Genomic DNA, 112,457 nt, shown 5'->3' on the forward strand with positions numbered 1-112,457 from the left:
GGGCCCTCTCGCGCTCCCGCCGTACCTCCGTGCGCTCCCGTACGCCGCCCCGCGGCCGGGCATCGACCCTCACGACGGCATGCCCGCGAGCGGGGAGGTGCTCCATGCACGGACCGGGGTCGGCGAGCTGGCTGCTCGTGGTGCTCTGCGCGGCGAGCGGCGCCTACTGCCTGCTGCGCATGCGCAGCGGTGCCGAGGAGCAGCGGCGCACCGCGGGCGGCGAGGCGCTGATGGGGTTCGGCATGGCCGTGATGGCGGTGCCCGCGGCCGTGCTCGACCCGCCGCGCGCGGTGTGGCTCGGGTACGCGGCGGTGTTCGCGGCGGCCGGCCTTCGGATGGCGTGGCCGACCGGGAGCGGGCCGCGCCATCTGCACCACGCCGTGGGCGCGCTGGCGATGGTGTACATGTCGGCGGCGATGGTCACGACCCCGGGCGGGCACGCGGCCGGGCACGGTGGCGCGGGGACACCCGCGGTGACGGGGGCGCTGCTCCTGTACTTCGCCGGGCACGTGCTCCTGTCCGGCGCGCGGCTGGCACCGGCGGGCGGGGCCGTGAGCGCGGGCGGGCGCGGCCGTCCGCCGCTGGGGGCGGTCGTGGGCTGGGCCGACCGGCCGGAGCTGGTCCTGGTCTGCCGCCTGACGATGAGCATGGGGATGCTCGCGATGCTGCTGGCGCTCTGAGAGGTTTACGTGTACACCGGAGCCGGTTCCGTCGTGGCGTACGTCACTTGCGGTGGCTGACCGTACCGCCGTGTGCCGCGCCCCTCATAGGGTTGCCCCATGATGGTCCCCGTCGCGCTGATGCTGTTGGGCGCGCTGACCGCCGTCCTCGCCCCCAGATTGCTCGCGCGGGCGGAGTGGGTCGAGCGCGAACCCGTGGTCGCGCTGTGGGTGTGGCAGTGCGTGGTGGCCGCCGTCCTGCTGTGCTGCGCCCTGTCGATGACGTTCAGCGCGGCCGCCGCCTGGCAGGCGGTCCGCGGCCATCTCTTCGCACCCGCGCCGAGCGGTGTGGTCGAGGCGTACGCGCTCGGCCCGACCCCGTGGGCGACGGTGACGGCCGTGGTGCTCGCCTGCGGCGGCGTGTGGACCGGTGCGATGCTCACCCGCGAGATCGCGAGGGCGAAGGCCCGCCGCGCCCGGCGCCGCGCCGAACTCGTGGTGCGGGCCCCGCTGTTGCCCGGCGAGGAGCCGGGCGCCGACCGGCTCGTGGTCCTGGAGGGCGAGCGGCCCGACGCCTGGTGGCTGCCCGGTGCCGCACCCCAACTGGTCATCACCACCGCCGCGTTGCGCCGCCTGAAAGGCCGTCAGCTCGATGCGGTGCTCGCCCACGAGCAGGGGCACGCGCAGGCCAGGCACGACTGGCTCCTGCACTGCTCGGGCGCGCTCGCGGCGGGCTTCCCGCAGGTCCCGGTGTTCGCCGCGTTCCGTGACGAGATGCACCGCCTGGTCGAGCTGGCCGCGGACGACGTGGCCTCGCGCCGCTTCGGCCGCCTCACCATCGCTCTCGCGCTCGTGGAGCTGAACGAACACCGGGGTGTGTTCGGGCCCTGCCCGAGCACCCACCACGCCCATGTGCCGCAGCGCGTCCACCGGCTGCTCTCGGCCCGTCCGCGGCTCACGGCGGGGCGGCGGCTGCGGCTGACGGCGGCCGCGGCGCTCGTGCCCGTCGTTCCGCTGTTCGTGGCCTTCGTCCCGGCGCTTCGCGCACTCGGCTGACTCTCTCCCCCCTCCATCGGCGTCGAACAGGTTTCACCGCCCACCATCGGCAAGGATCACGGCATGCGTTCCGCACTCTCGCCGACGACCGCGCGCGCCTTCGCCGCCCCCCGCGCCGCCCTGTTCCTCGCCGTACCGACCGTGCTGCTGCTCGCCCTGGTGGCCGCCGAGTGGGGGCCGCTGCTCGGCCTCGACGGCGACATCGCGAGGACCACGCACCGCTGGGCCGTGGCGCACGACGGGCCGACCAGGACGGCACGCATCCTGACGGACTGGGTGTGGGACCCGTGGACGATGCGCGCCCTGTGCGCCGCCGTCGTGCTCTGGCTGGTGGCACGGCACCGTGCGTGGCTGCTCGCGGGCTGGCTCGCGGCCACCTGTCTGCTCGGCACACTGGTGCAGCAGGGCCTGAAGGCGGCCGTGGGGCGGGACCGGCCGACGTGGCCGGACCCGGTGGACTCCGCGCACTTCGCGGCGTTCCCCTCGGGGCACGCGATGACGGCCACCGTGGTGTGCGGGCTGCTGCTGTGGCTGATGCGGTTGTACGGGGCGGACGCCCTGATGTGGCGTGCGGGGCTCGCCGCGGCGGCGGTGTCCGTGGTCGGCGTGGGACTGACCCGGGTGTGGCTCGGGGTGCACTGGATGTCGGACGTCGTCGAGGGCTGGCTGCTCGGGGCGCTGACGGTGGCGCTCGCCGTGGCGGCGTACGAGCACCTCGTGCCCGAGGATCAGCGTCCGGGGCGCGGCGGGCCCGCCTGACGCCCCGGCGGCGGTGGCTCGCTCCGCCGCCCCCCTTGTCCGGCGCGGTGTCCTTGACCCCTGTCCCGCCGGTCCCGGAGGATCTTCGGCATGGCGTTCAAGGGCGTGCTCTTCGACTTCTCGGGAACCTTGTTCCGCATCGAGTCCACCGCGTCCTGGCTGCGCGGCACGCTCGCCGGGAGCGGCCTGGCGCTGCCGGATGACGAGGTGGCGCGGCTCGTGGTCGCGCTCGACCGGGCGGGCGCGCTGCCGGGGGGCTCGCCCAGGCTCGGCGCGGTCGGCGTACCCGAGCACCTCGTGGAGCTGTGGGGGCGGCGCGACGAGAGCGCTGAGCTGCACCGGGCGGCGTACACGGGCCTCGCCCGGACGGTGGCACTGCCGGATCCCGCGCTGGTCGACGCCCTGTACGAGCGCCATCGGACACCGGAGGCCTGGCGTCCCTACGCCGACGCGCGCGAGGTCCTGCGCGGGCTTCGGACACTCGGCGTGCGCGTGGGTGTCGTCAGCAACATCGGGTGGGATCTGCGGCCCGTCTTCGACGCCCATGGCCTGGCGCCGTACGTCGACGCGTACGTCCTGTCGTACGAGCACGCCGTGCAGAAGCCGGACGCGCGGCTGTTCGCCCTCGCCTGCGACGGCCTCGGTGTCGCGCCGCGGGACACGCTGATGGTGGGTGACGACCGGGGCGCGGACGGCGGCGCGGCCGTGCTGGGCTGCGCGGTGCACTTCGTGGACCATCTGCCGGTGGATCGGCGGCCCGACGCGCTGCGGGCCGTGCTCGGGCTCGTCGGAGGTGCGGGGGCGCGCTAGTTCTCGACCTGTGCCACCGGCCGCGCCCGCACGGCGCCGGGGTCGCCACCGGAGGCGGCCGCGGCCCGCCGCCTGCGCAGCAGGTCCCAGCACTGATCGAGATCGCGTTCCAGGACGGCGAGGCGGGCCCGTTCCGTCGCCTCGTCGATCGCTCCGGACGCGAGCGACTCCCGCAGGGTCTTCTCGGCGTCGACCATCTCCGCGATCCGCGCCAGAATCTGCTCTTGATCCATGTCCAAGCGCCTCCTCGGCCCCCCGAGCAACTCTAAGGAGGCCGAGCCGGATCCGCGAGGAGAGCACGAAGGCTCCCGTCCACGCCGACCCGAGGGCAGGCAACACTCCCCCGCGGTGTTGCCTGCCCCAGGCGGCACCGGCCCATGACGGCGGGGCCGGGGCTCCCTGAGTATATTGGCTCTGAGCCAGTCAACGCAGGAGTTACAGGATGTCCCCGCGAAGCCAATCGGTCAATGAAGAGTTGCGCCGACGTTCCAGGGAGCGGCTCCTCCAGGCGACGGTCGAGCTGGTCGGCGAGCGGGGTTACGAGGCCACGACCCTCGCGGACATCGCCGACCGGGCGGGTTCGGCCCGTGGTCTCGTGTCGTACTACTTCCCGGGCAAACGGCAGCTCCTCCAGTCGGCCGTACACCGCCTGATGCATCTGACGCTCCAGGCCGCCCTCGAGAGGGAGCCCCGCACGGAGGACGGGGACGAGCTGCTCGCCCGCGCCATCGACGCGATCCTCGGCCTCGCGAAAGACCGGCCGGTGCTGATGCGCACCCATATGGCGGGCATCCTCCAGGCCGAGGGCTTCGTGCAGTGCCCGGAGCAGCAGCGGCTCGCCTTCCTGCTGCGCGAGGCGGTGTCCCGGCACGGCTCCGCGGAGTCGGAGACGGACTACCGCATGCTGCGGGCGCTGTTGATGGGTGCCGTCTTCGCCCTGCTCATCCCCGGCGCGCCGATGCCCTTCGACGTCCTGCGCGCCGAACTCTTCCAGCGCTACGACCTGGAGTGGCGGCGCGGCGCCCCGCCGAGCGCGGAGCCGCCCGAGGGCCGGGTCTAGACGTGCGGGACCATTCCCGGACGAGGACCGGAGGCAGGATCATTCTGAGGACCAGGACCAGGACCAGGACCAGACGAGGACGAGGAGCAGGAGCAGGACCAGACGTGGGCGAGGACGGGGTCTCGGACTCGTGGACGGGGTGCGGATGAACCGCGTACGGACGATTCAGGAGCGACTGCCGGGGGCGCCGTCGGAGCCCGAGGGGCCTGAAGCCTCTGAGGTGCCCGAGACGCCCGAGGTGCCCGAGCTGGTCTGGTACGCGGCCTACGGCTCCAACACGCGCCTGGAGCGTCTCACGCACTACCTGGTGGGCGGCCGGCCCCCCGGGACGGCCCTCGACTGCCCCGGCTGCCGGGACCCGCGTCCGCCGCGGCGGTCGGTGCCCGTGGAGCTCCGGGGGGCGGTGTACTTCGCGACGGAGTCGGCGCTCTGGTCGGGCGGCAGGGCCTTCTACGACCCGGGCGCGCGGGGACGGGTGTACGCGCGCGCCCATCTGCTGACCGCGGAGCAGTTCCGTGACATCGCCGCCCAGGAGATGTACCGGGCGCCGGGCACGGGACCCGATCTGGCGCCGGCGCTGCGGCACGGCAGGGCCCGGCTCGGCCCCGGCAGGTACGAGACGCTGGTGTGCCCCGGGACCCTGGACGGCTTCCCGGTGCTCACCTTCACCGCGCCGTGGTCGTCGGGGGACGTCCCCCTCAACGCCCCGGCGGCCGGTTACCTCCGCCAGCTGGCCGAGGGACTCCTGGAGGCCGCCGCGTGGGACAGGGACGCGGTGACCTCCTACCTCGCGGGGTGCCCGGGAGCCGCGGGCCGGTGGACGCCGCGGCAGGTGGCGGAACTGCTGCCGGACTGAGCTGCCGGGTGCACGGGCGGCCCGGCGTCAGCCGCCGCAGAGGTCGGCGAAGCGCCGGGCGTCCACGTTGCCGCCGGACAGGACGATGCCGATGCGGGGCGGAACCGTGTCGAGCCGCCCGCTCAGGGCCGCGGCGAGGGCGGTGGCACCGCTGGGCTCGACGACGGTCTTCAGGCGTTCGAAGGCGAACCGCATGGCCGCGCGGATGTCGTCCTCCGAGACCAGGGCGATGCCGTCGACGAGCCGCCGGTTGATGGAGAAGGTCAGTTCGCCGGGGGTCTCGGCGGCCTGGCCGTCGGCGACGGTGCGCGGAACGGGGATCGTGACCCGGTGCCCGGCCGCGAGCGAGCGCTTGGTGTCGTCGCCCGCCTCCGGTTCGACGCCGACCACCTGGGTGCCGCCGCTCAGGCCCTTCACCGCGGTGGCGCTGCCCGCGATGAGGCCGCCGCCGCCCACCGGCGTGAGCAGCAGGTCCAACTCCCGCACCTCCTCGATGAGTTCGAGGGCGGCGGTGCCCTGGCCCGCGATGACGTGCGGGTGCTCGTACGGCGGGATCAGGGCGAGGCCGCGCTCGGCGGCCAGGGCCTCACCGATGGCGACGCGGTCCCCGGTGTAGCGGTCGTACGTGACGATCTTCGCGCCGTAGCCCTCGGCGGCCTCGCGCTTGGAGCGCGGTGTGTCCTCGGGCATGACGATCACGGCGCTGCTGCCGAGTTCGCGGGCGGCGAGGGCGACGGCCTGGGCGTGGTTGCCGGAGGAGAACGACGCGATGCCCTTGGCCAGTTGCTCCGGCGCGAGCCGGGAGACGGCGTTGTAGGCGCCGCGGAACTTGAAGGCGCCGACGCGCTGGAGGTTCTCGCACTTGAGGAAGACCTCCGCGCCGACGCGGGCGTCCAGGGTGCGGGAGCGGAGTACGGGCGTGCGGTGGGCGACGCCCTCGAGGCGGGCCGCGGCGTCGCGGACGTCGTCGAGGGTGACCGGAGGTGTGCTCGTCATGCGGATGCTCCCTGGGAGGTGGCGGGCCCGGCCGCTTCGGTGTCCTCGGCGCGGGCTCTGGCGAGGTAGCTGTACGCGGACGCGCGGGAGATGCCGAGGCGGGCGGCGACCTGGGGGACCGCCCGCCGGACGGCGAAGACACCGCGCTCGTCGAGCCCGCGGAACAGGGCGAGGCGCGCGGCGCGGTCGAGCTCGCTCCACGGGCGGCTGTGTTCGAGCTGGTGGGCGTCGACGACGGAACTCACGACGGCGTCGACGACGTCGGAGGCGGCGCCGAAGGTGGTGGTGGGCACCTCGGCCGGGACCGACACGCCCGCGAGTTCGCCGATCAGCGTGCCGACCTGCTGGACGGCGGTGATGTCGAGGTTGACGCACACCGCGCCGAACACCGCGCCCGCGCTGTCGCGGAGCAGCATCGTGGACGACTTGACCAGCTTGCCGGTCTGGGTGCGGGTCAGATAGTTCAGCTCGTCACCGGCGGCGTCGCCGCGCGCGAGCATCCCCATGCCGATCTCGCTCATCGCGCCGCCGACGTCGCGTCCGGTGACCGATCCCGCGACGGCCACGACGGACTGCTCGGGGCGCCGGTAGTCGTGCACGACCACCTCGCACAGCGAGCCGAAGGTGGCGGCGATGCCGTCGGCCACGGGGGCCACGGCGGCGAGGATCGCGTCCCGCTCGGCGTCCCCCGCCGACAGCTCGGCACCCGTGCTGTGCTCGTCGCTCATCCCGGTCCCCGCACTCCTCCGCACACCCGGACTCCTCCGCACACCCGCGCCGCGCCCACGTGGGCGCGAACAGCGGTCTTGGACACAATGTACATGCCCTGGACGGACTATCCAGGGCTGGTGGCGGGCCGTCGGCGGGCATGCGTCGGGCCCCCGGGCCTCGGCCCACGGAGGTGTTCCGTGGGCGGAGGGCCGGGGGCCCGGGGGTGCGAGGGGGCGCCGGGTCAGCGCACGGTCACGGTGAAGACCGGGGACAGGGCCGCCCCGCTCCTCATCCGCAGTTCTTCCTTGCCCTTGAGGCCGAGCTTCGCGCGCAGCGAGTACGTGCCGGACTTGTTGACCGTGGTCGACACGGGCAGCGTCTTCCAGGCGCCGTGCTGCTTCTGCTGGAGGGACACCTTGCTGCCGGCCTTGACGCCGGTGGCCTTGCCGGAGATGCGGACCTCCTGCCAGGCGCGCACGGAGGTCGCCGAGGGCCTTGCGGTCAGCGCGGCCTTCGGGGCGGTGGGGCTGGTCTTCTGCATGCCGAGGCTCCTGCCGGTCCTGACGTCCCAGATCGAGTACGGAACGCCGCCGCCCTGCGTCTTGGAGTAGAGGCGCTTGCCGTCGGCGCTGTAGTGCAGGTAGATGCCGTCCTTGACGGTCTGGCCGGGCTTGAGTGCCTTGCCGTGGTAGTACGGCTTGCCGCCCTTGACGGGGATGGTGACACCGGCACCGATGTCGATCTTGACGGGCTTGGGGGCGGCGGTCCGCACCGCGGCGGCGCGCTGCGGGGCCGCGGTGCTCGCGAGGGCGGCGGCGGCCGGGGCCAGCAGCGCCGCACCGGCGACGACGGTGACGGTGGCGGTACGCAAGGTGCTGCGGCGGTGAGTGGTGTGGCGCATGGTGGCGATTTTCCCCTTCACGGTACGGAATTCGCGGTATGCCCTCTGCCGTCCGGCGAGTGCGGTATCAACCTATTGGCCCGGCATTGCGGATTTCCCGAGATCACGTAACGGCGCCCCATAGATCACTTCACTGGCAGGGCACGACATGGCTCCGGCCCCGGGATTCCGCCGATTGACAGCGCGAAACATGGGATGTTCCCATGTCTGTAGTCCCGGAGGAAGGCAGCCCACCGATGCCGCTGCGCAGCACCGCACGCACCAACCTGGTCGACCTCGTCATCGCGCAGATGGAGAGCCTGATCTCCGACGGCGAGTGGGAGGTCGGCACGAAGATCCCGGCGGAGCCGCTGCTCGTGGAGCAGCTCGCCGTGGGCCGCAACACCGTGCGGGAGGCGGTGCGCGCCCTGGTGCACACCGGCATGCTGGAGCCGCGTCAGGGCGACGGCACCTATGTGCGGGCCGACAGCGACTTCGGCGCGGCCGTGCAGCGGCGGCTGCGCAGGGCGAGCGTCCTCGACGCGTACGAGGTGCGCGCCTCCCTGGAGCGCGACGCCGCCCGGTACGCCGCCGAGCGCCGCACACCACAGGACCTGGCCGCCCTGCGCACCGCGCTCGCCGAGCGCCGCACGGCGTGGGAGAGCGGTGACACGGACGCCTTCATCGACGCCGACATGGCCTTCCACCGCACCGTCGCGGCGGCGGCCCACAACCCCGTGCTCGCCGAGCTGTACGGACATCTGAGCGACGCCATGCGCACCACCCTCCAGTCCGTGCTCGGCGCGGCCGTGCCCGACTCCGTGCGGCACCAGATCGACGCCCACGACGCGATCGCGGACGCCATCGAGGCGCGGGACGCCGCCGCCGCCGAGGCCGCGGTGCTCGCGCATCTCGCCGAGGGCATGGCCGCGCTGCGCGAGCAGCCCCCGGCCGACTGAAGCCCCGTCACGGTCCGGGTCCCGGGCCCCGTACCACCCACGCGACACCCAGGAGAACGACATGCGCAGCCAAGGGCCCGCCACCACGCCCACCGCGGCGGGGGCGGACACCGGCCCCGCGGCGACCGGCCACCCGGCGGGGGCAGCACCGCCGGGCGCCGGCGGCAGGGGCGCCCTGTGGCTCGGCGTCGGGGTCGTGCTGCTCGCCCTCAATCTGCGCCCCGCCCTGGTCGCGGTCTCACCGCTCGCGGACACCATCCGCGACGAGAGCGGCATGTCGGCCGCGGCCACCAGTCTCCTCACCGCGCTGCCGCTGCTCTGCTTCGGTCTGCTCGCGCCCGTCGCGCCGCGCCTCGGCCGGCGCTTCGGCACCGAGCGTGCGCTGCTCGCCACCATGGTGCTGATCGGCGCGGGCACGGCGTTGCGCATGCCGGACTCGGTCGTCGCGCTGTTCGCGGGCACCGTCGTCATCGGCGCGGGCATCGCGGTCGCCAACGTGCTGCTCCCGGGGCTGATCAAGCGGGACTTCCCGGCGCGGGCCGGGCTGATGACGGGCCTCTACTCGATGTCGCTGTTCGGCGGCGCCGCGCTCGCGGCCGGTGTCACGCTGCCGGTTCAGCAGGCGTCCGGCATGAACTGGCGGACGACGCTGGCCTGTTGGGGCGCGCTCGCCCTGGTGGCCCTGGTGGTGTGGTTGCCGCAGCTCCGTACGGGGACGCGGGTCGCCGCGGCCGTGGTCCGGCAGGCCGCGCACCCGGTCCGCGGCCTGTGGCGCTCGCCGCTCGCCTGGCAGGTGACGGCGTACATGGGTCTTCAGTCGCTCAACTACTACGCGGCGGCGGCCTGGTTGCCGACGCTGCTCCAGGACGCCGGGATGAGCGCGGGCGACGCGGGCTGGATGCTGTCCTTCTCGTCGCTGCTCGGCATCGCCGGATCGTTCGTGGCGCCCGTGATCGTCGGCAGGCGGGTGGGGGCCGGGGCCCTCGCGGCCGTCGGCGCGGTGCTGTGCGCGGTCGCGTACGGCGGTCTCCTGATCGCCCCGGTCGGCGGGGCCTGTCCGTGGATGAGCCTGCTGGGGCTCGGCCAGGGCGCGGCGATCAGCCTCGCGCTGCTCTTCATCGTGCAGCGGGCGCCGGACGCGCGCCACGTCGCCCAACTGTCCGGCATGGCGCAGTGCTTCGGCTACGTCCTCGCCGCCACCGGCCCCGCCGTCCTCGGCGCCGTGCACGACGCCTCCCACGACTGGACGGTGCCGGTCGTGGTCCTGCTCGTCCTGCTCGTACCGCAGGTCGTGGTCGGTTTCGGAGCCGCGCGCGACCGGCACGTGGCGGGCACTCCGAAGGCCTGAGCCGTCACCGCACCGGCACCCGCGGTCCGTCCGGCCTCCGGGCGCCCTTCCTGCACCGGCGGGAAAGTTCCGTACAACCCTTCCCCGCCTACCGCGGTCGAACTGGGCACCGGACGAGGAACGGGCCCTTTCCGGACTCACCCCCGCGCCGCCCGGTCACCTTCCTGCACAGGAGTCGCTCGTGCGCAAGAACCGTTCGGCCGCCGTCGCCGCGGCCTCATTCCTTCTGATCGCGGGAGCGGGCATCGCCACCGCACCGGCCGCCTCCGCCGGCACCCCCGGAGGCACGCACGCCGACGACCGCAACAGCGACTTCGACGGCGACGGCCACGAGGACGTCCTGGTCGGCGCGCCCGGCGCGACGGTGAGCGGCAAGAAGGGCGCGGGCCTCGTCACCGTGCAGTACGGCTCCACCAGAGGCATCGGCACGAGCGACGTGGCCCGGTTCAGCCAGTCCACGGCCGGGGTCTCGGGCGCCGCCGAGACCGGTGACGGCTTCGGGACGGCCGTCGCCACCGGCGACCTGGACGCCGACGGCTACGACGACGCGATCGTCGGCATCCCCGGCGAGGACCTCGGCGACAAGGCGGACGCCGGTGGTGTCGCGATCCTCTGGGGCTCCAAGGAGGGCCTGAAGGGCGCCGCGAGCGACTGGCTCCAGACCCAGGAGCCCGCCACGGGGGAGAAGTTCGGCTCCGCGGTGACCGCCGCCCGGCTCACCAGCGAGACCCCCGGCGACGTGCTCGCCGTCCTCGACCCGGGCGGCCTCGAACTCTTCGTGTACGACGCGGCGCCGCAGGCACGCGCCGCCGCCCCGCTCAAGCGGCTCGCCGTCGAGGGCCCGACCGCGCGGGCCGAGCAGCGGAACATCACGCCGAGGTCCCTGACCACCGGTGACTACGACGACGACGGCTTCGCCGACCTCGTGGTCTCCGGTGTGACCGCGGGCGACGAGGAGCCGGGGCACGGCTGGTCGTCGTACTTCAAGGGCGGCGACGCCCTCACCTACGTACGCGACCTGCGCGGCGGTCCCGCCGCCGCCTCCGGCGACATCAACGGCGACGGCTTCGACGACCTGGTCACGGGTGAGCCGCACTCCCCCGACGACGGCGGCGAGACGCTCACCGGCGGCCTGGTGGGCGTGCGCTACGGCTCCGCCGACGGCATCTCGCAGGATGTGAAGTGGTGGACCCAGGACTCCGCGGGCGTGCCGGGCACCGCCGAGCGCGGGGACGGCTGGGGCGCCGACCTCTCGGTGGCCGACACCAATAAGGACGGCTACGCGGACGTGGCGGTCGGGGCGCCCGGCGAGGACATCGGCACCGTCGCCGACGCGGGCGCGGTGTGGGTGCTGCGGGGTTCGGCCGCCGGTGTGACCGCGACCGGCGCCAAGTCGTGGGACCAGAACGCGGCGGACGTCCCCGGGGCCGCGGAGAAGGGCGACAAGTGGGGCGCCCAGGTGCGTCTGGCCGATCCCGACCGCGACGGCCGCTTCGGGCTGCTCGCCTCGGCGCCCGGCGAGAACGCGGGTGACGGTGTGGTGTGGGTGCTCCCGGCCGGGTCCGGCGGGGTCACGGCCGCGGGGTCGTGGACGTTCGGGGCCGGTTCGCTGGGGGCGCCCGCGCGGGGCGCGGCGTTCGGGGCGGCGGTCGACGAGTAGCCCGGCTTCGGGCCATGAGCGGGAAGGACCGGCGGTGCGGGGTTCCGCCGGTCCTTCCATGTTCCGCGGCGGCCGGGCCCGCGCAGGGCATGTGGCCCGGGTTCTGGTTGCGGGGCGACGGGAGCCACCCCCTGCCGAAGTCGCGGCAGCCATGGCCGAAGGTCGCGCCCCGCCGTCCGTGGGCACGACCCCGGTCCGGCCGCCGTGCACCGCAGGAGACTTGGCGAGCGGCCTCCCTGCGGTGCACGATGCCCGCATGAAGAGCGACCTTTTCTCCACGGAGCACGTGGCGCAGCCCGCGACGGCCCCCGGCATGAGCCTGCACAACTCCAAGTCCATCCGTTACGCCGTGAACGGCGAGATGCTGGCCCGGCAGGGCGCGATGGTCGCCTACCGCGGGGACCTCCAGTTCGAGCGCAAGGGCCAGGGCGTCGGCGGGATGCTCAAGCGCGCCGTCACCGGCGAGGGTCTCGCGCTGATGGCGGTGCGCGGCCAGGGCGAGGCGTGGTTCGCGCACGAGGCGCAGAGCTGCTTCGTCGTCGACATCGAGCCGGGCGACTCCCTCACCGTCAACGGCCGCAACGTGCTGTGCTTCGACGCCACTCTCTCGTACGAGATCAAGACGGTGAAGGGCTCGGGCATCACCGGTGGCGGCCTCTTCAACAGCGTGTTCACCGGCAGCGGCAGGCTCGGACTCATCTGTGAGGGGGAGCCGTTGGTGATCCCCGTGTCGCCGCAGGCCCCGGTGTTCGTGGACACCGACGCGATCGTCGGCTGGACCACGAGCCTCCGCACGTCGCTGCACCGCTCCCAGTCCATCGGCTCGATGATCCGCGGCGGCTCCGGGGAGGCGGTGCAGCTGAAGCTGGAGGGCGAGGGCGTGGTGGTGGTCCGGCCGAGCGAGGCGACGCCGCACAAGCCCCAGTAGCAACGCACGTCCCGGCGCTCGTCACCAGGCGCCCCGTCACCCGGTGTCCCGTCGCCTGGACGTCAGTCGCCCATGGCTTGGCGCCGATCGCCCGGCACTCGTTGTCCGTTGACCGGCACTCGTTGTCCGTTGCCCGGCGCGAGTCGGCCTGCCGCTCAGCGCGCGTCGGCCCGTCGCCCAGCGCGCGTCGCCCGTTACTCGTTGCCCGACGCCAGTCGGGCCGTTGCCCGTCGGCCGTTCAGCGGCCGACGGGCGCTGTCGTCTCCCCTCCTCGGCACACGGCGGCCGCACCCGGCCCCCCTCTCAACGCGTGGCGTGCGCACCCCCGTTGACATGCAGCACCTGTCCGGTGACGTGGCGGGCCGCCGGGGAGGCGAGGAAGGCGACGGCGCCGGCGATGTCGGAGGGCGCCCCCGCGCGGCCGGTCGCCGTGGCCGCCACCAGCTGCTCGCGGCGTTCGCCGGACAGCTTGTCCCGGAAGAACTCGGCGTCGGCGATGCAGCCGGGCGCGACGACGTTGGCGGTGATGTCGCGGCTGCCGAGCCGTCCCGCGAGGTCGATGTTCCAGTTGGCGAGGCCCGCCTTCGCGGCGCCGTAGGAACCGGCCGCCTGTTCCGCGGCGATCGAGCCGATGTGGACGACGGCACCCCCGGGGGCGAGCCGGTCCTCCAGGGCCTTGGTGGTGAGCGCGGCCCGACCAGGTTGGCGTCGAGGTTGGTGCGGAGGTCCCGGGCGTAGGCGGCCAGGCCCTGCTCGCCGTCGGTGTCCAGGTCCGTGCTGCCGCCCGCGTTGTTGACCAGGACATCGATCCGCTCGGGCAGCAGCGCGAGGAGGCGGGTGAGCGCCGCGGGGTCGGTCTGGTCGCAGACCGCGGTGCCGACTCCTGGCGCGGTGGTGCCCGCGGCGCCAGGGATAGAGCCGGGGAGGAGCCACCGGGCGTCAGCCGGTCTCCCCGGGCGGCGGCGGGGGCTTCGGGGCGCCGGGCGGCGGCGCGATCCTCGCGTACGTTGGGCACCCCGGAGCCCCGGCCTCGCCGGCCTGCGGCGGAGTTCCGGCGGCCGGGCCCCCGCCCGCGCGGCCGAGGAGCGCGTCGCGCCGTGCGCCCGGGTCCCAGCCGGTCTCCACGACCCGCTTCTGCACGACGATCGCGGCGGCCAGGATCACCGCGCCGAGCAGGAGCATCAGGACGGCGCCCGCCACGGTCCCGGCCTTCGCCGCGTTCCCCACGAGGGCGCCGAACCAGCCGAAGTCGGCGTCGCCGAAGGTGGTGTTCTCCTTGCCGAAGGCGCCGAGGACCTTCAGGAGCAGCGCGGGCAGGAAGGTGATGAGGACACCGTTGAGGAAGGCGCCCACGACGGCGCCGCGCCTGCCGCCCGTCGCGTTGCCGTAGACCCCGGCCGCGCCGCCGGTGAAGAAGTGCGGCACGAGCCCGGGCAGGACAAGGGCGAGCCCGAAGGCCGGTTCGAAGATCCAGGTGAGCAGGCCGAGGCTGATGAGGCCGCCGACGAAGCTGGAGACGAAGCCGACGAGGACGGCGTTCTGCGCGTACGGGAAGACGATCGGCGCGTCCAGTGAGGGCACCGCGCCGGGGACGACGCGGTGGGCGATGCCCTGGAAGGCGGGCACGAGCTCACCGAGGATCGTCCGGACGCCGAACAGGATGACCGCGACGGCGATGCCGAACTGCAATCCCTGCATGACCGACTGCATGACGTACGCCCCCACGTCGGCGGCCGCCTCGCCGCCACCGGCCGTGAACGCCTTGAAGGCACTCTCCTTGCCGACCTTGGCGAGGAGGACGAGCGACATGATCACGTAGATGAGGACCATGGACAGCGCCGTGGCCACCATGGAGTCACGCAGGAAGCGCAGGCCCTCGGGCAGTTTCATGTCCTCCGTGGACCGGCTGCGCCGCCCGACGACCTGCCCGGCCGCTCCGGCGACGACGTACCCGGCCGTCCCGAAGTGCCCGATCGCCACGGTGTCGTTGCCGGTGACGCGCTTGGTCCAGGGGTGCGCGAAGGCGGGCATCGCGACCAGCACGATGCCGAGCAGGACACCGCCGACGACGACCACGACCCAGGACCGCTGCCCGGCCGTCGCGAGCACCATCGTGAGCAGCGTGGCCATGAACAGCATGTGGTGGCCGGTCAGGAAGACATAGCGCAGCGGTGTGAAACGGGCGAGGAGCAGGCTCACGGCGAAGCCGAGGATCATCAGCCAGGCGACCCGCGAGCCGTACTCGGCCTGGGCGATGCCGACGATGGCCTCGTTCGTCGGGATCACTCCGTGCGCGCCCGTCGCGCCCTGGATCATCTCGCCGAGCGGGGCGAGCGCGGCCACCACGAGCCCGGCGCCCGCGCCGATGAGCAGGAAGCCGAGCGTCGCCTTGATCGCGCCGCCGAGGACCTGGCCCGCCGACTTGCGCAGCGCGAGGAGGCCCGCGGCGGTGATGAGCCCGATCAGACAGGCGGGCCGGCTCAGGATCTCGTTGACCAGGAACTGCGCGACGGATACCAGCCAGTCCACTGCTCGCCCCTCTCTCCGGCTTCTTCCTAGACGTCGTACGTGTCCCGCAGGACACGGTCGGCCTCGGTGGTGGAGGTGAAGTCGTCGACGACCTTGACGGGGATCCCGATGTCGCCGAGCGCCTTCGCGATCTCCCGGGAGGTGAGCACGGCGACCGCCTCCGAAGCCTTGCCCTTGGCGGAGATGGTGTCGGTGGCCTCGACGGTGACGTGGCGGCTCCAGCCCCAGCGTTCGAGGACCTGCTCCAGAGTGTTCTTGAGGAACAGACTGGTGCCGAGGCCGTTGCCGCACACCGTGAGGATCTTGTGCACGGCGGGCCCGGCGGCGAGAGGGGCCTCGGGCACGGCAGTCCCTGGCTCGGCGGACACGGGCTCGGCGGACCCTGGCGTGGCTGCGGACCCGGGCCCGGGCCCGGCGGCCGTGCGCCCGCCGGAGAGCAGGGCGTGCACCGCGGCGGGCGTGGCGGCGCCCCGCAGGGCCAGCGCCGTGTCCTGGTCCGCGAGCAGCCGCGCGAGGGAGGCCATCGCCTCGGTGTGCGCGGAGGCGTCGTCGGCGGCGAGCGCCACGACGAGGTCGACGGGGTCGTTCGTCCCGTGCCCGAACTCCACGGGGCGGGCGAGCCGTACCCAGGACATGCCGGTGCGCAGCACCGCGGGCGAGGGCCGGGCGTGGGCGAACGCGAAGCCGGGGGCCACGACGATGTACGGGCCCGCGTCCACCACGTTCCTGATCATCTCCGCGGTGTACGCGTCCGTGCTGCTGCCCGTCGCCACGAGCAGTTCACCGGCGGCACCGATCGCCGCGCGCCAGTCGTCCGCCGCGACGTCGAGCCGGATCGCCTCGACGGGCAGGAGATCGCTCACAGACACCATGCGAGTGATCGTTCCACAGCCGACGGGCAGGCGCACCGCACCGGCGGCGCCCACCGGGACGCGCGATCAGTGCGTGGCCGACGCCTTCCGCAGGGCCGTGATGCAGGTGTGGATGGCCTGCTGGAGCTCCTCGAGGCGCTGCACCATGTCGTCCTCGTAGATGTCGTCGAAGTCGGCGGCGTCGTCGAGCGTCAGCTCCTCGAAGACCTTGGTGGCCTTCTGGAGACTGCTGTAGAACTTCGTGCGCCGCTCCTGGACGCGGAGTTCGGGGTCGGACTCGACGGTCTCGGCGACGAGATTTTTCACCGTGTCGTACGCCTCCGTCGCCCACTCGCCGGCCTCTTCGGAGTCGTCGAGCTCGTCGAGGAGCGTCAGGTGCCGCTCGGCCTCGGCGCGCAGCTCGGCGGGGGCGTCCAGGGTCTGTCCGGCGGGCGTGCGGATCTGGCCCTCCTCGGCGACCTTGCGCACGTACTCGATGCGGTCCGCGGCGCGGGCCTCCCCCGCCACGGCCTTCTTCAGCTCGTCGGTGCGGGCGATGTCGCGGGCCAGCTCCGTCTGGAGCGCCGGGTCCTCCTTGAGGCGGTCGAGGAGCGCGTGCCGGGCGGCCTGGGCGGTGCCGGGGTCGGCGAGGATGGCGGCCCGCAGCGCGGTGGGGTTCTCGGCGACCTCCAGGGCCTTGGTCGGCCGGATGCCCTCGGCCTCGGCGGCGGCGGTGATGGCGGTGCCGCGGGCGGAGGTGGCGCTGGAGCGCGGCACGTAGTACGCCAGCCACACGTCGGCGTCGGGGAGTTCGACGTCCTGGCCGGGGGCGAGGGCCTCGAAGTGCGGCACGAGACCGTCGTCGGCCGCCTTGTCCCACGCCTTGTAGAAGCGCATGACGCGGTCGGCGGAGCAGCCCGCCAGCTCGGCGAACTCCTTCGCGGACAGCTTGGGCGTGCCCTCGGCGTGCTGTCCGCCGGGCCGGACGCTGCGGGCCACCTTCAGGCCGAAGGTCCAGCCGCCGGTGCGTGCGTAGGCGCCGAACTCGCGGGCGTCGCGCTCCACGAGCGCTGCCGCGGCCTCCCCCTCGGCCGTGCGCGCGGCCTCGGGCGCGGCAGCGGCGGGCGGTACCTCGGCGTCGGCCGGTTCGGCGGCTTCGGGCGCGGCGGTCGCTACGGTCACTGAGTACTCTCCGGGTGGCTCACAAGCTGACAGGAAGCAGAACGCACAGCCTATATCGCCGTGTTGCTCCTGCTTTCCACCGGCTCACGCCGGGCGGCGGCGCGACGCAGGCCGCCCCGGACGAGGAACGCGCACCCCAGCGCACCGATCACCAGATCCCCCCACGCGGGCATCCCTGCCTCCCTGAGCAGGGCGGCGACTCCGAAGCTCGTACCCCACCCCGAGTCGGTCACCGCGGAGCCGAAGCCCTGCACGAACAAGATCGCACCGAAGAGCAGCATCAGACCTTCTCCTCCCGTTCCCTCTGAACTCGTCGTTCCGTTGGCCTCGTCGTTCCTGTAGACCCGACGTTCCGATGCAGTCGCATCAGTACGAGGATCATGCACGGGAACGCGATACGATGCAACCGCATCGGAACGAGGGCGCGCGGGCGTCCGGCACGGGAGGGACACCGGCGTGCCCAAGCAGGTGGACTACGAGGAACGGCGGCGCCGGATCGCGGATTCGGTGTGCTCGCTGATCGCGCGCTCCGGCATGGAGTCGGTCAGCCTGCGTGACGTCGCCGCGGACGCCGGTGTCTCCATGGGGGCGGTGCAGCGCTGCTTCCGCACCAAGGACGAGATGCTGCTCTTCGCCCTGGAGCACGTATCGGCCCGGGTGGGGGCGTGCGCCCAGGACCGTCTCGCGCGGTCGCCCGAGCCCCGCTCCGCCGTGACGCTCCTGGAGCGCACGCTGTCGGCGATGGCGCTCGCGGAACCCGAGGACCGCACCGACGCCCAGGTCTGGCTCGCCTTCGTGGCGCACGCCGCGATGAGCGAACCACTGGCCGCCGTGCTGCGCGAGACGTACACCAAGCTCCACGACCTGCTGGTGTGGCTGATCGGCTACGGCCAGGACACCGGCGAGTTCCGCGCGGACGCCGACCCCGAGCAGGAGGCCCGCACCCTGCTCGCCCTCACCGACGGCCTCACCGCGCACGTCCTGGTCGGCCACCACACCCCGGAGTCCGCGCACGGCCTGCTGTCCCGGTACGCCGCAGGCCTGGCGGCGCCGCCCCGCTGACGTCCGCCCGGCCCCGCCACCGGCTCGGGTTCAGGCCGTGTCGATGCGCCGGATCGTCCCGCCCGCACCGTCGTAGGCCGCCCAGCCGGGGTCGCCGGTCGCGGCGAACCGGATCCAGGCCGCGCGCATCCACGACGACAGCTCCGCCAGCGCGGCCAGGTCGGACGGCCCCGGGTACGGGCCGAGCACGCCCGCGTCGCCGTACAGCCCCGGCAGGTCCGTCCGGCCGAAGACGAAGGGCAGTTCCACGGTGTGGGCGGCGCCGAGCAGCCCGCCGACCGCGGGCGAGCGCCAGGTGAACGCGTAGCGGTGGGTACGGGCCGGGGACTTGGCCGCGTGGGCGTCGGCCAGAGCCCTGCTGCCCGCCCCGAACAGCGCCTCGGACAGGACGGCGGACCGCAGCTCGGCGGGGGTCGCGCCGGGATGGGCCGCGCGTACGGCGGCGAGGAGTTCCGCGGGCCGCGGATGTGCTCGGGCGGCGGTCGCCTCGACGTCGGCCGCGGTCGAGGCCGCGTACGCGCCCTGGGGCACGAGGTAGAGATTGCCCTCCTGCGCGGTGGTGCCGACGAGGAGGTCCACGGGGAGCGGCCCGGTGCGGGCGGCGAGCGTGTGCGCGGGCTGTTCGGCGAGCACGGGCCCGAGCGGGCTGAGGCCGGCGAGCGGGTCGGGGTGGGTGTCCGTGCGCAGGTCGATGCCCGTGAGGTCGGGGAGGATCCCGACGAGGCGTTCGTCGGGGACGGCGGCGAAGGCGTCGGCGCGCGGTGCGACCCCGAGCGCCCGCGCGGCGGCCCGCGTGACCCGGGCTGCCTGCTCCGGGCGGAACGCGCCGAGGCCGCTGCCGCTCTGCACCACCGCCCGCCGGAACAGTCCTTCGGCCGCCCGGTCCGCGAGCAGCGCGGCGACGAGCGTGGCGCCCGCGGACTGCCCGAACACGGTCACGGCGCCCGGGTCGCCGCCGAACGCGGCGATCTCGTCCCGCACCCAGCGCAGCGCGGCGAGCACGTCGAGGAGGCCGCGGTTGGCGGGCGCCCCCGGCAGGTCGAGGAACCCCTGGACGCCCAGGCGGTAGTTGAGGGTCACGAGGACCACCCCGTCCCGGGCGAGCGCCGAGCCGTCGTACAGCGGCGCCCGGGTGGACCCGGCGACGAAGCCGCCGCCGTGGACGAAGACCAGGACCGGCAGCGGTCGGGTGCCCGGCGCCACCGGGGTGCGCACGTCGACGCTGAGGTAGTCGTCCCCGCGGACCCAGCCGGGACCGAAGTAGTGCGACATGTCGACGGCGCCGAGGCGGCGTTCGCCCTGCGGGGCGGTCGGGCCCGGCACGGTCGCGTCCCTGGTGCCGTGCCACGGCTCGGGCGGCGCGGGCGGGGCGAAGCGGGCGGGTCCGCGCGGGGGCGCGGCGTAGGGAATGCCGAGGAAGACGGCTACGCCGTCCCGTACGTAGCCGCGTACTCGGCCCTTGGTGGTGGCCACCATGTCTGCCGTGTCGGCCCTGTCGGCCATGAACTGTCCCGTCATCGCCGCCCCTCCCCCGTCGTGTCCTGGTGGGCGGCGCGGCTCAAGGGGGCCCAGCCCTCGACCGCGAACGCGCTCGGCGTGCGGGTGACTTCGAGGGCGCCGTGCCCGCCGAAGTGCGCGGGGAAGAGCAGGGCGCGGTGGTCGGCGGCCCAGCCGAGGAGCCGTCTGCGGGTGGCGCGGGCGGCCACCGGGTCCTCGCAGAAGCAGCTGTTGCAGTCCGGCATGAGCACCTGCGCCGGGCTGTGCATCAGGTCGCCCACGAACACCGCCCGGTCCGTGCCCGACTCCAGGGTCACGACGGAGGAGCCCGGGGTGTGGCCCGGCGCGAGGTCGAGGCGCAGATGGGCGTCGATGCGGTGGCTGCCCTCCCACAGCAGTGCCAAGCCCGCCCGGTGGACGGGGGCGACGCTGTCCTCGAAGACGTTCTGGTTGCCGCGGCCGAGCACGCTCCGGTGTTCGTTCGCCGGGTTCCAGAAGTCGAAGTCGTCCCTGGCCATCAGGTAGACGGCGTTCGGGAACGTCGGGACCCAGTCGCGGCCCTCCAGGCGGGTGTTCCAGCCCACGTGATCCACGTGGAGGTGGGTGTTGACGACGACGTCGACGTCCTGCGGGGTGACGCCCGCGGCGGCGAGACGGTCCAGGTAGCCGGTGTTCCGGTGGCTCCACACCGGGCTGTAGGGCCGCTCCTTGTGGTTGCCGACCCCGGTGTCGATCAGGATGGTCCTGCCCTCGCTGCGCAGCAGCCAGGTCTGGACGGCGGACCGGACGACGCCGGTGGCGCCGTCCAGGAAGTCCGGGCGCAGCCAGGAGGCCTCCTCGCCCTGCCAGGTGTGGGCGGGGATGCCGGGGAAGAAGTCCGCCGGGGTCAGGTCGACGGGTCCGTAGTACTCCAGGACGCGGGTCACGGAGACCTCGCCCACCTGGAGGCGATCGACGGTCCGCGTCGACGCGCTTGCTTCGTGTGCCGCGGCCGGGGGTCCGCTCGGTTCGTGTGCCGTGGCCGTGGGCGCGCTCGCTTCGTGTGCCGCTGCCGTCGGCCGGTTCGCTGTTCGGGTCATGGGCCCAGCCTGTGGCGGCCCGGCGGGGGCAGCCACACCCGCCGCTGCCTACCCCTCGCGGGGTCAGGCTCCCCGGCGGCGCCGGGCGGATACTTGGCCGCATGGACGGACAGAGCCAGCTGGGCGCCTTCCTGCAAGCCCGCAGGTCACGGCTGCGCCCCGACGACATCGGCCTGAAGACCTACGGCGACCGGCGGCGCGTGCCCGGCCTGCGCAGGGAGGAGCTCGCCCTGCTCGCGGGCGTCAGCGCCTCGTACTACACCCGGCTCGAACAGGGCCAGTCCCACAACGCCTCACCCGCGGTCCTCGACGCCCTCGCCCGCGCCCTCGGCCTCGACGAGCCGGAGCGCAGGCACCTGCACGACCTGGGCACCGGGGCCGCGCGGGGGCGGAAGGGCCTGCGCCGCCCACCCCCGGAACACGTCGGGGACGCCACCCGCCACCTCCTCGACGCCCTCGCCGGTGTCCCCGCGGTCGTTCTCGGCCGCCGCACCGACGTCCTCGCCTGGAACGCCCTGGGGCACGCACTCTTCGCCGCCCACCTCCCCGCCGCGGGACCCGACCAGGTGCCGACGCGGCCCAACATGGCCGCGCTCGTCTTCCTCGACCCCGACATGCGGGCGCTGTACGCGGACTGGGAGACGAAGGCGCGGTCCGTGGTCGCCAACCTGCGCGAGGTGGCGGGGCGTCACCCCGAGGACGCCCGGCTCGCCTCCCTCATCGGCGAACTCTCCATGCGGAGCCCCGAGTTCAGCGCGATGTGGGCGTCCCACCAGGTGCGGGCCTGTGACGCCGCTCCGCACACCATGCACCACCCGTTGATCGGCCCCGTCACGGTCACCCAGCAGGCCCTGCGCACCGGGGACGACCAGAGCGTCGTGGTCGCGCACACCGCCCCGGGGTCCCCCTCCCGTGCGGCACTCGCGCTGCTCGCCGACCGCGGCGCACCCGTGTCCTCGCGTCCTCCGCAAGGCCAGCAAGGCCAGCAAGGCCAGCGGGCGGTGCCCGGCAGGTCGGCGCCGCGCCCGTACGACGGGTCCTAGGACCGCCGAACGGCAGGAAGCCCGTCCGCGGTCGCTGGCCCCGCACGGCACCGGCGGCGAGACTTGCCCCATGGATACCGCACGGACAGCCGCCTACCTGCGGCGCATCGGCGTCGAGCGACCGGCCGCCCCCACCGCGCAGGCACTGCGCACCCTGCACCTCGCACACCTGCGCAGCGTCCCCTTCGAGAACCTCTCCATCCACCTGGGCGAGGAGGTCGACCTCACCGAGAAGGACCTCCTGGCGAAGGTCGTCGACGGGCACAGGGGCGGCTTCTGCTACGAACTCAACGGCGCCTTCGCGGCGCTCCTCGCCGCCCTCGGGTTCGAGGTCACGCTCCTCCAGGCCCGGGTGTACGGCGACGGAGGGCAGCCGGGCATCCCCTACGACCACATGGCCCTGCGGGTCCGCACCGATGACGGCGGCGACTGGCTCGCCGACGTCGGCTTCGGCACCCACAGCCACCTCCCGCTGGACCTCGCCGGACGCGGCGAGCAGCCCGACCCCGGGGGCACCTTCCGCATCGCCCCGGCGCCTGGCGGCGACCTGGACGTCTTCAAGGACGGTGAGCCGCATTACGTCGTCGACCAGCGGCCGCGCGCACTCGCGGACTTCGGCGTCGGCGCCTGGTACCACCGCACGTCACCGAAGTCGCACTTCACGCGGTCCCTGGTGTGCTCCCTGGTCACCCCGACGGGCCGGGTCACGCTGAGCGGCACCAAGCTCACCGTCACCACCGGCGGCGAGCGGCAGATCACGGAGCTGGCCACGGACGCCGAGGTGCTCGCGGCGTACGAGAGGCACTTCGGCGTCGTGCTCGACCGGGTGCCGCGGGTGGCCGAGCCGGTGCGGATCGGCGGGCGGTGACACCGGTCACCGCCCGTCCCCCGGACGCCCGTTCCGTCCTTGCGACATGACACGCGCGGAGCACGGAGTGCCCCGCTCTGTCCAGTCCTTTTGCCGCAAAGCGCACGCGCGCGGGGGCGGTGACGTTCATCGCGGCGGGCACCCGCTCCGCGGACGTAGGCTGCCGCACTGTGAAGACACACATATCATTCGAGCGGCTGCACGACTTCCGTGACATGGGCGGCCATGTCACCGAGGACGGCCGTACGGTGCGCTGGGGGCAGGTGTACCGGTCCGGCGCGCTGAGCAGACTGCGGGACGCCGACTGGGACCGCTTCCTCGCCCTGGGTGTCCGCACCGTCATCGATCTGCGCCACGGCCGGGAGATCGACGCGCAGGGCCGTGTCCCCGAGCATCCGTCGTTCGCCTACCACCACCTGGGCGTCGGGCACCGCCCCGACGAGGACGGCGCCCGGGAGCTGCGCCGCGCCCTCGAACTGATCGCCGCCGAGGAGTCGGGCCCCGTGGTGTTCCACTGCACCACCGGCGAGAACCGCGCGGGGCTCCTCGCCGCGCTCGTGCTGGCCCTCCTCGGCGTCGCCGAGGCCGACATCGCCAGGGCGGGCATCGCCGGCGGCGCGGGCATCGCCGGCGCGGACATCGCCGAGGCCGGGGACACCGGGGCCGAGATCGCCGGGGCCGCGTTCGCCGGGGGCTTCGCCGTCGCCGGGGTGACCGAGCGGTACGGGTCGCTGCGCACGTACGCCACCCATGTGCTCGGCGCCGGCGACGACCTGGCCGCCGCGCTGCGCCGCAGGCTGCTCGAACCCGTCGCGGGGGCGGAGCTGACGTTCCGGCGCGGGGTCGAGGCCGACGTCCCGGTGCTCGTCCGGCTGCGGGACGAGGCGGCGCGCTGGCAGATCGCGCAGGGCATCGCCCAGTGGAAGCCGGGTGAACTCGGCGTGGAGCACTTCAAGGCGCGGCTCGCGGACAGCGAGCTCTGGATCGCCACGCTCGGCCAGGACGGTCCCGTCGCGGGCGCCTGGGAGCTGTGGTGGGACGACCCGGCGGCCTGGGGTCCGCAGCCGCCCGTCGCCGGATACGTCCACCGCCTGATGACGGACCGCGCCACCGCCCCCGCGGGCACCGGACGCCGCATGCTCGCCCACGCCGAGCGCCGTGTCCGCGCCGCGGGACGCAGCCTGTGCCGCCTCGACTGCCGCGCCAACAACCCGCGGCTGCGCGCGTACTACGCGTCCGCCGGGTACGAGGTCGTCGGCGAACAGCCGGCGAAGGACGGGGGCGTGGGCGGACGCTTCGCCGCCACCCTGCTGCAAAAGCCCGTACGCGACGCCGCGGAAGCCCCGCGGTGCGGTGCCGGTGAACGGCGGCTCAGAGCGACACTGTGAGCCCGGCGGGCCGGCGCCCTCGCCACCCCCGCCACCCTGCCACCCCGCCACCCCGCCACCCCCGCCAAGAACCGTCGCGCGGGTGCGGTGTGCCGTCGTGTCGACAAGGCAGCCGCGGGCAGCCGCGGGGCCTCATCACGTCGTGGTCGGACAGCGCGGGACGTACCACTCCGGCCCATACGTCCGCGCCGAGGCGGGCCCGCGGGGCGCGGACGTTGCGGGCGGCCGTGGACCTGCGGCACCCGGTCGGCCGCGCAGACCTCCGCCGCCGCACGGCACGACGGCCCGGTGACCGAGGGGTCACCGGGCCGTCGTCATGACTGCGGATCAGCGGGTGCCGTCCGCGGCGGGGTCAGCGCGTGCGCTGGAGCTCCCGCTCCGGGTCGGAGTACGGCGCCGCTCCGCCGTTCACGTCACCGAGCTGCTTGTGCAGCTTCTCGCCCTCCACGTCCACGTTGGGGAGCAGCGCGTTGAGCCAGCGCGGCAGCCACCAGGCGGACTTGCCGAGGAGCGCGAGCACCGCGGGCACGATCGCCATGCGGACGACGAAGGCGTCGAAGAGGACGGCGGCCGCGAGACCGAAGCCCATCATCTTGATCATGTCGTCGTCCTCCATGATGAAGCCGGAGAAGACGCTGATCATGATGACCGCGGCGGCGGCGACCACGCGTCCGCCGTGGGTGAAGCCGGTGACGATGGCCTCGCCCGGGCGCTCGCCGTGGACGTACGCCTCACGCATACGCGTCACGAGGAACACCTCGTAGTCCATGGCGAGGCCGAAGACCACACCGATCATGAAGATCGGCATCATGCTCATGATCGGGCCGGGCTGGTCGACGCCGAACACCTCGGCGAGGTGGCCCTGCTGGAAGACCGCCACCACCGCGCCGAGCGCCGCGAGCACCGACAGCAGGAAGCCGAGGGCCGCCTTCAGCGGGACGAGGATGGAGCGGAACACCAGCATCAGGAGCAGGAAGGCCAGGCCGACGACGAGGGCCAGGTACGGGACGAGGGCGTCGTCGAGCGTCTGCGAGAAGTCGATGGTCATGGCCGTCTGGCCGGTGATCAGGACCTCGGATCCGGTCTTGCCCTCGATGTCGCCGAGGTCCGAGCGGATCTTCTTGACCAGCTTCTCCGTCTCGGCGGCGCTCGGTCCCGTCGACGGCACGGCCGTCATGATCGCCGCGTTGTCGGCCTTGTTCGGGGCGGCCGGGGTGACGTTGACGACGCCGTCGAAGTCCTTGAGCGTCTTGGCGACGTCCTTGGCGGCGGCGCCCGCGCCCTTGTCCTTGTCGACGACGACCGTCAGCGGACCGTTGAAGCCCTTGCCGAAGGAGTCCGACAGCATGTCGTACGCCTTGCGCTGCGTGGTGTCCACCGCGTACGTGCCCTCGTCGGGCAGGCCGAGCTCGAGCTTGGCGGCCGGGGCGGCCATGACGCCGAGGCCGACGACGGCGAAGACCAGGACGATCAGCGGACGGCGCAGGACGAAGCGGGCCCAGCGGGTGCCGAGCTTGGGCTTGGCGTGGGGGTCGTGGAACGGGACGCCCACGGGCTTCTTGCGGTCCTTGCGGCGCAGCGTCCTGCGCGGCGCGAAGCCGAGCAGGGCGGGGATCAGGGTCAGCGCGATGAAGACGGCGATCACGACCGTGCCGGCCGCGGCGAGACCCATCTTGGTGAGGATCGGGATGTTCACGACGGCGAGGCCGGAGAGGGCGACGACGACGGTGAGTCCGGCGAAGACCACGGCGGAGCCCGCGGTACCGACGGCGCGGCCCGCCGCGTCCTCCGGTGTGCGTCCGTCCGCTCGTTCGGCGCGGTAGCGCGAGACGATGAACAGCGCGTAGTCGATGCCGACCGCGAGGCCGATCATCATGGCGAGCGTCGAGGTGGTGCTGGACAGTTCGAGGGTGCTGCCGAGCGCGGTGATGCTGGAGATGCCGATGCCGACGCCGATGAGCGCGGTCAGGATGGGCATGCCCGCGGCGATCAGCGAGGCGAAGGTGATGATCAGGACCACCGCGGAGACCGCGATGCCGATCATCTCGGCGCTGCCGCCCATCTGCTGCTCGGTGGGAACGGCGTCACCACCGGCCTCGACGGTGAGGCCCTGCTTGCGGGTGTCCTCGAGGGTGTCGGTGAGCGTGTCCTTGTTCTCGTCGCTCAGCTCGGTGCCGGTGACCTTGTAGGACACGGTCGCGTAGGCGGTGGTGCCGTCCTTGCTGACCGTGCCCGCCTTGAACGGGTCGTCGACCTTGGAGACCTTCTCGGCCTTGCCGAGGCGGTCGACCAGCTTCTCGACCTTCGCCTTGTTCTTGGCGGAGCTGATCTTCTCGCCCTCGGGGGCGCGGACCACCACTCGCGCGGTGGCACCGTCGGCACTGGTCTCGGGGAACCGCTCGTCGAGCAGGTCGAAGGCCTTCTGGGACTCCGTGCCGGGCATGGAGAAGGTGTCGGCGGGCGGCTTGGGAGCCGTTGACGCGGCGACGCCGGCGCCGATGAAGAGGGCTACCCATATGAGCGCCATCCACCAGCGCCGTCTGAAGGCGAGACGGCCCAGTTTGTAGAGGAACGTAGCCACGGCGAAGGAGACTCCCGTCGGGATGGGGCAGGACTGTTTGAGAATGCGCGAAATGTGAAAGCGGTATACGGGATACCGACGCCCTTCTGGAGTCCGCGGGTGCGGTCGCCGGTACAGGTCGTCAGGATCCTCTCCATCGTGACGGCAGCTTCTGGCGCGTAAGTCAGACTGCGGGCCGGACTATCGGCCCACGACCGGTGTAGTCCCACGGGGCCGGACTCATCCTCGGGTAGGAGACGCGAGGAATGGGTGTAGATCTCATGTACCCACCACTCGGTACGGGTGTGACCTGTGTCTCGCGGCATCAACTTGCCCGCAAATCGCCATAATCAGTGACAGACGCCGCGCTTCTGATTGCAGAATCGGGATGATACGGACACCGCCCATGCCCCGCTCCCCCGCCCCGGCAGGCCCGCGAGGAGGACGAGACAACCCGTAGGGGCTCCCGCGCGCACGGCAGGTCCGCGGTGACGTGCCGTCGTCGTCGAGTCACGGAAAATGACAGTGGCCGAAAGCCGCCGACGCGGCGGACATCGGCGATGGCCGGAACCGGCTGTCTCAGGAGAAGGCGTGTGACCGCGCGTCGGGGTTGCTACCGTGCTGCTGTCGGACCGGGGGGAAGCAGTCATGGGGGAACATCTGTGCCGAAGTTACGCCGAGTCGGCGCCTGGCTCATCGACTTCGGGTTGGTGGTCGCGGCGGGCTGGCTCCTCGCCGTCCTGACCTTCAACCGCATCGCGGCGCTCATCACGGACGTACCCGAGCTGGTGGCGAAGGGCAGTTGGCACTTCATCACCTCCAGGGGCGACACCCAGGGCGCCGCCGACGAGCTCGTCGACTCGCTGTGGCAGGACGCCGTCGGCTATGTCCAGCAGGGCTTCCTCGCCCTGGTGGTCCTCACCTTCCTGTACCAGTGGCTCACGCTGCACTTCGCGGGCCGGACCCTCGGCAAGGCCCTGATGGGGCTGCGCGTCACGCCCCGGTCGGGGCCGCGCGCCGCGCTGCGGGCTGCCGTCACCACGACCGCCGACGTCGGCGTCTACGCGCTGGCGTGCTGCATGCTGGTGCAGGGCTGGGTCTTCCTGTCCGTCGTGTGCTGGCTCGCGGCGGTCGCCCTGTTCGCCTTCAACGCCCTTCCGGTGCTGTCCTCCTCCGCCCGCTCCCTCGCGGACCGGACGGCGGGCACGTCGGTGGCCGCGGTGGTCCCCGCCGTGCTGCCGACGCCGCCACCGGAGCCCGCGCTACCGCCCCGCCCCGACCTCACGAGCTGGTGATCGGTCCGGCCGCCGAGCTGCGGCGGGCCGGGCGGGCCCCGGCGCGCCGCCGGACCCGGCGGGCCGCTCAAGCTCCCGCGCTCCCCCGCAGGACCTCGATCACGCTCGCGTAGCTGTCTCCGCCGTGCCCCGCGGCCGACGTCCGCTCCATGGTGGCCTTCAGGAGCTGCGGCAGCGCGTTGTCGACGCCCCGTTCGGCCGCGGCGTGGATCAGGTGGTCGATGGCGGTGATCTGTACGTCCACGGTCGCGTCGTCGCCGGGATAGCGGCCCTCGTCCACCTGCCCCGCGTACCGCGTCAGGAAGTCGCGCACCGCGCCGCCGAGCCAGCGGTTCGCGATCACCGTGAAGTCGGTGGCCGCCACCTCGTCGGCGCCGACGAGCGCGGTGCCGTGCAGCCACCCGGTGAACGCGGACCACATCAGGCCGAGCAGCGCCGCGTCGTACAGCGAGGCCGCGCCCGCGTCGGCGCCGAGGTGCAGCGGATCCCCGAGCACCCGCAAGTTGTCCTCGTACGTCTGGAAGGCCTGCTCCGAGCCGCTGTACAGGAACATCATGTCCGGGTTGCCGACACCGGGCGGCGTCGTCATGACGGCGCCGTCGAGATAGGCGACGGTGTGGGCGTCCGCCCAGCCCTTGAACTCCCGGGCCTGGTCCGGCGATCCCGAGGTGACGTTCACCAGGGTGCGCCCCGCGAGCCGCCCCGCGACCGGGTCGAGGACGGTGTGCAGCGCGTCGTGGTCGAGCACGCAGGCGATCACCAACTCGCTTGCGGTCACGGCTTCTGTCGGCGTCTCGGCCACCCGCGCCCCGCGCTCGGCGAGCGCCTTCGCCTTCTCGGGCGAGCGGTTCCACACCGTGGTCGGGTGACCGCGGTCCAGGAAGGCGGCGGCCAGGGCCGTGCCCATGTTGCCGAGCCCGATGACGGTCACGGGCACACGTCGTCCGGTGTTCACTGCGTCGGTGTCGTTGCTTGCGCGCACGGCGTCCACTGCGTCCTTGCTCCTCGCTCGGCCTGCGACGACGACTGATCGCGTCGATCGCGTGAGGACCACCTTCGCAACGCGCCGACGGCTCGGACAGTGACACCGTTGACGACGGCCACCAAATTCCTGCCATGCCCGCGGGCGCCGTATTCTCGCCGCATGAGCGCTGGTTCCGTCGCGGTGGTCGTGACCGAGGAGATCGGGGTCCCCTCCTGGGACCTGTACGAACTGAGCATTCCGTGCACGGTGTTCGGCAAGCCGCAGCCCGATCTGGCGGACCCCTGGTACGAGTTGCGGCTGTGCGGCACGGGATCGACCGGAGCGGGCGGCGCGGGCGAGCCGTTCGGCCTCTCGGTGCGCACCCCGTACGGTCTCGGCGACCTGGCGGGCGCGGACACCGTCATCGTGCCCTCGGTGCCCGACGCCTGCGTCGAGAAGGGCGCGCCGCTGCCGCCGGGGCTCGTCGAGGCGCTGCGGGAGGCCCACGCGGCGGGCGCGCGCATGGTGTCCCTGTGCAACGGGGCGTTCGCGCTCGCGGCTGCGGGGCTGCTCGACGGGCGCAGGGCCACCGCGCACTGGCAGCACACCGCCCAGCTCGCCGCGCGCCACCCGCGCGTACGGGTCGACGACTCGGTCCTGTACGTGGACGACGGCGACGTGCTGACCAGCGCCGGCCTGACGGCGGGCCTCGACCTGTGCCTGCACCTCGTCCGCCGCGACCTCGGCGCGCACGTCGCCAACCAGCTCGCCCGCCGCATGGTGGTGCCCGCGCACCGGCCCGGCGGACAGGCCCAGTTCATCGACCTGTCGGTGCCCGCCACGGACGACGCGGGCCTCAGCCCCGTCCTGGAGTGGGCGCGCGAGCGGCTCGACCAGCCCCTGACGGTGGCGGACCTGGCACGCCGTGCGGTGCTGAGCCCGCGCACCTTCCACCGCAGGCTCCAGGCCGCCACCGGCACGACCCCGCTCCAGTGGCTCCTCAACCAGCGCCTGGCCCGCGCCCAGAGCCTCCTGGAGTCCACCGGCCTGCCGGTCGAGAAGGTCGGCGAACTGAGCGGCCTCGGTACGGCGAACAACCTCCGGCACCACTTCCTCAAGCAGGTCGGTGTGTCCCCCAGCGACTACCGCAAGGCCTTCCCGCGGTCCACTCCGCCCCAGCCCGGGGAACCCGCCGGGAAACCCGCTCCGGCGGCGCCCGCGACGCCCCCGTGACGGCGTCCGGCGGGGGCCGGTACGGCCGGGGAGCAGGGGGGCGAGCACCTCCGCGCCGACGGCTCCCGGCGCCGCGCACACGCCCGCCCGTACCTTCGCCGTACCCCTCCTGGCCTGGGCTTCCACCGGTCACGACGCTAACGTCGGCCTCTCGGCCCCGACGTGCTCGACGGGCCCTACGACCTGGTGTACGACTCCGGCTGCTTCCACCACCTGCCGCCCCACCGCCGCGTCAGCTACCTCGCACTCCTGGAACGGGTCCTGGCACCCGGCGGCCACTACGCCCTGACCTGCTTCGCGGCGGGCGGCATGGGTTCGGAGCTGCCGGACGCGGACTTCTACCGGACGCCCGGGCCCCGGGGCGGCCTCGCCTACACCCCAGAATCCCTGCGCGCGATCTTCGCCGACCTGACCGAGGTCGAACTGCGCCGCATGCGCGATGAGCCGTCCGCGTCCGCGCACTTCGGCGAGCCGTTCCTGTGGACGGCACTGTTCACGCGCGGATAGCAGTCCCGGCGCCACGCCACGCCACGCCCCGGCGCGCCGACGCCGAGCCGAGCCGAGCCGCGGAACGAGTTCGTCACCGCGACCGAGAACCAGTCGGGTTCGACTGGTCACCGGGCAACGGGGCGGCGCAGTACGCCTGAGCGGGACCGGGGCTCACCCGATGTGCGCCGCGATCGTCCTGGCGCACGCGATCGCCTCGTGGTGGGCGGTGTCGACCTCCAAGTCGTACCGCACGCCCTGGTGGACGAGGTCCGCCTGGATCGCGGCCATGCCCGCGATCCGGTCGCCGCGGGCGGTCTCGCGTCCGGCGGCGACCCCCGCCGGGCACCGGACACCGACCCAGAGGACGGGCACGCCGTCCAGGGCGCGTCGCCAGCGCCGCTGCGACTGCGCGCCGCCGAGGAACACCTCGTCGACGATCACCCGCGCACCCGCCCGCGCCATCGCGGCGACGCCCTCGATCCAGGCCGCCTCGAGGGTGCGGAAGTCGTCGCCGACGGTCACCGCCCCGTTCTCCGCGAACTCGATGCCCGCGTCCGACGCCCGCATCGCCGCGGGCAGCGCGTCGACGAAGGTGTCGACGCCGAAGCTGAGCCAGGGCTCGGGCAGTACGGCCTGGAGGCACCGGGCGATGCCCGACTTCCCCGAACTCGATCCGCCGTTCAGAACGATCACTTGAGTGCGCACGCCGCCACCGTAGGGGCGCGGGCCCGCGGGGGCCCGCGCATTTCTGCCCGTGCTGCACAGCGACCCTGTTCACTGTGGCCTTATAGGGCACATCCGCGCCGCCCGTCCCGCATTCGACGACTTCGTCATGCTCTTGCGTGACGCGGCCCCTGCCACGGGTTCGCGGGTGGCGACAATGCGCACATGCCTGATGACTGGAAGCGGCAGATCGACGCGCTGCACAGCGAACTCGTACGCCGCGACGACCCCGCGGCGTGGGTCAGCGAGGCCGACGCGGTGGACGCCTCGTACCGGTACCCGCAACTCGCGGTGCGCGGCCCCGTCTTCGGGCTCGCCTGCCAGAAGGCCGGGGGCGAGGAGCCCTGGCGGCTGCTCGGCGACGTCATGGAGGGCACACCCCAGCAGGCCCGTGACGGCCTCAACTCGCTGCTGTGGTTCATGGCGAAGGACTCGGTCGACGACCGGGAGCAGCGGGGCGCCCTCCTCGACGCCGTGGCCCGCCTGGAGTGCGAGCCGGTCGACGAGGTCGCCGTGCTCGGCACGCGCTACCGCGTCATCCGCGGCGACGAGTTCGCGCGGGCCGGTGCGGACGGCCTCGAGCCGCCGCGCCCGACCGATCCGGAACCGGCCCACGCGTCCTGGGACGACCGCCCCTCCCCGTCCTCGCACGACGAGGGCTTCGCGCTCGACCCGGCCCGTGCCGGAGGTCTGATGGCGGGCGCGCTGCGGATCGCCCTGCGCGGGTTCACGTACACCGGCGGCCACTTCCCCGCGGCGTTCCGTGCGGACTCCCGGCGGGCCGTGCGGGACTATCCGGAAGTGGTGCTGCTCCCCGTCACGTTCGGCGTGGCGGAGCGCAAGGGCGAGCGGTGGCGGCCGCGCGGCGCGCTGATGCCGACCCCGCACGACGCGCGCCGGCTCCTCGTGCACGGCATGACGGAGATCTGGCCCCTGGTGCACGAGTACGACGACGTCGAACGTGCCGACTTCGTGCGCGCCGCCGCCGAGTTCAAGGCGGCCGGGCGCGCGAACGAGGTCATGGTGCGCGACCGGTGCTTCCGCGTCTGCCGGGTGGAGCGCATGGTCAGGATCGGTGCCGACGGCCCCGAGGCGGCCCGCCCCTCGGACGTCGAGACGACGGAGCCGATGAAGCTGCACCCGACGATGGACGAGGACGGCGTCATCCACTACGACGACTGAAAGCCCCGGACAGCGGTGCAAAAGACTGTGCGGCAGGGTATGTCGGACGGTTTCCCCGGCGGTCGTTCCGCGTCCGAGCGGTCGTTCCGCGTCCGAGCGGTCGTTCCGCGTCCGAGCGGTCGTTCCGCGTCTCGGCGGTCGTTCCGCGTCCGGGCGACCGGACATCATGCGTACGCGGCACGGGCGCGGGGTAGCGGACACTGATGTGGTGTGCGGCTCGAACCGCTTCCCGGGTTGCGGCACTCGCCCGGCTTCTGGTTGCGTCGCGCTGGCGACCCCACGAACGCGGCCCGGCCGCCCACCTGCTCGACGGAGTGCTGATGACCACCGAACCGAAGACGACGTCCCCGCACGCCGGGGCCGGACCGGCCTCGTCCCCCGACCGCTGGCTGCGCCGCCCCAAGCCGCGCCCGGGAGCGCGGACCACGCTGGTGTGCTTCCCGCACGCGGGCGGCACCGCTTCCTTCTTCGCCCCGTGGGCGCGACTCGTGCCGTTGGACGTGGAGCTGATCGCGGTGCAGTACCCGGGGCGGCAGGACCGGTTCGCCGAGCGGCCCATGGGGACGATGACGGAGCTGGCCGACGCCGTCACGGCCGTGCTCAGGGCCGGTCTGCCCCCCGGCCGTGAACTGCTCTTCTTCGGCCACAGCATGGGGGCCGCGCTCGCGTGGGAGATCGCCCTGCGCCTGGAGGCGGGCCCGGGGCCCGCGCCGCGGCACGTCTTCGCCTCCGGCAGGCAGGGGCCGCGCCGCCAGCACACCGGAACGCTCCACCTGTTGCCGGAGGACCTGTTCGTCGACGAGATCACGGAGATGGGCGGCACCGACCCGCAGCTCCTCGACGACCCCGACATGCGCGAGATCGTGCTGCCTCCGATACGCGCCGACTACCGCCTGATCGAGACCTACCGCCCCGACCTCACGGCACGCCTGCGCTGCCCCATCGGCGTCTTCACGGGTGACGAGGACCCCGAGATGGGTCCGGAGGACGTGGAGGCGTGGCGCGAGGCGACCACCGGCGCCTTCACCGCGCAGGTGCTGCCCGGTGACCACTTCTACCTGGTCGACCAGGCGGAGCCGATCGTGTCGGCGATGTTCGGCACCCGGACCGGCTGAACGGCCGCACCACAGGGACGGCGACGGCGGGACGGCCCGGCCTCTGCTGCGTCCGGAACCCCGGTCCGCGCCCGCAGGTGCGCACACAGGCCGGGCACCGGCCTGACGGGGCGCGACGACGCCGCACGGCATGCGCGCCCCGCCGGTCCCGACCGGACGCCGGTCATCGCGAGGCGGTCAAGAGCGAACCCGTCCTCCTCGCTGCGATCGGCGTCGAGGTGCCAAAGACGGGGCCGACGGAGCGGTGCGCCCACGTCGCAGAGGCGGTGGCCGTGCGGCGCGGCTCGAAGCGCGCCGTCGCGGTGCCTGCCACCGCCGGACAGATGCATTCCACCCGGCCGCAGTACGGGCAGACGGGAACCATGGTTGTCATGTCTGTCAATATGCCCTGTCGAAGTCAAGATTCCGTTAGAACCTGGTGATTATCGGCTAGGAGTCGATGGCCATTGTTCTGCGCGCGGATGAAGTCTTCGACGCTCCGCTGGCTCGTGAAGCCTTCTGAGGCGCAAAGGGCGTGGCAGCGTTCGGCGTCTTACGGGCAGTTGCAGCCACCGGTGTCCAGCCGGAGCCCGCACCGGCGTACGTCAGCTGCTCTCGTCGGCGTACGACCTGCCGTCTCGTCGACGTACACCGGGCACCTCGGACGCGGTGGATACGCCCATGGCGCAACGCCCCGGCGCCGCCGCGCACCGCCGTAGGGTGACCGCATGGCCGTTACCTGGAGTGAGGACGCCGAGGGCGTCATGCGGCTGCCGTCCGGCCGCCTCGTGCGGGGCCGGGGGCTGCGCCGACCACTGCCGCCGGGACCCGAGCCCCGGTTCGCCGTGTACCTGCTGGGCAAGGAGCCGCCTCCGGTCGCGTGGCAGGCGCGGTGGTTGCGCTGGCCCGACTTCTGGCTGCCCACGGACCGGCGGGAGGCGCGCGGGGTCATCGGCGAGGCCTGGGAGCGGGCCGCGGCGGAGCGCGTGGAGATCGCCTGCGGCGGCGGCTACGGACGCACGGGGACGGCTCTCGCCTGCCTCGCCGTCCTCGACGGCGTGCCCGCCGGGGAAGCCGTCGGTTATGTCCGCGCGCACTACCACCGCCGGGCCGTGGAGACTCCGTGGCAGCGCCGCTACGTCCGCGGCTTCCGCGCGGGCGCGAACATCGACTGAGGGCCCGTCGGCCTGGGCAGGCGCAGGACGCGGCGCGGGCGGTACGGCGGCCGTCAGTCCGACAGGGTGGCGAGGGTGGTGTGCAGGTCGGCGTCCCTGGGCCGGTTGTGCGGGAGCCTGCCGAGGACGCGCGCCATGCCGCAGGTGTCGGTGAGCGCGGAGAAGACCAGGCCGCCGGCGACCGCGGCGGAGAGCCACAGGGCGTACGGCCACAGCAGGCCCAGTACCAGGCCGAGGAGGACCAGGGTGCCCGCGGCGAAGCGGACCTGGCGCTCCATCGCCCACACCGCACGGCCGCCCGCGGGCCGTTCGACGTCGTAGCCGCGCCCGGTCCAGCCCGAGGTCCCGCCGGCCAGGGTGACCGCGGGCACGCCGTGCCCGGCCAGGGTCGCGCAGGCCTGGGCGGAGCGGGTGCCCGACGCGCACACCATCAGCAGGTCGTCGCGGGTCGCTGCGGCCTTGAGGACGGGCAGGGCTTCGGCGAGGCGGTCCAGGGGGATGTTGTGGGCGCCCGGCAGGTGGCCGGAGGCGAACTCGCCGGGCGTGCGGACGTCGACGACGTACAGCTCCGCCAGGCGTGCGCGGGCTTGGTCGGCGGTCAGCGCGGTGGGGGACGGCACGGACACTTCCTCCTTCGGTCAGTGGGGGCACCACAGCGTCTAGGATACCCGCAGGGGTATCCGGGCGGGGCGACCAACGGAGCGAGCTGTGGAACTGACGATGGCGGCCGAGGAGCTCAGGACGGCGGTCAACCGGCTGCGCCGGGCCCAGGGCCAGATCAACGGGGTGATCAAGATGATCGAGGAGGGCCGGGACTGCGAGGACGTCATCACCCAACTCGCCGCGGCCTCCCGCGCCTTGGACAAGGCCGGGTTCGCGATCATCGCCACGGGCCTCCAGCACTGCTTGAGCGACACGGAGCTCGCCGAGAGCGGCGACCGCGAGCGGGTGCGGGCCCGCCTGGAGAAGCTGTTTCTGTCCTTGGCGTGAGGGGGCCCGGGCCGGGCCCGGGCGCACGGGGCCGTCCACGCCCCGGCGACCGGGGGGAGGGCGAGGTGGCTCACGCCGGGCCGTGGGGGCGGCCGTCGCCGTCGACGACGGGAAGACCGGCGCGGGCCGTCGTCTCCGGATCGAAGTCGTCGTCGACCAGGACGACGTCACGGCCCGCGGCGGCGAGCACCGACGCCGCGACGGCCGCGCGCAGACCGCTGCCGCAGTGCACCCACACCACTCCGGCCGGCACCTCGGCCTGCCGCCCGTGCAGGACGTGCAGGGGCAGGTGCGCGGATCCCCCGACGTGCGCGGAGGCGCGCTCGGTGGCGCGGCGCACGTCGAGGACCACCACGTCGTCCCGTTCCTCGCGGGCCGCGGCGAGGTCGGTGAACGTACCGCGCGGGAAGGAGGCGAGCCGCTCGCCCGCACGCAGCCAGGACGCGGGCCCGCCGGTCGCGCCCGCCGCCGGGCGGTCGATGCCGACCCGCACCAGTTCCCGTTGCGCGGCGGCGAGTTCGCGGGGCGTGGCCGCGAGCAGCGTGACCGGCCTGCCCCAGGGGATCAGCCACGCCAGGTAGGTGGCGAGCATGCCGTCGCCCTCGAAGTTGAGGCTGCCCGCCACGTGTCCGGCGGCGAACGCGCCCCGGCCGCGCAGGTCCACCACCCACTCCCCGGCGGCGAGCCGCGCCGCGATCTCCTCGGCGTCGGCGGGGCGCGGCGGGGTCAGGTCGACGGGCGCGGGCCCCGCGGCGTTGACCGGGCCCATGTGGGCGTAGTAGGCGGGCACGTCGTCCAGGCCGGGGAGGAGGCCTGCCACGAAGGCGTCCACGTCCTGGGTGAGCGCGGCGTTGGCCGTACGCTCGGCGCCGATGGTGGTCGCCTCGCCGTCGGACCGCGTCGCGGAGCAGAAGCTGCCGAAGCCGTGCGTGGGCAGCACGGGCACGGCGTCGTCGAGTTCCCGGGCGAGCCGGCGCACGGAGGCGTGCTGGGCGCGGGCCAGCGACTCGGTGAGCCGCGGCTCGACCAGATCGGGCCGCCCCACCGTGCCGATGAGCAGCGAACCACCGGTGAACGCGGCCACGGCGACGCCGCCGTCCGTCAGGACGTACGAGGTGTGGTGCGGGGTGTGCCCGGGAGTGGCGAGTGCCCGCAGGCCCACGCCCCGGTCGCCACCGCCACCGCCCACGTCTCCGCCACCGTCCACGACTCCGCCCTCGCCCCCGTTCCCGTCCACGCGCACCGTGTCGCCGTCGGCCACGGGCGTGTGCGGGAACGACACGGCGGCGCCCACGGGCACGAGGCAGCGGGCCCCGGTGATGCGGGCGAGGTCGAGCGCGCCGCTCACGTAGTCGTTGTGGACGTGGGTCTCCGCGACGTACCCGATCCGCACCCCGCGCCGGTGCGCCGCGGCCAGGACCCGGTCGACGTCGCGCGGCGGGTCGACGGCCACGGCGGTGTCCGGGCCTCCGGCCAGGTAGCTGCGGTTGCCGAGGCCGGTGGTCTCGAGGGTGTCGACGAAGAACACGGCTTCGCTCCTCTCCCAGGGGCCCCGCTCCGGGTGGCGGTGCGCTCCCGGGGGCGTCGCGTACCCCCGGGAGCCGGGGCCCCGCACCCTTCCCCATACCCGTGGGGGTATTTTCGACACCGGCCGTCGCCGCACATTGGCCGAAATTGTGCGGAACGTCCCGTGGGCGTCGGCGTCAGCAACGCCCCACGGGCATCGGCGTCAGCAACGTTCCCCGGGCGTCGACGTCAGCCGCGCTTGAACACTGCGACCGTCCGCGCCGGTACCTCGAAGGTCCCCGAGCCCCGCGCGTAAGAGGCCGCCCGCACGACGGGATCGGCCCCCCGGGCCTGCACGGGGTGCAGCGCGTACGAGGTGCCCGCGAGAGCCCCCACGCGCTGGGTCTGCTCCCGGGGTGACGCGTTCAGGACGACCACGAGCGGCCCGAGACGCATCGTGATCACGCCGGGCGTCTCGCCGGGGGTCCCGGAGAGCGGGAAGGACAGTTCCTTCTGCACCCGGTCCGCGGTCGCCAGGGAGAACGCGGGCTCCGTGGACCGTATCCGCAGCAGGTCCCGGTACGCGGCGGCGGCACCGTCGATCTGCGCGCAGCCCGGGGCGAGCGCCGGGTCGGTGAGGAGGGGTCTGCCGTAGGGCCACTTGGACGCGTTGTCGGCGGCGGGCGGCAGTCCGCGGCCGAAGCCGTTGCCGTCGCGGCAGTCCCAGTGGAGGGCGTTGAACCAGTCGCCGCTGTCGTAGGAGTTGCGGTCCAGGGACTTGGACCGCAGCAGGTCGCTGCCCGCTTGGTAGAGGGCGGGGCCCTGCGAGAGCGTCGCGGTCGCCGACGCGAGGACCTGCATGCGGGCCCGGTCGGTCGCCGTCGTGCCGCGCGGGAGCTTGAAGGCCAGCGCGTCGTAGAGCGTTTCGTTGTCGTGGGCGTCGGCGTACGCGAGCGCGTCGCCGGGCGCGTCGGCGTACCCCGCGGGGGCGCCGTTGTAGTCGACGTCGGCACCCGTGACCCGCCGGCCCGCGGAGTCGGTGAAGGCGTACCGCGCCAGGTTGCCGGAGAGGCCGACCTTGATCAGGTCCTGGTAGTGCAGGAGCCGGGCCTTCTGTTCGGCGGGCGTGCCGTTGGCCCGCGAGGCGTTGGGGTCGGTGAAGAGGCCGCTGGCGAAGCCCTGCGCTCCCGGGTCGTCGTCGAAGGGGCCGCCGCCGCGCACGGCGTCGCGGGCGCGGTCGGAGAAGGTCGCGATCCCGGTGCCGGCCATGTTGTGCTGCGTGGCCTGCTGAAACCGTGCGTCGTCGACGATCTCCCCGAAGTTCCAGCCCTCTCCGTAGAGCACGATCCGCTTGCCGTCGACCCCGTCCTTCGTGAGCGTCAGGGCGTCGAGTGCCGTGCGGACGGCGAGGACGTTGGCCTTCGGGTGGTGGCCTATGAGGTCGAAGCGGAAGCCGTCGACCTTGTACTGCTTGGCCCAGGTGACGACGGAGTCGACGACGAGCCTGCCCATCATGGCGTTCTCGGGCGCGGTGTTCGCACAGCACGTGGACGTGGCCACGCTGCCGTCCGCCAGCAGCCGCTGGTAGTAGCCGGGCACGATCTTGTCGAGGACGGACTTGTCGGCCTGGCCGCTCGCGACGGTGTGGTTGTAGACGACGTCCATGACCGTGCGCAGCCCGGCACCGTTGAGTCCTTGCACCATCCTGCGGAACTCGACGGTGCGGCGGGGGCCCTCGGGGTCGCTCGCGTAGGAGCCCTCCGGGACGGTGTAGTGCAGCGGGTCGTAGCCCCAGTTGTAGGCGTCCTCGGCGGCCGCCTCGCCGACGCACGCCTGCTGTTCCTCGGAGTCGGGCGCGAGGGCGGCCAGGTCGCAGGGCGGCTCCGCCTGGGCGGACCCGCGCTCGGGGACGGTGCCGATGTCGAAGACGGGCAGCAGGTGGACGTACGACGTCCCGGCCCCGGCCAGGGCGCGCAGGTGCCGCATGCCCTTGGAGTTCCGGTCCGTGAACGCCAGGTACCCGCCGGGGTGGTCGGAGGTGCGGTCGGCGACGGAGAAGTCCCGGACGTGCAGCTCCTGGATCCGCGCGTCGCGCAGAGGGGTCGCGGGCGGCTTGCGCAGCGTCCGCCACCCCTTCGGCGCGAGCTCCGGGTCGTCGAGGTCGACGAGCAGGCTCCGCGCCGAGTCGGTGGTGAGGGCCGTCGCGTAGGGGTCGGTGACCTTGTTGGTGACGACCTTGCGGACGCTGGGCGCCCAGACCTCGACGACGTAGCGGTACGGCTCGCCCGTCCAGCTCCTCGGCCCCGCCGCCGACCAGACGCCCGAGGCCGCGTCCCGCCGCATCGGCACGGTGCGCCCGCCGATGTCGATCCTGACGTCCCGGGCCGTGGGCGCCCACACCGCGAGGGAGGGCCTGCCGCGGGTGAAGGTCGGGCCGAGCGGCTTCCCGGTGGCGGCGGTGGCGTAGAGGTCGTCGAGGACGCCCTGGGTCTGTACGCCGGTGGCGGCGCGCAGGTCCCCTCCCGCCGCCCGGTGCACCGCGACGAGCTGACCGGTGAGGGCCGTGCGGACGCGGTCGCGGTCACGCGGGTCGACGCGGAAGGCGGTGTGGGCCCGCAGGTGCGGGAACCTCGCCCGCTGGGCGGCGGTGAGGCCGCCGGGCACCAGGGCGAGGCGGATGCGGTGCGCCGCGCCGGTGAGGCCACCGCCCGCGACGGCGATCCCGCCGTCCCGCGCGTACGCCAACTCCGTGACGGCGGAAGCGCGTTCGCCGCCCGTGTTCCAGGCCACGGTGTCGCGGTCGATCCACTGCGCCTCGGCCTTGCCGAGGTCGGAGGCGGCGGGGGCGGGGGTGGTCGCTCCGGGTGCCGCCACCGCGCCCGCCAGGGGCACGGCGGCGGCGAGCAGGACCAGGGCCACGGCGGCAGCGGTACGGCGTACGAAGCGTCCCAAAGGGGCGCGGGGAACGGCGCGACCAGCCACGACGAACCCGCAGGCGGAAGACAGCCTCATCCGGCACATCCAGCGGAGCGCCGCGCGCCGGTGTGCAACGCGAGGGCGGTACCGGGGCCGACGGAAGCCGTGAAGCGGCCGTCACCGCCGACGGTGACGTTCCGCCCGCTCTGCACGTCGCAGTAGACGCCCGCCGGCAGCGAGGTCTGGAACGTGCGGTCGAGGGCCGAGCCCTCGTGGTTGATGACGACGTAAGCCTTGGCGCCACGGCCGAACGCGATGGCGTCGTCGCCGTTGTCCCACCAGTTCGTCACGGCCGTGCCGCGCGCGGTCGCGCGCAGTTGCACCATGCTCTTGACCTCGGGCCAGGCGTGCTGGCACTTCCAGCCGTCGCGATAACAGGCGTTCACCCGGCCGCCGTTCGGCGGGCCCGCGTCGCGGTCGGTGAACTCGTAGCCGGAGTGCACGTCAGGGGCTCCGTAGGGCCAGGCCAGCATGAACACATGGGCGAGGGTGTGGCTCGCGCCGTCCTTGTAGGTGAGGGTGTCGCCGCCGCGCTCGGTGTCGTGGTTGGCGACGAACACGGCGGACCTGCCCGAGGGCATATGGGCCCAGCCCTCGCCGAAGTTCCTCAGGTACGCGAGCTTCTCGGCGGTGAAGACGCGCTTGAGGTCGCGGGCGTAGCGGAACTCCTGGACGTCGCCGGTGCCGAGGTACTCGTCGGGCGACACCGCCTCGCCCGCGCCGAAGATGGCCTCCTGCTTCCAGTAGGCGTTCGGGTTCTTCAGCCGCGACTTGATGCTCTTCAGGTCGGCCGCGGCCATGTGCTTGGCGGCGTCCACGCGGAATCCGTCGGCGCCGAGGGAGAGCAGGTCGTTCATGTAGGCGGCGACGCGGGCGCGTACGCGCTCCTCGCCGGTGTCGAGGTCGGCGAGGCCGACGAGTTCGCACTCCTGGACGTCGTGGCGGTCCTGGTAGTTGCCGATCGGGGTGGTGCAGTTGTCCAGGTCGGACCGCGAGTAGATCCCGGGGTAGTCGTACTTCGTGTACGGAGTGCCGCCGGTACCGGTGCCGTCGCCCGCCGCCATGTGGTTGATCACCGTGTCGACGACGACCTTGACGCCCGCGGCGTGGCAGGTGTCCACCATGTCCTCGAAGGCGCCGCGGTCACCGAGACGTCCGGCGATCCGGTAGCTCACGGGCTGGTACGAGGTCCACCACTGGGCGCCCCGGATGTGCTCCTGGGGCGGTGACACCTGGACGTAGCCGTAGCCGTCGGGCCCGAGCCGGTCCGTGCACTCCTCGGCCACCGCGCTGAACCTCCACTCGAAGAGCACGGCGGTGACGTCCTTGGTGCCGGGCGGGGCGGCGGCGGCCTGCGGGGCCGCCCCGACCACGCCGCCGCCGGTTCCGGCGAGGAGAGCGAGGGTCGTGGCCAGGAGCCGCGCACGACGCGAGGGGCTTCTCCGGGATGTCACGGGGCCTCCTGAAGGAAGTTGCAGCAAGCTTGCAACAGAGATTTCGGAGACCGTACGACCGTCAACCATGCGGGTCAACCCCTCGGACACACCTGGGGCTTCGATGCCCGCAGCGCCTGGGCCGTCGATCCCCGTACGACCAGTTCGGGCTGGAAGACGAACTCCGTGCGCTGCACGGGATTGCCGTCGATCTCTTCGAGGAGCGCGCCGACGGCGGCCGACGCCATCGCCTGTACGGGCTGGCGCACGGTGGTCAGCGGCGGGTCCGTGAACGCGATCAGCGGCGAGTCGTCGAAGCCCACGACGGAGACGTCACCGGGGACGGCGAGGCCGCGCTCCCTGGCGGCACGGACGGCGCCGAGCGCCATCATGTCGCTGCCGCACACCACGGCGGTGCAGCCCCGGTCGAGCAGCGCGCTCGCGGCGGCGTGCCCGCCCTCGACGGTGAACAGCGTGCGCCGCACGAGCCGTTCGGCCTCCCCCTCCGGCAGGCCGACGTGGTCGCGCAGCGCCGCCGTGAAGCCCTCCGCCTTGCGCCGCGAGGGGACGTAGCGGGTCGGCCCGACGGCGAGGCCGATCCGTTCGTGGCCCAGGTCGGCGAGGTGCCGTACCGCCATGCGCGCGGCCGCCCGGTCGTCGGGCGAGACGAAGGAGACGGGGATGTGCGCGTTGTAGCCGTTGATGAGGACGAACGGGACGCCGCGGCCGGCGAGCGCGAGATAGCGCGCGGGGTCGGCCGTCGTGTCGGCGTGCAGCCCGGAGAGGAACACGATGCCGCTGACCCCGCGCTCCTCCAGCTGCTCCACCAGCTCGTCCTCGGTGGCGCCACCCGGCATCTGCGTACAGAGCATGGGCGTGTAGCCGTGCCCGGCGAGCACCTGCTCCACGACCTGCGCGAACGCCGGGAAGATCGGGTTGGTCAGCTCGGGGATCACCAGGCCGACCAGGCCCGCGCTGCGCCGTCGCAGGCGCAGCGGGCGTTCGTAGCCGAGGACGTCGAGCGCGGCGAGCACGCGCCGCCGGGTGGCCGCGGCGACGCCTGCCCTTCCGTTCAGGACCCGGCTCGCCGTGGCCTCGCTGATCTCCGCCTGGGCGGCGATGTCCGCGAGCCGCGGCGCACCCCTTGCGGCACCCTCGACGGCCTGCGGCACGGACGTCGTCACACCGCCCACCAGGCGGTGGTGTCGGCGGGCAGCTCCACCTCGTCGCCCGCCACCCGGACGGGGCCGCTGGCGAGCAGCATGCGGCCGGGCACCGGCAGGCGGACCGCGGCGCCGGTGGTGTTCGCGGTGCACACGAAGGACTCGCGGCGGAAGGAGAGGACGCCGTCCGGCGCGGCGTTCCACTCCAGGGCGTCGCCCGCGCCGAGGCCCGGCTGCTCGCGGCGCACCCGCAGGGCCGCGCGGTAGAGCTCCAGGGTGGAGGCGGGGTCGCCGGTCTGCGCCTGGACGCTCAGCTCGCCCCATCCTGCGGGCTGCGGCAGCCAGCTGCCGCCCGTACCGAAGCCGTACGAAGGGCCCTCGACGGTCCACGGGATCGGCACCCGGCAGCCGTCACGGAACCCGTCCTGGCCCTCGGCCCGGTGGAACGAGGGGTCCTGGCGGGCCTCGTCGGGCAGGTCGGTGACGTCGGGGAGGCCGAGCTCCTCGCCCTGGTAGAGGTACGCGGAGCCGGGCAGTGCCAGCATCAGGAGGCTCGCGGCGCGGGCGCGGCGCAGGCCGAGCGCGCGGTCGCCGGGCGTGCGCAGCTGGGTGCCGAGCCCCGGTGGGTTGGCGAAGCGGGTGGTGTGCCGGGTCACGTCGTGGTTGGAGAGCACCCAGGTGGCGGGTGCGCCCACGGGCCGCATGGCCGCCAGTGAACCGTCGATGACCGCGCGCAGTTCGGCGGCGTCCCAGTGCGTGCTCAGGTACTGGAAGTTGAAGGCCTGGTGCATCTCGTCGGGGCGTACATAGTGGGCGGTGCGCTCGACGGTGGGTGTCCATGCCTCGGCGACCAGGATCCGGTCCCCGGCGTACTCGGCGAGGACCTTCCGCCAACTGCGGTAGATCTCGTGCACGCCGTCCTGGTCGAAGAACGGCATGGTGTCGTTGCCGAGCAGCCTCAGCTGGTCGTGGTGGCCGATGTCGGGCAGCCCCGCGGCCTTGACCAGGCCGTGTGCCACGTCGACGCGGAAGCCGTCGGCGCCCATGTCGAGCCAGAAGCGCAGGACGGAGCGGAACTCGTCGCGTACGGCGGGGTGTTCCCAGTTGAAGTCGGGCTGCTCGGGCGCGAACAGGTGCAGGTACCAGTCGCCGGGGGTGCCGTCGGGGTCGGTGGTGCGGGTCCAGGCGGGGCCGCCGAAGACGGACTCCCAGTCGTTGGGCGGCAGTTCGCCGTCCGTGCCCTTGCCGGGGCGGAAGTGGTAGCGGTCGCGCAGGGGGGAGCCGGGGCCGTCGCCGAGGGCCCGCCGGAACCAGTCGTGGCGGTCGGACGAGTGGTTGGGCACCAGGTCCACGATGACGCGCAGGCCCAGGTCGTGGGCGTCCCTGAGCAGCGCGTCGGCGTCCAGGAGGGTGCCGAACATCGGGTCGACGGCGCGGTAGTCGGCGACGTCGTAGCCCGCGTCGGCCTGCGGTGAGGCGTAGAAGGGGCTGAGCCAGACGGCGTCGACACCGAGGTCCCTCAGGTGCGGCAGGCGGGCCCGGATGCCCTGGAGGTCGCCCATGCCGTCGCCGTTGCCGTCGGCGAAGCTGCGCGGGTAGACCTGGTAGATCACCGCGTCGCGCCACCAGGCCGTACGCGTGGCGGAGTCGGGGGTGGCAGGGGCAGCGAGATGCTGGGTCATGGGTTCCCTGTGAAGTCGTGTCTGTGACGTCGTGTCGGTGGAGTCGCGTCCGGGGGCGGGCCGGACGGTGCGGGGCCCTCAGGACTTCGTCGCGCCGGCCGTGAGTCCGGAGACCAGATGGCGCTGGACGAAGCCGAAGATCACCGCGGCGGGCACCGCCACGATCACGGCGGCGGCCGTCAGCGAACCCCAGTCGCTGGTGTACTGGTTCACGAAGGTCTGGAGTCCGCCCGCCAGGGTGAGGTTCTCCTCGCCCGTCATGAAGGCGGAGGCGTAGGCGACCTCGGCCCAGCCGGTGATGAAGCTGTAGAAGCCGGTGACGGCGAGGCCGGGCTTGGCCAGCGGGACGATGAGCCGCCAGAAGGTGCCGAACGGGTTGAGGCCGTCCACGCGGCCCGCCTCGTCGATCTCCACCGGGATGGTGTCGAAGTACCCCTTCATCATCCACGCGCAGAACGGCACGGCGATGGTGAGGTAGGTGAGGACGAGGCCCATGGGCTGGTTCAGGAGGCCGAGGCCCGCGAGCAGGTTGTACAGGGGCACGATGAGCACGGCGACGGGGAACATCTGCGTGATCAGGAGCAGCCACATCAGGGGCCGCATGCCGGGGAACCGGAAGCGGCTGACGGCGTAGCCGGTCGTCGCCGAGATGAAGACCCCGATCACGGTGGTCAGGCCGACCACGAGCAGGGAGTTGCCGACCCAGCTGAGGAACTCGGTGTCGTTCACCACGTGGTCGTAGTTGCCGAGGGTGAAGTCCTTGACGATCGCCGTGGAGAACGCCTCGCTCTTCGGTTTGAACGAGGTGACGAGCAGCCACAGCGGAGGCAGGACCGCGACGGCGGCGGCGAGCAGCAGGGTGGTGTGCAGGGCGACGGAGGCGAGCGGGCCGCGTTCGCCGCGCGGCCGCACCCGGGGCCCGCCCGGGGTCGCGCGTGCCGCGTGGGCCGAGGGCTTCGTCGTGGGGGGCACGGTGGTCACCACACCTCTCCTTGCTTGCGGAGCGCGCGGCGGTAGACCACCGCGAAGAGCGAGAGGAGCAGCAGGATGAGCACGCCCCAGGCCGCGGAGCCCGCGAAGTCGCGGGGGCTGACGACGAACGAGAGCCGGTAGGCGTACGTCACCAGGATCTCGGTGGCGTCTCCCGGGCCGCCCCGGGTGAGCAGGAAGATCACCGGGAACATGTTGAACGTCCAGATGGCGCTGATCAGGACCACGGTGCTGCTGACCGTGCGCAGGCCGGGCAGGGTGATGTGCCGGAAGCGCTGCCAGGCGCTCGCGCCGTCCATCTCCGCGGCCTCGTACAGCTCGCCCGGGATGGACTGGAGACCCCCGAGCATGGCGACCAGCATGAACGGCACGCCCAGCCAGACGTTGACGGTGATCACGGAGATCTTCGCCCAGGTGGGGTCGTTCAGCCACGGGACCGCGTCGATGCCGCCGCCGGCGAGGATCTTGTTGAGGACGCCCTTCTTCTCGTTGAAGAGCAGCCGCCAGGTGAACACGGAGACGAAGGCGGGCACCGCCCAGGGCAGGATGAGCGCCATCCGGTAGAAGGAGCGCCCCTTCAGCTTGCGGTTGAGCATGTTCGCCAGGACCAGGCCGAGGACGAACGACAGGCCGACGCAGGAGACCGTCCAGACGACGGTCCAGGTCAGCCGGTCCCAGAAGACACCGTCGTCGAGGATGGCCCGGTAGTTGTCGAGGCCCACCGACTCGTACGTCGCCGGGATGTGGTTGACGCCGATGGTGCGCTCGACGTTCGCCTCGTTGGCGTCCGTCGTCGACAGATACACGCCGCGCAGCAGCGGATAGCCGACGATCACGCCGATGACGGCGACCACCGGGGCGACCATGGCCCAGGCGTACCAGTGGGTGCCGAGTGCCCTGCGCAGGCGACCGGGGTTCTTGGGGGCTCTGCCGGTCCGCGGGCCCCGGCCGTGGACGCGCTCGGCGTCCACGGCCTTGACCGCGGAGCGGCCGCTGTCGACCGCCATGCCTACTTATAGTCCTTCAGGAGCTTGCCGTAGGCGTCACCGATGCTGTCGGCGCCGTCCTTGGGGGACGTGCGGCCGCTGAGCACCTTCCCCATCTGGAGCCGGATCGGCTCGAAGAGGGAGTTGGCCTCGGGGATCCAGGGGCGCTGCACCGACTTGTCGACGGCCGGCTTGAAGAACTGGACCATCTGGTTGGCCTTGACGGACGCGACGTCGTAGACGGAGGTGCGGGTGGGCAGCAGGCTGAGCTTCTCGGTGGTCTGCTGCTGCACCTTCGCCGAGCTCATGTACTTGATGAACTCGTAGGAGGCGTCGAGGTTCTTGGAGCCCGCGTACGCGGCGAGGTTCCAGCCGCCCTGCGGTGCGGCCTGGCGCGCGCTGCCGCCGGGGACCGGTGCGACGCCGAGGTTGGCCTTGCCCGCCGCGCCCTTGAACTCCTTGCCCTGGAGGGCGCCCTCGATGGACCACGGGCCGTCGACGACCATCGCGACGTCGCCGTCCTTGAAGGCGTTGAGCTGGTTGTTGTAGCCGTCGCTCGCGTCGGTGACGGCCGCCTCGGAGTCGAGGAGGCCCTTCATCACCTCGAAGGCGGCGACGCCCTCGGCGTCGTCGACGGTGATCTCCTTCTTCTTGGTGTCGAGGAGGTCACCGCCCTCTCCGTAGAGGTAGGGGAGGTAGAAGTACGGGTCGTCGCCTCGCAGGTACAGACCGGTTCTGCCGGACTTCGACTTGATCTTCTTGGCGGCGGACTCGACCTCCTCGAAGGTCTTGGGGACCGCGACGCCCGCGTCCTTGAGCATCTTCTTGTTGTAGAAGAGCCCGAGCGTGTCGATGGTCTGCGGGACCGCGTACGTCTTGCCCTTGAACTCGGTGCTCGCGGCGGCCTGCGGCAGGAAGTCGTCCGGCTTGTCGAGCGCGGCCGTGCCCTCCAGCGGGGCGAGGTAGCCGAGGTTCGCGAAGTCGGCGACCCAGGCGACCTCGGTGCGCATCACGTCGGGGGCGCCGGAGTTGCCGCCCGCGGCGTTCTTGAACTTGGCGTTGGCCTCGCCGAACGGCACGCTGACGTACTTGACCTCGACGCCGGGGTGGAGCTTCTCGAAGCCCTTGGCCAGCTTCTCGTACGTGCCCTTCTCGGCGTCGTTCGAGGTGTCCCAGAAGGTGACGGTGCCGGAGAGCTTGCCGCCGCTCTTCCTGCCGCTGTCACCGTCGTCGCCGCCGCACGCTGCCGCTGTCATCGCCAGGGCTGCGACCAGTGCGGTGGCCGCTGTGCCACGCCGCATCGTGAACTCCTTCAACTGGTCCCGGAATGACCCGGAATGACGAGAGACGAAGAGGTGCCTCCTGCCGGCCGCGCGGGAGGCGGCGCCGGGTTGGCAGGAACGTAACAGGCTTGAAAACGTCTCGAAAGAGCTTGCGGGAAATTTCTGCAAGAAGTGCTGCAAGGGATGCTGATCGTTACCGTCGCGTGTCCTGGGGATGGCGGGCAGCCAGGCCCGAGAGGGCGCAGGAGCTTGCTGCAAGCTTGCGCAATCATGCGGTGGGCGGCGGGCGTGTCCTCTCGACGGCCTGGCGGTTCCGGTCAGCTCCGCAGGGCACCGGCCCAGGCCGTCTCGTAGTACTTCACCCGGGCGTCCTCTCCGGTGAACCGCATCCCCGCCGCCGTCATGACGCGCTGCGAGGCGACGTTGTCGTGGTCCGCGTCCCCGCGCACGCAGGTGATTCCGCGCCGGCGCGCGAGGTCGAGGAGGGCGCGCAGGGCCTCGGCGGCGTAACCGTGGCCGCGGGCGGCCTCCACCAGGCCGTAGCCGACGGTGACCGTGCCCTCGTCGTCCGGCGGGCGGTTGAAGCCGAGGCTGCCGATGACCAGGTCGTCGGCGCGGCGGACGACCTCGTAGTCGCCGAAGGGCTGCGGATCGCCGGTGCGCGCGCAGTGGCCGAGGAAGTCGGTCGCCGACTCGACGTCGCCGTCGGTGGGATAGCCGGGCGCCCACCGGTCGTCTGCGGCGGGAGCGCGCCGGACGACGCGGGTGGCGGTCTCCTCCGTCATGGGCCGGAGCAGCAGGCGTGCGGTCTCTATGTTCTCCATGACGGGTGGGGTATCACGCGGGTGCGCGGCGGCGCATGCCGTTTAGCCGGGGCGTCTGTCGGGGCATCCGTCGGGGCAGTCGTCCAGCTGGGCGGCAGCCGGGCCCGCCCGGGAGCCGACCCGCCGCCGAGCCTCCGGGCCGGGCCCGCCGGGGGCTCACCCACCCCCCGGATCACCAGCCGGGCCCCGCCAGGGGTCTCAGCCGCCGAGCCTGCGCACCACCTCTCCCAGACCCTCCCGCAGCGACCTGAGCTGGTCCTCGTCGAGGACGTCGACCAGGTGGGCGCGGACGACCTCCAGATGGCCCGGCGCCGCCCGGCGCAGGCGGGCGCGGCCCTCGTCGGTGAGGACGGCGTAGACCCCCCGGACGTCGGCGGCGCACGAGCGGCGGCGGACCAGGCCCGCCTTCTCCAGCTGCGTGATCTGGTACGTCAGACCGCTCTTGGTGGTGACCACGGACCCGGCGAGTTCGCTCATCCGCAGTTCGCCGCCCTCTTCCGCGGAGAGCCGCACCAGGACCTCGTACTGGAGATGGGACAGCCCCGCCTCGGCCTTCAGCTGCTCCTCGATGCGCCGGTCGAGCAGCGCCCCCGCCGTCAGGAAGGCCTGCCAGGCGGCCATCTCGTCGTCGCTCAGCCACTTCGTCTCGCCCATGGGGGCAGCGTACGCCTGTTGTTCAAATTCAAACATTCGAGTACGGTCCCAGGAGGGTGTGATTCAAATTTGAACCACAGGGTCGCATCCTCCAGGCGCTCACCACCTACCAGGAGCCCACCATGACCACCGCCACCCCGGACGCCGAGCGTTCCGGGCACCCCGCGCCCGCCCCGGAGCGCATGCCCGCCCTCTTCATGAGTCACGGCGGCCCCACCCTCGCCGAGGACGCCCACTGGCCGGGCGAACTGCGCAGGTGGGGCGCCGAACTGCCGCGCGCGAAGGCGATCCTGATGGTCTCCGCGCACTGGGAGGAGGCCCCGCTCGCCCTCGGCGCGACCACCGCCGTGCCGCTCGTCTACGACTTCTGGGGCTTCCCCGAGCACTACTACCGCATCCGCTACGACGCCCCCGGCGCCCCCGACCTCGCCGCCCAGGTCAAGGCCATGCTGCACGGCCCGGGCATGCCGGTGCACGACCTGCCCGAGCGCGGCCTCGACCACGGCGCCTACGTCCCGCTGCGCGAGATGTACCCGGACGCCGACATCCCGGTGCTCCAGATGTCCATGCCGACCCTCGACCCCCGCGCGCTGATGGAGATCGGCCGCAGGCTCGCGCCGCTGCGCGACGAGGGTGTCTTGATCGTCGGCAGCGGCTCCTTCACGCACAACCTGCGGGCGATCAGCCCGGAGAACCACGTGCCGTCCGCCCTGGCCGAGTTCGACGACTGGGGGCGGCGCGCCCTGGACGCCGGTGACGTCGACGCGCTGCTCGACTTCGCCCACAAGGCCCCGGCGGCGCGGTACGCCCACCCGCGCGAGGAGCACTTCGTGCCGCTCGCCGTGACGCTCGGCGCCGCGGCCGGTGAACTGGACAGTCAGCGCAGCGTCATCGAGGGCAGCTGGCTCGGCCTGTCGAAGCGGTCGGTGCAGATCGGCTGAGGCGGTGAAGGGCGGCGGGAGCGGGTGCGCTTCGCGCTGTGCCTCGTGCTCCCACCCGGTGGGGGCGACGGTACGCCCGGCTCGGCGTCAGGGGCCCTTGCCGGGCGCCACCGCGGTCACGTCGAAGGTGTCGCCGCACACCTCGAAGGACGTGGCCGGCGCGCGCAACGCCGCCTTCGACCCCGGCGGGTAGACGTGCACGCGCTGGGCCCTCGGCCAGCACGGCTTGTCCGTCAGTCCCGGCGCGACGGTGTGCAGGACCGCGTACGCGTGCTTGCCCGGGGCGAGTTTCACCGGCGGCAGCATGCCCCCCGAGCGCTTCGCGGGGTGGCCGACGCGCTCGCCCGACGCGTCGAGCAGGGAGACACCGGGGTAGCCGCGCAGCGCGCACGTCACCGTGCCGGTGTTCGTGAGGACGAGCGGGGCGTACCGGTTGCCCGCACCCGCGTCGACGCGCCCGAGGGAGAGGGCGAGGTGGTCGGCGGTACAGCGGGGCGTGGCGGGGGGCCGCCGGGCGGGGGCCGAGGTCGGGGGCGCCGTCCGGTCGGCGGGCGGAGCCGTGCTCTTGGCCGGGGGCGCGCTCTTCGCCGGGGGCGTGTCGGCGGGTCCCGGGGTGCCGGGTGAGGAGGCGGGGCCGGTGGCCGCGTCGCTCGCCGCGTCCGCCGGCGCGGGGGTCGGCGGGGACTTGCCCTCGTTGTCGCCGTCACCCGCGCACGCGCCGAGCACCAGGGTGCCCGTGGCGACCAGGGCTGCGAGAAGGGAACGCGGGCGGGTGCCGCGCGGAAGCCGGGCCCGTTCGGTCATCATGTGCCCCTCTCGTCCGTGGAGGCGCTGTCGGTCGACGCGATCGTCACCGTACTCAGCCGCGTGCCCCTGCCCGCGGCGTCCACACCTCCCCGGAGCCCCAAGTTCCGGCGGATCGGGTCCCCTTGGTACGCGACCCGCGCGAAGCCGCGTGGCCGGTGCGGCGGGCGCGCGTCCGGCCCCGTCCGGGCGGGCCCCCGTGGGCCCCCCGCTGCGCCGGTGCGCGTCGGGGACGCACGGGGGGCCGCCGGTGCGGGACACGAGCGTGCGCCACCCCACCCGTACACGTCACTAGCGCAAGCCACCCCGCCGCCGCGCGTCGGGTACACACGGCGGCCCGCCGGTGCGGGGCACGGGCCAGAGGTGCCCCGGCGGTGCAGGTCACGAGCGAGAGCTGCCCCCACCGGCGCGGGGCACGAGCATGCGCCACCCCACCCGTATCTGTCACGAGCGCCAGCGCAGGGCACGAGCGTGAGCCACCCCAGGCGTACGCGTCACGAGCGCAAGTCACCCCATCGCTACGCGCCGCGAACGCGAACCACCCCACCCGTACGGGACACGAACGCAAGCCACCCCACCCGTACACGTCACGAACACGAGCCACCCCACCCGTACAGGACACGTGCGAAAGCCCTCCGGGCGGGTGAGACTCGTACGGGTCCGGTGTCGCCGGGCGTGCCGGTTGAAGTGAGGAGTTCCTGTCCCGCATGCGTAATCCACCGCCTCCCGGCCGTCGGCCGAACGCCGCTCTCGCCATGTCGCCGGGCGCCGCGGCGGCCCTGCTCGGCCCCGACGTGCTCACCGCGCTCGCCGAGGTGTGCGAGCTCCAGGGCCCGCCCGTCCTGGACGACTTCACCGGTGCGCGGGCCCGTGCCGTGCTCGGCGGGACCGAGGTCCTCGTCACGGGCTGGGGCTGCCCGCCGCTCGACGAGGCCGCGCTGGCCGCGGCCCCGAGGCTGCGGGCCGTCGTGCACACCGCGGGGTCCGTACGGAGTCATGTGACGCGGGCGTGCTGGGAGCGGGGCATCGAGGTGTCGTCCGCGGCCGCGGCGAACGCCCTGCCCGTCGCCGAGTACACCGTGGCGATGATCCTCCTCACCGGCAAGCAGGTCCTGGAGCGGGCGCGCGCCTTCAAGGCCGCGCGCCGCCGCGACGACCCGCTGGACACCCCGCGCTCGATCGGCAACCACGGCCGCACCGTGGGTCTCCTGTCGGCCTCGCACATCGGGCGGCGGGTGGTGGAACTGCTGCGTCCGTACGACTTCCGGGTGCTGCTGCACGATCCGTACGTGACCGAGGAGGAGGCCGCGGCCCTCGGCGTACGGGCGGTCGGCCTCAGGGAGCTGTTCGAGCGGAGTGATGTCGTGAGCGTCCACACTCCCCTGCTGCCCGCCACCCGCGGGCTCGTCGACCGGGCGCTGCTCAACGCGATGCCCTCGGGCGCCGTGCTCATCAACACCGCCCGCGGGGCCCTGGTCGACCAGGACGCGCTGACCGAAGCCGTGGCGGCGGGACGGATCCGGGCGGTCCTGGACGTCACGGAGCCCGAAGTCCTGCCGCCGGACCACCCGTTGTGGGACTGCGCGGGCGCCCTGCTCACCCCGCACCTCGCGGGCTCCCAGGGCAACGAGTGGGAGCGCCTCACCGACGTCGCGGTGAGCGAGCTGGCGCGGTGGGCGTCGGGCACCGGATTCGCCCACCCCGTACGGGCCGACCGGCAGGAGTTCCTGGCGTGAGCGGGGCGGGCCCGCGGGTCAGGCACCGGTCGTCGAGCCCGGCCTGACGATCATCAGGACGGTGACGGTGGCCCACAGGAGGTTGAAGACGCCGGTGTACATGGCGAGTTGAGCGCTCGCGCGGGCGTCGAGGGTCACGGTGCCCGCACCGGGGGCCGCGTGGGCCCCACCGGAGGCCCCGTGCGCCCCGCCGGACCCACCCGCACCGGTGGAAGCGGCCTCCGCACCGGAGGAAGCGGCCTCCGCACCGGTGGAAGCGCCCCCCGCCCCGCCCACCGCGTCGAGCGCCTGCTCCTGCCGGGGCAGCACAAGGACGATCAGGACCACCGCCGCGACGAACGTGAGCGCGATGGAGGTGATCAGCCAAGGGCTGCCGAGCACGCCGAGGCTGCCGGCCGTGGCGAAGCCGAAGACGACCACGGCGATGCCGAGCCCCGCGTACACGCGGCAGATGCGGTGCAGCGTACGCAGCGTGGTGACGGGGGCGGCGGCGTCGGGGGCGTCGAGGGCCTCCCGCAGCACCCGGGGAAAGATGCTGGCGGCGACGGCGACCGGGCCGACGGCCAGGATGGCCGCGAGGACGTGCAGGACCAGGAACAGCTTCGACATGGGAGGGCTCTCGGTTCGGCGTGCGGGACGGGTTCGGGCGGGGCGCGGCGTCGTCGGGGCCGGGCCCCACCGAAGCTAGCGAGCGCGCGACGCCCTCCGACAGTGGCAGGAACGACAGGCTCCAACGGGATATCGCCACTGCCCCCGGGTGGGTCGAATCCCCTGGTGCACGGGGGTCCGGGACGGCACCCACTGCTTGGCGGAACGTCGGCGGTGTCGTACGTTTCCGCCATGCACACGGTCGCGGTCCTCGCCCTGGACGACGTCATCCCCTCCGACCTGGCCATGCCCATCGACGTCTTCGCCCGCGCCCAGCTGCCCGGCGGCCGCGCGGGCTACCGGATACGGGTGTGCGCCCCCGAGCCCGAGGTCGACGCGCGTACCTTCACGCTGCGGGCGCCGTACGACCTGAGCGGGCTCGCGGACGCGGACACGGTGATCGTGCCGGGTGTCCACGACCCCTCGGCGCCGGTGCGCGACGACGTCGTCGACGCGCTGCGGGCGGCGGCCTGCGCGGGCACCCGGATCGCCTCGATCTGCGTCGGCACCTTCGTCCTCGCCAGGGCCGGGCTGCTCCAGGGGCTCCGGGCCACCACGCACTGGTACGCGACGGGACTGCTCGCCGAGGCCTGTCCGGACGTGACCGTCGACCCGGACGTCCTGTACGTGGACAACGGCCAGATCCTCACATCAGCGGGCGCCGCCGCCGGGATCGACCTGTGCCTGCACATGATCCGCCGCGACTACGGCTCGCTGGTCGCCGCCGAGGCCGCGCGCGCGTCCGTCGTACCGCTGGAACGCGAGGGCGGCCAGGCCCAGTTCATCGGCGACCTGCCCCCGGCGGCCCCGCGCGGCGCCGAACTCGAACCCCTCCTCGCGTGGCTGGACGAGAACGCGGCCCGTGATCTCACCCTCGACGCCATCGCGGGGCACGCGGGGCTCAGCACCCGCACCCTGCTGCGCCGCTTCCGCGAGCAGACCGGTACGACACCGCTCCAGTGGCTCCACCGGGCCCGGGTCCGCCGGGCCCAGCACCTCCTGGAGACCACCGGGCACCCGGTGGAGCGCATCGCCGCGCAGGTTGGCTTCGGCTCCCCGACGGCGTTCCGCGACCGCTTCAAGCGGGTCGCCGGGGTCAGCCCGCAGGCGTACCGGAGGGCCTTCGCACCGCGCGCCTGAGCAGACCCGAGCGGGGGCCGTGTCACGCCTTGCGCGCCACCACCATGCGCCAGCGCGGGCTGCCGTCGTCGCGGCGGCCGAACTCCTCGAGGGGCAGCAGCTCCACGGCGAACCCGGCTCGCTCCAGGTCGGCCCGCACCCCGGCGAGCGGAAACGTGCGGTAGTACATGACGAACGGCGGCTGCCACAGCAGGTTGCGGGCCCTCATCGTCAGGTCGAAGCCGAGCATGGCCCAGTACCAGGGCGAGGTGAGCGACTGCGGGGCGCCGATGGGGAAGGCGAACAGGCCGCCGGGTCGCAGCGCCCCGTACACCTCGGCGAAGAGGCCCGGTCGCTCGGCGGGCAGGAAGTGCCCGAACGCCCCGAAGCTGACGGCCACGTCGAAGCCCGCCCGGAAGGGCAGCGCGCGGGCGTCGGCGCGCACCCAGTGCAGCACCGGAAGAGGTGACTCCTCCCCCGCGGCCGGTGCGAGGGCCGTCCGCGCCGCGGCCAGCATCCCGGTGCTGAAGTCGACGCCCGTCACCTGCTCCCGGCACAGCGGCCGCAGGAGCGCCACGCCCGCTCCGGTGCCACAGCACACGTCGAGCCCCGCCGTGAACGGGCCGAGGGGGCGCAGGGCCGCGGCGCACGCGTCGAGGATGCGCTCGGGCGTACGGAACGGCGTGTGGTCGAACTTGGGGGCGAGCAGGTCGTAGCCGTGCTCGGTGGAGGACAGCGCCTGCACGGTCAGTTCGCGGAGCGAGGGTCCCTGGGAGGTGAACACCGGCACAGCCTAGTGAGTGCGGGCCGGTCGGTCGGGCCGGTCCGTGCCGTACGGTCGTTCCGCGCCTGCGGCTGGGGGCTCTCTGGGGCCACCGGGTCCAGTGGGCCGCTGCCGGAGGCTCGCCCGTACCGACGCCCCTCCTGGGAGTACCCGTTACTTGTACGGGGCTGCCGGCCCTGGTGGCTGTCCTGGGTTCGGCATGGCGAGCGCCGTCGGGGCGACGGTCCGAAGCCCGGCGGGGACCCGCTCAGCCGACCAGGGCCGCCATCAGGTCCTCGCGTCCCGCCACACCGACCTTGCGGTAGACGGCCTGCATGTGGTCGTTGACCGTGTGCGTCGACAGGCCGAGCACGCGCGCGATGCTCTTCGCCGGCCGCCCCCGGGCGAGGTGACGCAGAACGTCGTGTTCGCGAGGGGTGAGCCCGTACCACTCCACGGCCACGGGAAGGAGCATGTTGCCCGAGGCGGGCTGCAAGGTGACCACTGTGTCTCCCCCGGCCAGGCCGTCCAGGGGCTGTGCGTGCAGCAGGACCCAGCCGCGGGAGGTGAACAGCCTGCTGGCAGCGGTACCCTCAGCGGTCCTGCGGGCGGTGTGGGTGATGTTGCACAGGGCGCTGAACAGTGCCTCGTCGTCGATGTCCGGGCCCCCGGCCAGGACGTGCTCCCGCATCCACGAGCGGATCGCGGGGGAGGCGGCCCTGATCGTGTCGTCCCCGCCGACGATCGCCACACCCGGCGGCCCGGTGAGGGGCGCGACACGCAGAGGTTTGCTCGCCACGAACCCTTGCAACGCCGCGGCGAGGGGGCCCGCGAGACGCGTCGCGGCCGCGGCCTCCGGCTCGGAGAACGGCCTGGCGCCGCGGCGCCGGAACAGGACCAGGCCGCCGCGGACACGGCCGCCGCGGACCAGCGCGAGGCGCATCTCGCTGCCGTGGCCGACCTCGCGCATGACCTCGTGCAGGCGGGCGCTTCGGCGGTGCTCGTGGGCACTGCGGCTCAAGACGCCCACCGGAGTGGGCCCGAAGATCAGCTCGGGGAACGGGAAGGCCTCATCGGGCAGTCCGAACTCCCGCTCCAGCGTGCGCAGTCCCTCGACGCCGAAGCCGTTGCGCATGGTCTGGAACGACGCGGCCAGAGTGAGCGGGTCGGCCCCCACGAGCCAGTAGCCGTCGTGCGGCACACACCGGCCGATCTCGGCGGAGAGCGCTTCGCCCAGTCCTTCGACCGTCACCGCCTCCGCCCCCAACGAGGGGACGGCGAGACAGGACCTCTGCGTCTGCGTCCGGCCGGTCACGCCACAAGTATGGCGGTCCAGGGGCAGCGACCGCGCGGGATTGTGCGGCACACCAGCAGGCGGGGCCGAGCGGGCAACCAGGGGACGTGTGGGGCACCCCGAGGGGGGTCAGACGGTGGTGGCCGTCGGCAGGCCGGGGCCGGTCTGCGGGCGCTCGGGGACCCGGCGCAGCGCGAGGACCATGGTCAGGCCGCCGCCGGGGGTGTCCTCCGCGGTGAGCGTGCCGCCGATGGACTCGGTGAAGCCGCGGGCGACCGCGAGGCCGAGGCCCACCCCGGCGCCGCGCGGGGCGTCGCCGAGGCGCTGGAAGGGCTCGAAGATGCGTTCCTTGGCGTCGTCGGGAACCCCGGGTCCGCGGTCCACGACCCGCAGCTGCACCTGGTCGGCCACGGTGCTCGCGGCGACGAGGACGGGTCGGTCGGCGGGGCTGTACTTCAGGGCGTTCTCTATGACGTTGGCGACGGCGCGCTCGAGGAGGCCCTTGTCGGCGGCGACCATCGGCAGGTCCTCGGGGATGTCGAGGACGACGTTCTCCGACGGCCCCGCCATGCCTTCGAGGGCGAGCGGCACGACTTCGTCCAGGTCGATCTCGCGGACGAGGGGCGTGACGGTGTCCGTCTGGAGGCGCGACATGTCCAGGAGGTTGCCGACGAGGTGGTCGAGGCGGTCGGCGCCGGCCTCGATGGCGGCGAGGAGCTCGGCCCGGTCCTCGTCGGACCACTCGACGTCGTCGGAGCGCAGGCTGGAGACGGCCGCCTTGATGCCCGCAAGGGGGGTGCGCAGGTCGTGGCTGACGGCGGCGAGCAGGGCGGTGCGGATGCGGTTGCCCTCGGCGAGCGCCCGCGCCCGTCCCGCCTCGGACTGAAGGCGCCTGCGGTCCACGACGACGGCGGCCTGCGCGGCGAACGCCCCGAGGACCCGCCGGTCCTCCGCGGGCAGGACGCGCCCGGTGAGCGCGAGCGCCATGTGGTCGCCGATGGGCATGTCGACGTCGGCCTCCTCGGGGCGGCCGACGTGCGGCCGGGCACCGGCGCCGCCCACGCAGGTCCACGGGGCGAGGTCCCCGTCGCGCTGGAGGAGGGCGACGGACTCCATGGCGAAGGTCTCCCGCACGGTCTCCAGGAGCGACTCCAGGCTGTTCTCGCCGCGCAGCACGCTGCCCGCCAGATGGGACAGGATCTCCGACTCGGCCCGCAGCCGGGCCGCCTGGTGGGTGCGGCGCGCCGCGAGGTCCACCACGGACGCCACGGACACGGCGACCCCGACGAAGATCACCAGGGCGAGGATGTGCCGCGGGTTGGAGATGAGGACCTTGTGGACGGGCTGGGTGAAGTAGTAGTTGATGAGCAGCGAGCCGAACGCCGCCGACGCGAGCGCGGGGTAGAGACCGCCGAGCAGCGCCGCCGCCACGGTGAGCGACAGGAACAGCAGCATGTCGTTGGCGAGCCCCAGCTCGGGTGCGACGCCCCGCAGGAGCAGGGCGAGCAGCACGGGCCCGACCATGCCGACGAGCCAGCCCCAGATGATCCGGCTGCGCCCGAGCCGGGCGGCGCGCGGTGGCTGTCCGAGGCCGCGGCCCTTGCCCGCCTCCTCGTGCGTGACCAGGTGGACGTCGAGGTCGGGACCCGACTCGCGGGCGACGGTGGCGCTGACGCCGGGGCCGAGGACGTACTGCCAGTTGCGGCGCCGGGAGACGCCGAGGACTATCTGCGTGGCGTTGACGCCGCGGGCGAACGCGAGCAGCGCCGCCGTGACGTCTTCGCCGACCACCTGGTGGAAGGAGCCCCCGAGGTCCTCCACCAGGGTGCGCTGGACGGCGAGTTCCTTCGGCGACGCGGCGGTGAGGCCGTCGCTGCGGGCGACGTACACGGCGAGCACCTCACCGCCCGCGCCCTTCTCGGCGAGCCTGGCGGCGCGGCGCAGCAGGACCTGCCCCTCGGGTCCGCCGGTGAGGCCGACGACGATGCGCTCGCGGGCCTGCCAGGTGGAGCGGATGCCGTGCTCGCCCCGGTACTGCTGCAAGTACTCATCGACACGGTCGGCCACCCACAACAGCGCCAGCTCCCGCAACGCCGTCAGATTCCCCGGCCGGAAGTAGTTCGACAGCGCCGCGTCCACCTTGTCGGCCTTGTAGACGTTGCCGTGCGCCATCCGCCGCCGCAAAGCCTGCGGCGACATGTCCACCAGCTCGATCTGATCCGCCCGCCGCACCACCTCGTCCGGCACCGTCTCACGCTGGCGCACCCCCGTGATCGACTCGACCACGTCCCCCAACGACTCCAGATGCTGGATGTTCACCGTCGATATGACATCCACACCCGCATCCAGCAACGCCTCCACATCCTGCCACCGCTTGGCATGGCGCGAACCCGGCACATTCGTGTGCGCCAACTCATCGACAAGGGCGACAGCAGGCGCGCGGCGCAGCACCGCGTCCACATCCATCTCGGTGAACGCCGACCCGCGGTAGGCGAGCTCCCTGCGGGCCACCTGCTCCAGACCGTGCAGCATCACTTCCGTACGGGGACGGTCGTGATGCTCCACGAAGGCCACGACGCAGTCGGTACCACGCTCGGTACGCCGGTGCGCCTCGGACAGCATCGCGTACGTCTTGCCGACGCCCGGTGCCGCCCCCAGATAGATCCGAAGCCTGCCGCGTGCCATGTGTCTCGTCCCCGCGCTCGGGACCGCTGGATGCCTCCACCGGTCAAAGGCGCTCAGAATGCCAGAGACCGGTCGGCCGGGCACCGGCGGTGCCCGGCACCGGCCTTCGGGCGCGCCTACCGCAGGGACTCGATCGTGCGGGCCAGGCTCTCGGCGCCGTGGCCCGCGGCCACCTGCTGCTCGAACAGGGCGTGCAGCGGGGCGAGCAATTCGACCCCGACGCCCTGTGCCCTGGTGGCGTCGAGGATGTTGGTGAGGCCCACCGCGTTGATGTCCAGGTTGGACGTCTGCGTGCGGTAGTCCCCCGCGTCGATCTCGGCGGCGAAGGCGGGCAGCGCGGCGATCGCCTCCTTGAGCCAGCGCACCAGGAGTTCGGTGACCCGCACCGCCTCGATGCCCGCGGACCCGCTGACGGCCACGGTCTGGAAGAACCCGGCGAACATCCCGTACATGCCGCTGAGCAGCGCCACGTCGTGGACGGCCGCGAGCCCCGCGTCGGCGCCGACGAACTCCGCCGTGCCGAGGGTCTCCAGGAGCGTCCGGTACCGGGCGAACGCCTCCTCGTCCCCGCTGTAGAGGACGAAGGCCGCCGGTGTGCCGATGGTCTGCGGTATCGCGTAGACGGCGCCGTCCACGTACGCGGCGCCGCCGCCGGTGACCTGGGCGGCGAGTTCGCGGGCGGGCTCCGGGGTGCCGGAGGTGACGTTCACGACGACGCGGCCCGCGAGGGCGCCGGCGGCGGGCGTGAGCAGGTCGCGGGCGGTGGTGTAGTCGAGTACGCAGATGAGGACGAGGTCGCTGGCCCGGATCGCGTCGGCCGGGGTCGCCGCCCGGGTGGCACCCCGCGCGACCAGGTCGTCCGCCTTGTCCTGCGAGCGGTTCCAGACGGTGACCTCGTGCCCCTGGTCGAGGAGGGTGCGGGCGAGGGCCCGGCCGAGGTTGCCGAGCCCGATGACGGCGACGGACGTGGGCTCGGGGGTGGTGGCGTTCATGGCGACGGCCTCCGGTGGGAGCGGTGCCGGGCGGTGTGCCCGGCGTCTGGTCATCACCGTGCGGGCGGGCGCTGCCGGTTCACTGCCGGTCGGCTGTCGGTGGGCTGCCGGTGGTCCGTCTCCGGTGCGGCCGAAGGTGCCGGTCGGGGTGCTCATCCGGCGGGTTATCGTCGTCGGCATGCGATTCGGGGTGCTCGGTCCGCTGGCCGTGTGGACGACGGACGGTACGGAGGTCGCCGTCCCGGGGGCCAAGGTCCGCGCGCTTCTCGCCCAGCTGCTCGTGCACCCGGGCCACCCGGTGTCGGCGGACCGATTGATCGGCGGGCTGTGGGGCGACGAGCTGCCCGACCATCCCGCGAACGCGCTCCAGGGCAAGGTGTCCCAGCTGCGCGGGGTGCTCGGGCGTGCGGAGCCGGGCGGGCGGTCGCTCGTCGATTCGGGGCCCGCCGGGTACGCGCTGCGCGTCGCGGCGGACGCCGTCGACACCGGCCGGTTCGCGCTGCTCCTGGAGCGGGCGCGGTCCTCGGACGGGGCGCCCGCGCGGGTGCGGCTCCTCGGCGAGGCGCTCGCCCTGTGGCGCGGCGACGCCTTCGCGGACTTCGCCGACGACGCCTTCGCGCGCGGCGCGATCGGCCGCCTGGAGGAGGACAGGATCACCGCCGTCGAGGAACGGGCCGAGGCCCGTCTGGAGTCGGGCGAGCACGGGCCGCTCGGCGCGGACCTCGCCGACCTGGTCGTGCGCCACCCGCTGCGGGAGCGGCTGCGGGCCGCGCAGCTGCGGGCGCTGTACCGTTCCGGGCGGCAGACGGAGGCCCTCGCCGCGTACGAGGAGCTGCGCCGCCGTCTCTCCGACGAGCTGGGCCTCGTACCCGGCGCCGAACTCGTGGCGCTGCACGGTGCGATCCTGCGCCAGGACCCGGAACTGGCCCCACCCGCACCCCGATACCCACTCGCACCTCCCGCACGAGGCCCCGCACCCGCCCCCGCGTCCACGGCTGCCTCCACGCCCGCCGATGCCGCCGCCGACCGCCGGGAACCCTCCCCCGCGCCCGGCCCCGACGCCGAGCCCGCGCCCCTCGCGGCACCGGTCCTCCGCACCAACCTCCCGGCGCCCGTCGCCGCGCTCGTCGGCCGGGACGACGCCGTACCGGGAGTACGCCGCCTCCTCGGCGCCACCCGCCTGGTGACGCTTACGGGGCCCGGTGGCGTGGGCAAGACCCGGCTCGCCGTCGCGGCGGCCCGCGAGGTCGCCGACGCGTTCCCCGACGGGGTGTGGCTGGCCGAACTCGCCACGCTGGACGCGGCGTCCGGGCGGGGCCCGGACGCGGTGGCCGAGGTGGTGGCACGCGTGCTCGGCCTGCACGAGGAGCCCGGCGCCCCGGCGGCGGCCCTCGGACGCCTCACGCGGGCGCTGCGCGGGCGGCGGCTGCTGCTCGTGCTCGACAACTGCGAGCACGTCGTCGACGCGGTGGCCGATGCGGTGGGCGCGCTGCTGCGTGCCGTGCCGGACCTCACGGTCCTCGCCACCAGCCAGGAACCGCTCGCCGTGAGCGGCGAGCGCGTACGGGTGGTGCCGCCGCTCGAACTGGACGGCGCCATGCAGCTGTTCCGGCAGCGCGCCGGGCTCGACCCGGACGCCGACCTCGGCGCGGACGACGCGGAGGCGGTCGCCGAGCTGTGCGTACGGCTCGACGGGCTGCCGCTGGCCCTCGAACTCGCCGCGGCGCGCGTACGCACGCTGGGCGTGCACGGGCTCCTGGCCCGCCTGGACGACCGGTTCGCGCTGCTCGCCCGCGGCTTCCGCGGTGCCCCGGCGCGGCAGCGCACCCTGCGCGCCGTCATCGACTGGAGCTGGTCGCTGCTCACGGCACCCGAACGTGCCCTGCTGCGCAGGCTCGCCGTGCCCGACGGCTGGGAGCTCGACGCCGCGCGGGCCGTCGGCGCGGGCGGCGACGTACCCGACACCGAGGTGCTCGACCTCCTGTCCCGCCTGGTGGACCGCTCCCTGGTGGTGGCGGCCGACCGGCCGGAGGGGCCGCGGTACCGCGTCCTCGAGTCCGTCAGGGAGTACGGCGCCGAACAGCTCCGCGCGGCGGGCGAGTTCGACGGCGTACGCGAGCGGCACAGCGTCCACTACGCCGAACTGGCCGTGCGGGCAGGCCGGTCGTTGCGCGGCCCCGGCCAGCGCGAGTGGCTGAACCGCCTGGACGAGGAGAGCCCCAACCTGCGCCGCGCCCTCGACACCGCACTCGCCCACGGCGCGACCGGACGCGCCCTGGTCATGGTCAACGCGCTCGCCTGGTACTGGGTACTGCGGGGGCGTACGACAGAGGCACGCCATGCCTTGGACGCGGCACTCCGCGCGACCGAGGGCGCGGGGTCGGGATCGCGCTCGCGCCCGGACTCCGGCCCGCGCCCGGACTCCGGCCCGCGCCCGGGCGGCCCTGCGGCCCCGGGCCACGCGGACGCGACCGACCCTGCCGCCGCACGGGTGCTCGCGTTGGCCTGGCGGACCGGCATCTCCCTGCGCGAGGGCGGCGAGGCCACCGACGCGGGGGTGGACGCGTACGCCGACCCGTGCGTCGGTACGGGGGACGGGGTGGCCGCCGGGGCCGGTGCTTCCGGCGGGAGTGACAACCCCGGCCCGGACGACGAGGCCGCCCGCCTCCTGCGGGAGACCCTGGCCGCGCTGCACGCACTCGACGACCCCCTCGGCCGCGCCACCGCCCTGTGGATCCTCGGCTCCGCCCAGATGGGTGCGGGCGCCGTGGGTGCCGGCGAGCGGCTGGTGGACGAGGCACTCGGTGCCTTCGAGGCGCTCGGCGAGCCTTGGGGCACCGCAGCCGCGCTCAGTGTGCGGGCCCGGCACGCCCTCGCGCACGGCGATCTCGACGCCGCCCGGCGTGACAGCGAGCGCAGCGACCGGATCTTCCGTGCGCTCGGGGACGAGTGGGGGCAGTTGCAAGCCGTTTTTCCCCTGGCCACGCTCAGCGAGATCGCGGGCGACTACGCGGGCGCCGACCGCCTGCACCGTGCGGGACTGGCCATCGCGGAGCGCCTCGGCCTGTGGACGGAGGCCTCCAAGCGACTGTCGGGGCTCGGCCGGATCGCGCTGCTCCAAGGGGACTTCGCAGGGGCCCGCGGCGCGCACGAGCGGGCGCTGCGCCTGGCCCGCGACCACAGCTTCCGCTCCGGCGAGCTGGACGCACGGATCGGCCTCGGCCTCGGTGCCCGCAGGGAGGGCGACCTCACGGGCGCCGAAGGGCACATGCGCGCGCTGCTCGCCCGGTTCCGCGGTGCCGACTACGGCCCGGGGGTCACTCTCGCGCTCGCCGAACTGGGTTTCGTCGCGGAGGCGCGCGGTGACGCGGCGACGGCACACGCGCTGCACGCGGAGGGCTTCGACGTCGCCGCCGGCCTCGGGGACGCACGGGCGCAGGCCTTGGCCCTGGAGGGCCTCGCGGGGGCGCAGGCCGCCGCCGGGGAGCACCGCACGGCCGCCGCCCTGCTCGGTGCCGCCGCCGCGGCGCGGGCCTCCGTGGGCACGCCGCTCCCTGCGGGCGAACGGCGGGACGTGGACCGGGTGTCGGCGGCCGCACTCGCCCAGCTGGGCTACCAGGCGTACACGACCGCGTTCGACGAGGGCGGACAGCTGCGGCCCGAGGCTGCCCGGCACCTCGCGTCCCGGCCACACCGCGCGCCCGCCGCCCCCCGAACCGACGCCGCCGAGCCCCAAGGAACCGCAGGTCAACCACCCCACGTACCGAGCGCACCGTAGACGGACCGGTCTCCTCAGACGCACTGGCCCCACCAGCCACACCTGCCGCTTAACTCGCCCGCACCTACTGGGTCAAGCACTGGTTTCCGGTCGAACGCCACACCGATGCAAAATACCAACCGCTCGTTTTCGCTGGTCAGAGGGTTGTTCTGGGTTATACCACCTACCCGTGTCCACATTCTGGACGCCTCTCGCGGACCACCCCCGACCGCTCTGAGCTGCCCGAACGGCCATTCGACGCCACCTCGGCGAACGCATCCATCCGGAAATCGACCATCCGGTTGCCGCTCACTCAGCGCACTTGCAAGACTCCCCACCGCAACCACCCCCGGGGCACGCAATCCTCAGGAAACGCGCAGCACCACCACAAGAAACACAAGAAGTACAAAAGTTACAGAAGTGCAGAAGTGCAGAAATGCAGAAGCACAAGAATCTCCAACCAACCCGCATCGAAGGAGCGTCAAAGTGCGTCACCTCCCGAAGACCGTGAGCGCGGCCGCCGCCGTGGCCGCCGGTGTCCTGACCGTCTCGGCGGTCGCGACAGGCGCCGCCGGGGCAGCGACCCCGGGACCGAGGAGCCTGTACGCGCCGTCGGACCTGGTGCTCACCGTCGGCCAGGGCGAAGACGCCGCCACGGCCACGGTCCAGCGAGCGGTCACCCTCAGTTGTGCGCCCAAGGCCTCCGGCACCCACCCGGCGCCGAGGGCCGCGTGCGCCGAACTCAACTCCGTGCAGGCACGGTTCGACACGCTCGTCGACGCGTCTCCGACGGCCGTCTGTACGCAGGAGTGGAACCCGGTCGTGGTCTCCGCGGCCGGGGTGTGGAAGGGCAAGCACGTCGCCTGGACGACCACCTTCGGCAACCCGTGCGAGATGAGGGCGGGCCTCGCGAACACCACCCTGTTGAACTTCTGACGGCTCTTCCGTCGCTGGACGGCTCCTGACGGTACATCCGTCACCGGACGGCTCCTGGCGGTACATCCGGCAGGGGCACGATTCCGAAGGATCCGCCGTTCTGCCCACAGACACCCCGGCCACCCTTTCGTGGGGGGAGGGAGCCGGGGCACGCGGCCCCCGATGTCCCGAGCATCGGGGGCCGCACAATGCCGTCCCCGTGCGGGCGGACGGCTCGACGTGTACGACTGCGCGATGATGGTGACATGAGCACCACGAGCCACCGCCTTGTCGCCGAACCGATCACCACCGACCGGCTGACGCTGGAGCCGCTGCGCGTCGCGCACGCCGACGAGATGGCGGCGGTCCTCGGCGACCCGGCCCTGCACACCTTCATCGGCGGCGCCCCGGACGACGTGACCGCCCTGCGGGCCCGCTACACGCGCATGGTCGTGGGGTCGCCCGACCCCCGGGTCTCCTGGTGCAACTGGGTCCTGCGGGTGTCGGCGGACGGCTGCCTCGCGGGCACCGTACAGGCGACCGTACGGCCCGGGGGTCCCGGCCGGAGCAAGGACGGGTGCGAGGACGGGAGCGACGGCCACGGGGCCGAGATCGCCTGGATGGTGGGCACGCCGTGGCAGGGCCGGGGCCTCGCCACCGAGGCGGCCCGGGCCCTCGTGACGTGGCTGCTCGGCCGTCCGGAGGTGACACACCTCCTGGCGCACATCCGTCCCGACCACGGCGCGTCCGCCGCCGTGGCCCGCGCCGCCGGGCTCGCGCCCACCGACGAGCGGCACGACGGCGAGATCAGGTGGCGGCTCACGTTGAACGGCGGGCAGGCGAGCGGCGGGCAGGCGAACGGCGCGAACGGCGGGCAGCGGGACGGCTAGAGGCGGACACGCGGACGGCGGGAGGCGGCCAGCAGGAGGAGGGCACCGGAACGGCTAGAAGGGGCGGTCGCCCGCGATGGCCACGCGCTCCGCCACCCTGCGGTGCGGCGCGTAGTCGTCGACGGCGTAGTGCTGGGTGGCCCGGTTGTCCCAGAACGCGATGTCGCCCGCCTGCCAACGCCACCGCACCTGGTACTCGGGCACATGGGCCTGACGCACCAGGTACCCGAGCAGACGGTCGCTCTCGGCGCGGTCCATGCCGACGATGTGCGTGGTGAAGGACGTGTTCACGAACAGCGTCCTGCGCCCGGTCTCCGGGTGCGTCCGCACGACCGGGTGCTCCACGGGCGGGAACGCGTCCTGGAACGGGGCGAGTTGCCCGGGTCCGTAGAACCGGGAGAAGCCCGGGACGAAGTCGTGCACGGCGCTCGCGCCGTCGACGCGTGCCTTGACGTCGTCCGGGAGGTTGTCGTACGCGGCGGCCATGTCCGCCCACATCGTGTCGCCGCCGACGGGCGGGGCCTCACGGAGCTGGAGCACGGCGCCGAGCGCGGGCCGTTCGCGGAAGGTGACGTCGGCGTGCCACACGTTCTCGAAGGTGGGCGTCGCGGTGCCGCCCTTCTCGAACCGTACGACGTCGTCGGCGGCGCCGCGCGCGAGCAGCGGATTGGTCTCCAACTCCCCCCAGGCGCGGGCGAAGGCGCGCTGCTCGTCGGAGGTGAGGTGGGCGCCGCGGAAGAACAGCACCTTCCACTCCAGGAGGGCGCGGTGCAGTTCCTCGCGCAGCGCGGGGGCGAGCGGACGCGAGAGGTCGGCGCCGCGGATCTCGGCGCCGATGACGCGGCCCTGGGGCACCACGTCGATGTGCTCGTAGCGACGCCCGGGCCGGTCGTCGGGGAGCCTGCGCAGGGTGCGGCGGCCCTCGTACATGCCGTCGGCGGGCACTCGGGCCTCGCGGAGCGCCGTCGGGGCGGGGGAAACGGGTACTGCCGTCATGGCGGTCGTCCTCACGGGTCGGGCGTACGGTTCACGGGCGCACGAGGGCGCGGTTCACGAGCACGCAGAAGGCGTGCGCGGCACAGGAACGAGGTGCCGCGTCAACAGCCCGACCGCTCGCACCCGCACCGCCACGGGACGTTGCAACGTCCGAGGGCGGCGGACAGGTGCTGGATCATGTCGGCCATTGTGGGGCGCGGACACCGCCGGGTCAACAGGTGTTGACTGGGGTCGCCCGACGCCGCGACGTCCGGATGACGGATGATCGGGGCGTCCGTACCAGACAGCTGTGCCATGCAGAGAGGACCACCCCATGGATGAGCGCTTCGACGTCGTCGTGCTCGGAGCAGGCCCCGGCGGTTATGTCGCCGCGATCCGCGCCGCCCAGCTGGGCAAGCGCGTGGCGGTCGTCGAGGAGAAGTACTGGGGCGGGGTCTGCCTCAACGTCGGCTGCATCCCGACGAAGGCGCTGCTGCGCAACGCGGAGCTGGCGCACCTGTTCACGCACGAGGCGAAGACGTACGGCATCAAGGTCGAAGGGGAGGTGTCCTTCGACTACGGCGAGGCGTTCCGGCGCAGCCGCACGGTCGCGGACGGCCGGGTCAAGGGCGTCCACTTCCTGATGAAGAAGAACAAGATCACGGAGTTCGACGGCCGGGGCACCTTCCTGGACGCCAACACCCTCCAGGTGGCGAAGTCCGACGGCACGACCACCACGATCGGCTTCGACAACTGCGTCATCGCCACGGGCGCCACGCCGAGGCTGCTGCCGGGCACCCGCCGCAGCGAGCGCGTGGTGACCTACGAGGAGCAGATCCTCGCGGACGAGCTGCCGCGCTCGGTCGTCATCGCGGGCGCGGGCGCGATCGGCATCGAGTTCGCGTACGTCCTGCACAACTACGGCGTGAAGGTCACCATCGTCGAGTTCCTCGACCGCGTGGCCCCCCTGGAGGACGCGGACGTCTCCAAGGAACTCGCCAAGCAGTACCGCAAGCTGGGCATCGACGTGCTGACCTCGACCCGCGTGGAGTCCATCGACGAGTCCGGCGAGCAGGTCCGCGTCACCGTCACCGCCAAGGACGGCGCCCAGCAGGTCCTTGAGGCCGACAAGGTCCTCCAGGCCATCGGCTTCGCGCCGAACGTCACCGGCTACGGCCTGGAGGCGACCGGGGTGGCCCTCACCGAGCGCGGCGCGATCGACATCGACGGCCGCTGCCGTACGAACGTGCCGCACATCTACGCCATCGGTGACGTCACCGCGAAGCTGATGCTCGCGCACACCGCCGAGGCCATGGGCGTCGTGGCCGCCGAGACCATCGGGGACGCCGAGACCATGGAGCTCGACTACCCCATGATCCCGCGCGCCACCTACTCGCAGCCGCAGATCGCGAGCTTCGGCTGGACGGAGGCGCAGGCCAAGGAGAAGGGCTTCGACGTCGAGGTCGCCAAGTTCCCGTTCCAGGCGAACGGCAAGGCGCACGGCCTGGGCGACACGGTCGGCTTCGTCAAGATCATCAGCGATGCGACCCACGGCGAGATCATCGGCGCCCACCTGATCGGCCCGGACGTCACCGAGCTGCTGCCCGAGCTCACGCTCGCCCAGCAGTGGGACCTCACGGTGCACGAGGTGGCCCGCAACATCCACGCCCACCCGACCCTGGGCGAGGCCGTCAAGGAGGCCGTGCACGGCCTGGCCGGACACATGATCAACTTCTGACGGCCGGCGGCCCCGCACTCCCCCACGGGCGGCGGGGCCGCCGTTCCCCCTGTCGTACCGGGGTCCCCCAAGTGGCGCAGGCGCTTGCTCCGGCCGATCCTGGGCAGGATGTGCTGTGCCTCGGGGGCCGAGGAGAGGCAGCTGCCGATGTTCTCAGGCCTGGGCCGCTTCGTCGTTCGCCGCCCCTGGTGGATCATCCTCGCCTGGGTGATCGCCGCGGGGGCCGTGATCTCGCTGGCACCGAAGCTCACCTCCAGTTCGGACGAGGCGAGCTTCCTGCCCGACCACTACGAGTCCATCCGCGCGTCGGACCTCCAGGAGCGGGACTTCCCCCAGCAGCGGAACATCGGCGCGATCATCGTCTTCCAGCGCTCCGACGGCGAGAAGATCACCGCCGCCGACTCGGCGGACGTCGCCCGTATCGCCAAGGACCTCGCGGGGCGGAGGATCGAGGACGTCCAGGCCGTCGAGCCAGGACAGGCGTCGCCGAACAAGCTCGTGCAGACGGCCGTCGTCGCCATGCCGAAGGTCACCGACCCCGAGGACACCACCCAGCAGGACGCGGTCGAACAGCTCCGCGAGGACCTGGGGCCGCAGCTGAAGGACACCGACCTGAAGGCCGGCATCACGGGCTCGGCGGCGCAGGCCCTGGACGAGAGCGACGCCTCCGAGCGGGCCGGGATCCTCGTCGGCGTCGGGACCGTCGTGATCATCGTCGTGCTGCTCTTCGTGATCTTCCGCAGCCCCATCATCGCCCTGCTCCCCGTGGTCCTGATCGGGCTGATCTCGCCCATGGCGACGGGTCTGATCGCCTCCGCGAACAAGGCCTTCGACATGAAGGCGGACTCCTCCATCCAGGAGTTGCTCACCGTCGTCCTGTTCGGCGTGGGCACGGACTACATCCTGTTCCTGCTGTTCCGCTACCGGGAGGCGCTGCGCTCGGGCGAGGACGCCAAGGGCGCCATGGTGCACGCGGTCGAGCGCGTCGGTGAGGCCATCACCTCGGCGGCGGGCGCGGTCATCGTCGCCTTCGCCGCCCTGACGCTGTCCTCGCTCGGCATGCTGCGCTCGATGGGCCCGGCCCTGGCGATCGCCGTGTTCCTCACCCTGCTCGCGGGGCTGACCCTGGTCCCCGCCGTGGTGTCGCTGCTCGGTACGAAGGTCTTCTGGCCGTCCAAGTCGTGGCAGCGGGAGCCGCAGGGCACCGGCTTCGCCAAGCTGGGCACGTCGATCGCCCGCAGGCCCGCCGTGTGGACGGTCGTCTCGGCCCTCTTCATGGGCGCCCTCGCGCTCGGCGCCCTCGGCTACAAGGCCAACTTCGACCTCGCGGGCTCCTCGCTGCCCAAGGACAAGGAGTCCATCGTCTGGCAGGACAACCTGGAGAAGGGCTTCCCCGCGGGCTCGACGGACCCGACGTTCGTGTATCTGACGTCGAGCGGTGACGGGCCGCTCGCCGCGGGGCAACCGGCCGCCTTCCGCGAGCGGTTGCAGTCCGTCGAGGGCGTCGGCGAGGTGGCGCGGGCGCGCGTCAGCGAGGACGGCACCACCGCCTCGTACTCCGTGGTGCTCGCCGACCCGCCCGCCTCCGACGAGGCCCTCGCGACGATCGACAAGCAGCTCAGGCCCGCGGCGCACGCCGACGCGCCCCAGGGCACCGAGGCCCTCGTGGGCGGCATCACGTCCGTGTACGTCGACATCAACAAGGCCGTGGACCGCGACTACTCGGTGGTCTTCCCGGTGGCGGCCCTGGCCATCATGGTGATCCTCGGCCTGCTGCTGCGCAGTTTGGTGGCTCCCTGGTACCTGATGCTCTCGGTGGCGCTCGGGTTCGGCGCGACGCTCGGCGCCACGTCGATCCTGTTCCAGCGGATCGGCAGCCAGCCGGGCCTGATGTTCATGCTGCCCGTGATCATGTACCTGTTCGTGGTCGCCCTCGGTACGGACTACAACATCCTGATGGTCTCCCGGCTGCGCGAGGAGGCCCGCGAGGGCCGGAGTCCGCACGACGCCGCGGGCACCGCGGTACGCCACTCGGGGCCGACGATCGGCTCGGCCGGTGTGATCCTCGCCGGTACCTTCGCCACCCTGATGCTCGCGGGCAACTCCACGCTCTCCCAGATGGGTTTCTCCCTCTCCTTCGGCATCGTGATCGCCGCGTTCGTCATGGCGATGCTGTTCACCCCGGCCCTGACGGCTCTCATCGGGCATGCCGCGTGGTGGCCCGGCCACGGGGACGAGAAGCCGCGGCGCGGCGCGGGCACCGCCGGATCCGCCACCCGGTCCGCGGGCCCGCCGGACCGGCCCTAGGCCGCTTCCCCGGTTCGCCCCGTCCGCGCGCGGCCTACGCCGGTGAGCGTTCCACTCAGGGTCACGGCCACCACGCAGGCGCCGACGACCAGGCACACCCGGCGCACGCCCCAGGCGGCGACGGCGGCGGTGACGGCAGCCGCGCCGACCGGGCCCAGCGCGTTGTGGATCGTCCAGAACGAGGAGGTGACCCGGCCCAGGAGATGGCCAGGTGTCACTTCCTGGCGCAAGGACATGGAGTTGATGCCGCCGATGCCGGTGCAGAACAGCATGCAGGCGGCGAGCACGGCGAGCACCGGCACACTGCCGGTCAGACCGAGACCTGCCAGGGCGACCCCCGACAGCGTGTGCGCGCCGATCCAGCTGGGGCCGAACCCGAGCCGCCCGCGCAGCCGGGCGACCACGAACGTCGCGGCGAGCGTGCCGAGCGTCCCCGCGGTCAGCACGTACCCCACCGTGCCCGCGCCGTGCCCGAGGTCGTGCCGCACGCGGTAGATGAGGACGTCGGTGACGCCGTAGGTGAGGAAGGTGAGCAGACCGAGCAGCACGGTCAGGGGCCGCAGGACCGGGTGGCGCCACAGGAACCGGGCCCCGGTGAGGAACTCCTGCCGCACGCCGCGGAGTCCGGCCGCCGGGGTGCTCCGCTCGTGGGCCGCGACGTCCGCGCCGACTGTGCCGGTCGTGCTGGTCGTTTTGGTCAGGCCGGTCGGGCCGGTCGTTCCGCTCGTGCTGGCCGTTCCGGTCGGTCCGGTCGTGCTGGCCGTGCCGGTCGTGCTAGCCGTGCTGGTCATGCCGACCGTGCCGGACGCTTCGGACGGGCGGGTGGTGCGGATCCGTACGAAGAGGATGCCGACCGCAGAGACAGCGAAGGTACCGGCGTCCACGCCGATGGCCGCGGCGGGCCCGAAGGCCGCGGCGATCAGGCCCGCGAGCATCGGGCCACCCGCGCTCGCCACGGCGTACGTGCCGTACAGATGGCTGTTGGCCTTCAGGATCTGGCCGGGCGCGACGATGGCGGGCACCACGGTCACGTACGTCACCTGGAAGAGCATCGCGAACACCCCCGCGACGGGAACGACCGCGTACACCAGCCAGATCGGCGTCGCGAACAGCCACACCAGCGGGATCAGGCCGAACAGCACGCAGCGCGCGACGTCGGTGACGACGAGCAGGCGGCGCCGGTTCACCCGGTCGGCGACGATCCCCGCGAACAGTCCCGTCGCGAGGGAGGCGACGCCGGTCAGCCCGGTGACGAGGCCCATCTGCGCCACGGAACCGGTCTGGTGCAGGACGAGCAGCGGGATCGCCACGTGCGAGAAGGAGTCACCGAGCGCGGAGAGTCCCTGGAGGCCGAGGAAGAGGCGGTAGTTGTGGTCGGACCACGGCGACGGCTGCCCGGCCCCGGGCTCCGCCGTCGGCTGCGGACGCCGTGACGTGCCACGCCGAGCCATGCCTCTCCCCCATCCGGCGGTGGGCCCGCCGCTCCCCTCCCGCACCCGGCCCTGCCCGCCCGCCGGAGCCTCAGCCCCGGACGGTCGCGTCGCCCGGCCCGTCCGCGTCCCCGGTGCCTTCGTGGCCGTCGAACGCCGTGGCGAGCGCTTGCGCCTCAGCGTACGTCGGCAGCCCCTGCGCGCCCACGGTGCCCCGGGTGAACTCCCGTGCCACGTCGACCGCGTGCTGCACCGCCGCGCGGAACAGCAGCGAGCCGCTGCTGACGCGCCGCACCCCCAGCTCGGCGAGGCGCCGGGGCGACAGGCCTCCGGGCGCGTACAGGATGTTCAGCGGCACGTCGAGGGCCTTCGCCAGTCCGCCGATGACCGCCTCGTCCTGGATCCCGGGCACGAACACGCCGTCCGCGCCCGCCAGGCTGTAGGCGGCGGCGCGCTCGTGGGACTCCCGCTCGCCTCCGGCCCGCAGCCAGTACGTGTCCGTGCGCGCGTTCAGGAACAGCTCAGGCGCGGCCTCCTTCACGGCGCGGATCAGGTCGCACTGCGGGCCGACGGCGGTCAGCGTGCCGTCGGGTCTGCCGTCTTCCAGGTTCACACCGACCACGCCCGCCGTGGCGAGCTCACGCACGAGCTCGGCGACGTCCTTGGGCCCTTCGCCGAAACCGCCCTCGATGTCGACCGTGACGAGTGCGGGCAGGCGCGCGATGCCGCGGGCCAGGAGCAGCGTCTCCGCCCGAGCGGCACCGGCGCCGTCCGCCTTGCCCGCGGCGGCCGCGACACCGAGGCTCGTCGTGCCGATGGCGGGGAAGCCCGCACGGGCCAGGGCGGCGGCGGAGGCGTGGTCCCACGCGTTGGGCAGCAACAGGGGGGCGCCGGAGCGGTGCAGGGCGCGGAAGGCGGCGTACCGGTCGGTCGTGTCCATGGGCGCACTGTGCCAGAAGGCTCTGACAACGGCTCCGCGGACCAGAGGTGGGGTTGTCGGCATGGAGTTGGTGCGGCCGTCGCGTACACGGTGCGGCCGTCGCGTACTTGATGTTGTCTTCACGGACTTACTGCTCGTCACGGCACGGAGACGGTGCCGTGCGGCACGGAGTCGGCGTCGTGCGGCACGGAGACGGCCTCGTTCCGCACGCTGATCGGACGCCAACAGGAACCTGACAGCTTCCTCACAACTTCACGCCAGCCTGTGCAGAGGCCCGGCGCCACCGACCACGGCGCCGGGTCCGTCCGAGTCAGAGCTGGAATGGAGCCCCTATGTCCCGCCATGCCCGTCGTCCCGAGCGTCGCACGCATCTGCGCGCCGTCGCCGTAGCCACCGCTGTGGCCGGCGGAGTGCTCGCCGCTCCGACCGCGTCGGCGTTCGCCAGCGACGCGACGCCCAAGCCGAAGTCGACGCCCCCCTCGTCCGCCCCGGCCCCCGAGGACGTGGCGAGGAAGCGGGAGGCGGCCGACAAGGCCCTCAAGGAGGGCAAGCCCGCACCGGCTCCGCCGCGCGGCGGGGTCGACGCGGGCGACCGTCCCGTCGTCCGCGCGGAGTCGGCCAAGCCCACCCCGAAGCCCGCGGCCCCCGAGGACCACAAGGAAGCGGCCGAGGAGGCGAGGGCGCCCAAGGGCGCCGTCGCGGCGGGCGAGCGCCCCGCGTCCGGCGGCGACAGCACGAACACCCTGATCGGCTCGGCCGCGGGCATGGCCCTGCTGGCGGGCGCCGGCACGATCGTCCTGCGGCGCCGCGCAGCCGTGCGCCACCAGGGCTGACCGCCCGCCTCCGCCGTTCCCCGTCCCTGTCGACGGTGTCCCCGCCGGGCGCGCCACGCGGCTCCCGGCGGGGACACCGGACGGCGTCGGCCGCCACCGGACGGTGCCGACTGCCGGACGGTGCCATTCGCCGGACGGTGCCGTTCGCCGGACCGGGCCGGGACTCACCCGCCCCCGGTCCCAGACCCCTCGTCAGGACCGGCCCCTGCGTCCCCGGGGCCGGCGCCCGCTCCCGGAGCCCTCATGTCCTTCGCACCCCACCGGCGGGCGCCCCGCGCCGCCGCCCTCGCGGCCGCCGGGCTCGCGCTCGTCTGCGCCGCCGTGAGCGGCTGTTCCTCGGCGGGCGGCGCACGCGCCGAGTCGCCGTCCACGTACGCGGTGAACGAGCCGCGCGGATCCGCGGCCCCCGCGGGTTCCGACCGCTCCGCGGGGCGCGCCGCGCCGGTGCACGTGTCCGTGCCGTCCATCGGCGTCCGGAGCCCCCTGATGCGGCTCGGCCTGAACGCGGACCGCACCGTCGAGGTGCCGCCGCCGGACAAGGGGATGACCGCCGGGTGGTACACGGGCGGCGCCGTGCCCGGTGAGCGCGGCGCCGCCGTGATCATCGGGCACAACGACACCCGCTTCGGCCGGGCCGTCTTCCACGACCTGAAGAAGGTCCGCGCGGGCGCGGACATCGCCGTACGCGACTCCCGCGGAAAGACCGTGCACTTCGAGGTCACCGGCACCGAGACCGTCGACAAGCAGGCCTTCCCGACGAAGAAGGTGTACGGCAGCACCCGCTCGCGCGCCCTGCGCCTGATCACCTGCGACGGCGCCTTCGACGCCCAGGGCCACCCGGTGGACAACCTCATCGTGTACGCGACCGCGCGCTGACCCGCGGACGTGCGGGCAGGTTCAGCCGGGCCCGGCCACCGCCGCCCGTGCGGACGTCCTGCCCTGGAGGGCCGCCGCCCGCTCCCTGATGGCGGGCAGTTCGGCCCGCAGCGCCGCGCCCGGGCAGTGCGTCGAGTAGCCGTCGGCGTGTCCGGACACCGCCTGGAAGTCGGCGTGGGCGCCCGCGGGGAACCTGCTGAGGCTGTTGCTGGACACCAGGCGTGCCGTGCGCCGCGGGTCGGCGTCGGCGAGGCCGAGCTTCCACGCGGCGAGCGCGGCGATGGCCTCCGCCATCGGGGCGGGCACGGGCATCCCCGCGGTGAACGTGCCGATCGCGGCGACACCGGCCGTGCGCTGGTTGAACCCTTGGGTGTGCGCGCCGACGACGGGCCGGTCGACGCCGCCCCCGCGCCCCTCGTAGATCGTGCCGCAGCGGTCGACGAGGAAGTTGTAGCCGATGTCGTCGAACAGGCGGGCCCTGGTCTGCCCCTCGGCGAGCGCCCGGATGATGCGCGGCACGTCGGCGCAGTCGTACCCGTTCGGCGAGTCGGTGTGGTGGACGAAGACCGCGACCACGGGCGCACCGTAGCGGGCGGGTGCCTTCGCGGGCCGCGCGTCACCCAGCCACCGCTCGCGCGGCACGATGGCGGGTCTGGCGGCGCGGTGCCCCGCGGACCGGGCGGCGGTCCCCGGGCCGCCGTCCTCGACCGCCCGCTCGACTCCGAGGACGCACAGCACGAGGGCGGCCACGGCGGCAAGGCCGGGCAGGCACACGAGGACCGCGCGCCCGGCACGCGGCAGCCGCCCCGCCACCGAGTCCCGCAAGGCACACATGGCCCCACTCTCGCGGTGGCCGCGACGGTCCGCCCCGCGGGGTCCGCCGATCGGGTCACCCGCGGGCCCGTACCCTGCCCCGGCGGCCGCCGGAAAAAAATCTTCGAGGAACGTCGCAGGAGTTGTCGAGATCGAGTCGCCCGCTCCGACGTCCCCTGTGAAAGTTGCCCATGAGGGGCGACGAGGCAGCCAAGGAGTGCGGTCATGAAGTATCTGGTGATGGTGCAGGGCTCCCAGGCCGATTACGAGGCCATGAGCGGCAAGGCCTCCGCGCACAGCCCGGCGTGGAGCGAGAAGGAACTACAGGACATGTTCGCGTTCATGAACAAGCTGAACGACGACCTGTCCGAATCCGGCGAGTTCGTCGACGGCCAGGGCCTGACCGAGCCCGCGCAGACCCGGCTCGTCGGCATCGACGACAACGGCCGCCCGGTGATCACGGACGGGCCCTACGGCGAGACCAAGGAAGTACTCGCCGGGTACTGGGTCCTGGACTGCGCGAGCCTGGAGCGGGTCACGGAGATCGCGCAGCGGATCAACGAGTGTCCGGTGCCCGCGGGCTCCCCGACGCCGCCGGTGGTGATCAGGCCGATCCAGGAGGGCGGCAGTGACGGGCCGGAATGCTGAGCAATCCACCCGGCACCGGGGCGCGGGGCGGGCGCACGTCGGTGGCCCCCGCCCCCGCGGCGGTGCGTTCCGGTGGTGACGTCGAGGACCTGTTGCGCCTGCACGCACCGCAGGTCCTCGGCGCGCTCGTGCGGCGCTACGGCCACTTCGACGAGGCAGAGGACGCCGTGCAGGAAGCCCTGCTCGCGGCTGCCGGCGCCTGGCCGGACGGCGGGGTGCCGGACAATCCGCGCGGCTGGCTGATCAAGGTGGCGTCCCGGCGCCTCACGGACCAGCTGCGCAGCGACGCGGCCCGGCGGCGGCGCGAGGAGAACGCCGCCCTGCTGGCTCCGCGCGACGCGTTCACGGCACCGCCGCCCGGCGAGGCCCGCGCCCCTTCGCAGGACGACACCCTCACCCTGCTGTTCCTGTGCTGCGACCCGTCGCTCGCCCCTGCCGCCCAGATCGCGCTGACGCTGAGGGCCGTCGGCGGCCTCACGACCGCCGAGATCGCCCGGGCGCACCTGGTCCCGGAGGCCACGATGGCGCAGCGCATCAGCCGCGCCAAGCAGAAGGTGCGGGCCGCGCCGTTCCGGCAGCCGGGCCCCGCCGACCGCGACGGCCGCCTCGCCGCCGTGCTCCAGGTGCTGTACCTGATCTTCAACGAGGGTTACACGGCGACGTCGGGGGCCGCCCTGCACCGCGCCGACCTGGCCCGCGAGGCCATCCGGCTCACCCGCGCGGTGCGCCGGCTGCTGCCCCGCGAGGGCGCGGTGACCGGCCTGCTCGCGCTGATGCTCCTGACCGAAGCGCGCAGCGTCGCCCGCACGGGACCGCACGGCGAACTGGTCCCGCTCGACGAGCAGGACCGCTCCCGCTGGGACGCCGCGGCGATCGAAGAGGGCACCGCTCTCGTGGAGGAGGCCCTGCGCCAGGGCCCGGCGGGCGTCTATCAGGTGCAGGCCGCCATCGCCGCCCTGCACGACGAGGCGGCCCGCGCCGACGACACCGACTGGCCGCAGATCCTCGCGCTGTACGACATCCTGGTGCGCCGCACCCCGGAGCCCATGGCCGAGCTGGGGCGGGCCGTCGCGGTGGCCATGGTGCGCGGTCCGCGGGCCGGGCTCGGCGAACTGTCGGCACTCGATGAGCGGTTGGCGGGCCACCACCGGCTCGAATCGGTACGCGGACACCTCCTCGAACGCGCCGGTGACCTCGAAGGGGCGCGTGCCGCCTACCAGGTCGCGGCCCGGCGCACCCTCAGCAGGCCGGAGTCCCGCTACCTCCAGATGCGGGCGGCACGTCTCGCGCCCTGAGCGGGGAGCCCTGCGCGGGCACCGGTACGGCGTCCGCGCGGGGCCCCGCGCCGCCCCGGCCCCGCCGCGCCCCGCCCTCGGCACAGTCGGCGGTCACCAGGTCCGCGAAGGCGCGGGCAGGCGGGCTGAGCGCGTCCCAGCGGCGCACGGCCCAGCCGACGGAGAGCGGCGGCAGGGCCGGAACCGGCAGCAGCGTGAGACCGGGCGGCCCCTGTGCGCGCAGGGCGGGCAGGGCGGGCACGACGGCATGGCCGACGCCGAGTTCGGTGAGCAGCAGCGCGGTGTCCCAGTCGGCGACGCTGGTGTGGCCCGCGGGATCGAGGTCCAGGTCTGCGAGGGCCGCGTCGAGCTGGACGCGGGAGGTGGACGCCTGCGGGGGCTTGATCAGCCGTGCCGCCGCCAGGTCGGCGAGGTCGGCGTGCGGCCGGGTGGCCAGCGGGTCGCCGGACTGCACCGCGAGCACCCAGGGCAGCGCGGCGACGGGCCGCTGCTCGATGCCGCGCACCGGGGCCCCGACGGTCACCCACGCCAGGTCCAGGTCGTCGTCGGCCAGCGCCTCGAAGCAGGCCCGGCTGGAACTCGCCGTCTGGAACTCCAGCGTGACCTGCGGGTACTGCTCCCGGAACCGGGCGACCGCCGTCCCCATGAAGTGCCGTACGGTCGTCGCGCCCGTGGTGACACGCACGGCGCCGCTCTCCCCGCGCACCAGGTCGCCGAGGCGGCGCAGGGCGAGGTCGATGCCGCCGATGCCGTCCGCCGCGGCGGCGTGCAGGATGCGGCCCGCCGAGGTGGGGACGACACCGCGCGGGTGCCGCTCCAGGAGGCTGACGGCGAGTTCCCTCTCCAGGCGCTTCACGTGCTGGCTGACCGCCGACTGCGTACAGGCGAGGTCACGCGCGACGGCGCTGAGGCTGCCCGCGCGGCAGACGGCGATGAATACACGGAGGTCGTCGAGCGTCACGGGGCCCAAGCTATAGCCCGGCACGGGGCACGCCCCTGGCGCCTGTGCTTGTGGGCTCGTGGGCTCATGGGCTCGTGTGCCACCTTGCGGCTCCTGAGGCACCTGCGGCACTTGCGCCGGTTGAGGCATCTGCGGTGCTGGTGACGTTTGCGGTGCTGGTGACGTTTGCGGTGCTGGTGACGTTTGCGGTGCTGGTGACGTTTGCGGTGCTGGTGACGTTTGCGGCACTGGTGGCGTCTGTGGCCTTCGTGTCGCTTGTGGCGCAGATCACAGCACAGAAGATCAGCCACGAGGGAACGCACTGGCCTATTTCATCGTTGAACAAGATGAGAGCCCCGACCGCGATTCCCCCGTCCGGCCGGGGCTCTCGTCTGCGCGACACCCGAAGTTCGCCACCGCTTCGGGGCGCTGCCATCCGTTCGGGCACGAATATGCCAACCGCACCGCGCGACACCGGTCCGGGCGGCATCATGCGTCCATGGACGGTGCCAAGCCTGTGCAGGTCTTGTTCTCACCCGATGAGTACGCCGCCGTGGCCCGGCAGGCCGACTACCTCGGCATGACGCCCGCGGAGTTCATACGCCGCGCGGCCGCCGCCCACGCCGGACTCGAAGCCGTCCACGCCGGGGGCGAACCCGACACCTGCGACAGCGACAGCACCCGGCGCGGCGCGGCGGTGCCCCCGGTACGACGCGGTCCCGGCACCCGGAGCACCCCGGCGCTGCAACGCTTCCTGGACACCCTCGCGACCGCCGAACCGGCCCGGGTCACGCCCCAGCAATCGACGGTCCGCACCCGCACGGGACCCTGACCCCGCCCCCCGGAACGCCGTGACGCCTGCCTGATCTGCGGTGCGTCGCAGCCCGCCGCAGGGTGCGAACGGCGGCCGTCCGCGCGAGGTCGGACCTGCGGCGTGCGCTCACGCTGGCGACGGGCGCGGCACGTCCCGCAGCAGGAGTTCGGCGCCCTGGCGTGCCTGGTCGATGGCTCCGGGGAAGACCTCCATGCCGTACGCCACCAGGCCACCCTCGTGCAGCAGCATCAGCGTCCTGCCGAGCGAGGTCGCGCGGCGGGGCGCGTGGGACCGGGCCAGGTCCGTGAAGAGCGCGAGCATCCACGCCTTCTGCCCGGTGATCACCGCGTACGCGGGATGGGCGGGGTCACTGATCTCCGCATGCGCGTTGATCATGCTGCACCCCCGGGGAAGACTGCGCTCCGCCCAGTCGCGGGACGCGTCGAAGACGGCCAGGATCCGGGAGCGGGGCGTACGGGCGCGCTCCAGGTACGGGGCGAGGAAGGCGCGCCAGCGCTCGTCCCTGTCCGCCAGGTACTCGACGACGATCTGGTCCTTGGCGCCGAAGCGGTCGTAGAGCGTCTTCTTGGTCACGCCCGCCTCGGCCGCGATCAGATCGACGCCGACGGCGTGGATCCCGCGCTCGTAGAACAGCCGCCCGGCCGCCTCCAGGACGCGCCGCGCCCCCGGCGTCATGGCCACGCGCCGCGGTCCGCCACCTCCGGCTCCGCCCGCGTCCGTCCCCCCGCCCGCACTCACGCTCTCGCTCTCTTTCTCATTCCCGCTCCCGCTCACGCTCACGACCTCACCTCACCTCGTGGAGGAGGACCCGGTGGAGGACCTCGTACGGACCCCATAGTAGACCGATCTGTATACTCACTCCCACGGAGTAAACAGATCGGTCTACTTCGGTGGGCCACAGGAGGTGCGCACCGTGAACGTCCTGCTCTCCACAGCCTTTGTGCTGACCTGGAGTTCCGGCTTCATCGGCGCCAAGCTCGGCGCGGGCGACGCGGACGCGGTGACCGTCCTGATGTGGCGGTTCCTGCCACTGGCCGCCGTCCTCGCGCTGGTCGCCGCGACCGTGGCCCGGTCGTCCTGGCGCGGCCTCACCGCCCGCGACCTCGCGCGGCAGGCGCTGGTCGGCGCCCTGTCCCAGAGCGGCTATCTCCTGACCGTGTACTACGCGATCCAACTCGGCGTCTCCAGTGGCACGACGGCCCTGATCGACGGGACCCAGCCCCTGGTGGCGGGCGCGCTCGCCGGGCCGCTGCTCGGCCAGTACGTGTCCCGCACCCAGTGGGTGGGGCTCGCGCTCGGCCTGACCGGTGTGGCGATCGTGACGACAGGCGACGCGGCCGCCGGCTCCGGTGTGCCGTGGTGGGCCTATCTCGTGCCGTTCGCCGGCATGCTCTCCCTTGTCGCCGCGACCTTCCTGGACCGCCGCACCCGCACCGAGGTCGCACCGTTCGCCGCGCTGACGGCGCACTGCGTCACGAGTGCCGTGATCTTCACGGGGCTCGCCCTGGCCATGGGTGCGGCGGCGCCGGTCGCCGAGGTGTCCTTCTGGACGGCGATCGGCTGGCTCGTGGTCCTGTCGACCTTCGGCGGCTACGGCCTGTACTGGCTGATCCTGCGCCGCGGCGGCGTCACCCGCGTCAACACCCTGATGTTCCTGATGGCGCCGGTGACGGCCCTGTGGGGCGCGGCGATGTTCGGGGAACCGTTCGGCGCGCAGACGGCCGTCGGTCTCGCCGTCGCGCTGGCGGCGGTCGTGGTGGTGCACCGGGGCACGGCGCGGGGCGGAGCCGCGGGGGCCGGGGCGGCAGCCGAGGGCGGTCACGCGGCAGCCGAGGGCGGCCGCGCGGAGGTCGAGGGCGGTCGCGCGGAGGTCGCTGTCGTCACTCCGGCGTCAGAGGGGGCGGAGGCGACGGAGCCGACGGAGCCGACGGAGGCATACGAGGGGACGGAGGCGTCAGACAGGCCTGCACGGCGGGTGCGTAGCGGTCGGTGATCTCCGCTATCGCCGCCGCCCGCAGATGCGGCCCCCGCGCGATGCCGTACATCACCCCAAGGCCCAGCAGCATCCCGACGGCCAGCTCGGCCCGCAAGCCCGCGTCGGGCCCTGACAACCGGTCGCCGAGCCTGCTCACCACCTGCGTACGGAAGTTGGCGCGCAGCACATAGCCGTGTTCGCGGTGCAGCGGGGCGTACACGATGCGCAGGATGGGGTCGGCGCCGCGCTCGGCCTGACTGGTGAGCAGGTGACTGACCATGTGCCGGCCCAGGTCGTCCAGGGGCGCGTCCAGGACCGCCGCCGCGTCCTCCTCGAACGACATGATCCGGGCGAACAGCGCGTCCTTGCTGCCGAAGTACTTCAGGACCAGCGGCGCGCTCACCCCGGCGCGTTCGGCCACGGCCTTCAGCGTGATGTCGGTGTGCGCGTGCCGCGCGAGCAGATGCCGTGCCGCACGCATGATCGCGGCTTTCGTGGTCTCCGCGTCCCGCCGCCCGGGGCCCGGCGGACACACCGCCGGAGGTGAGGTCGAGCTGGTCATGGCGTCACTTTCCGTCCGTAACCGCCCACTTGGGCGTCGTGTCCGAGCGTAGGGCGCACGGCTGCGCGCGGTCCGCGCTTCGGCCCGACAGGGGGCGAGACGCCGATCACGGTCGCCGGGCCGGGCGATGCCAGTGCCGGTGCCGGTGCCGGTGCCGGTGCCGGTGCCAGTGTCGGCGTCGTGCCGGTGCCGTGCCGGTGTCGTGCCGATGCCGCGCCGTTACCGACGACCTCCCCGAAAAGCCTGATGTCGGAAACACCGGGACAGTCAGGACACATCCCGAACCCGGCACACACTGGTTTCGGACACCATCTATCGGCCACCCATCAACTCTGAGTGAATGCGAATTCACCCCCCACATCTTTGGCCATGAATTGCCATTCACAGGGCATGAGTTGACGGAACGTCGAGAAAACAACCCGCCCACTCGACGAACGACACGAACCGTGTCGCTCGTACTTCACCGTCCGCCCCTCCGATGCACAGGAGAAGCCGAACCCGAATAGGTCCAGACCTTCGGCAGTCGAAGGTTCGCTCCTCTCTCCGGACCACCGGAAGCACTCCCCGTATCAAGTAGGACCCCGCATCCCCACTCCGCACCCCGGTACCGCCGCGCCCGTACTGCCACCACAGCCCGCTCAGCCATACTGCGCGCATGACCAGACTTCGAGTGGGCTTGATCGGTACGGGCCCCTGGGCCACCCAGACGCACGCGCCGGTACTCGCCGCGCACCCCGACGCCGCGCTGTCGGGCATATGGGGCCGCCGCCCGAAGGCGGCCGCCGAGCTCGCGGCCGCGCACGCCACCACGGCGTACGAGGACCTCGACGAGCTGTTCGCGGCCAGCGACGCGATCGCCTTCGCCGTGCCGCCCGACGCGCAGGCGCCGCTCGCGGAACGTGCCGCGGCGGCCGGCTGCCACCTGTTGCTCGACAAGCCGGTGGCCACCTCACCGGAAGCGGCCCGCAGGCTCACCGCGGCCGTGGACCGGGCCGGCGTGGCGTCCGTCGTCTTCTTCACCCTCCGCTTCGCGCCACCCATGGCGGACTGGCTGGCGGACCGGGCCGAGGAGGGGCCCTGGTTCACGGCGCGCGCCGACTGGTACGGCTCGTTCTTCGCGGCGGACGGCACCGGCGCGTTCGACTCCCCGTGGCGGGCCGACAAGGGCGGCCTCTGGGACGTCGGACCGCACGCACTGTCCGTGCTCACGGCCGTACTCGGCGAGGTCACAGCCGTGACGGCGGCACCCGGCCCCGAGGACGCGGTCCATCTGATCCTGCGCCACGCGGGCGGCGCGTCAAGCACGGCGACGCTCACCCTGCGGGCACCCGCGGCCGCCGAGGGTCTCGTCCTGGAGTTCCGCGGCGAGCGCGGGGCCGCGGCACCGGCGGGGTGGGGCGCGAGCGGATGGGGCGACTCGACCGATGCGTTTCGGTCAGCGGTGGACGCGCTCGTACAGGCGGCCGAGGGCGGAAAGCGGCACCCGTGCGACGTACATTTCGGCTCGCGGGTGACGGACATCCTCGCGGAAGCGGAACGGCAAGTGGCCGCACGACAGGACTCAGAACTTCAGGCCCAGGAGTCGACTCAGGCACCTTGAGTCCGTTTCGAACCCTTGTGCCACCCGGGACAGCACGGGCGGCCGGTACCGTGGCCGCTACGTAATGGCGAGTGACGGCACCGGCCGCAGCCAGTGAACCCAGGAACCGAACCGGACAGTAACTGCCACGCAGGTACACACTGCTCAGTTTCCGACCACACGGATCGGAATACGAACAACCGGTCCCGCGCACCACCCGACATCGACCCCGTAGGCCTTGGGGGTGCCCAGCGCCGAGGAATTTCAGCCAATTTCACGCTGCTCGAACAGGACGCCCCTGAGTTGTGCCCACGAGCACACCGACGATCAAACCGCAGGTCGGTGCTCTCGCGTACTCCATGATGCCGCATCTGCTGATCGTTTTCTTCAGGCAATGTTTATGACCAAAGAAGATGCGAGTATTTAGACTGCTTACGCTCAACTCGGCGTGTACGAAGAGGGATTACCCACCATGAACAAGACGGCGCTGCGCGCTCTGCTCCGTGAACGACGCGCCCTCATCGCCCCCGAATCGCACGGGTTCGTCCGCTCCACGGGCCAGGGCCGCCGTGCGCCCGGGCTCTCACAGCACCAGGTGGACCAGCTCCTCCACCGCACCCTGGGCACCTACCACCGCCTGGAGTCCGGCAACTACCCCAACCCGCCGACCGCCCTCCTGCGCGATGTCGCCCGCCTGTTCGGCCTCAATGAGCAGGAATGGGTGTCCTTGTGCCGCTATGCCCTGCTCCAGGATCCTCCCGGGCCGCTTCATCTGTCGGCGGGCAAGGAGGTGCCGGGTGTCTGGCAGGAGGCCGTGGAGGGCGTGCGGCACATGGCGTACGTCACCGACGCCTCATGGGACATGCTCGCCCACAACGAGGCCTTCACCCGGATGTTCCCCGACGGGCAGGTGCCGTCGAACATCATGCGGTGGATGGTCCTCGACCCGGTGGGCCGCGCCCACCTCCTCGACTGGCAGACCTCCTGGGCGCCGATGGTGCTCCCCCAACTGCACGGCGCGCTCGCCTCGCGCCCCGAGGACGAAACGCTCCGCCAGATCGAGAAGGAGGTCCTCGCCGACCCCGAGGTCGCCGTCCACTACGGCGCCGGACGCCCGCACCCCCACCCCGACGGCGACGAGCGCCCCCTCATGCACGCCGACCTCGGCCCCGGCTGGGTCACGATGTGCGCGGCCCAGCCCTTGACAGCGCCCGGGGCGCGGCTGATGATCTTGGTATTTCACGCGGGTGCGCAGCGCTCCCACCCACGCTCCCCCATGCTCAGGTCCAGCTGATCGACGGTTGATCGACGCTTGCTCGATGCCGACTGATCGACCGGACCTCCACGAACGGGTGAGCAGGGCAGGACGCATGTTCGATGTGGTGCAGTACTTTGGGCACGGATCCCCACATCCACCTGCGCCCCGTGGGAGCCACCTCCATGCCTGCTCATGTACTGAGACCCCAGACCGTCCTGGGTGATCACAAAGTCACCACCTCGGAGATCGCCGAGGACGTGCGCCTGCACCACCCCGACCACCCCCGGCTGCGCGCGTGCCTGCGGGTGATCGAGAACTGCGGGGTCCGTACGCGCTACTTCACCCGCCCCCTGGACTCCCCGACCGTCGCCGGCGCCGCCGGGATCGACGAGCGCACCCGCGTGGTGTTCGCCGATGTGCTCGCGATGGCGGAGAAGGCGGCCTTCGCGGCGCTGGACGCGGCCCGTCTCGAAGCTCAGGACATCGACGCGATCGTGACCACGCACACCACGAGCTGGACCGTCCCCAATCTCGACATCAACCTGATCGAGCGCCTCGGTCTGCGCCCCACCGTGCGCCGCGTCGCTCTCACCACGGTGGCGTGCCCGGGTGGCGCCCAGGCCCTCATCCGCGCCGCCGACCTGGTGGCCGCGCGACCGCGCAGCAAGGTCCTGGTGATCGCCGGGGAGGCTCTGTCCGGCATCTATCACCACTCCGACACCAGCATCGAGTCGATGATCTACAAGGCGCTCTTCGGGGACGCGGCGGCGGCCACGGTCGTCACCGGCGAGCAGCTCGGCCCCGGCCTCATGATCGAGGACACCTTCGAGTACGTCCTGCCGGACAGCGTCGACCGCCAGGCAGGCATGATCGACCGCGGTGGCATCCATTTCGTGTCCACGAAGCAAGCTCTGTCCGCCGCCAACGACGTGCTCCCGCAGCTCAAGGGCTGGATCGGCGCCGACCGTCCCGAGTTCGCCGTCATCCACCCCGGAAGCCCCCGCATCATCACGGACACTGCGGCGGCCCTCGGCCTCAGTGACCACGACGCCCGGCACTCCACCGAGACCCTCGCCCACGAAGGGAACATCGGTGGTGTCAGCGTCCTGCGCGTGCTCGAGCGCACTCATGCCGAGCCGCCGGCGGACGGCGCACGGGGTTACACCGTCGCCTTCGGTCCTGGCTTCGCCACCGCGGCACTGCGCTGCCGCTGGCTGACCTGACCCGACCCGCCTCCTTCGGCTCCTCGCGCGATCGTCCCCCTCACCTGTCGGGACCTGTCGGGCTGCGCCCCACTGGTCTGCCGCTCCGTCGTGCGGTCCGTTCGCCGTACGGGCCGCTCGTCGTGCCCGTACGTCCTACGTTCCGTACGTCCGGGCCGCTCGTCATGCCCGTCGACCTGCGTGCCGTTCGAACTGCGTTCCGTTCGTCGTGCGATCCGCTCGTCGCGCGTTCCGTTCCGAGGTCTTTCGAGCACCGCCTGTGACGCACTCTGCCCCACGTACCAGGTGGTACCGCCGCTCTTTGCCATGACTTTGTCCACCCCGTCCGCCAATTTGTACGCCGTGTCCAACTGCCGCGGGCTCCGCACGCCCCCGTGCCTCTTGCGCCCCGTCCTCGTCATGTCTCAAGGCTCCACCCGGCCGCGGCTTCGCCGGGTCATCCATTCGGCTATTCCGAACCGTCCACGTGGCCGATCCCGGCCGTCCCCGCGGGCGTGACGGGCGAAGTCGCCCTTGATGTGCTCTGCGGGCAGTTCCCCCCGCTGTTGCCGCGCGAGGAGGTGTACGCGACCGCGGCCCCCGCGGGCGCCCTGCGCTGTCTCGGCCTGCGCCACGCGGGCGCGTCCCCGACCGTGACCACGGTGACGTCGGCCGGACTCGTGCTGGCCTGCGCCTCACCGCGATCACGGAGTCGCTGCGTCCGCCGCCGCTGCCCCAGCGATAATTCCGTTGCCGTGCACGGCACGCCCTTGCTGAAGTGTGCGCATGGATCACTCAGCGGTACTCGCCGCGTACGACACGCAGATACGGCAGAACCTGGACCCGGACGGGCCCGGCGTGCTGATCGAGCGGGTGGGCGGCGTCGTACGGCGCGTGGCCGCGGCCCACGACTGGAACGGCGTCCTCTGGTCGCACCTCGACGAGGACACCGCGGACGAGTCCATCGCCGCCCAGGTCCGCCACTTCACGTCCCTCGGCCTGTCCTTCGAGTGGAAGGCGTACACGCACGACCTCCCCGCCGACCTGCCCGACCGGCTCCTGGCCGCCGGGTTCGTGCCCGAGCCCGCCGAGACGGTCATGGTCGCCGACGTCGAGGAACTGCGCCTGGACGCCGCCCCGCCGGAGGGGATCCGGCTGCTCCCGGTCACGGACGCGGACGGTGTGCGCCTCATGACCGAGGTGCACGAGCAGGCCTTCGGCACGGACGGCACCGACCTCGGCCGGCAACTGCTCGACCAGCTGACCCATGCGCCGGAGACGGTCGCCGCGGTCGTGGCCATGGCAGGTGCGGTGCCGGTGAGTTCGGCGCGCATCGAGTTCCGGCCGGGCACGGACTTCGCCGGGCTGTGGGGCGGCGGCACCGTCACCGAGTGGCGTGGCCGCGGCATCTACCGCTCCCTGATCGCCCACCGCGCCCGGATCGCCGCGGCGCGCGGAGTGCGTCACCTCCAGGTCGACGCGTCCAGCGAGAGCCGCCCCATCCTGCGCCGGCTCGGCTTCGCGGAGCTGAGCACGACGACGCCGTACGTGTACGAGCCGCCGCTCGCTCCGGCGGCGTGACGGCCGCGCCCGTCACGGCCGTCCCGGGCGCCGCTCTCGTTCCGGTTGCCGCTGCCGCCCCGGCCGCCGCTGTCACCCCGGCCGCCGCTGTCGCCGCCATCGCCCCGAGCACCGCCTCCGGCACGACCGTCCCGACCGTCCCGACCGTCCCGACCGTCGCATCAGTCACCATTCTCCCACCGGCCGGGAGTCAAGAGTTGGGCGGCGTCTCGTCCGGGAAGATCTTCGTGACGATCTTCCCGTCCTTGGTCACATAGCCGTGCAGCATGCCGGGGCTGCTGTGCGGGGCGTCGAACTCGCCGTCGGGCGCGAGGGCGATCACGCCGCCGTCGCCGCCGAGCCGGGGCAACCGCTTGACGACGACCTCGTACGCGGCCGACGCGACCCCGACGCCCTTGAACTCCATGAGGTGGGAGATCGTCGACGTGGCGGCGCCCCGGATGAACACCTCACCGGCACCCGTGGCGCTCGCGGCGACGGTTCCGTTCTTCGCGTACGTCCCCGATCCGATCAGGGGTGAGTCGCCCACGCGGCCGGGCAACTTGTTGGTCATGCCGCCCGTCGACGTGGCCGCCGCGAGGTCGCGCCTCCTGTCGACGGCGACCGCCCCGACCGTGCCCTTGGACTGCGCGTCGGCGAGCGCGGCGGGCGAGTCGGCGGCCCTACGGCCGCCGGGAACGCCCTGCCCTCCGCCGCGCCCGCGATCGCCCTTCTCCTGCTCCTTGGCGGCCATCAGCGCGTCCCAGCGGGCCTGCGTCCAGTAGTAGTCCTGCGTGACGGTCCGCAGGCCGTGCCGGGCTCCGAAGTCGTCGGCGCCCTCGCCCGCGAGCAGGACGTGCGGGGACTTGTCCATCACCGCGCGGGCACCCGCGATGGGATTCCGCAGGCTCTTGACCCCCGCCACCGCGCCAGCCTTCAGATCGGAGCCGCGCATGATGGAGGCGTCCAGCTCGTGCCCCGCGTCCGCGGTGAACACGGCCCCCTTGCCGGCGTTGAACAGCGGGTCGTCCTCCAGCTCCACCACCGCCGCCTGCACGGCGTCGACGCTGGAGCCGCCCCTGCCGAGGACCTTCCGACCGGCCCGCAGGGCTCCGGCGAGCCCGTCCCGGTACGCCTTCTCGCGCTCCGGCGAGGTCTTGTCCCGGTCGAGCGCCGTCCCGGCCCCGCCGTGCACGGCGAGTACCACGTCACGCGCGTCCGGCTCGGCCTTCCCCGCGGGACGCTCCCCGTGGGCCGCCGGTGCCGGGTGGTGGTCCGGTGCGCCGCCCCCGCCCTGGGGGACCACGACCACCGTCACGGTGACCGCGGCGGCAGTGGCGAGGGCGGGAATCAGCCAGGTCAGGGGGCGTCTGGGCATCGGCACTCCTCGGCGGAGGGAACGCGGGCGTCCACCGTAATGGCATGACCATGGCGTCACCAGAGCGCCTCCCCCGCCCCCCGGCAACCCGCACCTCAGCGGATCGGCAGACCCGAGAGCGTGCGGGCGATGACCAGGCGCTGGATCTCGCTGGTGCCTTCGAAGATCGTGTAGATAGCGGCGTCCCGGTGCATGCGCTCCACCGGGTACTCACGGGTGTAGCCGTTGCCGCCGAGGATCTGGATCGCCTGGGCGGTCACCTTCTTGGCGGTCTCGCTGGCGAACAGCTTGGACATCGAGCCCTCGGCAGACTCGAACTTCTTGCCCGTGGTCGCCATCCAGGAGGCCCGCCACACCAGGAGCCGGGCTGCATCGATCTGCGTACGCATGTCGGCCAGTTGGAAGGCGACCCCCTGGTTGTCGATGATCGGACGGCCGAACTGCGTACGCGTCTTGGCGTATTCGAGTGCCTCTTCGTAAGCGGCGCGGGCCGTGCCCACCGCCATCGCCCCGACCGCGGGGCGGGAGGCCTCGAAGGTCGCCATGGCGGCGTTCTTCAGGCGCGTCCCGTCCTTGTCGGCGCTCTTCGCGCGCTCGCGCGCGCGTGCCAGGCGCTCGTCCAGCTTCTCCTTGCCGCCGAGCAGGCAGGAGCCGGGGACCCGCACGTCCTCCAGGACGACCTCGGCGGTGTGCGAGGCGCGGATGCCGTGCTTCTTGAACTTCTGCCCCTGGGTGAGGCCCGGGGTGCCCGGCGGCACGATGAAGGACGCGTGGCCCTTGGAGCCGAGCTCGGGGTCGACGACCGCGACGACGACGTGGACGCCCGCGATGCCGCCGTTGGTCGCCCAGGTCTTGGTGCCGTTCAGGACCCACTCGTCCGTGGCCCCGTCGTGGACCGCGCGGGTGCGCATGGACCCCACGTCCGATCCGGCGTCCGGCTCGGAGGAGCAGAAGGCGGCGACCTTCACGTCGTTCACGTCGCCGTACATCTGCGGGATCCAGGTGCCGATCTGCTCCTCGGTGCCGTTGGCGAGGACGCCGACCGCCGCGAGGCCGGTGCCGACGATGGACAGGGCTATGCCCGCGTCGCCCCAGAAGAGCTCCTCCATGGTCATCGGTATGCCGAGTCCGGTCGGGTCGAAGAACTGCTGGGCGTAGAAGTCCAGGGAGTAGATCCCGACCTTCGCCGCCTCCTGGATGACGGGCCAGGGCGTCTCCTCGCGCTCGTCCCACTCGGCGGCGGCGGGCCGGATCACCTCGGCCGCGAACCCGTGGAGCCAGTCCCGCACCTCCTTCTGCTCGTCGTTGAGCTCCATGGTGAACTCGGCCATGACCCCTCCAGGACTGCGGAACCCTGCTACGTTACTTACGGTAACCCGAGTCTGTTACTGGCCGGTAGCCGATGTCAACTCCCGACAGCCCGTTCGATGCGCACCAGTGCGCGAGTGTTACGTTGCGCGTGCGTCAGGCAACTGGACGGGCGGAGAGCACCTCATGGAGACCACGCAGCGGACCGATCAGCAACGGTCCGCCGAACAACGGCGGCGCGAACTTCTCGAGGCGGCCGACCGCGTCGTCCTGCGCGAGGGACCCGGTGCCTCGATGAACGCCATCGCCGCCGAGGCGGGCATCACCAAACCCATTCTGTACCGGCACTTCGGCGACAAGGGCGGCCTTTACGCGGCCCTGGCCAAACGGCACACCGACGCGCTGCTCGCCTCGCTGCGGGACGCCCTCGACGCCCCCGCGGAGCGCAGGGAGCGGGTGGAGGCGACGCTCGACACCTACCTCGCGGCCATCGAGGCCCGGCCGCAGGTCTACCGCTTCCTGATGCATCCGTCGGAGGCCGTCCAGACCGGCGAGCACAGCGGTGAGCAGAGCGGTGAGAACGGCTTCGACGTGGGCCTGCACTCCGCTCCGCTGCTGCGCCGGCTCGGCGAGGAGCTGGCCGAGGTGATCGAGGAGCGGGTCGACCTCGGTCCGCAGAGCGGCCTGCTCGCGCGCGTGTGGGGCCACGGCATCGTCGGCATGATGCACGCGGCCGGCGACTGGTGGCTCGGCGAACGGCCCTGCTCCCGCGCCGAATTGGTACGCAGCCTTGCCGATCTGCTCTGGGGGCGGCTCGCGGCGGCGGGCGACCGCGTGGGTGGGCCCGGCTTCTGAAGCGGGACCGGCGCCGCCCTCGACCGGCGCGCCGCCCCCGACCGCCGCGCGGCACTCAGGCCGTCGCCGCCCAGGGCGCCCGCGCGGCCTGCCGCAGCACCCGCCGCCTGCGCCAGCCGGTGACGTGGTCGGTGTACACGCCGCCCTCGAGGTGGTCGTACTCGTGCTGGAGGCAGCGTGCGAAGTACCCGGTGCCGTGCACCCGTACGGGCTCCCCGCGCAGCGTGAGGCCTTCGAGGACCGCGTGGTCGAAGCGCGGGGTGGCCGCCTCCAGGCCGGGCAGCGACAGACAGCCCTCGGGGCCCCTGACGGTCACCCCGTCCACGTCGACCAGGCGCGGGTTCACGATGTGCCCGAGGTGGCGCACGTCCTCGTCGTCCGGGCAGTCGTACACGAACACCCGGAGGCCCACGCCGATCTGGTTGGCCGCCAGGCCCACGCCGTTGGCCGCGTACATCGTGGCGAACATGTCCTCGACGAGCGCCGCGAGGCGCGGACCGAAGTCGGTCACCTCCGCGCAGGAGGAGTGCAGCCCGGGGTCGCCGAGCAGGGTCAGGGGTCGTACGCGCCCTGAGGCGCCCGGGATCGAGCCGTGTCGCATGGCGGCAAGAGTACGGTCCAGGGGACACCAGGGGGCATTCGCGCCGTGCGCAGGTGGTGTGATTCGGGCTTGTCAGTCGATCTCGATAGGCTGGCCCGACACGATGCCGGGCAGGCGCGGCGCCGTACGCAAGGAGGATCCAGAGAGATGGCAGGACACCCTGGCAGTGGAGACCCACTGTCGCCTCGGGCCAAGCTGGCCGTGACGGCGGGCAAGGCAGCCGCGGCGGTGTCGCGCGTGGCGGGCCGCGGCAGCGGTTCGGTGATCGGCGGCAAGGTGGCCCTCAGGCTCGACCCGGAGCTCCTGGGACGCTTGGCCACGCACCTGGACGTGGTGCTCGTCTCGGCCACGAACGGCAAGACGACCACGACGCGGCTGATCGCCGAGGCGCTGCGGGCCAGCGGCCCGGTCGTCTCCAACGCCCTCGGCGCGAACATGCCTGCCGGCATCACCTCCGCGCTCGCGGGCGGCTCCGACGCCCGCTTCGGCGTGATCGAGGTCGACGAGAAGTATCTCGCGGGCGTCGCCCGTGACGTCTCGCCGAAGGCGATCGCGCTCCTGAACCTCTCCCGCGACCAGCTCGACCGCGCCGGTGAGACCCGCATGCTCGCCGAGAAGTGGCGCGAGGGCCTCGCCGGTTCCAAGGCCGTCGTCGTCGCGAACGCCGACGACCCGCTGGTCGTCTGGGCCGCCTCCTCCTCGCCGAACGTGGTGTGGGTGGCCGCGGGACAGGCGTGGAAGGACGACGCCTGGTCCTGCCCGGCCTGTGGCGGCGTCATGCAGCGCCCGGGCGACGACTGGTTCTGCGGCGAGTGCGGTTTCCGCCGCCCGCAGCCGAGCTGGGCCCTGTCCGGGGACTATGTGCTCGACCCGCACGGCTCGGCCTGGCCGATCCACCTCCAGCTCCCCGGCCGCGCGAACAAGGCGAACGCCGCCTCGTCCGCCGCCGTCGCCGCCGTCTTCGGAGTGCCCCCGCAGGTCGCCCTGGAGCGGATGTATCAGGTGCAGGCGGTCGCGGGCCGCTATGACGTCGTGCAGTTCCAGGGCCGCGACCTGCGGCTGCTCCTCGCCAAGAACCCGGCGGGCTGGCTCGAGACGTTCTCGCTGATCGACCCGCCGCCCGCCCCCGTGTTCCTCTCGGTCAACGCCCGCGGCGCGGACGGCACGGACACCTCCTGGCTGTGGGACGTCGACTACACCCGGCTCGCCGGGCACCCGATCTTCGTACTCGGCGACCGCAAGCTGGACCTCGCCGTCCGCCTGGAGGTCGCGGGCCTCGACTTCCGGGTGTGCGAGACCCTCGACGAGGCCGTGCAGCTCGCCCCGCCGGGCCGCATCGAGGCGATCGCGAACTACACCGCGTTCCAGGACCTGCGCCGCCGCGTCGGCAACTGACGCCACGGACGCCACGGGCCTCCCGGCACTCCGAGACCTTCGTCCGGCACTTCGAGACCTTCGTAGGGACCAATGAGCATGAGCGACAACAGCCTGCGTCTGGTGTGGGTCTACCCCGACCTGCTGAGCACGTACGGCGACCAGGGCAACGCCCTCGTGGTGGAGCGGCGCGCCCGCCAGCGCGGCCTCCAGGTCGAGCGGTACGACGTACGCAGCGACCAGCCCGTGCCGACCTCCGGTGACATCTATCTCATCGGCGGCGGCGAGGACCGCCCGCAGCGCCTCGCCTCCGAGCGGCTGCGCCGCGACGGCGGCCTCCAGCGGGCCGTGGGCAACGGCGCCATCGTCTTCTCGGTGTGCGCGGGCTACCAGATCCTCGGCAACGAGTTCATCAACGACCTCGGCCAGCGCGAGCCCGGCCTCGGCCTGCTCGACGTGGTGTCGACGCGCGGCGAGGGCGAGCGCTGCGTCGGTGACGTCCTCGGGGACATCGACCCGCAGCTCGGTCTGCCCGAGCTCACCGGCTTCGAGAACCACCAGGGCATCACGCACGTCGGCCCCGGCTCGCGCCCCCTCGCCCGGGTCCGCCTCGGCAAGGGCAACGGCACCGGTGACGGCACGGAGGGCGCGTACAACGGCACGGTCTTCGGGACGTACATGCACGGGCCCGTGCTCGCCCGCAACCCGCTCATCGCGGACCTGCTCCTGAAGCTGGCCCTCGATGTGAACGCGCTGCCGCCCACGGACGACCGCTGGTACGAGGCTCTGCGCGGGGAGCGGATCTCTGCTGCGCAGCAGCCTGCGTAGCGCCTCCGGCGGGGTGGGCGGCTTGGGGTCCCGTGCGGGGCGGGGCCTCGTGTTCCGTGCGGGGTGGGTGGCTTGCCGTATATCGCGCTGCGCGCTCGTCCTCAAACGCCGGACGGGCTGATTGACCGCTGTCCGGCCGTCGGCCATCCGGCATGGCGTCGCGCTCCGCGCTCGTCCTCAAACGCCGGACGGGCTGAGTGGCCCCTGCCCGGCCCTCGGCTGTCGGACGGGCTGGATCGGACCCGTCCGACCTTCGGCTGTCCGGCTCCAGTGATGCTCTGTCCACCTGACGGGCAGGCCTGCGACGGTGGGACTCCCGCCGGTAGGGTGACGGGATCCAGCCGGACGACGTGGTCCGGTCACCGGCCCACGTAGCAAAGGTATTCCGCGCTATGCGCATTGGTGTCCTGACCTCCGGCGGCGACTGCCCCGGCCTGAATGCCGTCATCCGCTCGGTCGTGCACCGTGCCGTCGTCGACCACGGCGACGAGGTCATCGGCTTCCACGACGGCTGGAAGGGCCTGCTCGAATGCGACTACCGCAAGCTGGACCTGGACGCGGTGGGCGGCATCCTGGCGCGCGGCGGCACGATCCTCGGCTCCTCGCGGGTGCAGCCCGCCCATCTGCGTGACGGCGTCGAACGCGCCAAGGGCCATGTCGCCGACCTCGGCCTCGACGCGATCATCCCGATCGGCGGCGAGGGCACGCTCAAGGCCGCCCGGCTGCTCTCGGACGCGGGCCTGCCCATCGTGGGTGTGCCGAAGACCATCGACAACGACATCGCCGTCACCGATGTGACGTTCGGCTTCGACACGGCGGTCGGTGTCGCCACCGAGGCCCTCGACCGCCTCAAGACCACCGCCGAGTCCCACCAGCGCGTCCTGATCGTCGAGGTCATGGGCCGGCACACCGGCTGGATCGCACTGCACTCCGGCATGGCGGCCGGCGCCCACGCCATCGTCGTACCGGAGCGGCCCTTCGACATCGAGGAATTGGCGGCGAAGGTCGGCGAGCGCTTCGAGGCGGGCAAGAAGTTCGCGATCGTCGTGGCCGCCGAGGGTGCCAAGCCGCGCGAGGGCACGATGAAGTTCGACGAGGGCGCCAAGGACGTCTACGGCCACGAGCGGTTCGCGGGCATCGCGCGCCAGCTCTCCCTCGAACTGGAGCAGCGCCTCGGCAAGGAGGCGCGCCCGGTGATCCTCGGCCACGTCCAGCGCGGCGGCACCCCCACCGCGTACGACCGGGTGCTTGCGACGCGCTTCGGCTGGCACGCCGTGGAGGCCGTGCACCGCGGTGAATTCGGCAGGATGACGGCGCTGCGCGGCACGGACATCGCGATGGTGCCCCTCGCCGAGGCCGTCGAGACGCTGAAGACGGTGCCCGACGAGCGGTACGCGGAAGCGGAGTGCGTGCTCTGACACCCGCCCCACCGAGTCCCTGGAACCGCCCCCGGTCGCCGACGCGACCGGGGGCGGTTCTACTCTGGTGCCGACACACAGCGCACAATCGGCACGAAACAGGAGCCAGCGGATGGATCACAGCGGGCACGGCATGCATGGCATGAACATGGATCTGCCGCCGTTCACGCTGGGGCGCGGGCTCGAACCCTCGGCCGACCCCTTCTTCCTCATCGGCTGCCTGGTGGCCCTCGCCCTGTACGGGTGGGGGGTCGCGCGCCTGGTGCGGCGCGGCGACAAGTGGCCGGTGGGCCGCACGGTCGCGTTCGTCGTCGGCGTCCTGACCGTGCTGCTCGTGATGTGCACGAAGCTCAACGACTACGGCATGGTCCTGTTCAGCGTGCACATGGTGCAGCACATGGTGATCAGCATGCTGTCGCCGATCCTGCTGCTCCTCGGCGCGCCGATCACGCTCGCGCTGCGGGCGCTGCCGGTGGCGGGCCGCGGCCGCAAGGGCCCGCGCGAACTGCTCCTTGCCCTGCTGCACAGCCGGTACGTACGGATCATCACGCACCCGGCGTTCACCATCCCGCTGTTCATCGCGAGCCTGTACGCGCTGTACTTCACCCCGGTGTTCGACACCCTGATGGGCTCCAAGGTCGGGCACATCGGCATGATGGTGCACTTCCTCGCCGTCGGCCTGGTGTTCTTCTGGCCGATCATGGGCGTGGACCCGGGCCCCCACCGGCCGGGCCACCTCATGCGGATGCTGGAGCTCTTCGCGGGCATGCCGTTCCACGCGTTCTTCGGCATCGCCCTGATGATGGCGTCCGAGCCGATGATCGACACGTACAAGTACCCCCCGGCCTCCCTCGGTGTGGATGCGCTCGCCGACCAGAACGCAGCGGGCGGCATCGCCTGGGCCTTCAGCGAGGTCCCCTCGGTGCTCGTCCTGCTCGCGCTCCTCTTCCAGTGGTACCGCTCCGACCAGCGCGAAGGCCGCCGCAAGGACCGTGCGGCCGACCGTGACGGCGACAAGGAGCTGGAGGCGTACAACGCCTATCTGGCCTCACTGGCGGGACGCGGGCGCTAGCGGCGGGACCGCATCACGGGTGAGGATGGCCTCAGGCCACGGTCACGGCGCTCCGGGAACCGGACGCCCGACCTGCGTTTGAGGAGGCAGGGCGATGCCTGGTTCTACGAAGACGATGGGCGCGTTCACCATCGGGGGTCTGGTGATGGTGACCGCCTACAGCGTGGCGCTCGGGAGCAACGGCTGGCTGTGGTTCGGCTGGGTGGTGCTCGGGATGCTCACGATGGCGATGGTGTTCTCGCGGCCGTCGTGAGGGGGCCGAACCGGCGCGGGCACGGTGCATCGCGAACAGGTGCGCGCGGGCACAGCGGATCCCGAACGGCGCGGGCACAGTGGATCCCGAACGAGCGCGGGCATCGTGAGGGGCGCCGCTCGCTGCCGCCCTCAGCGGCAGCGGGCGTGCTCAGAAGCGGAAGACGTGCCCCGTGCTCGCCCCCAGCTCGCAGGCGTTGGCGTACGTCCTGTGCCACGCCACCGGCCTGCCGCGGAACTCCCCCTCGGCGGTCACGGTCACAGGCGCGTACTCCTTGGTGCACAGCTGGTCCCGCGCGACCGGCAGCGCGCCGGGGTCGCCGTGGGCCGCGTCGAGCTCGGCGCACGCCCGCGCCGCGTGCGGGTGGTGCCCCGACGGCTTCGGCGCGCACGTCAGCTCGAGGCCGCGGATCCAGGTGCCCGAGTCACCGGAGACGGTGAGGAAGAGACCACGCCGGTGCTCCGGGGCCTCGGCTCCCGGTGCCGCCGCGGCCGGCGCGGCGGCCGCGGCGAGCACGAACAGGGCGGCCGCGGTGACGAGGGACGAGCGCATGGGGACCTCCTGGGGCAGCGGCGGACGCCGATCACGGACGGTGGCGTCCGGGAGGGCGGCGATCACGGATGGTGGCGCCCGTGACGTCGGGCGTCGATGGCGAGCGGTGACGTGTGGTACCCGCCAGAGCACCCGCACCACCCCCGCCGGGCAAGCCGCCACGCCGCCGGTTCCCCCACACGGACGCACCCGTCCCACGCGTAAACCCGCGCCTCACCCGTAGGGGCCACCGGCGCGCCGGGCACGGATCACATGCGCGCACGATCGACAAGGACCCGAACGGGCTCTCGCGCCCACGCCGCCCATTGACTACTGTGCGTCGGCACCACCCCCGGGGAAGGCGGCGCCCACATGTTCTACCTCCTGCTCAAGTACGTGATCCTCGGGCCGCTGCTCCGGCTGATGTTCCGGCCCAGGATCGAAGGCCTCGAGCACATTCCGGAGCACGGCGCGGCCATCGTGGCCGGCAACCACCTGTCGTTCTCCGACCACTTCCTGATGCCCGCCATCATCAAGCGGCGCATCACGTTCCTGGCGAAGGCCGAGTACTTCACGGGCCCCGGCATCAAGGGCCGGCTCACCGCCGCGTTCTTCCGCAGCGCCGGGCAGATCCCGGTGGACCGCTCCGGCAAGGAAGCGGGCCGGGCCGCGATCCGCGAGGGCCTCGGCGTCCTGCGCAAGGGCGAGCTGCTCGGCATCTACCCGGAGGGCACCCGCTCCCACGACGGGCGCCTCTACAAGGGCAAGGTGGGGGTGGCGGCGATGGCGCTGCGGGCGCAGGTGCCGGTGATCCCGTGCGCGATGATCGGCACGTTCGAGGCGCAGCCGCCGGGGAAGGTCGTACCGCGCTTCCGGCGGGTGACGATCCGCTTCGGCGAACCCCTGGAGTTCTCCCGCTACGCCGGTATGGACGGCGAGAAGGCGGTCCTGCGCGCGGTCACGGACGAGCTGATGTACGCGATCCTCGGCCTGTCCGGGCAGGAGTACGTGGACAAGTACGCCGCTGTGGTGAAGGCGGAGGAGGAAGCGGAGCGGGCCGCGGGCGGCGGGCGCCGCGTACAGGACCGGAAGTTCCCGAAGATGCCCCTGAGCTGAACTCAAGCACTACTGGGAGACCGCCGGACTGGGAGACCGCCGGGGCCGGGCCCGAAGGCTGAGGGCCCGGAAGCGGTCTCCCAGTAGGGGTGAAGGTTTTCGCCGCTGTTAGGGCTTGGGTGTGGCGTGCGGGGCGCACGTCACGTCACGGCTGTCGAGCTTGCCGGTGAGCAGGTAGGTGTCCACGCGCTCGTTGAGGCAGGGGTTCACCAGGTTGGTGATGCCGTGCGAGCCCGCGTCCTTCTCCGTGATCAGGCGCGAGCCCTTGAGGCGCTTGTGCAGTTCGACCCCGCCCGGGTACGGCGTGGCGGCGTCGCGCGTGGCCTGGGCGATCAGCGTGGGCGGCAGGCCCTTGCCGGTCTTGACCTCGACGGGCTTGTGCTGCTTGCTCGGCCAGGTCGCGCAGGGCAGGTTCATCCAGGCGTTGGCCCAGGTCATGAACGGGTGGTCCTTGTGGATGCGGGTGTTGTCCCGGTCCCACTTCTTCCAGCTGGTGGGCCACTTGGCGTCGGCGCACTCGACGGCGGTGTAGACGGCGTTGCTGTTCTCGGACGCCTTGTTGCCCGCGAAGTCGGACAGATCGGGGCTCGCGGCCTCGATCAGCGGCTTCGGGTCACCGGCGACGTACTTGCTCCAGTTGGTCGCGATGGAGACCCAGGTGGAGTCGTAGTAGGGCGCGCTCTGGAAGTAGGCGACGAGCTCCGCGGGGCCGACGACGCCGTTCAGCGGGTTCTTCTTCGCCGTCGCGCGCAGCTTCTCCCACTGTCCGCGCACCTTGCCGTAGGTGTCACCGAGGTGGAAGGTCGCGTCGTACTTGGCGACCCACTTCATCCAGTCCTTCAACCGCACCTCGAAGGCGACGTCCTGGTCGAGGTTGGCCTCGTACCAGATCTTCTCAGTGGACGGGTTGACGACCGAGTCGAAGACCATGCGGCGCACGTGCGAGGGGAAGAGGGTGGCGTAGACGGCACCGAGGTAGGTCCCGTACGAGACGCCCAGGTAGTTGAGCTTCTTCTCCCCCAGGGCGGCGCGGATGACATCCAGGTCACGGGCGGTGTTGGGCGTCGTCATGTGCGGCAGCATGGCGCCGCTGCGCTCCTTGCAGCCCTGCGCGTACTCGGCGGCGAGCTTGCGCTGGGCGCGCTTGTCGGCGGCGGAGTCGGGGACCGGGTCGAGCTTGGGGGCCTTCACGAACTCCTGCGGGTCGACGCAGGAGATGGGCGCGGAGTGGCCGACACCGCGCGGCTCGAAGCCCACGAAGTCGTAGGCCTTGGCGGTCTTCTCCCACAGCTTGTTCTTGGTGGTGACGCGCGTGGGGAAGCGCAGGCCGGAGGCGCCGGGGCCGCCGGGGTTGTAGAGGAGCGCGCCCTGGCGCTCGCCCTTGCTCCCCGTGTTGCCGATGCGGTCGACGGCGAGCTTGATCTGCTTGCCGTGCGGCTTGGCGTAGTCGAGGGGCACGGTCACCCAGCCACACTTGATGGGCTTGGCGAGCCCCCAGTCCTCCGGACAGTCCGCCCAGTCGATGCCCTTCTTGGCGGCACGCCGGGCGGCGAGGGCGGCACCGGCCTGCTCCCGGTCCTTGGCGGACGCGGCGTGGGCGCGGCCCTGGTCAACACTTGCGTCGGCGCTCGCGGACGGCGCGGCGAGCGCCCCCGCTATCAGCGTCGCCGCGACGAGTGTGCCCGCGGATCCGAACGTCACCGTCCGTCTGGTCCGCGTGGTCATCGGGGTACGACTCAAGTGGGGCCTCCCGCACATCGATTCGGTCATTCGCTCGGTACGGGGATACTTCCGTCTGCGCGGTCCCTGACAACAGGGGGTTCAGCCGTTCTTTGCCAATCCGATAAACGGACCGGTCAGTACCGGTGAGCGGCGCGGGGAGCGGCGACGCGAAGGCAGCGGGGGCGACGGGCGGGTCAGGTCAGTTGGTGCAGGGCCTCGTCGAGGGTGTGGCGGAGGTGGAGGGTGTTCGGGGCGAGGGCGGTGATCAGGGCTCCGGGGCCGGGGAGGGGGGTCAGGGCGGCGTGGGGGGTCAGCATCGTCGCCCTGGGGGGATTCTGGGTGAAACGCGGATGGATCACTACCAGTTGGCCGACGGCCCGGTGGCCGCCCAGGACAGCCGGGCCGTTCCAGCCACCAGGGGCGCCAGGGCCGCACGTCAGCTCCTGGTCCAGGAGGGGACGGCCCGCGTGACGCACGGTGAGGCGGCTGCGGAGCAGGCCGGGACCCTCGTCCGCCCGCCCGAGCACCTGCTCCTCGCGCAGGACGAGGCGTCCGCCCTCCTCGACGTCCGCCCGCGTCGTGACGCGCAGCTCGCTCCCCCGCACCGAGATCAGCTGTTCCGGCAGCCAGCGCAGCTCCCCGCCGGCCGCGACCGTGACCCGCACGTCGTAGTGCGCCGCCGCACCGTCCTGGCCCGGCAGCGCGATCGTCGCCGCCGCCGAGCCCACGCCCAGGCGCGCGCCCGCGCCGACATCCGCCTCCACCGCGAGACGGTCCCCGCCGAGCGGGCCGCTCATCGCCCCCACCAGCGTCACCTGCGCCGCGGTTCCCGTCGCCCGCGTACGGCGCAGAGCGAGGGGTGCCTCTCCCTCGAGCACCGGCAGGACCGTACGCCCGTACCGGTCGACGCGGGCACCGATGCGGGCCCGGGCACGCACCCCGGCCGGACTCGCCGGGCTCACTTCGCCGCCGCTCCCGCCCACGCCGCGTGCTGCTCCCGCACCCACCGCGCCACCGCCGACACATGCTCCGGGGACCGCAGCGACTGGAACACCACCGGGAGCTCCGCCCGCTGCGCCTTCGCGTCGGCCGCCATGCGGGCCAGGTCCGAGCCCACGTACGGTGCCAGGTCGGTCTTGTTCACCACGAGCAGGTCCGCCGTCGTGACCCCGGGGCCGCCCTTGCGCGGGATGTCGTCGCCGCCCGCCACATCGATGACGAAGATCTGCGCGTCCACCAGGCCGCGGGAGAACGTCGCCGTGAGGTTGTCGCCGCCCGACTCCACGAGGACGAGGTCCAGCGGGCCCACCTCGTCCTCCAGGTCCTCCACCGCCTCCAGGTTCGCCGAGATGTCGTCACGGATCGCGGTGTGCGGGCACGCGCCCGTCTCCACCGCGGTGATGCGCTCCGGCGGCAGGACGGCCTCGCGGAGCAGGAACTCCGCGTCCTCACGCGTATAGATGTCGTTGGTCACCACGGCCAATGACATCTCGTCGCGCAGGAGGCGGCAGAGCGCCGCGACCGTGGCCGTCTTTCCCGAGCCGACGGGGCCGCCCAGGCCGATGCGCAGGGCCCTGCGGGTGCCGTCGGGACGGTGCGCGTCCGCGCTGACGGCCGCCGCCTCGTCGTGGGTGTGGTCGAGGTGCATGACTGTTCCCCTTGTGGCTGTGTATGACGTGTGAGTTGAGAGTTTTGGGGTCGTGTGCAACGTATGAGTTGTGAGTGGCGGGGGTTGTGCGGGATGTTCGTGATGTGTGAGTTGTGAGTGCTGGTGTTGGGGGTCGTGGTTGTTCTTGTCGGTCCAGGGCCTGTGGGGGGCCGGTGCGGCTACGACGCGAACAGCCTCACGTCCCACCCGGCGTGCCCCTCCGCCCCCACCTCAAGGAGTGGCGCCGACGCCGCCGGAAGGGTGTCGGTGCCCTCCTGGAGAGCTCGGCGTGCCGCCTGAGCTGCCTCGTGGGCCACCGTGTCCATGTCGGGGGCGAGCCGCGCCAGGACCGCGGTGGCCTCGAAGGGGTCCAGGCTCAGGAGCCGGACCACCGCGGTGGTGGGGCCGCTGACGTTCTCGTACGCCGCGCAGTGGGCGGCGTCCTCCGCGTCGAGGCCCGCCGCCCGCGCCGCCGTACCGAGGACCACGGGTTGGTGCGCGCCCTTGGGGAACCGTTCCGCCAGGGCGTCCAGTTCGGGTGACGGCCAGGCCACTCGCGCGGCCCGCAGCAGCTGCCGACCGAGCTTGCGGGCCGCCGTGCGCAGGGCCGCGGACGGCGTACGCGCGTCCGCCGCCTCGTCCAGGGCCACCGGGTCGACGCCGAGCGCCGCCGCGCCGGCGAGCGCCGCGGACACCGCGCCCGTGGTGTGCAGCCGCCCCCGGCAGAAGTCCTCCAGGGACCGCGCACCGGTGATCCGGCCCGCCTCGACCGCCGCCTCGGCGCCCCCGGAGTGCGCGTGCCCGCCGGCGGGGAAACGCCCGTCGGCCAGGACCAGCAACGCGGCCCGTGACATGTTCGCTCACCGCCTCAGAACAGGAAGTACCGCTGGGCGAGCGGAAGTTCGGCGGCGGGTGACGGCTCGACGAGTTCGCCGTCGATGCGGACGGCGAAGCTGTCGGGGGCGACTTCGACCCGCGGCAGGGCGTCGTTCTCGCGCATGTCGGCCTTGGTGCGCCCCCGCGTGGAATCGATCGCCACGAACGGCCGCTCGAGGCAGAGGCGTTCGGGCAGCCCGTCGTCCAGCGCGGAACGCGTCACGAAGTTCAGGGAGTTGCGCGCGGGCGCCCTGCCGTGGGCACCGAACATGGGGCGCGGCAGCACCGGCTGCGGCGTGGGGATCGAGGCGTTGGCGTCGCCCATCTGCGCGTACACGATCTGCCCGCCCTTCAGCACCACCTGCGGCTTGACGCCGAAGAACGCCGAGTCCCACAGCACCAGGTCGGCGAGTTTGCCGCTCTCCACGGAGCCGATCTCCCGCTCGACGCCCTGGGCGATCGCCGCGTTGATCGTGTACTTGGCGACGTACCGCCGCGCCCGGTGGTTGTCGGCCCTGCCGTCCCCCGGGAGCGCGCCGCGCCGCCGCTTCATCACGTGCGCCGTCTGCCACGTGCGCAGGACGACCTCGCCGACGCGCCCCATGGCCTGCGAGTCGGACGACATGATGGAGATGGCGCCCAGGTCGTGCAGGATGTCCTCCGCGCCGATCGTCGTCGGCCGGATACGGGACTCGGCGAAGGCCAGGTCCTCCGGTACCGCCGGGTTCAGGTGGTGACACACCATCAGCATGTCGAGGTGCTCCTCGACGGTGTTGACGGTGTGCGGGCGGGTCGGGTTGGTCGAGCTGGGGAGCATGTTCGGCAGTGAGACAGCCGTGATCATGTCGGGGGCGTGGCCGCCGCCCGCGCCCTCCACGTGGAAGGCGTGCATCGTGCGTCCCGCGACGGCCTTGAAGGTGGCGTCGACGAAGCCCGCCTCGTTCAGGGTGTCGGTGTGTACGGCGAGTTGGGCGCCGGTGTCCTCGCACACGTTCAGGCAGGCGTCGATCACCGCCGGTGTCGCGCCCCAGTCCTCGTGGATCTTGAAGCTGACGGCTCCCGCGCGCAGCTGCGCGTGCATCGACTCGGCGGACGTGGTGTTGCCCTTGCCCAGGAAGCCGATGTTGACCGGAGCGTTCTCCATCGCCGCGAACATCCGGGCGAGGTGCCAGGCGCCGGGCGTGATCGTGGTGGCCTTGCTGCCCTCGGCAGGTCCGGTGCCGCCGCCGATGAGGGTGGTGACGCCGGAGGCGAGTGCCTCGTCGACGATCGTCGGCGAGATGAAGTGGATGTGCGTGTCGATGCCGCCGGCCGTGAGGATCTTGCCGTTGCCCGCGAGGATCTCGGTCTCCGGCCCGATGACGAGGTCGGGGTGCACGCCGTCCATGGTGTCCGGGTTGCCGGCCTTGCCGATGCCGGTGATCCGGCCGTCGCGGATGCCGACGTCCGCCTTGACCACGCCCCAGTGGTCGATGACCACGGCACCGGTGACCACGGTGTCGGGCGCGCCTTCGGCCCGTGTCGTACGGGACTGCCCCATCGACTCGCGGATGACCTTGCCGCCGCCGAACACGGCTTCGTCGCCGGAGCGTCCGGGTCCGCCGGAGCGGTCCTCCTCGATCTCGACGAGCAGATCGGTGTCGGCGAGCCGGATCCGGTCGCCGGTGGTGGGGCCGAAGAGGTCCGCGTACGCGGCACGGGAGAGCTCAGGCATCGACGGCACCTCCGGCCCCGCCGCCCGGACCGGCAGTGACGCCGCCTCGGGTCCCGCCGTCCGCGCCGGAGTCGAGCGCGCCCCCGGTCTCCCCGCGCAGACCGGGTACGAAGCGCGCTCCGGCCAGCGGGACGAGTTCGACGTCCACCGGGATGCCGGGTTCGAAGCGCACGGCGGTGCCGGCGGCGATGTTGAGCCGCAGGCCGTGGGCGGCGGACCGGTCGAAGTCCAGTCCGGGGTTGGCCTCGGCGAAGTGGTAGTGGGAGCCGACCTGGACGGGGCGGTCGGCGGCGTTCAGGACCGTCAGCCGGGTGGTCGCGCGTCCTTCGTTGTACGCGATGGGCTCACCGGCGAAGAAGATCTCACCCGGCACCGGGCCGGGGCCGTCACCGGAAAGACCTGGCGCGTCGAGGGCGCCCAGGGCGGCGCGGGCGTTTCGGCCGCCGACGGCACCGGGCGCGCCGACGGCGGCGCCGTTGTCTGCGGGGGACATACGACTCGCTCCCCCGTCAGACGATCGGCTCGTGGACGGTGACGAGCTTGGTGCCGTCCGGGAAGGTCGCCTCGACCTGGACGTCGTGGATCATCTCGGGGATGCCCTCCATGACGTCGTCCCGCGTCAGCACGCTGCGGCCCGACGCCATCAGGTCCGCGACGCTGTGGCCGTCACGGGCGCCTTCGAGGATGTGGGACGTGATGAGCGCTACCGCCTCGGGATGGTTGAGCCGCAGCCCGCGCGCCCGGCGCTTCGCGGCCACGTCGGCGGCCACATGGATGAGCAGTCTCTCCTGCTCGTGCGGGGTCAGTTGCACGTCCCACCTCACAGTCCTCGCTCCGGACCGTGCGGGGTCCGGCTGCCGTGGCCACCGCGACGGCATAGATGTAGCGCGCAGGAATATGCGCGCCGACGTACACCTTGACGTACGGAATCCCCAGGTGGCGTGGCTGAGCAGGGTAGTTGGGCGGAGTTTCAGCGAGGTTAACCAGCCCTTGACCGCGTCATGACCGTTCCTGGGGCTGCCCCATACCGTCAGGCCGTCGAGGTACCCGTCGGGCCTTCCGGGAGCGCGCCCGAACGGTCCGCCTCCGAGCAGGACCGGCAAGGCCGCGCCGCGCAGCTACCTCGCGTCGGGCCCGCGGTGCTTCACCGACGCGCCGCGCAACTACCTCGCGTCGGGTCCGCGGTGCTCCGCCGCGATGCCGAACCGCTGCCCGCCGCCACCGCCTCCCGGCACCGAAGAGCCGGAACCGATCGACGAGACGGAGCTGATGACCTGCTCCTCCGCCGCGTCGGCGGTGCCGCGGGACGCATCGGCCGCTGCCGCGTCGGCGGCTTCCGCACCGGCCGCCTCGGCCTGGTCGATCTCGTCGAGACGCCGCAGGTCGTCGGCGGACACGAGGGCCACGAGCGGCTTGCCGTGCCGGGTGACGACCACGCGCTCGCTGCCGTAGACAACGCGGTTGATCAGATCCGCGAGCTCTGCGCGGGCTTGCGTCACCGGAATCTCGTAAGCCATACCCCCATCATAACGTCACGTACGTCCTGTACATTTTATACAGAGGACGCCGCCCGCCCTGGGTCGGCGCCCGTCCGCATGCCCGTGCGTGCGTGCGTCCGTACGCACGTGCGCACGCATGTCGCACTCACCAGGAGGCACGTCATGCACATCGGGAGGCACGTCCTGCCGGAGTTCACCGAGCGCACCAGCTCGGGACTGCGCACCCTCGACCCCTACTCCAAGCTCCTGGAGGAGCGGATCGTCCTTCTCGGCACGCCGGTCGACGACGTCTGCGCGAACGACGTGATGGCCCAGCTCCTGCACCTGGAGTACCTCGCGCCCGAGCGGGACGTCTCGCTCTACATCAACTCCCCCGGCGGCTCGTTCAGCGCCGCCACGGCGATCTACGACACGCTGCGGTTCATGAGCTGCGACGTGGAGACCGTCTGCCTCGGCCAGGTCGCGTCCGCCGCGGCGGTGCTGCTCGCCGCGGGCACACCGGGCAAGCGCTCCATCCTTCCGGGCGCCCGGGTGTTGCTCAGGCAGCCGAGGCTGCCGGAGGAACTGCGGGGCCAGCCGTCCGACCTCGCCGTCCAGGCCGAGGAACTGCACCGCACCCGCGCCCTCCTCGAGGAGATGCTCGTACGGCACACCGGACGCGACGCCGGGCGGGTCGCGGCGGACATCGAGCGGGACACGGTACTCGACGCCGCGGCCGCGGTGGAGTACGGCCTGGCGGACCGCGTGGTGCCGAGCCGCAAGGCCTCGCGCGCCGCCGCCGAGTGAGGCCGCGATGCTGCCGGAACTCCCACCGCTGCCCGCCCTGACGCGCGCCGAGGGCGAGGTGGTCGACGCCTACCTGGCGGCGGTGGACCTCCTCGGCAGGATCAACCCGGCGCGCGCGGAGCACACGTACGGGGGCCTGCGCGCGGCGCAAGCCCTCGTCAGCCGGGCCACGGAGCTGCGCGACGCACTGGCCCTGATGCATCGCCGAGGCGAGACGGAGCTGCACACGGCGACATTGACCAGAGCGCTGCGGATCCTCGACGGGGAGCGGCGCGCCGCACGCGTGACGGTGCCGGTTGCCGCGATGGAGGAGGACGCGCCTCCTTCCGCGAGCTGAGGGGGGCGGCCGGAGCGACCGGAGGCACCGGGGCGACCGGGGGCACCGGGGTGGCTGAGGCAAACAAGGCGACCGGAGCATACGGGGCATACCGTGCACCCGCGCCGAGGGTGCGCGGTCGCACCGGCCACCCACGGGGGCGCCACGGCCGCAGCGCCCCCGCCCCGCCCCTCCGTTGAGTGGCCGAACGGGCCCGGCGAAGGAGGGGCCGGACCCGGCGCGACACGCACACGACCAGACGTGGTAGCTCATTCAGCGTACGAATCGCTCGTACGCTCGAACCTCTCGAGTTGCGCAACTCCCTTACGCGACAGGCGGAATCAGACGTTCCAGTGCTGTTCGGGCAATCGCCCCCGACTGTGACCTGAGCCCCATTCAGGCCCTGTCCACCCGAATGGATCAGTCGTGAGGAGCCTCACATAAGGCCGTTTCGGCTCGGCTTTTCGGCCACTCCCGGGTGAAGATCCCTTCCGACGACAAGCCCCCGCCACAAGCGGCGGGGCGGTCCGGGCGGACGCCGAGTCCTGCCGCCACCCGGATGACCGGTCGACATGTGTGCATTCGGCAGGAGTGGAGGACCCAGCAAGGCGGGCCGCCCGGGAAACCGGCGGTCCTTGGGGTGAAGCCGTGGCACGACGGAGTGACGTCGTGACACGACCGGGCATCTTCGCCTGCCCGAACCCGACAGGTCATCCTTCACAGGCGGCTGACGAAGGGTTGCGCATGACTGCGCTGCATCGTGCTCCGTCGCGGGTTCCGTCACTCCTGACGAGGGCCGGTACCGCATCGGCTCTCACTCTCGCCGCCGTGGGCGGCACCCTCGTGGCCCCCGGGCTCACGTCGGAGGCAGAGGCCGCGACACACGGAACGAAGGCGCTCAACATCGCGGCTTCCAAGAAGGGCTCGCCGTACCGCTACGGAGCCGCTGGGCCGCACCGGTTCGACTGCTCGGGCCTCACGCTCTACTCGTTCAAGCGCGTGGGCAAGAAGCTGCCGCGGACCGCCGCACAGCAGTACAACAAGACCCGCCATGTGTCCGCCGCCAACCGCACCCGCGGCGACCTGGTGTTCTTCCACTCGGGCCGGAACGTGTACCACGTCGGGATCTACGCCGGTAAGAACAAGATCTGGCACGCACCGAAGCGGAACACCGTGGTCCGGCTCGAGAAGATCTGGACCAGGAGCGTCTGGTACGGCCGGGTCCGCTGACCCCGCCGGGCGGCGGCCGATGACCGGGTGACGGCCGCCGCCGTCCGGGCGCAGTGCGCACGGCGCGGGGAGTGGAACGCGCCGGCGCGGGAACCTCGTAGTACATGTCCGAAAAAGGTCCACCCGCCGCGGGTGTCCCCTTCCACGACGGCCGCAACGAGACTCCTCAGGAACGCGCCGACCGGAACTTCGGCGAGCTCCTCCAGGAGCTGCGGGTCACTCAAACGGGTGTACAGATCCTCTTCGCGTTCCTGCTCACCCTCGCCTTCACACCCCGCTTCCCGTCGCTCGACTCCGTGCAGCGCGCCACCTACGTGACCACGCTGCTGCTCGCCGTCCTGGCGGCCGCCCTGTTCACCGCCCCCGCCGCCTTGCACAGGGGACTCTTCCAGCGGGGTGCGAAGCCGCTGATCGTCCGGGTGTCGTCGCGCCTCGCGGCGGCCGGACTGGCGGTCCTGGTCCTGGCGCTCACCGGTTCGGTGCTGCTCGTGGTGGATGTGGCGGCGAGCCGCACCGGCGCGCTGGTCTCCGCCGCGTGCACGCTGTTGGCGTGCGGCGGGCTGTGGTGGGTGCTCCCCTGGGCGGTCGCACGAGCCGGGGTGGAGTCCGGGGCGGTGCCCTCGCCGCTCCGGAGCGGGACCGGGGGCGGGAACGGCGGCGACAGGTCCGAGGGCGGTAGCCGAGGCGAGGACACGTCCCGCGACGGCGGCGGTCCGGGTGGGCCCGGGTGACATCGGCCCCCCGCACGGCTCCGCCGTCAACGCTGCACCGGCACTGACCACGGCAGGGTGATCCACACCGTCTTGCCGCCCTCCGGGGTGGGGCTGATCGCGAGCCTGCCGCCGCACTCGGCGGTCAGCCAGCGGATGATGACCAGGCCGCGGCCGTTGTCCTGCTGGACGGCGGCGGGCAGCCGCTTGGGGAAGCGGGGGTGGCTGTCGGTCACGCCGATGCGCAGCCTTTCGTCCCGGTCGAGCCGCACGTCGACGGTGAAGGTGGGCGACTGGCCGCAGGTGTGCTGGACGGCGTTCGTGGCGAGTTCGGAGACAATGAGGCGCACGGTGTCGGCGGCGTCGGCCTCGGGCGGCAGCCCCCACTCCGACAGGACGTTCTCCACATACCTGCGTGCGGCAGCCACCGAGACGGGATCGCTCGGCAGAGTGACTGAGGCTTCCTGGTGATCTGCCATGGCGTGGCCGTCCCTTTCCCAACGGGACCGGACTCCGGCGCGCGGCGGAAGAACTTGAGGACAGTCCCGGAACTGGTGCTTTGCGCCAGACTGACACTCCTGAACGGATGACGCGCAGCGATCCCCCAAGATGTGCATATATCTGTCGCTCGAAGCGGTGAACTCTACGACGACAGAACGTATTTGGGCTTAATACCGACACTTCCTCTACTGTCTCCCCCTGTCCCGTACGGTTGGCGCGGACGTCCGGAAGGAGACGGACATGCAGTACGGTCCGGCGGTGCGGCGCCGCAAACTCGGCGCGGAGTTGCGGGCGCTGCGCGGACAGGCAGGACTCACCAGTGGCGAGGCGGCCGCGCGCGTGGGCTGGCACCAGTCGAAGGTGAGCCGGATCGAGACGGGGCGCTCCGGTGTGCGCGCCTCGGACGTCCAGCTGCTCCTCGACGCGTACGAGGTCGGGGATTCCCAGTTGCGGGAGCTCCTGGTCGTGCTCGCGGGCGGGGAGGAGGACAACGGGCGACACCACTGGTGGCACGCCTATCGCGGTCTGCTGCCGCCCGCCTACCGCGACTTCATCAGTCTGGAGTCCCAGGCCCGCCGGGTGCGCACCCTGGAGACCAGTGTCGTACCGGGACTTCTACAGACGCCGGAGTACGCCCGCGCGGTGACACGTGCCGCTCTGGGCGGCGTGCCCGAGGAACAGGTGGAGGCCCTGGTCCAGGTGCGGCTCGCCCGGCAGGACGTACTGCGCAACGAGCCGCCGCTGCGACTGAGCGTCGTCCTCGACGAGGCGGTGTTGCGGCGCGAGGTCGGCGGGCCCGAGGTTCTCGCCGGGCAATTGCGGCGGCTGCGGGAGGCGTCGAGGCTTCCCCAAGTCCGCATCCAGGTCCTCCCGTTCGCGACCGGAGAGCACGTGGGACTGATCGGATCTTTCGTTATCCTCTTCCTTTCCGAACATTTCTGATCTGGATGTGGTTGTTCTCGACCATTTGACGAGTAGCCTCCACCTCGAACGGAAAGAAGACCTCAAGGCGTACACCGACGCCTTCAACTCCCTCCAGGGACAGGCGCTTTCCGTTCAGGATTCAATGGATTACCTCGCCGAGTTAGGTGACGGCGCGTAAGGAGGCACTATGACTGCACTGCCTCGGTCCGTCCCCTCCAGCACGTCTCTCGAAGACGTGCGGTGGCGGCGCAGCAGCCGCAGCAACGGAATGAACAACTGCGTGGAGACAGCGCCGCTCGGATCAGGGCCGCTCGCCGGTCTGCTGGCCGTGCGCGACTCGAAGGACACGGCCGGACCTGCCGTGCTCTTCTCCCCCCTCGCCTGGAAGGACTTCACCGACGCCCTTCGGTGAGGACCGCGTGACTGCGCCGGACCCTGGACCCAGGTCGCAGGTGGCAGATCCCAGAGTCAGGGCGCGGTGCGGCTGATCACATGGACGGCATCGGCGATCTGTGTGCCGGTCAGGTCGGCTCGTGCGGTCAGCCGCAACCGTGAGACGCCGTCGGGGACCGACGGCGGGCGGAAACAGCCGACGGCGAGCCCCGCGGCCCGGCAGTCCGCCGCCCACCGCACCGCCGCTGCCGGCGACGGCGCGCGCACGGAGACGACGGCGGCGTCGGGACGTACCGCCGCATGCCCGTCCTCGGTGAGGAGTTCATGCAGCTCGGACGCCACCGCGCGCACGCGCACGGACCGTTCGGGCTCCCTGCGGAGCACCCGCAGGGCCGCGAGCGCCGCCCCTGCCGCGGCCGGGGCGAGTCCCGTGTCGAAGATCAGCGTCCGGGCGGCGTTGACCAGGTGGTCGATGACCCTGGCCGGGCCGAGCACGGCGCCGCCCTGACTGCCGAGCGACTTCGACAGGGTCACCGTGGCGACGGTGTCGGCGCCGCCGGCGAGACCGGCGGCATGGAGGGCACCGCGGCCGCCCGCTCCGAGGACACCGAGACCGTGCGCGTCGTCGACGACGAGCCCCGCCCCCGCCTGACGGCACACGGCGGCCAGGTCGCGCAGCGGCGCCGCGTCCCCGTCGACGGAGAACACCGAGTCCGTCACCGCGACAGCCGGTCCCTCGTGGGTGACGAGCACCTTGCGCACCGCCTCCGGGTCGCTGTGCGGCACCACCTGCGTCGTCCCGCGCGCGAGACGGCAGCCGTCGATCAGGGACGCGTGGTTGCCCGCGTCGGAGACGACCAGCGAGCCGTGCGGGGCGAGCGCCGTGACCGCCGCGAGGTTCGCCGCGTACCCGGAGGACAGAACGAGAGCTGCCTCGAAGCCGCAGAACGCGGCCAGTTCGCGCTCCAGTTCGGCGTGCAGCTCGGTGGAACCGGTCACCAGGCGGGAGCCGGTCGCGCCCGCGCCCCAGCGCCGGGCCGCGTCGGCCGCGCCCGCGGTCACCTCCGGGTGCCGGGTGAGCCCCAGGTAGTCGTTGCCCGCGAGGTCGAGCAGTCCGGATTCGGCCGGGCGCGGGCGCAGCGTACGGGCCAGGCCCGCCCGCTCGCGCTGCCGCGCCTGCTCGTCGATCCAGTCGAACGGCGAGCTCACCATGGGTCCTCCGGGTCCTCGATGGTCGGCGTACGGGGGCTGCGGGAGCGACTCGTACTGACCGGGTGTTTGTAGACAGTGCACAGACCCTAGCGGGCACGCCACCCGGCCATGGTGTGGCAATACCCACACCTCTCATCGCTTCTGTTGTTCAGAATCTCCATGGTCATAGCGACCGGCTTGCGTCAGGATCAGCGCCATGGATCTGCTGAACACGCTGGTGGACAAGGGGCTTCGGCGCGAGCTGCCGAGCCGTGAAGAGGCGCTCGCCGTGCTGGCGACCTCCGACGAGCAGTTGCTCGACGTGGTGGCGGCGGCCGGAAAGGTACGGCGTCAGTGGTTCGGACGGCGGGTGAAACTCAATTATCTGGTCAACCTCAAGTCCGGTCTGTGCCCCGAGGACTGCTCGTACTGCTCGCAGCGGCTCGGCGCGGACACCGGGATCCTCAAGTACACCTGGCTGAAGCCGCAGGAGGCGTCCGAGGCGGCGGCCGCCGGGCTC

At 72.8% G+C, this 112,457-nt stretch carries 100 protein-coding genes, 5 pseudogenes and 1 riboswitch (1 of these 106 only partly in view); of the genes and pseudogenes, 53 read left to right on the forward strand and 52 right to left on the reverse strand.

Annotated features, from left to right (window positions below):
* Window positions 1–104: 104 nt before the first annotated feature.
* The 4 genes from ACH4DX_RS17330 to ACH4DX_RS17345 all read left to right on the forward strand — a co-directional run bounded on the left by ACH4DX_RS17330 (window position 105) and on the right by ACH4DX_RS17345 (window position 3,284).
* Window positions 105–680 carry a DUF5134 domain-containing protein gene (locus tag ACH4DX_RS17330; RefSeq protein WP_398155696.1) on the forward strand — a complete coding sequence of 192 codons (576 nt, stop codon included), beginning with the start codon at window positions 105–107 and terminating at the stop codon, window positions 678–680.
* A 99-nt stretch (window positions 681–779) separates the two neighbouring features.
* Entirely contained in the window at window positions 780–1,715 is a 936-nt protein-coding gene (locus ACH4DX_RS17335; protein WP_398118388.1) for a M56 family metallopeptidase, read from the forward strand.
* Window positions 1,716–1,778: 63 nt separating this feature from the next.
* A complete protein-coding gene (locus ACH4DX_RS17340; RefSeq protein WP_398155697.1) occupies window positions 1,779–2,474 on the forward strand; it encodes a phosphatase PAP2 family protein in 696 nt (231 codons plus the stop codon).
* Window positions 2,475–2,564: 90 nt separating this feature from the next.
* Window positions 2,565–3,284: an HAD family hydrolase gene (locus ACH4DX_RS17345; protein WP_398155698.1), complete on the forward strand. Its 720-nt coding sequence runs from the start codon at window positions 2,565–2,567 to the stop codon at window positions 3,282–3,284.
* Here ACH4DX_RS17345 and ACH4DX_RS17350 read toward each other — a convergent pair.
* Complete coding sequence (locus tag ACH4DX_RS17350) at window positions 3,281–3,517, reverse strand: DUF2630 family protein (protein WP_398155699.1); 237 nt, start codon at window positions 3,515–3,517, stop codon at window positions 3,281–3,283. The genes ACH4DX_RS17345 and ACH4DX_RS17350 overlap by 4 nt on opposite strands.
* A gap of 209 nt (window positions 3,518–3,726) precedes the next feature.
* Between ACH4DX_RS17350 and ACH4DX_RS17355 the strand changes: the two genes are divergently transcribed.
* Window positions 3,727–4,344, forward strand: coding sequence for a TetR/AcrR family transcriptional regulator (locus ACH4DX_RS17355; protein ID WP_398155700.1), 618 nt, complete (start codon window positions 3,727–3,729; stop codon window positions 4,342–4,344).
* Between the two features lie 220 nt (window positions 4,345–4,564).
* Entirely contained in the window at window positions 4,565–5,200 is a 636-nt protein-coding gene (locus ACH4DX_RS17360; RefSeq protein ID WP_398155701.1) for a histone deacetylase, read from the forward strand.
* Between the two features lie 27 nt (window positions 5,201–5,227).
* Here the strand turns inward: ACH4DX_RS17360 and ACH4DX_RS17365 are convergent, their stop codons facing one another.
* The 3 genes from ACH4DX_RS17365 to ACH4DX_RS17375 form a co-directional block, all read right to left on the reverse strand.
* Entirely contained in the window at window positions 5,228–6,196 is a 969-nt protein-coding gene (locus ACH4DX_RS17365; protein WP_398155702.1) for a pyridoxal-phosphate dependent enzyme, read from the reverse strand.
* Window positions 6,193–6,924 carry a transcriptional regulator gene (locus tag ACH4DX_RS17370; protein WP_398155703.1) on the reverse strand — a complete coding sequence of 244 codons (732 nt, stop codon included), beginning with the start codon at window positions 6,922–6,924 and terminating at the stop codon, window positions 6,193–6,195. The genes ACH4DX_RS17365 and ACH4DX_RS17370 overlap by 4 nt, the downstream gene beginning before the upstream one ends.
* Window positions 6,925–7,148: 224 nt before the next feature.
* On the reverse strand, window positions 7,149–7,808 hold the full coding sequence (locus ACH4DX_RS17375) for a hypothetical protein (RefSeq protein ID WP_398155704.1): 660 nt from the start codon (window positions 7,806–7,808) through the stop codon (window positions 7,149–7,151).
* A 236-nt stretch (window positions 7,809–8,044) separates the two neighbouring features.
* Here ACH4DX_RS17375 and ACH4DX_RS17380 point away from each other — a divergent pair, with 236 nt between their 5' ends.
* The 4 genes from ACH4DX_RS17380 to ACH4DX_RS17395 all read left to right on the forward strand — a co-directional run bounded on the left by ACH4DX_RS17380 (window position 8,045) and on the right by ACH4DX_RS17395 (window position 12,682).
* Window positions 8,045–8,746, forward strand: coding sequence for a FadR/GntR family transcriptional regulator (locus ACH4DX_RS17380; RefSeq protein ID WP_398119074.1), 702 nt, complete (start codon window positions 8,045–8,047; stop codon window positions 8,744–8,746).
* A 61-nt stretch (window positions 8,747–8,807) separates the two neighbouring features.
* Window positions 8,808–10,094 (forward strand): CynX/NimT family MFS transporter, encoded by a 1,287-nt coding sequence (locus tag ACH4DX_RS17385; RefSeq protein ID WP_398155705.1) that lies wholly within the window; start codon window positions 8,808–8,810, stop codon window positions 10,092–10,094.
* A 181-nt stretch (window positions 10,095–10,275) separates the two neighbouring features.
* Entirely contained in the window at window positions 10,276–11,754 is a 1,479-nt protein-coding gene (locus tag ACH4DX_RS17390; protein WP_398155706.1) for an FG-GAP repeat protein, read from the forward strand.
* Between the two features lie 256 nt (window positions 11,755–12,010).
* On the forward strand, window positions 12,011–12,682 hold the full coding sequence (locus ACH4DX_RS17395; protein WP_398118370.1) for an AIM24 family protein: 672 nt from the start codon (window positions 12,011–12,013) through the stop codon (window positions 12,680–12,682).
* A 303-nt stretch (window positions 12,683–12,985) separates the two neighbouring features.
* Here the strand turns inward: ACH4DX_RS17395 and ACH4DX_RS17400 are convergent.
* The 5 genes and pseudogenes from ACH4DX_RS17400 to ACH4DX_RS17420 all read right to left on the reverse strand — a co-directional run.
* Window positions 12,986–13,575, reverse strand: a pseudogene (locus ACH4DX_RS17400) (SDR family oxidoreductase); the annotation flags it as partial.
* A gap of 46 nt (window positions 13,576–13,621) precedes the next feature.
* Window positions 13,622–15,211 (reverse strand): PTS ascorbate transporter subunit IIC, encoded by a 1,590-nt coding sequence (locus ACH4DX_RS17405; protein WP_398155707.1) that lies wholly within the window; start codon window positions 15,209–15,211, stop codon window positions 13,622–13,624.
* 26 nt (window positions 15,212–15,237) lie between these two features.
* Window positions 15,238–16,083: a PTS sugar transporter subunit IIA gene (locus ACH4DX_RS17410; RefSeq protein ID WP_398155708.1), complete on the reverse strand. Its 846-nt coding sequence runs from the start codon at window positions 16,081–16,083 to the stop codon at window positions 15,238–15,240.
* 66 nt (window positions 16,084–16,149) lie between these two features.
* On the reverse strand, window positions 16,150–17,244 hold the full coding sequence (locus ACH4DX_RS17415; protein ID WP_398155709.1) for a hypothetical protein: 1,095 nt from the start codon (window positions 17,242–17,244) through the stop codon (window positions 16,150–16,152).
* 50 nt (window positions 17,245–17,294) lie between these two features.
* Window positions 17,295–17,525, reverse strand: a complete 231-nt coding sequence (locus tag ACH4DX_RS17420) for a hypothetical protein (RefSeq protein WP_398155710.1) — start codon at window positions 17,523–17,525, stop codon at window positions 17,295–17,297.
* 175 nt (window positions 17,526–17,700) lie between these two features.
* Here ACH4DX_RS17420 and ACH4DX_RS17425 point away from each other — a divergent pair, with 175 nt between their 5' ends.
* Window positions 17,701–18,306, forward strand: coding sequence for a TetR/AcrR family transcriptional regulator (locus ACH4DX_RS17425; protein WP_398155711.1), 606 nt, complete (start codon window positions 17,701–17,703; stop codon window positions 18,304–18,306).
* Between the two features lie 30 nt (window positions 18,307–18,336).
* On the opposite strand, the gene ACH4DX_RS17430 is transcribed toward ACH4DX_RS17425, so the two are convergent.
* Both ACH4DX_RS17430 and ACH4DX_RS17435 read right to left on the reverse strand, forming a co-directional pair.
* A complete protein-coding gene (locus ACH4DX_RS17430) occupies window positions 18,337–19,824 on the reverse strand; it encodes a carboxylesterase/lipase family protein (RefSeq protein ID WP_398155712.1) in 1,488 nt (495 codons plus the stop codon).
* Window positions 19,821–20,882, reverse strand: a complete 1,062-nt coding sequence (locus ACH4DX_RS17435; protein WP_398155713.1) for an MBL fold metallo-hydrolase — start codon at window positions 20,880–20,882, stop codon at window positions 19,821–19,823. The genes ACH4DX_RS17430 and ACH4DX_RS17435 overlap by 4 nt, the downstream gene beginning before the upstream one ends.
* Before the next feature lie 101 nt (window positions 20,883–20,983).
* Here ACH4DX_RS17435 and ACH4DX_RS17440 point away from each other — a divergent pair, with 101 nt between their 5' ends.
* The 3 genes from ACH4DX_RS17440 (at window position 20,984) to ACH4DX_RS17450 (ending at window position 24,181) form a co-directional block, all read left to right on the forward strand.
* The gene (locus tag ACH4DX_RS17440; RefSeq protein WP_398155714.1) at window positions 20,984–21,925 is read left to right on the forward strand and encodes a helix-turn-helix transcriptional regulator; all 942 of its coding nucleotides are present in this window, start codon (window positions 20,984–20,986) and stop codon (window positions 21,923–21,925) included.
* A gap of 70 nt (window positions 21,926–21,995) precedes the next feature.
* The gene (locus tag ACH4DX_RS17445) at window positions 21,996–22,793 is read left to right on the forward strand and encodes an arylamine N-acetyltransferase (RefSeq protein ID WP_398155715.1); all 798 of its coding nucleotides are present in this window, start codon (window positions 21,996–21,998) and stop codon (window positions 22,791–22,793) included.
* Between the two features lie 170 nt (window positions 22,794–22,963).
* The gene (locus ACH4DX_RS17450; RefSeq protein ID WP_398155716.1) at window positions 22,964–24,181 is read left to right on the forward strand and encodes a GNAT family N-acetyltransferase; all 1,218 of its coding nucleotides are present in this window, start codon (window positions 22,964–22,966) and stop codon (window positions 24,179–24,181) included.
* Window positions 24,182–24,533: 352 nt separating this feature from the next.
* Here ACH4DX_RS17450 and ACH4DX_RS17455 read toward each other — a convergent pair whose 3' ends face one another.
* Window positions 24,534–26,762, reverse strand: coding sequence for an MMPL family transporter (locus ACH4DX_RS17455; RefSeq protein WP_398155717.1), 2,229 nt, complete (start codon window positions 26,760–26,762; stop codon window positions 24,534–24,536).
* A gap of 641 nt (window positions 26,763–27,403) precedes the next feature.
* On the opposite strand from ACH4DX_RS17455, the gene ACH4DX_RS17460 reads away from it, so the two are divergent.
* Entirely contained in the window at window positions 27,404–28,036 is a 633-nt protein-coding gene (locus tag ACH4DX_RS17460; RefSeq protein WP_398118349.1) for an RDD family protein, read from the forward strand.
* Window positions 28,037–28,103: 67 nt separating this feature from the next.
* Here the strand turns inward: ACH4DX_RS17460 and ACH4DX_RS17465 are convergent, their stop codons facing one another.
* Entirely contained in the window at window positions 28,104–29,018 is a 915-nt protein-coding gene (locus tag ACH4DX_RS17465) for an NAD(P)-dependent oxidoreductase (RefSeq protein ID WP_398155718.1), read from the reverse strand.
* Window positions 29,019–29,180: 162 nt separating this feature from the next.
* Between ACH4DX_RS17465 and ACH4DX_RS17470 the strand changes: the two genes are divergently transcribed.
* Together ACH4DX_RS17470 and ACH4DX_RS17475 are read left to right on the forward strand one after the other, a co-directional pair.
* Window positions 29,181–30,233 carry a helix-turn-helix domain-containing protein gene (locus ACH4DX_RS17470; RefSeq protein WP_398155719.1) on the forward strand — a complete coding sequence of 351 codons (1,053 nt, stop codon included), beginning with the start codon at window positions 29,181–29,183 and terminating at the stop codon, window positions 30,231–30,233.
* A gap of 165 nt (window positions 30,234–30,398) precedes the next feature.
* Window positions 30,399–30,740: pseudogene (locus tag ACH4DX_RS17475) on the forward strand (class I SAM-dependent methyltransferase); the annotation flags it as partial.
* A gap of 153 nt (window positions 30,741–30,893) precedes the next feature.
* On the opposite strand, the gene cpt reads toward ACH4DX_RS17475, so the two are convergent.
* On the reverse strand, window positions 30,894–31,427 hold the full coding sequence (gene cpt / locus ACH4DX_RS17480; protein ID WP_398155720.1) for a chloramphenicol phosphotransferase CPT: 534 nt from the start codon (window positions 31,425–31,427) through the stop codon (window positions 30,894–30,896).
* Window positions 31,428–31,610: 183 nt separating this feature from the next.
* Here cpt and ACH4DX_RS17485 point away from each other — a divergent pair, with 183 nt between their 5' ends.
* The 3 genes from ACH4DX_RS17485 (at window position 31,611) to ACH4DX_RS17495 (ending at window position 34,896) form a co-directional block, all read left to right on the forward strand.
* On the forward strand, window positions 31,611–32,627 hold the full coding sequence (locus tag ACH4DX_RS17485; protein WP_398155721.1) for a DUF5954 family protein: 1,017 nt from the start codon (window positions 31,611–31,613) through the stop codon (window positions 32,625–32,627).
* Window positions 32,628–32,947: 320 nt separating this feature from the next.
* A complete protein-coding gene (locus tag ACH4DX_RS17490; RefSeq protein WP_398155722.1) occupies window positions 32,948–33,742 on the forward strand; it encodes a thioesterase II family protein in 795 nt (264 codons plus the stop codon).
* A gap of 707 nt (window positions 33,743–34,449) precedes the next feature.
* A complete protein-coding gene (locus ACH4DX_RS17495; RefSeq protein ID WP_398155723.1) occupies window positions 34,450–34,896 on the forward strand; it encodes a protein phosphatase in 447 nt (148 codons plus the stop codon).
* A gap of 53 nt (window positions 34,897–34,949) precedes the next feature.
* Here the strand turns inward: ACH4DX_RS17495 and ACH4DX_RS17500 are convergent, their stop codons facing one another.
* On the reverse strand, window positions 34,950–35,516 hold the full coding sequence (locus ACH4DX_RS17500) for a rhodanese-like domain-containing protein (protein WP_398155724.1): 567 nt from the start codon (window positions 35,514–35,516) through the stop codon (window positions 34,950–34,952).
* A gap of 88 nt (window positions 35,517–35,604) precedes the next feature.
* Between ACH4DX_RS17500 and ACH4DX_RS17505 the strand changes: the two genes are divergently transcribed.
* The gene (locus ACH4DX_RS17505) at window positions 35,605–35,886 is read left to right on the forward strand and encodes a metal-sensitive transcriptional regulator (protein ID WP_398118333.1); all 282 of its coding nucleotides are present in this window, start codon (window positions 35,605–35,607) and stop codon (window positions 35,884–35,886) included.
* A 70-nt stretch (window positions 35,887–35,956) separates the two neighbouring features.
* On the opposite strand, the gene ACH4DX_RS17510 is transcribed toward ACH4DX_RS17505, so the two are convergent.
* From ACH4DX_RS17510 to ACH4DX_RS17555, 10 genes and pseudogenes are all read right to left on the reverse strand, one after another.
* Window positions 35,957–37,414, reverse strand: coding sequence for a rhodanese-like domain-containing protein (locus ACH4DX_RS17510; RefSeq protein ID WP_398155725.1), 1,458 nt, complete (start codon window positions 37,412–37,414; stop codon window positions 35,957–35,959).
* A gap of 227 nt (window positions 37,415–37,641) precedes the next feature.
* Window positions 37,642–40,404: a pullulanase-type alpha-1,6-glucosidase gene (pulA, locus tag ACH4DX_RS17515; RefSeq protein ID WP_398155726.1), complete on the reverse strand. Its 2,763-nt coding sequence runs from the start codon at window positions 40,402–40,404 to the stop codon at window positions 37,642–37,644.
* An 8-nt stretch (window positions 40,405–40,412) separates the two neighbouring features.
* Window positions 40,413–41,822 (reverse strand): annotated as a pseudogene (locus ACH4DX_RS17520) (alpha-amylase family protein); the annotation flags it as partial.
* 74 nt (window positions 41,823–41,896) lie between these two features.
* Complete coding sequence (locus tag ACH4DX_RS17525) at window positions 41,897–42,994, reverse strand: LacI family DNA-binding transcriptional regulator (RefSeq protein WP_398155727.1); 1,098 nt, start codon at window positions 42,992–42,994, stop codon at window positions 41,897–41,899.
* Entirely contained in the window at window positions 42,982–44,646 is a 1,665-nt protein-coding gene (locus ACH4DX_RS17530) for a glycoside hydrolase family 13 protein (RefSeq protein ID WP_398155728.1), read from the reverse strand. Before ACH4DX_RS17530 ends, ACH4DX_RS17525 begins: the two co-directional genes overlap by 13 nt.
* Before the next feature lie 78 nt (window positions 44,647–44,724).
* Entirely contained in the window at window positions 44,725–45,630 is a 906-nt protein-coding gene (locus ACH4DX_RS17535) for a sugar ABC transporter permease (protein ID WP_398155729.1), read from the reverse strand.
* The gene (locus ACH4DX_RS17540; RefSeq protein ID WP_398118322.1) at window positions 45,624–46,643 is read right to left on the reverse strand and encodes a carbohydrate ABC transporter permease; all 1,020 of its coding nucleotides are present in this window, start codon (window positions 46,641–46,643) and stop codon (window positions 45,624–45,626) included. The genes ACH4DX_RS17535 and ACH4DX_RS17540 overlap by 7 nt, the downstream gene beginning before the upstream one ends.
* 2 nt (window positions 46,644–46,645) lie before the next feature.
* Window positions 46,646–47,923: an extracellular solute-binding protein gene (locus ACH4DX_RS17545; RefSeq protein WP_398155730.1), complete on the reverse strand. Its 1,278-nt coding sequence runs from the start codon at window positions 47,921–47,923 to the stop codon at window positions 46,646–46,648.
* Window positions 47,924–48,222: 299 nt separating this feature from the next.
* Window positions 48,223–48,729 carry a GNAT family N-acetyltransferase gene (locus tag ACH4DX_RS17550; protein WP_398155731.1) on the reverse strand — a complete coding sequence of 169 codons (507 nt, stop codon included), beginning with the start codon at window positions 48,727–48,729 and terminating at the stop codon, window positions 48,223–48,225.
* Window positions 48,730–48,927: 198 nt separating this feature from the next.
* Window positions 48,928–49,383: a MarR family winged helix-turn-helix transcriptional regulator gene (locus ACH4DX_RS17555; RefSeq protein ID WP_398118316.1), complete on the reverse strand. Its 456-nt coding sequence runs from the start codon at window positions 49,381–49,383 to the stop codon at window positions 48,928–48,930.
* Between the two features lie 122 nt (window positions 49,384–49,505).
* On the opposite strand from ACH4DX_RS17555, the gene ACH4DX_RS17560 reads away from it, so the two are divergent.
* Complete coding sequence (locus ACH4DX_RS17560; RefSeq protein WP_398155732.1) at window positions 49,506–50,324, forward strand: dioxygenase; 819 nt, start codon at window positions 49,506–49,508, stop codon at window positions 50,322–50,324.
* An 87-nt stretch (window positions 50,325–50,411) separates the two neighbouring features.
* On the opposite strand, the gene ACH4DX_RS17565 is transcribed toward ACH4DX_RS17560, so the two are convergent.
* The gene (locus ACH4DX_RS17565; protein ID WP_398155733.1) at window positions 50,412–51,131 is read right to left on the reverse strand and encodes a DUF4232 domain-containing protein; all 720 of its coding nucleotides are present in this window, start codon (window positions 51,129–51,131) and stop codon (window positions 50,412–50,414) included.
* Between the two features lie 704 nt (window positions 51,132–51,835).
* Between ACH4DX_RS17565 and ACH4DX_RS17570 the strand changes: the two genes are divergently transcribed.
* A complete protein-coding gene (locus ACH4DX_RS17570; protein WP_398155734.1) occupies window positions 51,836–52,864 on the forward strand; it encodes a hydroxyacid dehydrogenase in 1,029 nt (342 codons plus the stop codon).
* Between the two features lie 18 nt (window positions 52,865–52,882).
* On the opposite strand, the gene ACH4DX_RS17575 is transcribed toward ACH4DX_RS17570, so the two are convergent.
* The gene (locus ACH4DX_RS17575) at window positions 52,883–53,473 is read right to left on the reverse strand and encodes a hypothetical protein (RefSeq protein WP_398118309.1); all 591 of its coding nucleotides are present in this window, start codon (window positions 53,471–53,473) and stop codon (window positions 52,883–52,885) included.
* 231 nt (window positions 53,474–53,704) lie between these two features.
* On the opposite strand from ACH4DX_RS17575, the gene ACH4DX_RS17580 reads away from it, so the two are divergent.
* The gene (locus ACH4DX_RS17580; RefSeq protein WP_398118307.1) at window positions 53,705–54,652 is read left to right on the forward strand and encodes a GlxA family transcriptional regulator; all 948 of its coding nucleotides are present in this window, start codon (window positions 53,705–53,707) and stop codon (window positions 54,650–54,652) included.
* A 22-nt stretch (window positions 54,653–54,674) separates the two neighbouring features.
* On the opposite strand, the gene ACH4DX_RS17585 is transcribed toward ACH4DX_RS17580, so the two are convergent.
* The 4 genes from ACH4DX_RS17585 to ACH4DX_RS17600 form a co-directional block, all read right to left on the reverse strand.
* Entirely contained in the window at window positions 54,675–55,415 is a 741-nt protein-coding gene (locus ACH4DX_RS17585) for a class I SAM-dependent methyltransferase (protein WP_398118305.1), read from the reverse strand.
* Between the two features lie 247 nt (window positions 55,416–55,662).
* Entirely contained in the window at window positions 55,663–56,709 is a 1,047-nt protein-coding gene (locus ACH4DX_RS17590; RefSeq protein WP_398118303.1) for a helix-turn-helix transcriptional regulator, read from the reverse strand.
* Between the two features lie 108 nt (window positions 56,710–56,817).
* Window positions 56,818–59,373 (reverse strand): ATP-binding protein, encoded by a 2,556-nt coding sequence (locus ACH4DX_RS17595; protein WP_398155735.1) that lies wholly within the window; start codon window positions 59,371–59,373, stop codon window positions 56,818–56,820.
* A 116-nt stretch (window positions 59,374–59,489) separates the two neighbouring features.
* The gene (locus ACH4DX_RS17600) at window positions 59,490–60,521 is read right to left on the reverse strand and encodes an NAD(P)-binding domain-containing protein (protein ID WP_398155736.1); all 1,032 of its coding nucleotides are present in this window, start codon (window positions 60,519–60,521) and stop codon (window positions 59,490–59,492) included.
* Between the two features lie 22 nt (window positions 60,522–60,543).
* On the opposite strand from ACH4DX_RS17600, the gene ACH4DX_RS17605 reads away from it, so the two are divergent.
* The 3 genes from ACH4DX_RS17605 to ACH4DX_RS17615 all read left to right on the forward strand — a co-directional run bounded on the left by ACH4DX_RS17605 (window position 60,544) and on the right by ACH4DX_RS17615 (window position 65,927).
* A complete protein-coding gene (locus ACH4DX_RS17605; protein ID WP_398155737.1) occupies window positions 60,544–64,143 on the forward strand; it encodes an AfsR/SARP family transcriptional regulator in 3,600 nt (1,199 codons plus the stop codon).
* A 465-nt stretch (window positions 64,144–64,608) separates the two neighbouring features.
* Entirely contained in the window at window positions 64,609–65,058 is a 450-nt protein-coding gene (locus tag ACH4DX_RS17610; RefSeq protein WP_398155738.1) for a subtilase-type protease inhibitor, read from the forward strand.
* A gap of 245 nt (window positions 65,059–65,303) precedes the next feature.
* On the forward strand, window positions 65,304–65,927 hold the full coding sequence (locus ACH4DX_RS17615; protein WP_398155739.1) for a GNAT family N-acetyltransferase: 624 nt from the start codon (window positions 65,304–65,306) through the stop codon (window positions 65,925–65,927).
* Between the two features lie 54 nt (window positions 65,928–65,981).
* On the opposite strand, the gene ACH4DX_RS17620 is transcribed toward ACH4DX_RS17615, so the two are convergent.
* On the reverse strand, window positions 65,982–66,923 hold the full coding sequence (locus ACH4DX_RS17620) for a TauD/TfdA dioxygenase family protein (protein WP_398155740.1): 942 nt from the start codon (window positions 66,921–66,923) through the stop codon (window positions 65,982–65,984).
* Window positions 66,924–67,236: 313 nt separating this feature from the next.
* On the opposite strand from ACH4DX_RS17620, the gene lpdA reads away from it, so the two are divergent.
* Both lpdA and ACH4DX_RS17630 read left to right on the forward strand, forming a co-directional pair.
* Complete coding sequence (gene lpdA / locus ACH4DX_RS17625) at window positions 67,237–68,640, forward strand: dihydrolipoyl dehydrogenase (RefSeq protein ID WP_398118291.1); 1,404 nt, start codon at window positions 67,237–67,239, stop codon at window positions 68,638–68,640.
* A gap of 147 nt (window positions 68,641–68,787) precedes the next feature.
* Window positions 68,788–70,947, forward strand: coding sequence for an MMPL family transporter (locus ACH4DX_RS17630; RefSeq protein WP_398155741.1), 2,160 nt, complete (start codon window positions 68,788–68,790; stop codon window positions 70,945–70,947).
* On the opposite strand, the gene ACH4DX_RS17635 is transcribed toward ACH4DX_RS17630, so the two are convergent.
* Window positions 70,944–72,398 (reverse strand): MFS transporter, encoded by a 1,455-nt coding sequence (locus tag ACH4DX_RS17635; protein WP_398155742.1) that lies wholly within the window; start codon window positions 72,396–72,398, stop codon window positions 70,944–70,946. The two genes, ACH4DX_RS17630 and ACH4DX_RS17635, sit on opposite strands and share 4 nt — an antisense overlap.
* 70 nt (window positions 72,399–72,468) lie before the next feature.
* Window positions 72,469–73,317 carry an isocitrate lyase/phosphoenolpyruvate mutase family protein gene (locus ACH4DX_RS17640; protein ID WP_398155743.1) on the reverse strand — a complete coding sequence of 283 codons (849 nt, stop codon included), beginning with the start codon at window positions 73,315–73,317 and terminating at the stop codon, window positions 72,469–72,471.
* Between the two features lie 332 nt (window positions 73,318–73,649).
* On the opposite strand from ACH4DX_RS17640, the gene ACH4DX_RS17645 reads away from it, so the two are divergent.
* Together ACH4DX_RS17645 and ACH4DX_RS17650 are read left to right on the forward strand one after the other, a co-directional pair.
* Window positions 73,650–74,150, forward strand: coding sequence for a hypothetical protein (locus ACH4DX_RS17645; RefSeq protein WP_398155744.1), 501 nt, complete (start codon window positions 73,650–73,652; stop codon window positions 74,148–74,150).
* A 243-nt stretch (window positions 74,151–74,393) separates the two neighbouring features.
* Window positions 74,394–75,026: a class F sortase gene (locus tag ACH4DX_RS17650; RefSeq protein ID WP_398118283.1), complete on the forward strand. Its 633-nt coding sequence runs from the start codon at window positions 74,394–74,396 to the stop codon at window positions 75,024–75,026.
* Window positions 75,027–75,047: 21 nt separating this feature from the next.
* Here ACH4DX_RS17650 and ACH4DX_RS17655 read toward each other — a convergent pair whose 3' ends face one another.
* Window positions 75,048–75,860, reverse strand: coding sequence for a peptidoglycan recognition protein (locus ACH4DX_RS17655; protein WP_398118281.1), 813 nt, complete (start codon window positions 75,858–75,860; stop codon window positions 75,048–75,050).
* A 204-nt stretch (window positions 75,861–76,064) separates the two neighbouring features.
* On the opposite strand from ACH4DX_RS17655, the gene ACH4DX_RS17660 reads away from it, so the two are divergent.
* Both ACH4DX_RS17660 and ACH4DX_RS17665 read left to right on the forward strand, forming a co-directional pair.
* Complete coding sequence (locus ACH4DX_RS17660) at window positions 76,065–76,487, forward strand: YciI family protein (protein WP_398118279.1); 423 nt, start codon at window positions 76,065–76,067, stop codon at window positions 76,485–76,487.
* Window positions 76,481–77,782, forward strand: a complete 1,302-nt coding sequence (locus ACH4DX_RS17665; RefSeq protein ID WP_398155745.1) for an RNA polymerase sigma factor — start codon at window positions 76,481–76,483, stop codon at window positions 77,780–77,782. The genes ACH4DX_RS17660 and ACH4DX_RS17665 overlap by 7 nt, the downstream gene beginning before the upstream one ends.
* Here the strand turns inward: ACH4DX_RS17665 and ACH4DX_RS17670 are convergent.
* The gene (locus ACH4DX_RS17670; RefSeq protein ID WP_398155746.1) at window positions 77,727–78,743 is read right to left on the reverse strand and encodes a LysR family transcriptional regulator; all 1,017 of its coding nucleotides are present in this window, start codon (window positions 78,741–78,743) and stop codon (window positions 77,727–77,729) included. The two genes, ACH4DX_RS17665 and ACH4DX_RS17670, sit on opposite strands and share 56 nt — an antisense overlap.
* A 478-nt stretch (window positions 78,744–79,221) precedes the next feature.
* On the opposite strand from ACH4DX_RS17670, the gene ACH4DX_RS17675 reads away from it, so the two are divergent.
* Window positions 79,222–79,554 carry a hypothetical protein gene (locus ACH4DX_RS17675; RefSeq protein ID WP_398155747.1) on the forward strand — a complete coding sequence of 111 codons (333 nt, stop codon included), beginning with the start codon at window positions 79,222–79,224 and terminating at the stop codon, window positions 79,552–79,554.
* A 108-nt stretch (window positions 79,555–79,662) separates the two neighbouring features.
* Here ACH4DX_RS17675 and ACH4DX_RS17680 read toward each other — a convergent pair whose 3' ends face one another.
* A complete protein-coding gene (locus tag ACH4DX_RS17680; RefSeq protein ID WP_398119072.1) occupies window positions 79,663–80,232 on the reverse strand; it encodes a TetR/AcrR family transcriptional regulator in 570 nt (189 codons plus the stop codon).
* 238 nt (window positions 80,233–80,470) lie between these two features.
* Here ACH4DX_RS17680 and ACH4DX_RS17685 point away from each other — a divergent pair, with 238 nt between their 5' ends.
* Complete coding sequence (locus tag ACH4DX_RS17685) at window positions 80,471–81,550, forward strand: DMT family transporter (RefSeq protein ID WP_398155748.1); 1,080 nt, start codon at window positions 80,471–80,473, stop codon at window positions 81,548–81,550.
* Here the strand turns inward: ACH4DX_RS17685 and ACH4DX_RS17690 are convergent.
* Entirely contained in the window at window positions 81,438–82,094 is a 657-nt protein-coding gene (locus ACH4DX_RS17690) for a TetR family transcriptional regulator (protein WP_398155749.1), read from the reverse strand. The genes ACH4DX_RS17685 and ACH4DX_RS17690 overlap by 113 nt on opposite strands.
* A 655-nt stretch (window positions 82,095–82,749) precedes the next feature.
* Here ACH4DX_RS17690 and ACH4DX_RS17695 point away from each other — a divergent pair.
* From ACH4DX_RS17695 to ACH4DX_RS17710, 4 genes are all read left to right on the forward strand, one after another.
* The gene (locus ACH4DX_RS17695) at window positions 82,750–83,694 is read left to right on the forward strand and encodes a Gfo/Idh/MocA family protein (protein WP_398155750.1); all 945 of its coding nucleotides are present in this window, start codon (window positions 82,750–82,752) and stop codon (window positions 83,692–83,694) included.
* Between the two features lie 451 nt (window positions 83,695–84,145).
* Window positions 84,146–84,967 carry a helix-turn-helix domain-containing protein gene (locus tag ACH4DX_RS17700; protein ID WP_398155751.1) on the forward strand — a complete coding sequence of 274 codons (822 nt, stop codon included), beginning with the start codon at window positions 84,146–84,148 and terminating at the stop codon, window positions 84,965–84,967.
* 146 nt (window positions 84,968–85,113) lie between these two features.
* Entirely contained in the window at window positions 85,114–86,154 is a 1,041-nt protein-coding gene (locus tag ACH4DX_RS17705) for a PhlD (protein WP_398155752.1), read from the forward strand.
* 765 nt (window positions 86,155–86,919) lie between these two features.
* Complete coding sequence (locus ACH4DX_RS17710; protein ID WP_398155753.1) at window positions 86,920–87,714, forward strand: GNAT family N-acetyltransferase; 795 nt, start codon at window positions 86,920–86,922, stop codon at window positions 87,712–87,714.
* Between the two features lie 190 nt (window positions 87,715–87,904).
* On the opposite strand, the gene ACH4DX_RS17715 is transcribed toward ACH4DX_RS17710, so the two are convergent.
* Both ACH4DX_RS17715 and ACH4DX_RS17720 read right to left on the reverse strand, forming a co-directional pair.
* The gene (locus ACH4DX_RS17715) at window positions 87,905–89,071 is read right to left on the reverse strand and encodes an isoaspartyl peptidase/L-asparaginase family protein (protein ID WP_398155754.1); all 1,167 of its coding nucleotides are present in this window, start codon (window positions 89,069–89,071) and stop codon (window positions 87,905–87,907) included.
* A 95-nt stretch (window positions 89,072–89,166) separates the two neighbouring features.
* On the reverse strand, window positions 89,167–90,402 hold the full coding sequence (locus ACH4DX_RS17720) for an acyl-CoA dehydrogenase family protein (RefSeq protein ID WP_398118259.1): 1,236 nt from the start codon (window positions 90,400–90,402) through the stop codon (window positions 89,167–89,169).
* A gap of 163 nt (window positions 90,403–90,565) precedes the next feature.
* On the opposite strand from ACH4DX_RS17720, the gene ACH4DX_RS17725 reads away from it, so the two are divergent.
* On the forward strand, window positions 90,566–91,234 hold the full coding sequence (locus ACH4DX_RS17725; RefSeq protein ID WP_398118258.1) for a TetR family transcriptional regulator: 669 nt from the start codon (window positions 90,566–90,568) through the stop codon (window positions 91,232–91,234).
* A 55-nt stretch (window positions 91,235–91,289) separates the two neighbouring features.
* On the opposite strand, the gene def is transcribed toward ACH4DX_RS17725, so the two are convergent.
* Window positions 91,290–91,835 (reverse strand): peptide deformylase, encoded by a 546-nt coding sequence (def, locus tag ACH4DX_RS17730; protein WP_398118256.1) that lies wholly within the window; start codon window positions 91,833–91,835, stop codon window positions 91,290–91,292.
* Between the two features lie 147 nt (window positions 91,836–91,982).
* Between def and ACH4DX_RS17735 the strand changes: the two genes are divergently transcribed.
* From ACH4DX_RS17735 to ACH4DX_RS17755, 5 genes are all read left to right on the forward strand, one after another.
* Window positions 91,983–93,230, forward strand: a complete 1,248-nt coding sequence (locus tag ACH4DX_RS17735) for a MurT ligase domain-containing protein (RefSeq protein ID WP_398118254.1) — start codon at window positions 91,983–91,985, stop codon at window positions 93,228–93,230.
* A gap of 78 nt (window positions 93,231–93,308) precedes the next feature.
* Window positions 93,309–94,037, forward strand: a complete 729-nt coding sequence (locus tag ACH4DX_RS17740; RefSeq protein ID WP_398118252.1) for a type 1 glutamine amidotransferase — start codon at window positions 93,309–93,311, stop codon at window positions 94,035–94,037.
* 392 nt (window positions 94,038–94,429) lie between these two features.
* Entirely contained in the window at window positions 94,430–95,455 is a 1,026-nt protein-coding gene (locus ACH4DX_RS17745) for a 6-phosphofructokinase (protein WP_398118251.1), read from the forward strand.
* Between the two features lie 112 nt (window positions 95,456–95,567).
* A complete protein-coding gene (locus ACH4DX_RS17750) occupies window positions 95,568–96,527 on the forward strand; it encodes a cytochrome c oxidase assembly protein (RefSeq protein ID WP_398155755.1) in 960 nt (319 codons plus the stop codon).
* 94 nt (window positions 96,528–96,621) lie between these two features.
* Window positions 96,622–96,780, forward strand: coding sequence for a hypothetical protein (locus ACH4DX_RS17755; protein ID WP_398118248.1), 159 nt, complete (start codon window positions 96,622–96,624; stop codon window positions 96,778–96,780).
* A gap of 150 nt (window positions 96,781–96,930) precedes the next feature.
* On the opposite strand, the gene ACH4DX_RS17760 is transcribed toward ACH4DX_RS17755, so the two are convergent.
* Window positions 96,931–97,332: a subtilase-type protease inhibitor gene (locus ACH4DX_RS17760; protein WP_398155756.1), complete on the reverse strand. Its 402-nt coding sequence runs from the start codon at window positions 97,330–97,332 to the stop codon at window positions 96,931–96,933.
* Window positions 97,333–97,683: 351 nt separating this feature from the next.
* Between ACH4DX_RS17760 and ACH4DX_RS17765 the strand changes: the two genes are divergently transcribed.
* A complete protein-coding gene (locus ACH4DX_RS17765; protein ID WP_398118244.1) occupies window positions 97,684–98,427 on the forward strand; it encodes a lysophospholipid acyltransferase family protein in 744 nt (247 codons plus the stop codon).
* Window positions 98,428–98,535: 108 nt separating this feature from the next.
* Here ACH4DX_RS17765 and ACH4DX_RS17770 read toward each other — a convergent pair whose 3' ends face one another.
* The 8 genes and pseudogenes from ACH4DX_RS17770 to ACH4DX_RS17805 all read right to left on the reverse strand — a co-directional run bounded on the left by ACH4DX_RS17770 (window position 98,536) and on the right by ACH4DX_RS17805 (window position 105,904).
* Entirely contained in the window at window positions 98,536–100,152 is a 1,617-nt protein-coding gene (locus tag ACH4DX_RS17770) for an alpha/beta hydrolase (RefSeq protein ID WP_398155757.1), read from the reverse strand.
* A gap of 191 nt (window positions 100,153–100,343) precedes the next feature.
* Window positions 100,344–101,111, reverse strand: coding sequence for an urease accessory protein UreD (locus tag ACH4DX_RS17775; RefSeq protein WP_398155758.1), 768 nt, complete (start codon window positions 101,109–101,111; stop codon window positions 100,344–100,346).
* Window positions 101,108–101,797, reverse strand: coding sequence for an urease accessory protein UreG (gene ureG / locus ACH4DX_RS17780; RefSeq protein WP_398118203.1), 690 nt, complete (start codon window positions 101,795–101,797; stop codon window positions 101,108–101,110). Before ureG ends, ACH4DX_RS17775 begins: the two co-directional genes overlap by 4 nt.
* Before the next feature lie 179 nt (window positions 101,798–101,976).
* Window positions 101,977–102,651 (reverse strand): urease accessory protein UreF, encoded by a 675-nt coding sequence (locus ACH4DX_RS17785; protein WP_398118201.1) that lies wholly within the window; start codon window positions 102,649–102,651, stop codon window positions 101,977–101,979.
* Between the two features lie 14 nt (window positions 102,652–102,665).
* Entirely contained in the window at window positions 102,666–104,387 is a 1,722-nt protein-coding gene (locus ACH4DX_RS17790) for an urease subunit alpha (RefSeq protein ID WP_398155759.1), read from the reverse strand.
* Window positions 104,388–104,454: 67 nt separating this feature from the next.
* Window positions 104,455–104,760: pseudogene (locus ACH4DX_RS17795) on the reverse strand (urease subunit beta); the annotation flags it as partial.
* A gap of 136 nt (window positions 104,761–104,896) precedes the next feature.
* Complete coding sequence (locus ACH4DX_RS17800; protein WP_398118197.1) at window positions 104,897–105,199, reverse strand: urease subunit gamma; 303 nt, start codon at window positions 105,197–105,199, stop codon at window positions 104,897–104,899.
* Window positions 105,200–105,550: 351 nt separating this feature from the next.
* Window positions 105,551–105,904 (reverse strand): type II toxin-antitoxin system Phd/YefM family antitoxin, encoded by a 354-nt coding sequence (locus tag ACH4DX_RS17805; protein WP_398118195.1) that lies wholly within the window; start codon window positions 105,902–105,904, stop codon window positions 105,551–105,553.
* Window positions 105,905–106,048: 144 nt separating this feature from the next.
* Between ACH4DX_RS17805 and ACH4DX_RS17810 the strand changes: the two genes are divergently transcribed.
* From ACH4DX_RS17810 to ACH4DX_RS17825, 4 genes are all read left to right on the forward strand, one after another.
* A complete protein-coding gene (locus tag ACH4DX_RS17810; RefSeq protein ID WP_398155760.1) occupies window positions 106,049–106,672 on the forward strand; it encodes an ATP-dependent Clp protease proteolytic subunit in 624 nt (207 codons plus the stop codon).
* Between the two features lie 7 nt (window positions 106,673–106,679).
* The gene (locus ACH4DX_RS17815; RefSeq protein ID WP_398155761.1) at window positions 106,680–107,009 is read left to right on the forward strand and encodes a hypothetical protein; all 330 of its coding nucleotides are present in this window, start codon (window positions 106,680–106,682) and stop codon (window positions 107,007–107,009) included.
* Window positions 107,010–107,555: 546 nt separating this feature from the next.
* Window positions 107,556–107,730, forward strand: a riboswitch (cyclic di-AMP (ydaO/yuaA leader).
* Between the two features lie 2 nt (window positions 107,731–107,732).
* Window positions 107,733–108,218: a C40 family peptidase gene (locus ACH4DX_RS17820; RefSeq protein WP_030565899.1), complete on the forward strand. Its 486-nt coding sequence runs from the start codon at window positions 107,733–107,735 to the stop codon at window positions 108,216–108,218.
* A gap of 104 nt (window positions 108,219–108,322) precedes the next feature.
* Entirely contained in the window at window positions 108,323–108,949 is a 627-nt protein-coding gene (locus tag ACH4DX_RS17825; protein ID WP_398155762.1) for a DUF6328 family protein, read from the forward strand.
* A gap of 26 nt (window positions 108,950–108,975) precedes the next feature.
* On the opposite strand, the gene ACH4DX_RS17830 is transcribed toward ACH4DX_RS17825, so the two are convergent.
* The gene (locus tag ACH4DX_RS17830) at window positions 108,976–109,407 is read right to left on the reverse strand and encodes an ATP-binding protein (protein WP_398118189.1); all 432 of its coding nucleotides are present in this window, start codon (window positions 109,405–109,407) and stop codon (window positions 108,976–108,978) included.
* Window positions 109,408–109,669: 262 nt separating this feature from the next.
* Here ACH4DX_RS17830 and ACH4DX_RS17835 point away from each other — a divergent pair.
* Together ACH4DX_RS17835 and ACH4DX_RS17840 are read left to right on the forward strand one after the other, a co-directional pair.
* Window positions 109,670–110,531 (forward strand): annotated as a pseudogene (locus ACH4DX_RS17835) (helix-turn-helix domain-containing protein).
* 9 nt (window positions 110,532–110,540) lie between these two features.
* A complete protein-coding gene (locus ACH4DX_RS17840; protein WP_398118186.1) occupies window positions 110,541–110,765 on the forward strand; it encodes a DUF397 domain-containing protein in 225 nt (74 codons plus the stop codon).
* Window positions 110,766–110,821: 56 nt separating this feature from the next.
* On the opposite strand, the gene ACH4DX_RS17845 is transcribed toward ACH4DX_RS17840, so the two are convergent.
* Window positions 110,822–111,958: an 8-amino-7-oxononanoate synthase gene (locus tag ACH4DX_RS17845; RefSeq protein ID WP_398155763.1), complete on the reverse strand. Its 1,137-nt coding sequence runs from the start codon at window positions 111,956–111,958 to the stop codon at window positions 110,822–110,824.
* A gap of 196 nt (window positions 111,959–112,154) precedes the next feature.
* On the opposite strand from ACH4DX_RS17845, the gene bioB reads away from it, so the two are divergent.
* A protein-coding gene (gene bioB / locus ACH4DX_RS17850; protein WP_398155764.1) for a biotin synthase BioB crosses the window boundary here: on the forward strand, window positions 112,155–112,457 show its 5' end (the start). Its footprint extends 945 nt past the window's final position; only the first 303 of its 1,248 coding nucleotides appear in the window; the start codon lies at window positions 112,155–112,157; the stop codon falls past the right edge of the window.

The sequence above is a fragment of the Streptomyces sp. NPDC017940 genome, from assembly GCF_044328435.1.
GTDB lineage: Bacteria > Actinomycetota > Actinomycetes > Streptomycetales > Streptomycetaceae > Streptomyces.

Coding starts and splice junctions, on each gene's coding strand:
- ACH4DX_RS17330 (WP_398155696.1), top strand. CDS start 105: ATGCACGGACCGGGGTCGGCGAGCTGGCTGCTCGTGGTGCTCTGCGCG.
- ACH4DX_RS17335 (WP_398118388.1), top strand. CDS start 780: ATGATGGTCCCCGTCGCGCTGATGCTGTTGGGCGCGCTGACCGCCGTC.
- ACH4DX_RS17340 (WP_398155697.1), top strand. CDS start 1,779: ATGCGTTCCGCACTCTCGCCGACGACCGCGCGCGCCTTCGCCGCCCCC.
- ACH4DX_RS17345 (WP_398155698.1), top strand. CDS start 2,565: ATGGCGTTCAAGGGCGTGCTCTTCGACTTCTCGGGAACCTTGTTCCGC.
- ACH4DX_RS17350 (WP_398155699.1), bottom strand. CDS start 3,517: ATGGATCAAGAGCAGATTCTGGCGCGGATCGCGGAGATGGTCGACGCC.
- ACH4DX_RS17355 (WP_398155700.1), top strand. CDS start 3,727: ATGTCCCCGCGAAGCCAATCGGTCAATGAAGAGTTGCGCCGACGTTCC.
- ACH4DX_RS17365 (WP_398155702.1), bottom strand. CDS start 6,196: ATGACGAGCACACCTCCGGTCACCCTCGACGACGTCCGCGACGCCGCG.
- ACH4DX_RS17370 (WP_398155703.1), bottom strand. CDS start 6,924: ATGAGCGACGAGCACAGCACGGGTGCCGAGCTGTCGGCGGGGGACGCC.
- ACH4DX_RS17375 (WP_398155704.1), bottom strand. CDS start 7,808: ATGCGCCACACCACTCACCGCCGCAGCACCTTGCGTACCGCCACCGTC.
- ACH4DX_RS17380 (WP_398119074.1), top strand. CDS start 8,045: ATGCCGCTGCGCAGCACCGCACGCACCAACCTGGTCGACCTCGTCATC.
- ACH4DX_RS17385 (WP_398155705.1), top strand. CDS start 8,808: ATGCGCAGCCAAGGGCCCGCCACCACGCCCACCGCGGCGGGGGCGGAC.
- ACH4DX_RS17395 (WP_398118370.1), top strand. CDS start 12,011: ATGAAGAGCGACCTTTTCTCCACGGAGCACGTGGCGCAGCCCGCGACG.
- ACH4DX_RS17410 (WP_398155708.1), bottom strand. CDS start 16,083: ATGGTGTCTGTGAGCGATCTCCTGCCCGTCGAGGCGATCCGGCTCGAC.
- ACH4DX_RS17420 (WP_398155710.1), bottom strand. CDS start 17,525: ATGCTGCTCTTCGGTGCGATCTTGTTCGTGCAGGGCTTCGGCTCCGCG.
- ACH4DX_RS17430 (WP_398155712.1), bottom strand. CDS start 19,824: ATGACGGGACAGTTCATGGCCGACAGGGCCGACACGGCAGACATGGTG.
- ACH4DX_RS17435 (WP_398155713.1), bottom strand. CDS start 20,882: ATGACCCGAACAGCGAACCGGCCGACGGCAGCGGCACACGAAGCGAGC.
- ACH4DX_RS17440 (WP_398155714.1), top strand. CDS start 20,984: ATGGACGGACAGAGCCAGCTGGGCGCCTTCCTGCAAGCCCGCAGGTCA.
- ACH4DX_RS17445 (WP_398155715.1), top strand. CDS start 21,996: ATGGATACCGCACGGACAGCCGCCTACCTGCGGCGCATCGGCGTCGAG.
- ACH4DX_RS17470 (WP_398155719.1), top strand. CDS start 29,181: ATGAGCGCTGGTTCCGTCGCGGTGGTCGTGACCGAGGAGATCGGGGTC.
- ACH4DX_RS17485 (WP_398155721.1), top strand. CDS start 31,611: ATGCCTGATGACTGGAAGCGGCAGATCGACGCGCTGCACAGCGAACTC.
- ACH4DX_RS17490 (WP_398155722.1), top strand. CDS start 32,948: ATGACCACCGAACCGAAGACGACGTCCCCGCACGCCGGGGCCGGACCG.
- ACH4DX_RS17495 (WP_398155723.1), top strand. CDS start 34,450: ATGGCCGTTACCTGGAGTGAGGACGCCGAGGGCGTCATGCGGCTGCCG.
- pulA (WP_398155726.1), bottom strand. CDS start 40,404: ATGAGGCTGTCTTCCGCCTGCGGGTTCGTCGTGGCTGGTCGCGCCGTT.
- ACH4DX_RS17530 (WP_398155728.1), bottom strand. CDS start 44,646: ATGACCCAGCATCTCGCTGCCCCTGCCACCCCCGACTCCGCCACGCGT.
- ACH4DX_RS17540 (WP_398118322.1), bottom strand. CDS start 46,643: ATGGCGGTCGACAGCGGCCGCTCCGCGGTCAAGGCCGTGGACGCCGAG.
- ACH4DX_RS17545 (WP_398155730.1), bottom strand. CDS start 47,923: ATGCGGCGTGGCACAGCGGCCACCGCACTGGTCGCAGCCCTGGCGATG.
- ACH4DX_RS17550 (WP_398155731.1), bottom strand. CDS start 48,729: ATGGAGAACATAGAGACCGCACGCCTGCTGCTCCGGCCCATGACGGAG.
- ACH4DX_RS17555 (WP_398118316.1), bottom strand. CDS start 49,383: ATGGGCGAGACGAAGTGGCTGAGCGACGACGAGATGGCCGCCTGGCAG.
- ACH4DX_RS17560 (WP_398155732.1), top strand. CDS start 49,506: ATGACCACCGCCACCCCGGACGCCGAGCGTTCCGGGCACCCCGCGCCC.
- ACH4DX_RS17565 (WP_398155733.1), bottom strand. CDS start 51,131: ATGATGACCGAACGGGCCCGGCTTCCGCGCGGCACCCGCCCGCGTTCC.
- ACH4DX_RS17570 (WP_398155734.1), top strand. CDS start 51,836: ATGCGTAATCCACCGCCTCCCGGCCGTCGGCCGAACGCCGCTCTCGCC.
- ACH4DX_RS17575 (WP_398118309.1), bottom strand. CDS start 53,473: ATGTCGAAGCTGTTCCTGGTCCTGCACGTCCTCGCGGCCATCCTGGCC.
- ACH4DX_RS17580 (WP_398118307.1), top strand. CDS start 53,705: ATGCACACGGTCGCGGTCCTCGCCCTGGACGACGTCATCCCCTCCGAC.
- ACH4DX_RS17595 (WP_398155735.1), bottom strand. CDS start 59,373: ATGGCACGCGGCAGGCTTCGGATCTATCTGGGGGCGGCACCGGGCGTC.
- ACH4DX_RS17600 (WP_398155736.1), bottom strand. CDS start 60,521: ATGAGCACCCCGACCGGCACCTTCGGCCGCACCGGAGACGGACCACCG.
- ACH4DX_RS17605 (WP_398155737.1), top strand. CDS start 60,544: ATGCGATTCGGGGTGCTCGGTCCGCTGGCCGTGTGGACGACGGACGGT.
- ACH4DX_RS17615 (WP_398155739.1), top strand. CDS start 65,304: ATGAGCACCACGAGCCACCGCCTTGTCGCCGAACCGATCACCACCGAC.
- ACH4DX_RS17620 (WP_398155740.1), bottom strand. CDS start 66,923: ATGACGGCAGTACCCGTTTCCCCCGCCCCGACGGCGCTCCGCGAGGCC.
- lpdA (WP_398118291.1), top strand. CDS start 67,237: ATGGATGAGCGCTTCGACGTCGTCGTGCTCGGAGCAGGCCCCGGCGGT.
- ACH4DX_RS17630 (WP_398155741.1), top strand. CDS start 68,788: ATGTTCTCAGGCCTGGGCCGCTTCGTCGTTCGCCGCCCCTGGTGGATC.
- ACH4DX_RS17635 (WP_398155742.1), bottom strand. CDS start 72,398: ATGGCTCGGCGTGGCACGTCACGGCGTCCGCAGCCGACGGCGGAGCCC.
- ACH4DX_RS17640 (WP_398155743.1), bottom strand. CDS start 73,317: ATGGACACGACCGACCGGTACGCCGCCTTCCGCGCCCTGCACCGCTCC.
- ACH4DX_RS17645 (WP_398155744.1), top strand. CDS start 73,650: ATGTCCCGCCATGCCCGTCGTCCCGAGCGTCGCACGCATCTGCGCGCC.
- ACH4DX_RS17650 (WP_398118283.1), top strand. CDS start 74,394: ATGTCCTTCGCACCCCACCGGCGGGCGCCCCGCGCCGCCGCCCTCGCG.
- ACH4DX_RS17655 (WP_398118281.1), bottom strand. CDS start 75,860: ATGTGTGCCTTGCGGGACTCGGTGGCGGGGCGGCTGCCGCGTGCCGGG.
- ACH4DX_RS17660 (WP_398118279.1), top strand. CDS start 76,065: ATGAAGTATCTGGTGATGGTGCAGGGCTCCCAGGCCGATTACGAGGCC.
- ACH4DX_RS17665 (WP_398155745.1), top strand. CDS start 76,481: ATGCTGAGCAATCCACCCGGCACCGGGGCGCGGGGCGGGCGCACGTCG.
- ACH4DX_RS17675 (WP_398155747.1), top strand. CDS start 79,222: ATGGACGGTGCCAAGCCTGTGCAGGTCTTGTTCTCACCCGATGAGTAC.
- ACH4DX_RS17680 (WP_398119072.1), bottom strand. CDS start 80,232: ATGACGCCGGGGGCGCGGCGCGTCCTGGAGGCGGCCGGGCGGCTGTTC.
- ACH4DX_RS17690 (WP_398155749.1), bottom strand. CDS start 82,094: ATGACCAGCTCGACCTCACCTCCGGCGGTGTGTCCGCCGGGCCCCGGG.
- ACH4DX_RS17695 (WP_398155750.1), top strand. CDS start 82,750: ATGACCAGACTTCGAGTGGGCTTGATCGGTACGGGCCCCTGGGCCACC.
- ACH4DX_RS17700 (WP_398155751.1), top strand. CDS start 84,146: ATGAACAAGACGGCGCTGCGCGCTCTGCTCCGTGAACGACGCGCCCTC.
- ACH4DX_RS17705 (WP_398155752.1), top strand. CDS start 85,114: ATGCCTGCTCATGTACTGAGACCCCAGACCGTCCTGGGTGATCACAAA.
- ACH4DX_RS17710 (WP_398155753.1), top strand. CDS start 86,920: ATGGATCACTCAGCGGTACTCGCCGCGTACGACACGCAGATACGGCAG.
- ACH4DX_RS17715 (WP_398155754.1), bottom strand. CDS start 89,071: ATGCCCAGACGCCCCCTGACCTGGCTGATTCCCGCCCTCGCCACTGCC.
- ACH4DX_RS17720 (WP_398118259.1), bottom strand. CDS start 90,402: ATGGCCGAGTTCACCATGGAGCTCAACGACGAGCAGAAGGAGGTGCGG.
- ACH4DX_RS17725 (WP_398118258.1), top strand. CDS start 90,566: ATGGAGACCACGCAGCGGACCGATCAGCAACGGTCCGCCGAACAACGG.
- def (WP_398118256.1), bottom strand. CDS start 91,835: ATGCGACACGGCTCGATCCCGGGCGCCTCAGGGCGCGTACGACCCCTG.
- ACH4DX_RS17735 (WP_398118254.1), top strand. CDS start 91,983: ATGGCAGGACACCCTGGCAGTGGAGACCCACTGTCGCCTCGGGCCAAG.
- ACH4DX_RS17740 (WP_398118252.1), top strand. CDS start 93,309: ATGAGCGACAACAGCCTGCGTCTGGTGTGGGTCTACCCCGACCTGCTG.
- ACH4DX_RS17745 (WP_398118251.1), top strand. CDS start 94,430: ATGCGCATTGGTGTCCTGACCTCCGGCGGCGACTGCCCCGGCCTGAAT.
- ACH4DX_RS17750 (WP_398155755.1), top strand. CDS start 95,568: ATGGATCACAGCGGGCACGGCATGCATGGCATGAACATGGATCTGCCG.
- ACH4DX_RS17755 (WP_398118248.1), top strand. CDS start 96,622: ATGCCTGGTTCTACGAAGACGATGGGCGCGTTCACCATCGGGGGTCTG.
- ACH4DX_RS17760 (WP_398155756.1), bottom strand. CDS start 97,332: ATGCGCTCGTCCCTCGTCACCGCGGCCGCCCTGTTCGTGCTCGCCGCG.
- ACH4DX_RS17765 (WP_398118244.1), top strand. CDS start 97,684: ATGTTCTACCTCCTGCTCAAGTACGTGATCCTCGGGCCGCTGCTCCGG.
- ACH4DX_RS17770 (WP_398155757.1), bottom strand. CDS start 100,152: ATGACCACGCGGACCAGACGGACGGTGACGTTCGGATCCGCGGGCACA.
- ureG (WP_398118203.1), bottom strand. CDS start 101,797: ATGCACCTCGACCACACCCACGACGAGGCGGCGGCCGTCAGCGCGGAC.
- ACH4DX_RS17785 (WP_398118201.1), bottom strand. CDS start 102,651: ATGTCACGGGCCGCGTTGCTGGTCCTGGCCGACGGGCGTTTCCCCGCC.
- ACH4DX_RS17790 (WP_398155759.1), bottom strand. CDS start 104,387: ATGCCTGAGCTCTCCCGTGCCGCGTACGCGGACCTCTTCGGCCCCACC.
- ACH4DX_RS17805 (WP_398118195.1), bottom strand. CDS start 105,904: ATGGCTTACGAGATTCCGGTGACGCAAGCCCGCGCAGAGCTCGCGGAT.
- ACH4DX_RS17810 (WP_398155760.1), top strand. CDS start 106,049: ATGCACATCGGGAGGCACGTCCTGCCGGAGTTCACCGAGCGCACCAGC.
- ACH4DX_RS17815 (WP_398155761.1), top strand. CDS start 106,680: ATGCTGCCGGAACTCCCACCGCTGCCCGCCCTGACGCGCGCCGAGGGC.
- ACH4DX_RS17820 (WP_030565899.1), top strand. CDS start 107,733: ATGACTGCGCTGCATCGTGCTCCGTCGCGGGTTCCGTCACTCCTGACG.
- ACH4DX_RS17825 (WP_398155762.1), top strand. CDS start 108,323: ATGTCCGAAAAAGGTCCACCCGCCGCGGGTGTCCCCTTCCACGACGGC.
- ACH4DX_RS17830 (WP_398118189.1), bottom strand. CDS start 109,407: ATGGCAGATCACCAGGAAGCCTCAGTCACTCTGCCGAGCGATCCCGTC.
- ACH4DX_RS17840 (WP_398118186.1), top strand. CDS start 110,541: ATGACTGCACTGCCTCGGTCCGTCCCCTCCAGCACGTCTCTCGAAGAC.
- ACH4DX_RS17845 (WP_398155763.1), bottom strand. CDS start 111,958: ATGGTGAGCTCGCCGTTCGACTGGATCGACGAGCAGGCGCGGCAGCGC.